The sequence below is a fragment of the Pseudomonas protegens CHA0 genome (assembly GCF_000397205.1).
Taxonomy (GTDB): domain Bacteria; phylum Pseudomonadota; class Gammaproteobacteria; order Pseudomonadales; family Pseudomonadaceae; genus Aquipseudomonas; species Aquipseudomonas protegens.
This window is the reverse complement of record NC_021237.1, coordinates 4,516,304-4,628,479: the sequence shown is the minus strand read 5'-3', so window position 1 is coordinate 4,628,479 and position 112,176 is coordinate 4,516,304. Positions and strand designations below refer to the sequence as shown.

Genomic DNA, 112,176 nt, shown 5'->3' with positions numbered 1-112,176 from the left:
GGCTTTCGGCGACCCCGGTCACCAGGTCGATGGTGGCGCTCTGGCCGGGGTCGAGGGTGATCCGGCAGCGGATCGCCACGATCGGGTCGAGCACCGGCCCGGCGCTGCCCGAGAGCCGCTCGGTCTGCGGGTCCAGGGCCTGGGGCGCGGCCAGGTCGCGGCCACGGCCGATAAAGCGCGCGCGGTCGGTTTCGTAGGAAATCGCGTCGATGTCCACGCCGTGGGCTGCCAGCAGGTGGCACATCCAGGGCACCGGCTGCCCCTGGGAACGTGGCCGGCGGCTGCAGACGATGGCCTGCCAATCGGGCAGCAGTTCGGTCTCGATGAAAAGGTTGCTGAAGGCCGGGTGGGCGGCATCGCTTGGAGCCGGGGCCAGCACCACTTCGGCGTAGCTGGTGAGCTCGATGCTGCGGCGTACCCGGGCGCGGTTGCAGATGTGCAGGCGGCGCAGCTCGATGGGGTCTTCGGGGGACACGACGATTTCCGTGTGGCTGTCGAAGTCCTGTTCACGCACGCGGAATTCGGCCCGGGCGTCGGTGAAGATCGCCTCGAAGCTTGAAGGGCGGCCTCGGGTCGGCTGGTAGGCGGCGGACCAGAACGTGCCGCTGGCCACGTCCCGCAGGTAGCAGAACTGGCCCCAGTGATCGCGGGTCGGGTCTTCGTGCCAGCGGGTCACCGCCAGCTCGTTGCAGCGGCTGTAGCCGCCGCCGGCGCTGCTGAGCATGACGTGGTAGTGGCCGTTGGAAAGCAGTTGCACCGCCGGGCGCTTGCGGTCCGGGTCGGCGAACACCCGCAGTTTGTTCTCGTGGGCCCGGGCGGCTTCGTCGGCCGCCGGGGCACCGGCGGCATGCAGGTACTGGGCGGCGGTTTTCGGCACTCGTTCCTGCAACAGCAGGGCGATGGCCTGGAACTGCGGGTCGGATTCGAAGCGCCGCTGCATGGGCTGGTCCAGCAGCAGCCATGCCAGGGACAGCAGGCTCATGCCCTGGTGGTGGGCCATGAACGATTGCACCACGGCATGGTTCTGGCCCCGGGGCAGGCGCGACTCGGTGTAGTCCACGGCTTCATAGAGGCCGAAGCGGCCCTGCAGGCCCAACTGGGCCAGGCGCTGCAGGTTCTGGCAGGCTGCCTGGGGCGCCACCATCAGCGCCAGGACGCTGGCGTAGGGCGCCACCACCCGTTCCGCGCCGAGGCCACGCTTGAGCCCCAGCCCCGGCACGCCGAACGCCCGGTACTGGTAGTTGAACTGGCTGTCGAGGGTGTTGTAGCCCGACTCGGACACGCCCCACGGCAGGCCCAGTTGCTGGCCGTGCTCGATCTGCAGGGCCACGGCGGCGTGGCAGGTCTGGTCCAGCAGGGTGCCCTGGTAACTGGGCATCACCAGCATCGGCATCAGGTATTCGAACATCGAACCGGTCCAGGACAGCAGCACCGGGGTACCGGCGCTGCTGGTGAGCAGGCGGCCGAGGGCAAACCAGCTTTCCTGGGGCAACTGCCCCTGGGCGATGGCGACAAAATGGGTCAGGCGCACTTCCGAGGCCAAGAGGTCGTAGTAGCCGGCATCCAGGCGGTGCTCGTCGGCGTTGTAGCCGATCACCAGCAGATGGCGCCGGGTGTCGTAGAGGAAGCCGAAATCCATCTGCGCCATGCCGGTCACCTGCTCCAGCAACTGGTTCACCGCGGTGCAGCGTTCCAGCGCCAGTTCCCGTAGCGCGGCGATCCGCCCATGGTGCCGGGGCAGCCAATAGTCGGTGTCCAGCTCGGCCAGCTGGCGCCAACTGAGGAGGCCGAAGCGGCGACCGTCGGCCATGGGCGGTGGGGTGCGCCAGAGCAATTCGTCATGTAGGTCGCGACATTGCACGGTCAGCGCCTGGTGCCAGAAGGTGCTGTCATCGGATGCCTCGCCGTGGGAGTCGACGGCGCTCTCGCCAATGCGTTGCAACAGGCCCAGCAGGCCCTCGGCGCTGACCCCGGCATGCAGGCTCAGGTGTTCATGCACGGCACGGGTTTCCAGGCGCCAGCGCAGTACGGCTGCGGTGTCCTGACCCGCTGCGGTGAGGGCGTCCTGGAGCACGTCGAGGCAGTCCAGCAGGCCGTTGGCGATCTGCACCGGGGACGGCGGGCTGTCCATCAGGCCCTGCAAGCCCGGGCGCAGGGTCAGCAGCATCCCGGCCAGGTTGCCGCTGTCCACCGTGGACACATAGCGCGGTGGCAAGGGCTCCAGGCTCTGGGTGTCGTACCAGTTGTAGAAGTGCCCGCGATAGCGTTCCAGCCGGCCCATGCTGGCGAGCATCCGTTCCAGGCGCTGCAGCAGCCGGCTGCTGCTCAGGTAGCCGAAGTCATGGGCCGCCAGGTGCGCCAGCAGGGCCAGGCCCAGGTTGGTGGGGGACGTGCGATGGGCTACCCGCTGCTGGGGTTGCTCCTGCAGGTTGTCCGGGGCCAGCCAGTTGTCCTGGGGGCCGACGTACTGGTCGAAAAAGGCCCAGGTGCGGCGGGCCAGGCTCTGCAGGAAACGCCGCTGGCCCGTGTTGGGCACGAAGGCCACCTGGCTGGCGGGGCGGCTCAGCCACCAGGCCAGGGCCGGGCCGGCCAGCCAGGCCAGCAGTAGGGGCGCGGCCACCAGCAACTGTGGGCGCGGCCACGACAGCCCGGCCAGGAGCAACGCCAGGGCCGGGCCGACCCACATCCGCCGGTAGAGCTCCAGCAGGCTGTCATCGGGGCCGCGTTCGGCTTCCCGGGACGGTTGCCATTGCAGGCGATACTCCTTGCTGATGCTCATGCGCCATAGCGCGCGGCCCAGGGCACCCAGGCTGTAGGCCACCTCATGGGGCAGCCAGGCCAGGGGCAGCAGCGCCCGGGACAGGTGCTGGCCGGCTGTGCCCAAGGCGGCCACCAGGTGTTGTTGCAGGGGCACATCCGGGGTCTTTTCCAGCAGCTCGCGAAAGGCCGCCGACAGTGGCAGCACCAGCAGCAGAATCAGCACCGCCAGGGTCCAGGCCACGGGGTGGGTGGCCCCCAGCCAGCCCCACAGCAGCATGCCCAGCAGGGCCATGGGCTCCAGGCTGCGGCGCAGGTTGTCGAGGATCTTCCAGCGCGCCAGGGGGCTCAGGCGATTGCTTTCCAGGCCTCCACCGGCCTTGGGCGACCAGGGCAGGAGCCACGGCAGCAGTTGCCAGTCACCGCGGATCCAGCGCTGGCGGCGCTTGACGTCGGCGCTGTAGCGGGCCGGGTATTCCTCGAACAGCTGCACATCGCTGAGCAGCCCGGAGCGGGCGTAGCAGCCCTCGATCAGGTCATGGCTGAGGATCCGGTTGTCGGCGAAGCGCCCGCCCAGGGTCTGCTCGAAGGTGTCTACGGCATAGATGCCCTTGCCGACGAAGGAGCCTTCCTGGAACAGGTCCTGATAGACGTCCGATACGGCGCGGGTATAGGGGTCGATCCCGGCGTCGCTGGCGAACAGCCGGGCATAGGCCGAACGGGCGGTGCTCGACAGGCTGATGCCGACCCGCGGCTGGAGAATCCCGTAGCCGCTGACGATGCGCCCGCTCAACGGGTCGGCCAGGGGCCGGTTCAGGGGGTGGTCCATGGCTCCCACGCATTGCTGGGCCACGTCCCGGGGCAACTGGGTGTCGCTGTCCAGGGTGATCACGTAGGTGATTTCAGGCAGTGCCTGGATATCGCCGACGATCAGCGAAAAACGCTCCCGACCCCGGCCGCGCAGCAGGGCATTGAGGTCTTCGAGCTTGCCGCGCTTGCGTTCGTGGCCCATCCAGCAATGTTCCGCCGGGTTCCACAGGCGTGGCCGGTGCAGCAGGTAGAAGCGCTCCACGGCTTCTTCGGGGTACTTCAGGTTCAGCGCCTCGATCCGTTGCCGGGCCAGCATCAGCAGGCCGGCATCGGCGTCCAGGGTTTCGCTGGGGGCGTCGAGAAAGTCGCTGAGCAGGGCGAAATACAGCTGGGCGTCGCGGTTGGCCAGGAAGCGCACTTCCAGCCCTTCCACCAGCTCCTCGACATCCGCCGTGCAGCCGATCAGGCAGGGCACCGCCACCAGGGTCCGGGCTCGGGGAGCAATGCCTTCGCTGTAGTCCAGGCGCGGCAGGATGCCGGGGGCCACGGTCAGGGTCACCAGGCCGTTGATCAGGCCGATGGCCAGCCGGCTGGCGAGCAGCAGCGCCGGCACCGCCAACAGCCCCAGCCAGTAGTGGCCGGAAGTCGCTTCCTGATACAGGGCACTGAGGAAGGGCCAGGCGAACAGGGCCGAGAGCAGGATCACCGGCACCAGGAAAAAGCCCAGTGGCGCCTGGGTCAGCAGGCGGCGGCCACGTTCAGCCAGGGGGACTCGGGCGCCGATCTGCTGTTCCAGGGTGCGCCGGCCAGCGCCGATCAGGTAGTGACCGACGTGGCCGGCCACGGCTTCCGGCGCCTCGGCGCGGTACTGGGCGCGGGCCAGCTCGATGCACTGGCGGGCCACCTGTTCTTCACTGTGGCGGCAGTGCCGGGCCAGGCGTTCGAGCACATGGCGGTAATGGTCGCGGGTGGCGAAATCCATGCGTCGGTAGACCCCCGCGGGGTCCTGTTCCAGTACCTGTTCGACCCGGCTCATCAGCTCGACGAACTCGCGCCAGTTGCTGGCCGAGAGCAGGCGCAAGCTGGAGATGCTGTTGCTGATGGAGACCTGGTCGGCGGCCTGCTGCTGGGCGTCGAGCTGCACCAGGCGCTCGATGTTCAGCCCGGTTTCCCCCAGCAGTTGCTCGATCCAGGCCAGGGGCAGCACCAGGGCCGCGTTCTGTCCTTGCAGGCGACGCGCCAGCTCGGCGACGAAGGCGGCGGTCATGGGCGGTGCCGAGCGGGCCATGTCGGCCACCGCCAGCACCACGCTCTTGGCGTCCTGCTCGGCGGTTTCCATCAGGCGGTCGGCCCAGTCGTTGGCCAGGTTGCGTTCGCTCCAGTTGGCCATGACCCGGAAGGCCACCCGGCGCAGGTTCTCGATCAGGGCCAGGCGCAGCATGATGGGGATTGCCCATAGCTCGCCGAGCATCAGCGGGGTGACGCTCTGGTAGCTGTCGACGAAGCGCCCCAGGCTGTCGGTGTCGACCCGGCCGTCGCCGTGGGAAATGGTTTCCAGGGCGATGTCATAGACCCGCGGCAGGCCCGCCGACTGGCCGTTGGCCAGGCGCGGCAACTGCCGGCTGTAGCCCCGGGGCAGGTGGGTGCGGGTGATGCGGATCTGTTCTTCCAGCAGGTAGTAGTTGTCCAGCAGCCATTCCGCGGCGGGGGTGGTCCGGGGGGAGGCGTGGGTGGCGGCGGTCAGGCTCTTGCAGCAACTGGCCAGGGCGCTGGCGTTGTCCGCCAGGCGGGCCAGCAGCCAGTCCGGGGTGCGGCTCGGGCTCAGGCGATGCTGTTGCGCCAGCAGGGTGCCGTGGCGGGCCATCTGTTCAGTGCTGAACAGCTCCGAGCGCAGCGGCGCCTGGTATTCGACGCTGTTGCGCGAGGCCTTCCATTGGCCGTATCGGGCGGCGGGCAGCCGCCAGAACCTCAGGAATGCGTGGGTCCAATGACTGTCCATGTTTTCCTTGGCATAACAGAGCCGTCCCTCGGCACGGGGTGCGAGGGAGGGCCGGGAGCGGGGCGTGCGGTCAAATCGAGGCACCGTCGCGACGAGCGTGTCAGGCAAAAATCTGCAACCTTGAGGTTGCCGGGCAGAGGCGAGGGTTGTCTGTGCGCTGGGGCACATAGCCTGGCGATAAGGATGAAGGGTGACGCTGCTTGTAGCCGCTGCCGAGCTTGCGAGGCTGCGACAAGGGCCGCAGGACCTTCAGCGCTCTCAAGCGCGGCGCCTGCTTCGCAGTCGTTCGCAGCCTGCGGCGGCTACAGGGACCGTATGGGCTGGGAGCTGCTTTGAAGGTGAGGCGATGCGCCTTCTTTTTAGTTCTGGTCCGACACTGCACTCTTCGGGAGTCGGCTATAAAGCTCGCCACAACCTCACCGCTGGCAGGCCCATGAGTCTCGCTTGCCCTGCATGGGTGATTTTCCGCCGCTTTTTTCACTGTTAATCTTGCCGCCATGACCCATGCCTCCCCCCATCGCCCCCACATTGCCTGGACGCTGTATTTCTGCGTGCTGTTCAACGTGTTCGTCTGTGGCCTGGGCCACGGGCAGATGGCCGGGCTGGAGCTCAATGGCGTCGGCGGGCAATTCTGTTCCGCCATGGGCAACCCGGGCCCGGCCCTGGACGGCGACTTCAGCGATCAGGCCGTCGCCGGTGGGTTGAGCACGTTCATGTGCCCATTGTGCTCGGCCGTGAGCCTGGGCATCGCGCTGCTGTTTTGCCTGGGCTGGATGCTGCGCCGCCAACGCCCGCCACGGCTGGGGGGCGAGCAGCGCAGCAAGGCACCGCCGCGCTCTTGCTGGCCTGCGCTCAATCCCCGGGCACCTCCTCTGGGCTGACTCGCTCCGGCGACCGTCATCGGCGGTCGCGCTTTCTCGTCCTCCGGCACTAGCTGCACGGTCGCTCCGGCGACTGCTGCCGGACGCTGTTCGATGATTTTTTTTCGAGTCCGAGTCCATGAAACACCTCAATCGCTCCCCCCACTGCGCGGCGCTGTGCTGCGCCCTGTCGTTCAATGCCCTGGCCGACTCCCCGCTGGAGTTGCCGCAGATGCGCATCAGCACCGACGAAGAACGCAAGGTCGGCCTGCAACTCGATACCCAGGGCAGCACCGGTTCGCGCCTGGGCCTGACGCCCCGGGAAACCCCGGCTTCGATCAGTGTGGTCAACCGCCAGCAGATCGAGCAGCGCGGCGCCGCCAATACCCAGGACATCCTGGCCAGCGTGCCGGGGATGAACGCGGCCTCGTCCCCCGGGGTGCCGGGCTTCGTGTCCTATCGCGGCTTCTCAGGGGCGCAGATCACCCAATTGTTCAATGGCATCAGCGTGCAGTACGACTCCATCGCCGCGCGCCCGGTGGACAGCTGGATCTACGACCGGGTCGAGGCCGTCGGCGGGCCGTCGAGCTTTCTCTACGGCGCCGGCGCGGTGGGCGGTTCGATCAACTACATCACCAAGCTGCCGTCGCGCACCGAGTCGTTCAATGAAGGGCGGGTCAGCTATGGCTCCTACGACAGCACTGAAACCTCCTTCGGCTTCAACCACGCGCTGAACGAGGGGGCCGGCCCGCGGCATTACGCGCGCCTGGACCTCAGCCACACCACCAGCAACGGTTATGTCGACCGTGAACAGCGCGACGCCTGGACCACGGCCTTCTCCCTGCTGACGGACTTCAACGACCAGCTGTCCCACACCCTGGCCTACGAGTACCAGGACGAGCGCGTCGACAGCCCCTACTGGGGCACCCCGGCGCTGAACCCGTTGGGGGGCAAGATGGAGGTGGACAAGAGCCGGCGCTTCGAGAACTACAACGTCCGCGATGGGCGTTACGAACAGCGGGTGCAGTGGTTGCGCTCGATCATCGACTATCAGGTCGATGACCGTACTTCGCTGCGCAACACCCTGTACCACTACAACGCCGACCGCGAATACCGCAACCTGGAGACCTACGCCTACAGCAGCGACAACAGCCAGGTGGTGCGTTCCGGCATCCTGCTCCAGCGCCACGCCCAGGAACTCAATGGCAACCGCTTCGAGCTGCTGCATCACAACACGCTGTTCGGCCTGGACAGCCAATGGTCGGCGGGCATCGACTACAGCCACAACGTGATGAGCAACTTCCCGCGCTCGGTGTCGGGCTCACTGCCCGGCGTTGATCCGGGCGATTTCGACCCGGGCAGCTTCTGGGACTTGCCCGGCATGCAGCGCGGCTTCGACAAGAACCGCCGCAACCAGGTGGACACCTGGGCCCTGTTCCTGGAAAACCGCCTGCAACTGAGCGAGCGCCTGTCCCTGCTCAGCGGCCTGCGCCACGACCAGATCGACCTGCAGGTGACCAACTACCGCGCCGTCACCGAGGCCAACCCGGCGTTTTTCCAGCGTAAATACCGCCCGACCACCGGGCGCCTGGGGCTGGTCTACGAGCTGACCCCGGCGGCCAACGTGTACGTGCAATACAGCACCGCCGCCGACCCGCCGGCGGGCATCCTGACCACCGCCAGCTATGGCCAGGTGCGCGACTTCGACCTGAGCACCGGCAACCAGTGGGAGGTCGGCAGCAAGTTCGATTTCCTCGACGGCCGCGGCTCGGCGACCCTGGCCGCCTACCGCATCGAGCGCAAGAACCTGTCCACCGCCGACCCGAGCAACCCCGGCAGCAGCCAACCGGTGGGGCAGCAGTCTTCCCGGGGCGTGGAACTGGCGGCATCGCTGCGGGTGACGCCCAGGCTGCTGGCCGAAGGCAACTTCGCCTACGTCGATGCTCAATACGACGAGTTCTATGAAAACGTCGGCGGGCGCCCGGTATCGCGCAAGGGCAACAGGCCTACCAACACTCCGGACAAGGTCGGCAACCTGTGGCTGACCTATGACCTGGCGCCGTCCTGGCAGGTGGGCAGCGACGCCCGCTACGTGTCTTCGATGTACGCCAATGCGGCCAACAGCCGCTACGCGCCGGCCTACACGATCTTCGGTGCCTTTGTCGGCTATCAGGTGAGCGCCGATACGCGGATCACCGGGCGGGTGCGCAACCTCACCGATCAGGTCTACGCCCGCACCACCGCGCAGAGCCAGCTGTACCTGGGGGCGCCGCGGACCTTCGAACTGGCGCTGCAAACGCGCTTTTAACCTGAGCCAGCGGGGCGCCCGGTGGCGCCCCGCGCATCTGCGAGTTGCCCGTGATGAAGCGTTACCTGTACCTCTGGCACCGTTGGCTGGGCATCGTTGCCTGCCTGTTCATGGCCCTGTGGTTTATCTCCGGGGTGGTGATGCTGTATGTCGGCTACCCCAAGCTGACCCCGGCCGAGCACCTGGCCCACCTGCCGGTGCTGCAACTGGAGCCTGCCCCAGCCGACCTGGGGCAGGTGCTGCACGCCGCCGATCCGCACCAGCCGCCCACCCGCATCCGCCTGACCACGGTGGCGGGGCAGCCGCGCTACATCCTTGAATACCCCGGGCCGCGCAAGGTGGCGGTCGACTCCCACAGCGGCCTGTCGGCGGCGCCCCCCGATAGGGTCGAAGCCCTGGCCGCGGCCTGCCAGTTCGCCCCCGAAGCGGTGGCGCGTGATCGTGGCGTCGTGCAGGAAGACATGTGGAGCCTGTCCCGGGCCCTGGATGCCGACCGGCCGCTGCACCGGGTGGCCATTGCCGATGCCGAGCGGCGCCTGCTGTATATCTCCGGCACCACCGGCGAGGTGGTGCGTGACGCTACCGCCAGCGAACGCGGCTGGAACTGGATCGGCGCCTGGCTGCACTGGCTGTACCCGTTGCGGGGCATCGGCATCGATGGCGCCTGGGGGCCGATCGTCACCTACCTGTCCCTGGCCGCCACCCTGATGGCGGTGCTCGGCCTGGCGGTGGGCGTGCTGCGCTGGCGCTTCAAGCGCACCTACCGCAACGGCTCGCACTCGCCGTACCAGGGTTTTGCCCGCTGGCATCACCTGGGGGGCATGCTGTTCGGCGTGCTGCTGATCACCTGGATCTTCAGTGGCCTGATGTCGATGAACCCGTGGAAGCTCTTCAGCAGCGCCCAGCCCTTGTCGGTGGCGGCGTACCAGGGTGGTCCACTGGGCGCCCTGGCCTTCCCGCTGAATGCCGGGCAGATCCTGCAACGCTTTGCCGATGACGGCCTGCAGGCCCGGGAACTGGAGTGGCGGATGATCGCCGGCAAGGGGTATGTGATTGGCTATGACGGCGCCGGGCGTACGCGGATCTTCGACATGGCCGGGGATCGGGTCCAGCGCCGGTTCCACCCCGGCACCTTGCAGCAGGCGGCCTGGGCCATCCGGCCAGGGCAACCGATGCTCGTCGAGCAACTTGCCGCCTACGACTTCTATTACTACGCCCGGGAACCGCAAAGCATGATGGGCCACCTGCAGCAGCGCCTGCCGGTGCTGCGGGTGCGTTTCGACGACCCGGCGCACACCTGGCTGCACCTGGACCTGCACACCGGCGCCATCGTCGGCCAACTGGACCAGCCGCGCCGCGCCTCGCGCTGGCTGTTCGCCCTGCTGCACAGTTGGGACTGGCTGCCGCTGCTGGCCAACCGGCCGTTGTGGGATCTGTGGATGATCGCCTTCAGCGCCGGAGGTTTGCTGGTCAGCGCCAGCGGGGTGGTGCTGGGCTGGCGGCGCCTGGGGCGGTCGTTGCAGCGGCGTTGACGCGGGGGCAGGGGAATACACCGACCTGGATCAGCCTAATGGGATATTTTTCCCGTTTAACCCACCGGCGGCCGGTCCAGCGGTGATAATGCGCGCCAGCCACTCACGTTCAGCCATTGGAGCCCGTCGCGCCCATGTTCGTCATCACCCCGCAGGACCCTGAGACTTACCGTCGGCAAACCCGGCGCAGCACCTTGATCATCGCGCTGGTGTTCATTGCCCTGGCCATGCTGTTTTCCAGCGCGGCGGTGGCGCTGTTCGGCCAGCCCGGCGGGGACAACCTGCTGTGGAACGCGGCAGGTGTATTCACCGGCCTGCTGATCAGCGCGGCGTTGTTGCGCAGTGTGTTCTGGAGCAAGCCGTGGATGGCTGCGGCGGTCTATGGCTGGCGCCTCAAGCGCAGCCTGATGCGGGTGACCAACGTTATGCACCAGGTCACCGCCGGGGTGGCGGCGGGTGATCCTGCGGCCCTCAAGCTGCTGCGCTTCTATCACCTGGGGCTGATCCAGATGCACCAGCTGGACGCCAACTCCAGCGCCCACGGGCAGATGCACGGTGAGGTGGAGCGGCATCTGGCGCTGCTGGCCGAGCATGGCATCGACCCGCACCAGGAACGCCTTGAAGCGCAATGGCTGGAAGCGGTGAAGCGGCACAAGACCCCTTGACCGGCAGGCCCCGGCGCTGCCGGGGCTATTGCAGATACCGCCACAGCGCCTGGGCAATCTCGCTGGGCTGGCACTGGGTGCCGAAGACTGCCTGGCCAATGCTCAGGCCCAGTTGCCGGTAACTCTCGAATTGCGCCTCGTCGAAAAACTGGTCCACGGTGCTCTGGTTGGGAAAGCCCGGATTGGTCCGGGCGTAGTTCAGCACGTCCGGCGTCAGTCCGGCGATCAGCCGGGGCTTGAGCACCAGGATCCGGCAGTGGGGCGTCTGGCACAGGTCATCGTCACTGCCCGGGGAGTGGGCATGGACGTTGAGCAGCAGGGCGCATTTCTGGTTCTCGGCGCTCGGTGGCTGGCGGAATTCCTCAAGGCTGGCAAACACCGTCTTGAGCTGCGGATGGCTCAGAACCCCCGGGTCTTCGCGGATCTCCAGCGCCTGGTCGATGCGCGCCAGGCGCACCAGGTTGGCCAGGTCGTCGAACTGGTAGTCGGGGTCGCAGCCGGCGTCGCAGGTGACGATCAATTCCACCTTGCGCTCCTTGCGCAGCAGTTCGTAGGTACCGGTGTTTTCGAAGTGCCCGCCGTCTGACAGGTACTGGTAGTCGCGGCGGTAGCCGTGAAAGCGCGCGGTCAGTTCATAGAACAGGTAGGCCTGGGTGCCGTAGCGGGTCCAGGGCTTGAGGTCCCGGGGCACCCAGTGCTGTTGCCCGGGGTCGAGGAAGTGGCTGGGCCACCAGATGCCCAGGCGCACGTTGGCCAGCCCCAGCACCAGCGACATGCCGAGGCTGGTGGCGCGGCCCAGGCCGGTGCTGAAGGCGGCGCCGGAGACGCCGATCCACTGGCCCAGGGTCAGCGGGCTCATGATCTCCGAGGCCGGGCCATGGTCGAGGTCGCGACGATAGGCCGTGCCATCGAGAATGTAGCGTTCTGCCGGGCATTCGGCGCTGGGGGCCGGGCTGTCGGGTGCCCAGTTCGGCGCGATGCACAGCGGCTTGCCCTTGCGGTCGCGCTGCACCAGTTGTTCGGCCGGGTCGACGGTCAGGTTCATGGTGACGTTGATCAAGTGCACCGGGCCGGCACTGGGGCTGGCGTAGTACTGCTGCAGCGACAAGTCGTCGCTGGACATGGGCTCGGCCACGCTCATGTAGGTGCGGCGCTGTGCGGCCGGGCCGTTGAAGCGCCGGCCATTGGAGGCGCCCAGGTAGGCGCGGATCAGCCGCGCCGAGTAGAAGGCCTGCAGCGATGAGGTATTGAGGAAGCCGATGAAGCGCCCGCTGATGTGGGTCAGCACGGCCGCCAGCAGGCTCAGCGCCGCCAGCCGCCAGGCCACCGCGTGGTCGCCGGACACCACCCCGCCGTCGTGGGCGATCCACTGCACCAGCAAGCCCCAGCACAGGCACAGCAGGCTCAGCAGCAGGCCGCCGGCAATCAGCGCGAGCACGTCCAGCGGCAGCTTGTGCATCCAGCCCGGCAGGCGTTTTTCATCCTTGAGCAGGGCCAGGCGCCGCACCAGCCACACCAGGCCCACCAGCAACAGTAGGCTGCCCAGGGCCCTCAGGTCGTGCAGGTAGCTGTACAGCGCCTGGGCCGCAGTCACCAGCAGGGCGAGAAAACCCAGCACCGCCACCGCGGCCATCGCCCGGCCCAGGGCGCGGGTGATCTGCACCCGATAGTTGCGCACGCTGTTGGCGCAGGCGTTGTCCTTGGCCGGGTCGCGGTTGTCGGCCAGGCGCCGCACCAGTTGCCGGGTGATCAGCAAGGCGCAGCTGCCCACCAGGGCACAGCCCAGGGTCAGGGCGCCCACGGCCTGCCACTGGGCCAGCCAGTAGGCCAGGGCGCCGCTGAGCCACAGGCCGATGACTATGCCGAGCATGATCCGGTACGCCGCGTTGCCCATGCTCGGCGGCCGGTCCAGGTCGCCCTGGGGAATGACCAGCCAGTACGCCACGGCGCAGGGCAGGGCGAACAGCACACCGGCCATCAGCGGCCAGAGCAGCAGGCTGGCCTGGCTCAGGACCTGGAACAGGCTCAGCAGGCTGAGCAGCAGCACGATGGGCAGGCCGATCATGGCATGCAGCGACAGCCAGTTGCGCCAGGTCATGGCCAGGGCGTAGAGCATGTCACCGGAGCCGGTGGGGGTCAGGTAGCGGCCGTTTTCCCGCAGCCAGGCCGCGGGGCCCTGGCCCGGTGGCCGGGTGGCGTAGTCGACGCCGGTGCTGATGCGCCCCGGCGGCTCGAAGCGCAGGGCCTGGTAGGCGCTGTGGGCGGCATGGGCCACCGGGTCCTGGGGAGCCTGCGGCTGCAGGCGCCCGGGGAGGAACAGGCTGCTGAAGAAACTGCCGATATAGCCACCGCCGCTGACCGTGGACAGGTAGTCGATGCGCGACAGCAGGCTGTGTTCGCGCGCGGCCGCAGGCTGTGGTTGCGCCACGACGGGGGCCGGAGCCCGGGCCATGGCCTGCAGCACCCCAAGGCCGAAGGTTGCACTGCGAATGCCGCCACCGGACAGTGCCAGCCCCCAGTTGCCCCGGCCGGGTGCGCCGGTTTCGGGGGCTTCCTGTTGCAGGCTCTGGCGCCTGAAGCGGATGCGTTGGTGCTCGATCTGGTACGAGGTGTCGGCAGAGGTCATGGGCCTTCCTTGGAATCGGGTGTGGGGCACGAGCCAGGGGGAGTGCCAGGCCGGGTGCCCCGGCAAGCGTCAGGCAGAATACCGGATGCCGCGGCCCTGATGTGCAGCGCAGAGCGTTCGGCGTCTGTCGGCAAGTGTTTTTTTTAGCCGCGTGCCAGGGGCGCCGTGGCATGTGGCGGCTGCAATTGCGCAGGGGCTGCCATGCGCCTTGTGCATGAGAAAAATGGGCCTGGTTATAACGTTAGATTTTATTCATATAAATGGACATAAGCTTTAGCCGCTATGCTGCCGCCAGTTTTTGACCTGGCCGCGTGATTTGTAGGGCTTTATTGATGGATGTGGGTAACTTCGGTTTTGTAGTCGCGGGCCTGGTAGTGGGTTTCATCGTAGGCATGACGGGTGTGGGGGGCGGTTCGCTGATGACCCCGATCCTGCTCTGGTTCGGCATCAACCCGGCGACGGCCGTGGGCACCGACCTGCTGTACGCGGCCATCACCAAATCCGGTGGGGTGCTGGTGCACCAGAAGAACCGCAACATCGACTGGCGCATCACCGGCTGGCTGACCCTGGGCAGCGTGCCGGCGGTGGCGCTGACCCTGTGGTTCCTGAAGAATCTCGACACCGACCCCCAGGCCCTGAACGCGGTGATCAAGCAGGGTCTGGGGTTCGTCCTGCTGCTCACGGCCCTGGCCATTGTCTTCAAGAAGAAACTCATGGCCTTCGCCCAGCGCCATGGCAGCGACTACCAGCCCAGCCCCGGCGGGCTCAATGGCCTGACCGTGGTCACCGGGGTGATCCTGGGCACCATGGTTGCCTTGACCTCCATCGGCGCCGGTGCACTGGGCACCGTGGCGCTGTTCATCCTCTATCCGTTCCTGGCCACCAAGCGCCTGGTGGGCACTGAAATCGCCCACGCCGTGCCCCTGACCCTGGTGGCAGGCCTGGGCCACGCCAGCATGGGCAACATGGACTGGCACCTGCTGGGTTTCCTGCTGATGGGCTCGTTGCCCGGGATCTGGATCGGCAGCCACATGACCGGGCGCATTTCCGACGAGATCCTGCGCCCGTGCCTGGCGGTCATGCTGTTTTCCATTGGTTACAAGCTGGCCTTCTGAAACCTGGCGCGGCGTTTCAGCTGCGCCGATACAGCGCCAGAAACCCCGCCAGCGCCAGCATCGCCGCACCGCAGCATTGATTGAGCCGGCGCATGCCGCTGGCGGTCAGGAACTTCGCCGCCTGCACGCCACCCGCGGCGTACAGCCCCATCACCAGCACCTCCACCACCGCAGTGACCAGCGCCAGAGTGGCGTACTGGATGAGGACCGGCTGGGCGGGGTCGACGAACTGCGGCAGGAACGCGGTGAAGAACAGCAGCACCTTGGGGTTGGTCATGGCCACCGAGAAGCTGCGCCGGAACACCTCGACGCGCCGTGACCCGGCCTGCACCTGCTGGGCTCCGAGGGCCTGGGGCGCACTGCGCCAGAGCTGGATGCCGAGCCAGGCCAGGTAGCACACCCCGAGCCATTTCAAGGCCATGAACAACTGCTGCGAGGCCATCAGCATGGCCCCCAGCCCGAGGCCCACGGCAGCGATGATCAGCACATCCGAAAGCGCCGCACCGGCCATGCCTACCGCCACCAGTTGGCGATTGCGCGAGGTGCCGTTGGCCATGGCCAGGAGTGAGGTCGGCCCGGGAATCAGGGCACCGATAAAACAGCTGGAGGTGTAGAGCAGCAAGGTGGTGGTATTCATCGCGCGGTTCTCGGCGGGCAGGTGGCAATGCCGGTGCAGAATGCCCCAGGCCGGCGCGGGTTTAAAGGCATTCGCCGGGCACTTTGGCCGCCGTTGTCGAATCAGCGTTGCCGGTTGCCAACTTCTGCGGATCCACGGGGTCAGTTATCCTGCGCTGGCCATTGGATGGCAGTGTTGCCTTTTTCCTTTTCTGTGATGTGTTCATGACTACTTCCCCACCTCGTGGTGCAGCGCCCAAGACCTCCCGCGGCGGCGAGATCGGTGCTGCAATCCGTCGCTTCGACTGGTCGCAGACCGCGGTGGGCCCTCGTGAAGGCTGGCCCGGCCTGCTGCGCAGTACCTTGAGCCAGATGCTCGAGTCCCCGGAGAGCCTGTACCTGCTGTGGGGGCCGCAGATGCAGTTCTTCTTCAACGATGCCTACCGCCCGGTCCTCGGCCCGCGCCTGGCCAATGCCCTGGGGCAGACCATCCAGACCCTCTGGGCCGATGCCTGGCCGGATGTCCAGCCGATGGTGGAGCAGGCGTTTCTCGGTTACTCCTGCCGCCACGAAGACCTGCCGGTGAACATGCAGCGCTACCCTGGCGAAGAGCTGACCTGGTGGTCGTTCTCCATGAGCCCGGTGTATGACGAGGACGACGAACAGGTGCTCGGAGTGCTGTGCCACACCGTGGAGACCACCGATCGCGTGCTGCTGGCCCGGCACGCCCGGCAGACCGAGGCGCACCTGCGCGAAACCCGCGAGCTCAATACCCGGGTGCTGGCCGCCAGCAACGACTGCATCAAGGTGCTGGACCTCGATGGCCAGCTGTCGTTCATGAGCGAAGGTGGCCTGCGGGTCATGGAGGTCAGTGATTTCAATGCGGTGCGGGGCTGCCCCTGGCCGGACTTCTGGCAGGGCCAGGGCCACCAGGAGGCCCGGGATGCCATTGCCGCCGCGCGCCAGGGCCGCTCGGCGCGGTTCCAGGGCGCCGCCGATACCCTCCAGGGGCGCACCAAGTGGTGGGATGTGCAGGTTACGCCGATGCTCGACGCGGCCGGCCAGCCGGAGAAGATCCTCTGCATTTCCCGGGACATCAGCGCCACCCGCGAGGCGCAGGAGGAACTGCGGCGGCTCAATGAGTCTCTGGAGCAGCGGGTCCAGGAGCGTACCCAGGAGCGCGACCGGATCTGGCAGCTGTCCACGGACCTGATGCTGGTGGCGGACTTCAATGGCCGCATCGTCGCCGTCAACCCGGCCTGGACCCAGCTCCTGGGCTGGCAGCGCGAGGAACTGGAAGGCAGCAGTTTCTACGATTTCATCCACCCCCAGGACAGCCTGGCCGCAGCGGGGGCGGCGGCCGATCTGTCCCGGGGCGAGAGCTTTTCGCGCTTCGAGAACCGCTTTCGCCACCGCGACGGTTCCTATCGCTGGATGGCCTGGAGCGCCGTGCCGGACCCGCACCACATTCACGCCGTGGGCCGTGACATGCAGGCCGAGCGCGAGGCCGCCCAGGCGCTGCGCAAGACCGAGGACATCCTGCGCCAGGCGCAGAAGATGGAGGCGGTGGGGCAACTGACCGGTGGCGTGGCCCACGACTTCAACAACCTGCTGACGGTGATCCGCTCTTCCACCGACCTGTTGCGCCGCAACCTCAGCGAAGAGCGCCGGCAGCTGTACATCAAGGCGATTTCCGACACCGTCGACCGCGCCAGCAAGCTCACCGGCCAGCTCCTGGCGTATGCCCGCCAGCAGAACCTGCGCCCGGAGACCTTCGACGTCGGCGCCAGCGTGCAGTTGCTGGCGCAGATGATCAATCCACTGATCGGCGCCTGCATCGAACTGCGTATCGAGTTGCCGCAGCAGCCTTGCTACATCCACGCCGATGCCGGCCAGTTCGACACGGCGCTGATCAATATGGCGGTCAATGCCCGGGACGCCATGCAGGGCGAAGGCTTGCTGGTGGTGGCTGTGGAGCGGGTGGCGCAGATTCCCCCCAGTGCCAGCCAGGGTGCCCAGGCCGGGGACTTTGTCGCGGTATCCCTGACTGATACCGGCGCCGGCATCGACCCCCAGCAGATCGAACGGATCTTCGAACCCTTCTTCACCACCAAGGAGGTGGGCAAGGGCACCGGCCTGGGCTTGTCCCAGGTGTTCGGTTTCGCCCAGCAATCGGGCGGCGGCCTGGCGGTGCACAGCCAGCCGGGGCAGGGCACGTGCTTTACCCTGTACCTGCCGCGCGCGGAGGCCCTGGCCGGCTTGCCGACGCCAACCCAGGCGGTGGTGCCCATGATCGACGGCCAGGGCATGACCCTGCTGGTGGTGGAGGACAATCCCGAAGTCGGCGTGCTGCTGGCCCAGTCCCTGAACGAGCTGGGCTACCAGACCGAATGGGCCACCAGCGCGGCGGAGGCCCTGCGCCGCCTGGGCGAGGAGCGGACCCGATTCCAGGCGGTGTTTTCCGATGTGGTGATGCCGGGCATGAGCGGTATCGAACTGGCCAGCCGGATCCGTTGCGACTACCCGCGGTTGCCGGTCATCCTCACCAGCGGCTACAGCCCGGCCCTGGCCCAGGGCCAGACCCGGGAATTCGTATTCCTGCAAAAGCCCTACTCGGTGGCGGAACTGGCCCTGGCCCTGAGCGCGGCGATCGGTCAGCCCGAGGTGCCGTAGGCACCCGTCCCCGCTCATCGGGCGGGCAAATAGTCGCCAAGCCTCTGCTGCAGAGGCTTGGGCGCAGGAGTCTTGCATGCTTGCCGGGCCCCGGCAATGGTTCGCGCGGCCCGGGTTCAGCTGGCCTTGCTGAACCATTCCTGGGCCGAACGCCACAGGCACACGCCGAGAAAGTAGGCCGAGGCTGCCAGCCACAAGCCCATGATCGGCGGGCTGTGCAGCGGGTGGCTGAGGATCAGCAATGCGCCGCTGAGCAGCCAGACGAAGGTCACGATGATGTTCAGCCCCATCCACTTGCGTACCCGGAACGGATGCAGGAACTGCACCCGGGTGGCGGTCAGCAGGGCCAGGGCGAAGATGCTCAGCAGGCTCAGCCAGGGGCCGGGCTCGATCAGGTAGAAGCACAGGGCGACCACGTTCCAGGCCGCGGGAAAGCCCTGGAAGTAGTTGTCGTGGCTCTTCATGTTGACGTTGCAGAAACACAGCAGCGACGACAGCAGGATCAGCGAGGTGGCCAGCAGCGCGCTGTATTCCGGCAGGGGAATGTAGCGGTAGATGAACAGCGCCGGGATAAACACATAGGTCAGGTAGTCGATCACCAGGTCCAGCACCGAGCCGTCGATGTTGGGCAGCACCGAGCTGGTCTTGACCTTGCGCGCCAGGGAGCCGTCGACGCCATCCACCAGCAGCGCCACCCCCAGCCATAGCAGGCAGGCCTTGGGCTGGTTGTCGAACAGTGCCAGGGTGGCGAGCAAGGCACTGACCACCCCGGTGGCGGTGAAGCCATGGGCGCCCCAGGCTTTGATTCTGGCGATCTGCAGGGTCGATATCACGGACGTTTCTCCAGCGGCTGTGGTGCCCGGGCGATGTCCGGCGCAGCAGCGCCGGCAAGCCTGGCCAGGTTGCAGTTATCGACCGGAAAGCCTGGCAGAAGGTTCAGCGCGAACCTTGAATCAGGCCCGGCGCCGCAAGCGCCGGGCCAGTGGCTGGCCTGGCCCGAGTGCGCGGTCGAGGGGGCTGGTTTGAGTCTAGGCGCCACTCTGGACGAGGCAACAGAAAAAACGCCACGTGACCGAAGGTCAGGTGGCGTTGCGGGCAGGCGCAGGCACCGGAGGGGCTGCCGGGTTGATTACTTCCCGGTCTCCAGGGCCGTGAGGATGGCGTGGGCGGCCTTGATCCGTTCCTCGTTGGGGTAGTTCTTGTTGGCCAGCAGGACAATGCCGATCTGCTGGCTCGGCACGAACACTACATAGGCGCCGAAACCGCTGGTGGAACCGGTCTTGTTGTACAGCGCGTCGGCCTTGGGGGCTGCGGCCGGGGTCAGCCATTGCACCGGGTGCGGCTCAAGGGCCATGGCCGATGAGTTGCCCGCCAGCAGGCGCGCCAGGGGCACCGGGTAGGCGTAGCGCTCCCAGCCCAGGCCCTGGGTCATGTCGCCGACCTGGTAGTAGCCGCTCTGGGTCGCCACCATGGCTTGTTGCAGGGGGCGGTCGAACTGGCCCGGTTGCAGGTTGCCGGCAATGAATTGCAGCAGGTCCGGGGCGCTGGTCTTGACCCCGTAGGCTTCGGCGTCCAGCGGCCCGGGGCTGAGGCGGATCGGCCGGTTCTGCTTGTCGTAGCCCTGGGCGTAGTGCCCCAGTTGGTCCTTGGGCAGATGGATGTAGCTGTGCTTGAGGCCGAATTTGGGAAACAGCGTCTGCTCCATCAACCGGTCGAAGGGTTGGCCCAGGCTGCGGGCGGCCAGGTAGCCGAGCAGGCCGATGCTGGGGTTGGAATACTGGCGCTGGGTGCCGGGGCTGAAGGTGGGTTTCCAGGTGTTGTAGTAGTCCAGGGTCTTGTCTTCACCCTGCACCTCGTCGGGGAACTGCAAGGGCAGGCCACCGGCGGTGTAGGTGCCCAGCTGCAGCAGGCTGATGCCGTCGAAGGCACTGCCGCGCAGGGCCGGCAGGTACTGGCTGGCGTGGTCCTCAAGGGCCAGCTTGCCGCTGGCCTGGGCGTAGCCGGCGAGGGTGGCGGTGTAGGTCTTGCTCACCGAACCCACCTCGAACAGGGTGTCGTTGTCCACCGGCTGTTGATTGTCCTTGGAGGCAACCCCGTAGTTAAAGTAATGTCGCTTGCCGTTGGCGATGATCGCCACCGCCATGCCGGGAATGCCCTGCTGGTGCATCAGCGGGCGGATGGTGGCGTCCACGGTGGTTTTCAGAGCGCTGTCTGCGGTGGTCTCGGCGAAGGCGCTGGAGGCGCCCAGTAGCAGTGCGCAGGCGCTGATGACGCTTAGTCCGGTCAAGGTTGTGTGCCGCATGATTGGTTGGTTTCCCTGGGTTCTGGTTATGTACGCCGCGTTTGTCCCAGCGGCTTTGCGGCCTCGGCGTTCTTCGTGGGAACGCTCCGGGCGGCCTGCCCGCGAAGCCTTCCTGGCTCAGGAGGGCGTGGCCGGTGCTGCGCGAGCGAGGCCAATGTAGGCAGTTTACGGCGCATCGACAAACGACCATATTTCGCACGAGCCATTAGAAAAACTAGGGAATGCCCATGCTCCGCCCCCATCTGCCACTGAATGCGCTGCGGGCTTTCGAAGCCTCGGCGCGGCACTTGAGTTTCACCCGTGCGGCCATCGAGCTGTGCGTGACCCAGGCGGCGGTCAGCCACCAGGTCAAGAGCCTGGAGGCCCAGCTCAACGTCACCCTGTTCAAGCGCCTGCCCAGGGGCCTGATGCTCACCAGCGAAGGCGAGACCCTGCTGCCGGTGCTGCGCGAATGCTTCGACCGCATCGCCCAGACCCTGGGACGATTCGAGGGTGGGCACTATCGTGAAGTGCTGACGGTGGGCGCGGTGGGCACCTTCGCCGTGGGCTGGCTGCTGCCGCGGCTGGAGGACTTCCAGGCACGCCATCCCTATGTCGACCTGCGCCTGAGCACCAACAATAACCGGGTGGACGTGGCGGCGGAGGGCCTGGACTATGCCATCCGCTTTGGCACCGGGGCCTGGCACGGCATCGAGGCGCTGGCGTTGTTGCAGGCGCCACTGTCGGTCTTGTGCGTGCCGGAACTTGCCCGCCAGTTGCACAGCCCGGCGGACCTGCTGGGGCAGACCTTGCTGCGCTCCTACCGCACCGACGAATGGCCGCAGTGGTTCCAGGCGGCGGGGCTGGGGGCCAACAGCCTGTTGCCCCAGAGCGTGGTCTTCGACTCGTCCCTGGGCATGCTCGAAGCGGCGCTGCAAGGCCTGGGCGTGGCCCTGGCGCCGCCCTTGATGTTCCAGCGCCAGTTGGCCAGTGGTGCGGTGGTGCAGCCCTTCGACATCGGCATTGTCACCGGCAGCTACTGGCTGACCCGCCTGCAGTCCCGGGCCGAAACCCCGGCCATGGGCGCGTTCAAGGCCTGGCTGCTGGAAGCGGTGGCCGGCTAGCCATCAATAGCGCCAATGCCCCGGTGTCCAGACCCACTGGCCGGCGTGCCAGCGGTAATGCCCGGCAACCCAGTGATAGCTCGGCGCCGGCGCCATCGGAATCACCTCGACAATGGGCGGCGGCGGTGGCGGCCGGCGAGGATGGGCCGGGGCCACCACGCAGCCTGCCAGGGTGGTGCCAAGCAAGGTGGCGATGAGAATGCTTTGGATCGTACGAAGCATGGGCGGTTTCCTGAGGGGGGCAGTGGGCCCGCGGCCATCGCGGGCGGTTGAGGGTTGAACGTGGCCCGGGGCGAAATCCGTCGCCGGGCCTTCAATCTTTATTGGCTGCGCGGTTTTTCCCCGGGCCCCGCAGGTACATGGCGTCCACCAGTTGCTGGCGCTCCTTGAGCGACAGGCTGCCGGCAAAGTCGGCCAGGACCTCGTCGACCCGGGCCCGCAGGGCGATGTCGGCATCCCGGGACTTGCCCAGTTGGGCATCCAGGGCATTGCGGTCCAGTGGTTCGGCCCCCAGTTCACGCACCACCGCCTGGCGCGCCTCGCGCCCAGCGATGATCAGCGGCTGGCTATCGATGCGAGTCTGGCGCAGCAACTGGCGCAACTGGCGCCGGCGCTCTTCCGGCATCTGCGCCATGGCCTGGCGCAGGCCGTGCTGGGGTACCGCCAGGGCCTGGGCCGGCTTGGGGTGGCCAAGCCACTGATAGAGGCCGCCGGCCACGCCGCCGATCAGGAACACGTTGATCAGCAGCGACAGCACCAGGCAGGTTTTCAGCGCACGCATGGACAGGCTCACTGTTCGGCCTCCTCGGCATTGATGCTCAGGACGAATTCCGCATCGCTCTGGTCGAACACGCTGGGCAGGGCCTCGGCGGAGGTCGACAGCGGCAGGCTCAGGGCCACCGCAAGCATGCCGGCGGCGACTCCGGTAAGGCCGACCCCGACCCAGCCCAGGGAGGCCAGCCAGCCGGCGTAGCGGCTCCAGAACGGCGCGCCGGGCTGCTGCGCGGCGGCGATGATGCGCTGGGCCAGGGCCGGGCTCGGTGCGGGCACCTGGTAGCGGTCCAGCTGGCTGTCGAGCCAGTGCGCCTGGCGCAGGGCTGCCACGGCCTGGGCATCACCGCAGTCGAGCAGGGCCTGGGCGGCGGCGCGTTCAGCGCTGGGCCAGCGTTGCAGGTCGGCGCCATAGGCGTCGGCCAGGTGCACGAAGCGTTCGGGGGTCATGGTTTTCTCCTTCCTGAGAGGTCTGCGCCGGGGGCCTCGGCGAGGTGGCTGCGCAGGTTGCGCCGGGCCCGCGACAGCAGGCTTTCCAGGGCTTCGACGCTGATCTGCATCAGCGCCGCGGCCTCGGTGTTGGACAGTTCCTGGTAGTACTGCAGGACGATCGCCTCGCGCTGGCGATCCGGCAGTTGGTCCAGGGCCTGGGCCATGCGCCGGCTCTGCGCGCTGGCCTCCAGTTGTTCATCGGGCGCCGGGCGGGTGTCCAGGGCCTCGCAGGCGTGCTCGCTATCGACCGGCACATGTTCCTTGCGCCGGCGCAGGCGGTCGTAGCACAGGTTCAGCGCCACCCGGTGCAACCAGGTGTCGAACCGTGCCTGTTCGCTGCGCCAGCTGGCGGCCTGTTTCCAGATCCGCAGAAAGCTCTCCTGGGCGATGTCCCGGGCTTCGTCGGCATCCCCCAGCAGCCGGCTGGCCAGGGCCAGCAGGCGCGGCAGCTTGCGCGTGACCATTTCCTTCACGGCCTGCGCGTCGTTGTTGCCGATGCGTTTGAGCAACTCCAGATCCGGGTCGGTTTCGTTCAAGTGGGCAAGTCTCGGTGCGCTAACGGGGTAGTCCAGGGCATCACGGCATCAGCGCACCCAGCGGCCTTCGACCCAGTACCAGCGCGGCCCATGGGCCTGCCAATGGCCGGGCATCCAGTGCCCGCGCTGCATCACCGGTTGCCAGTGGCCGGGCACCCAGACGTAGCCGTGCCCGCGCCAGCGCCAGTTGCCGCGGTCCCAGGCGTAGCCGGGGCGGGCCACCGGCATCGGCTCATAGCGCATGGGCGGTGGTGCCTGCTGGATGATGATGGTTTCGGCATAGGAGGGCGTGCTTGCCAGCGCACCAAGTGCCAGGGGGATCAGCAGCAATGTGCGCAGACGCAGCAGGGAACGGACAAGCTTCATGATGACTCCTTCAGGCCTGCGTTCGCTGATGAACGCAGCTGATGGGTTCAACGATAGATGGGCTGGGAATCCGTCGCGGGCAAATGAAATTTTTATCCGCTCCCGGTTCAACCCCGGTTCAGCTGGCGGGGGCAGGGCGCGGGCAGCGGCGGCTGGAAATATTTGTGCAGGGGCGGCGACGGATCTCTGCGCGCTGCGCCGTTGAATCAGTAACCGTGCAGCCACGGCTGGCGATGGTCGCCAGCGGCGCTTGCCGGTCGTATCACTGAACCCATGAGGAATTCACCATGTCCCGTCGCATTGCACTGCTGATTGTCATGGCCACCATGCTCTCCCTGGGCGGTTGCGTGGTTTACCCCGGGCACTACCACGGCTGCTGCTATCGCTATGGCTACTACCGCTAGGGCGCTGGGATGAAGAGCGGTGTGCCCCGCGGTTCTTGGCTAACCCCCAGGGGCCCGGCACAATCCTCGACCTTGCAGGGCTTGCCTGGCCGTCAGACGGATGGCGGGCATGGCCCGATGCCGTGGAGGAAGGTGGATGCCCGTCTTGAACGAACAGGATCAGCCCGAGGATCCGGATGCGATTGCGCGCCCGGTGTGCGCCTTGCGCATCTCGACTCAGGAACAGCGCTGGGAGCGGCCGTGGCACAGCCACCGCAAGGCCCAGCTGCTGTTCCCATTGTCCGGCGTGCTCAGTTGCGAGAGCGCCGAGGGCCTGTGGCTGGCCCCGCCGCAATGCGCGGTATGGATCCCCAGCGCCACCGACCATCGGGTCCAGGGGTTGGAGAACGCCCTGGGCTATTGCCTGTTCGTCGAACCCGAGCATGCCCGCTCACTGCCGCAGGCCTGTTGCACCCTGGCAGTATCGCCCCTATTGCAGGAGCTGCTGCAACGCTGCGCGCAATTGCCCTATCTCTATGACCAGCAGGGTGCCGAGGGGCGGCTGATGGCCGTGGCCCTGGACGAGCTGGCGGCGGCGCCCCGGGAGCAGATCCACCTGCCCATGCCCCGGCATGAACAGTTGCGGCGCCTGGCCGGGCAGATCCTTGAACAGCCGGAACGCCGCCTGAGCCTTGGGCAATGGGCCGAGCAGATCGGCCTCAGCGAACGCAGCCTGAGCCGTCTGATTGTGGCCGAGACCGGCCTGAGCTTCGGCCGCTGGCAGCGCCAGTTGCACATTCTTCTGGGGCTCAAGCAATTGGGCCGGGGCGACTCGGTGGAACGGGTCGCGCTGACCCTGGGCTATGACAGCGCCAGCGCCTTTATCCGCATGTTCAAGAAAGCCGTCGGCCAGCCGCCGGGGCGCTTCTTTGCCGAACGCCGCCAGGCCCTGGAGCACGACCTACCCCTGTAGCCGCCGAGCCCGCGAGGCTGCGCAAAGGCTCGCAGGGCCTTGCTTGACGAACACCAGCGCCTTCAAGGCCACCACGGCCACCTCCATCACTGCGGTCGTTTGGCCGGATTGATCAATAACTTGTCAATCTCGGCTGATGCGGACAGGTTCATACCGGAAGATGATAACCATTCTTGTTTGTCAGCTTTCTTGAGGTGTTCCCATGTACTTCGATCATCAGCATTTTCCCCTGGTCTGGATGCGCCCCGCCAAAGGCGCCGGGCAGCCGGGAGTCGAGCCGTTCCAGCAGTTGGAGGCGTTGATGCAGCGCGGTCAGGCCTTCGTCCTGATGAGCGATGCCATGCCCGATCCTGCGCAGCGCAACACCGAGCAGAGCAAGGCATTGCTCAAGCAGGGGGCGTTATGGATGAAACGCAACAAGGCGGCGATCCGTCGCTGGATCAAGGCCATGATCGTCATCGCCCCGGAGCCCGAGGCCCAGGCCGGGGTCGAGGCCTTTGCCGATACCTATGAAAAGTTCTGGGGTTATCCGCTGTTGCACAGTGCCTCGCCGCTGGCGGCCGCCAGCCTGGCCCAGCAACTGCTGGCGCCACCGCGCAGCAACCGGCACAACTGGTGAGTGCGGGGCGGCGGCCCCTAGCCACGCAGGTGTTCGGGGAGGTTGGCGCTGATCACCTTGCCCATGCTGATCCGTGGTTCGACCTGATAGCCCAGGGCTTGGTAGAAGCTTTGCACGGCGGCGTTGCTGCTGAGGATCTGCAGGTTGATCTTCAGGCAGCCGCGGCCCTGCAGGGCTTGTTCGCCATGACGCACCAGGGCTCGGCCAGTGCCGAGCCGGCGCTGTTGCGGGTCCACCGCCAGGGCGTAGAGCCAGCCGCGGTGGCCGTCATAGCCGGCCATCAGGGTGCCTATGACCTGTCCTTGGTCCAGGGCGACGAAGAACAGAGCGTCATCCACCGCGAGCTTGCGGTCGATGGCCAGGCTCGGGGTGTTGTGGGCCGTGTCGTAGCCGAAGCTGCGGTTCCACAGGTCGATCACGGGCTGGCGATGGTGGGGGTTGCTGTATTCGACGATCTGGATCATGGCGTGGCTCGCTAAAGTGGGGGAGCACAGGGGGGGCGGGTTTCAGTCCTGATGGCCGGGCCAGGTTTCAGTGGGGAAATAGGCCTCCAGCCCCGGCTCCTTGTGGTCCACCCCGTCCCGGGTCCAGTAGCAGCTCAAGCGTGAGTAGTTGTCCAGGTCGCCGCGCACCAGGCAGGTGGCGTTGTGCCCCGGCCAGCTGAAACGCAGCACATCGGCTTCGGCCATGGTGGCCCGTTCCACTTTGCCGGTGGCGGTGGTGGTCTTGCCGTCGATGGTCTTGACCAGGGTCAGGGCCTGGTTCTCGTAGCGGATCACCGCGGTGCCCGAGTAGGTCGGCCCGCCATCGGGCTCCTTGCCGATCAGCATGAACTGGCCGGGCACCATGCTGTAGTAGATGTGAAGGTCCTGGTCCTGCTTGGGGGCGGCCTGGGCAGCAAGGCTGGCCAGCAGCAGGCCAAGGAGGGGCGCGCGGCGGGAGAAATACGGCATTGATGCTCACTCCTGTTGAGGCGGGGGGCCATGATTCCAGACTTGGCCCTGCAGATAAATGCCCGGGCTCTAGCGATGTTCGATGACCAGGATCGCCGTGGTGTCGGCCTCCAGGGCTTCGAACACGTGGGGCAGGTCGGCGCTGTAGCGGATGTAGTCGCCGGCCTCCAGGCTCACCGGGCTGTCCGCAGGCCCGGCCAGGGCCCGCCCGCTGCAGATCACCAGGTGTTCCACGGTGCCCGGCAGGTGGGCCTTGGACTGGCGCGCCTGGCCGGGTTGCGCCTTCAGGCGATACAGGTCGCGCTGCGCCCCCGGCGGGCAGTCATCGAGCAGGGTCGCCGCGTAGTGGGCATCCTCGGCATGGGCGGTGGTGCCTTCGTGGGCACGGATGACTTTCAGCTGATGCGCCGGTTGCTGGAAAAACCGCGTCACCTGCAAGCCCATGGCCTGGGCCAGGGCCCACAGGGTCTCGATGCTCGGGTTACCTAGCCCGGCTTCCAGCTGGGACAGGGTGGACTTGGCCACCGCGGCCCGCTTGGCCAGTTCCGAAACGGAGAAACCAGCATTCAGGCGCTCGCGCTTGATGGCCATGGCCAGCAGGCCGATGGGCGAAAGGGAGGTTGGGTCGTTCGTTTTATCGTTCATATCTCTATTAAATCATCCTTGATTCTCTTGACGCAGATAAATTTCGCCGTTCATTATATCGGTTAATTGTTCGGTATAAATAAAACAAGGGCGCCGAGATGAACCGATTGTACAAGGCGGGCCCATGGGCCTGAGCCTGCGCCTGATGGTCATTCCGTACCACGAAATCTACCTGGCCGTGCATTGCCTGGCCCACCTGCAACAGTGCCTGGGGGACTGGCTGGTGGCGGGGCAGACTCACCTGTTTGTCGAGTCGCCGCGCTGGTACAGCCGCTAGGGCCGACCGCCGGGCGCGAGGTGGGCGGTGAATCCATTGCCTGCATTAATGCGAAGCATTACTATTCACGCCCCACTTCCCCAGCGCCCCGCGATGACAGCCAAGCCGCCCCGCAGACCAGGCTTTTTCGAGCACTACGAAGAGTTGATCGGCACCTGGACCCGGCGCTTGCGCAATCGCCAGCAGGCCGAGGACCTGGCCCACGACACCTTTGTCCGGGTGCTGGAATCCGATGCCGCCACGGTGCAGCAGCCGCGCGCCTACCTGCATCAGACCGCGCGCAATATCGCCGTGGATGCCTTTCGCCGAGAAGACCGGCGCGGTGCCCTGGAAGAACAGGGGGTCCACCTCAGCGTGTCGCCCAGCGGCGACCCGGAGCATTTCATGCACGCGATCCAGTTGGCCGATTCCATCGAACGGGCGCTTGGCGAGTTACCGGTCAACTGTCGCAAGGTGTTTGTCTGGCAGAAGATCGAAGGCCTGACCCAGGCCGAGATCGCCGAGCGCCTGGGGCTGTCAAAGAACATGGTGGAAAAGTATATGATCCGCACCCTGCGGCATCTGCGCGACCGTCTGGACGGGTCGGCCCCATGATCAGTCGTGGCGATTTCTCACCCTCTGCCAAACAGGAATTTGCATGATGGACAGCCGCGATTGCGCCAGCGCGCAGGCCAGGATTCGTGACGAGGCGGCGGCCTGGTTCACGCGGTTGCAGGAGCCCGAGGTGAGCCCGGAGCAGCAACTGCGGTTCCAGCAGTGGCTGGCCGAGGATCCGCAGCACCGGCACGAGTTCCAGTTGCTCGAAGCCCTGTGGGCGGCCACCGACCTGGTGCCCAGGGCGCGCCTGCAAGCGCTGTGCGCCACCCCGCCGGCCAAGGCCCGGCGGCGCCCGCTGCTGCGCTTTGCCCTGGCTGCCGGGGTGGCGGCGCTGGCCGTGGGCCTGGGGCTGTTCAGTGGCCTCAACCAGCCGGTTTCCTACAGTGCGCAATTCGTGACCGCCCTGGGCGAGCGCCGCCATGTGGCCTTGCCCGATGGCTCGCAGGTCGACCTGAACAGCCGCAGCCACCTGCAGGTGCGTTATGCCAGGAACCAGCGGCTGATCGAGCTGGTGGAAGGCGAAGCCCTGTTCAACGTCGAGCACGACACGGATCGGCCCTTCGTGGTGGCGGCGGGAGCGGGCAAGGTCACGGTCACCGGCACCCGCTTCGATGTGCGCCGCGATGAACGCCAGACCCGGGTGGCAGTGGAGCAGGGCCGGGTCAAGGTGCAGGGGCGCGACGCCGCAGCGGATGATTTCATCGCCCTGACCCCGGGCCAGGGCACCCAGGTCGATGAGCACGGCAAGGTGGCTCAGGCCTACGCGGTGAACCCCGAGGCGCTCACGGCCTGGCGCAGCGGCAAGCTGGTATTCAACAACGCCTCCCTGGCCGAGGTGGTGGCCGAAGTCTCGCGTTATCGCGAACAGCCCCTGCGGGTAGCCAGCGCCGCAGTGGGTGAGCTGCGCCTGACCAGCGTGTTCAAGTCCGACGACACCCAGGCGCTGCTCAAGGCCCTGCCGAGCATCCTGCCGGTGGAGGTGCGGACCCTTGCCGACGGTAGCCAGGAAATTTTTTCACGTTAGATTCAGGTTTTTTTTCAGTTCATCGTCTTCTTGTCCAACTGCAACTGGTTTGCATTAACAGACGCACCTTTGTGTGATCGACAGGATTGCCGCCGACGTGAAAAAAATAGCTGTTTCTCCCGCCGTATCCCCGTTGCCCGCGCGCCGCTGGCTGCCCCTGGCCCTGGCCCTGGCGGTCAGTGCGGCCTTGCCCCAGGCCCAGGCCGGGCAAGCCGCCGCCATTCACATCCAGGCCCAGCCGCTGGGCCAGGCCCTGAGCCAGTTGGGCCTGCAGACCTCGTTGCAGGTGTTCTTCAGCCCCGAGCTGGTGGCCGGCAAGCAGGCCGCGGCGGTGGACGGCAACCTGTCCCCGGAACAGGCCCTGGGCCAGTTGCTCCAGGGCAGTGGCCTGCAATACCGGATCGACGGCGGTTCGGTGACCCTGAGCCCGGCTCCGGCAGCCACGGGCGGTGCCCTGGAACTGGGCACCAGCAGCATCAGCGTGGTGGGCGACTGGCTGGGCGATGCCGATGTGCAAAAGGTCCAGAACCACCCCGGTGCACGTACGGTGATCCGCCGTGAGGCCATGGTGGAGCAGGGCGCGATGAACGTCGGCGACGTGCTGCGCCGGGTGCCCGGGGTGCAGGTCCAGGATGCCAACGGCACCGGTGGCAGCGATATTTCCCTGAACGTCGGCGTGCGCGGCCTGACCTCGCGCCTGTCGCCGCGCTCCACGGTGCTGATCGACGGCGTGCCGGCGGCCTTTGCACCCTATGGCCAGCCGCAGTTGTCCATGGCGCCGATTTCCTCCGGCAACCTGGACAGCATCGATGTGGTGCGCGGCGCCGGTTCCGTACGCTACGGGCCGCAGAACGTCGGCGGGGTGATCAACTTCGTGACCCGGGCGATTCCGGAAAAGGCCACCGGGGAAATCGGCACCACCCTGGAAACCTCCCGGCAGGGCGGCTGGAAGCACATCGACACGGCTTTCCTCGGCGGCACTGCGGACAACGGCCTGGGGGTGGCGCTGCTGTATTCCGGGGTCAACGGCAATGGCTACCGCGAGGGCAACAACGGCAACGACATCGACGACGTGATCCTCAAGACCCACTGGGCACCCACCGAGCAGGACGAGTTCTGGTTCAACCTGCATTACTACGACGCCACCGCCGACATGCCCGGCGGCCTGACCCAGAAGCAGTACGACGCCAAGCCCTACGACTCCGATCGCGACTGGGACAACTTCAGCGGCCGGCGCAAGGATGTGTCCTTCAAGTACCAGCGCCAGGTCGACGACCGCACCCAGTTCGAAGTGCTGACCTACTACTCCGACAGCTTCCGCGGCAGCAACATTGCCGCCAGCGACCAGAAGACCCTGGTTTCCTACCCGCGCACCTACTACACCTTCGGCATCGAGCCACGGGTGTCCCATGTGTTCGACCTGGGGCCCACCACCCAGGAAGTCAGCGTGGGTTATCGCTACCTCAAGGAAGGCATGCATGAACAGGCCGGCCGCGTGGCCCTGGTGAACAACCAGCCGGTGCTCACCGCGGACTCCGACGGCCATGTCTACCAGGACCGTACCGGCGGCACCGAGGCCAATGCCTACTACATCGACGACAAGATCGACGTCGGCAACTGGACCATCACCCCGGGCATCCGCTTCGAGGACATCAGCACCCACTGGCACGACCGGCCGGTCCCGGGCACCAACGGCGTGCGAGTGCAGGAGAAGCGCCGCAGCATCGACAGCAACGAACCGCTGCCGGCCCTGAGCGTGATGTATCACCTGTCCGATGCCTGGAAGCTGTTCGCCAACTACGAGACTTCCTTTGGCAGCCTGCAGTACTTCCAGCTGGGCCAGGGCGGCAAGGGCGACCAGACGGCCAACGGCCTGAGCCCGGAGAAGGCCAAGACCTACGAGATCGGCACCCGCTACAACGATGATGTGTGGGGCGGTGAAGTGACGCTGTTCTACATCGACTTCGACGACGAGCTGCAATACATCAGCAACGACGTGGGCTGGACCAACCTGGGGGCCACCAAGCACCAGGGCCTGGAAGCCTCGATGCATTACGACCTGGCAGCCCTGGACCCGAGCCTTGACGGCCTGACCGCCAACGCCGGCTTCACCTACACCCGCGCCAGCTATGAAGGCGAGATCCCCGGCTTCAAGGGCCGCGACCTGCCGTTCTACTCGCGCCAGGTGGCCACTGTCGGCCTGCGCTACGACATTGACCGCTGGACCTACAACATCGACGCCTTCGCCCAGTCCAAGCAGCACTCGCCGGGCACCGGGGTGAACGCCAACGGCAGCTTCAACGGCAACTACATCACCGATGGCAGCGCCGATGGCCGGTACGGCGACATGCCGGGCTATGTGCTGTGGAACATCCGTGGTGGCTATGACTTCGGGCCGCAGTTGTCGAACCTGAAGCTGGGGGCCGGCGTGAAGAACGTCTTCGACCGCCAGTACTTCACCCGTTCCAGCGACAACAACTCGGGGATCTACGTGGGCGCGCCCCGGACCTTCTTTGTCCAGGCCAGCGTCGGCTTCTGACCCCCGCAACAGGCGCCGGCTTGCCGGCGAATCCCCAGAGCGGCGCAGGTTCTGGGAGATGGGCCATGGCGGGCGGCCCCTTCGCTGGCAAGCCAGCTCCTGCATGGAGGGCGGCGAATCCCTGGCGCAATGCTGTGCTTTAGTGGCTCAGACCTTGAGTACCTTGCCGCTGGCGGCCACCGCCAGCAGCAGGACCGCGATCAGGCCGAAGGCCGCGCTCAGGCTGCTGCCATGGGCAATGAAGCCGATCACCGCCGGCCCGGCCAGGATGCCGGCGTAACCCAGGGTGGTGATGGCCGGCACGGCGATGCTTTCGGGCATGACGTTCTGCTTGCCCACGGCGGTGTAGAGCACCGGCACTATGTTCGAGCAACCCGCGCCCACCAGGGCATAACCCACCAGCGCCGCCTCCCAGGCCGGGGCCAGGGTCGCCAGCAACAGGCCAGCGGCGGCCGTGGTGCCGCCGATGATGATCACCCGGCGCGCGCCCAGGCGATGGACGATGGCATCGCCCGTCAGGCGGCCCAGGGTCATGGTCAGGGCGAAGGCGGCGTAGCCCAGGCCGGCGTAGGCGGCATCCAGGTCGCGCTCGGCGGTGAGGAAGACCGCGCTCCAGTCCAGCACCGCGCCTTCGGCGAGGAACACCACGAAGCACAGGCAGCCGATGAACAGCACCACACCATGGGGCACGGCAAAGGCCGGGCCCGAGCTCTGGCTGCCATAGGGCAGCATGTGCGGCGCGGCCTTGAGCAGCGCCAGCAGCATCAGGGCGATCACCACCAGGGTCGCGCCCAGTGGCGACAGGCCCAGGCCGAGCAGGGCGCTGACCCCCGCGGCGCCGACGATCCCGCCCAGGCTGAACAGCCCGTGAAAGCCCGACATCATGGTCTTGCCGCTGGCCCGCTCGACAATCACCGCTTGCAGGTTGACCGTGGAATCCACGCCGCCCAGCCCGGCGCCGAACATGAACAGCGCGGCCATCAGCAGCGGAATCGAGGTCAGGGTGGCCAGCAAGGGCAGGGCCAGGCAGATCAGCAGGGTGCCGCCGGCCATCACTTTGCGGCAGCCGAAGCGCCCGGCCAGGGCGCCGGCAATCGGCATCGCGAGGATCGAACCCACCCCCAGGCACAGCAGCAACAGGCCCAGGGTGCCTTCGTCGAGCCCGGCCCGGGCCTTGGCGTAGGGCACCAGCGGGGCCCAGGCGGCAATGCCGAAGCCGGCGATGAAAAAGGCGATGCGCGTGGACATCTGTTCGAGGCGGCCGGGGGTGGCCTGGAAGTGGGTGTTGCTGGCAGTCATAAAAATCCTTGGCGATCGAACTCGCTGCCGGCCGCCTGATGCCCCCATGGCGTGATGGCGGCCGGGTGGGGATTGTGACAAATCTGGCCCTCGAAGGTTGCAGAAATCCGCAGCGCAGTGCTTCTGCAGCGGGTTGCGGGTGAAATAAATTTGCGCAGGCCGGCGGTTTGTTTCGCATAATCGGCGGCTGTGCACAAAAACGTTGCAGTGCGTGCCGTTCCTTCCCGGAGTTTTCCTGCCCATGAATGCCAGCCTCGACGCCTACGACCTGAAGCTGCTCGCCGAGCTGCAACGTGACGCCAGCACCGCGCAAAGCGAGCTGGGGCTGCGGGTCAACCTGTCCACCGCGGCGGTCAACCGGCGGCTCAAGCGCCTCTGCGACGAGGGGGTGATCGAGCGCTACAGCGCCATCGTCGCGCCGGATGCCCTGGGGCACGAACTGAGCATCATCGTCGAGGTGGAAGTGGAGAGTGAGCGCATCGACCAGATCGACGCCCTCAAGCGCAACTTCCAGGCCTGCCCCCAGGTCCAGCAGTGCTACTACGTGGCCGGCGAGTGCGATTTCGTGCTGATTTTCTGCGTGCGCAACATGGCCCAGTACACCCAGCTGACCCGCGAACTGTTCTTCGACAACCCCAACGTCAAGCGCTTCAAGACCCTGGTGGCGATGAACCGGGTCAAGGTCGGCCTGGAAGTGCCCACGGCCGGCTGAGGTTCAGGGGGCCTGCGGGGCTTGCCCGAGAAAGCCACGAACCCAGGGGCTTCTGTGGCAGGTGGCGTCGGCTGGGGTACCGCGCACAGGTCGTCTTGCCGGCCTGAGCCGGTGTTGTCCTCTGGTCGAGCCGCCGGTTTCTCCGTAATGTCAGTGGCTCGGTTTTCCAGGAGGCGGTGTGATGGCGGCGTTCTACGATGCACGGGGCAACATCTATGGGGTGGTGACACCCGCGCGGTTGCGCAGCCTGGGGGTCGCCTTGCCCGGCAGCGCCGCGCAGGCCGCGCGGGACCGGCGCTTGTGGAGCGAGCAGGCCATCGCCGCCCTCTGTGACTGGGCTCCGGGCACCCGCCCGCCGGGGGCCAAGGCCCACCGTAGCGACGGTCTGCTGGTGGGGCCGTTCCAGGACGTGGCGCCCTTCGATCTGCTGATCGTCAACACCGACGGCACCCTGGCCGAGCGCAGTGGCAATGGTTTGACGATCTTTTCCCAGGCCCTGGCCGAGCAGGGGTTGCTGGCCGAGCAGGGGCCAACCCTGTTGCAGGTGCACCATGACCAGCCCACCGGTACCTCGCCGGTGGCCACCGTGGTGGAGCCGGCCCGGGTGGCGGGGGTGCCAGGGTTCTGGCTGGACCTCGGCCAGCCGTCCTTCGGGCCCGAGGCGGTGGCCGCCATTGGCGTCGAGGCGGTGACCTTGAACGGTCGCGAGCTGAGCCGGGTGGCACCGTTGCAGGCACTCGACCCGCGGTGGGAGCACAGCCAGTTCGTGCGCATCGGCAACCCGCACTGCGTGACCCTGCTGGAGGATGCCGAGGCCTTGCCCGGCAACCCGCAGATGCTCGAAGCGCCACTGGCCGAAGGGCTGACGGCCACTGCTTTTGCCTTGCCCCTGGGCAGCGGCGAACCCTGCCCGGCGGGGGTCAACCTGCAATGGGCGGCGCGGGAATCGGCGCAGCGCATCGTCGCCCGGGTGTTCGAACGCGGCGAAGGGCCGACCGCCTCTTCGGGCACCAGCGCCAGCGCCGTGGCCTGCGCGGCGTGGCGGGTGGGCTGGGTCAAGGCCGGACGGGTCGAAGTGCTGATGCCGGGCGGCACCGCGCCCTTGATGTTGCAAGAGACCGACGGGGTGTTGACCCGGGTGAGCCTGTTCGGCACGGCGCTGGCACTGGCTGAGTGAGGACGCCGGAGTCGCGGTGGCGGAGTGCAAAACGGCTGGAGTTTCTATAGCGTGGCGGCAGTCGCGGCTGGTCGCTCGATACAGCCCACATTTACCGAAAGGACTCGACATGCAAAAAGGAACGCCTCGCCGAGCTTTGCTCAAAGGCACGGTTATGGCCCTGGGGGCTGCGGTCGCTGGCAGCCTTGGCGGCTGTCTGACCAGCAGGCTGTACGAAAGCCGGGCCAGCAATGAGGTCTATACGGAAACCGTCAGCCAGTTCTACATCACGGCGGACGCGAAGAGCTTCGTCATTCTTGGCAAGCAGTATCACTACTTCGTGATGGTCGATCCTGAGTTGCTGAAGGCCATCAAGTCGGACCTGCATGGGAAAATGCAGGCCGAGTTTTCGCAGATCCTCGTCAATGCGTGGCAGAACCTGGAGGGTGAGCTGGTCCTGAGGATACCCGGGCTGGACCAGCTCGACGCCCAGCAGATCGATGCAGCCCAGGCTTTGGGCTTCGTTGTTGCAAGGTCGCAGAACGCCCTGTTGCACCGCTATGCCATTCGCGGCAGCCGCTTTGAGTCCAAGCGGGATATCAGCGCCTATCCGGCCAACGCGTTGAACAGCACCTACACCCTGAATTTCTCGGCGTACCGGGAGAAGAGCAAGGTCGGCCAGGTGTTGCTGACGCCGGTTACCCTCACCGCAGACGGTGTATTGACGATCCTCGCCCTGCCGCTGTTGCCGCTGGCGTTCATGGGGGCCCAGCCGTTTCGGGTCAAGTAAGCATCGCCACGGGTCAGTCGCCGGCCAGTTGCACCTGGGCCATCTGCCGTTGCATCAGCACTTTGCCGTGGCGGATGGAGTACAGCGCCAGGCCCTGGCTTCGGATCATTTCGTAATCGCTGTCGGCAGACAGGATCAGCAGGTTCGCCGGGCGACCTTCTTCGATGCCGTAGCGCTCGCCCAGGGCCAGGGCCTTGGCGCTGTTGTCGGTGACCAGGTCCAGGGCGTTCTGCAAGTTGCGGTAGCCGAGCATGTGGCAGATGTGCAGGCCGGCTTCCAGTACCCGCAGGATGTTGCCGTTACCCAGGGGGTACCAGGGGTCGACAATCGAGTCCTGGCCAAAGCACACGTTCATCCCGGCCTCCAGCAGCTCATTGACCCGGGTCACGCCGCGGCGTTTCGGGAAGCTGTCGAAGCGCCCCTGCAGGTGGATGCTTTCGGTGGGGCAGGAGACGAAGCTGATGCCCGAATGCCCCAGCAGGCGGAACAGCTTGGCGCAGTAGGCGTTGTCGTAGGAGCCCATGGCGGTGGTGTGGCTGGCGGTGACCCGGGAGCCCATGCCCCGGCTGCGCGCTTCTTCGGCCAGCACTTCAAGAAAGCGCGAATGCGGGTCATCGGTTTCGTCGCAGTGCACGTCCACCAGGCAATCGGTGCGTTCGGCCAGGTCCATGAGGAACTTCACCGAGCTCACGCCCTGGTCCCGGGTGTATTCGAAGTGCGGAATACCGCCCACCACATCGGCGCCCAGGCGGATGGCTTCTTCCATCAGCTCGCGGCCGTTGCGGAACGATTCGATGCCCTCCTGGGGGAAGGCGACGATCTGCAGGTCGATCAGGTGCGCGCTTTGCTCGCGCACTTCGAGCATGGCCTTGAGGGCGGTGAGGTCCGGGTCGGTGACGTCGACATGGGTGCGTACATGCTGGATGCCGTGGGCGGCCAGGGCGCGGATGGTCTTGTGGGCGCGGGCGCGGGTGTCTTCGGCGGTGATGGTGGCCTTGCGTTCGCCCCAGCACTCGATGCCTTCGAACAGGGTGCCGCTCATGTTCCAGCGCGGCTCGCCCGCGGTGAGGGTGGCGTCCAGGTGAATGTGCGGTTCGACGAAGGGCGGCACCACCAGGTTGCCGCCGGCATCCAGGTGCTCGGGGCCGAAGGCCGGCGCGGCGGTGGGGGCGTCCGGGCCCTGCTGGACGATGCGGGCGATGCGGCCGTTTTCCAGGTGCAGTTGGTGCAGGCCTTCACGGTGGCGCAGGCGGGCGTTGGTGATCAGCATCGGAGCGGTTCCTCGGGTCGGGCAATCAGCGGTTCAGCCGTGGGATCCGGGCGGCGGCCCTTGTCCCTCGGTCATTGGGCTGTGCTTCAACCGGTACCGGTCGAAGCAGGCAGGTGGTTCGGGGCGGGTCATGATAGACCCGGAACGCGCCGGGAGGGCAAGGCCCGGGTTCAGGCCCGGGCGTCGAGGGTGGCGCTGGTGCGGGCGCGGAGCCAGGCGCTGAGCAGGACATAGCTCAGGCTGGCCACGCCGATGCCCACCAGCGGCGCGACCCAGGGCGAGCAGAAGGCTGCCAGGGTGCCCAGGCCATAGGCGGCCAGGCCCGGCCAGTTCCAGGCCGGCAACTGGCTGTCGGCCAGGCGCGGGTAGCGGCCGCGCCAGCGGTAGAAGAAGTCCGCCATGATCACCCCGCCAATCGGCGGAATCACCGTGCCCAGCAGGATCAGGTAGGGCACCAGCAGGTCGTACATGCCGAGCATCGCCAGCAGGGTGCCGATCAGCGCGCCCACCAGGGTCACGGTCTTGCGCCGGTCGGTGCGCAACAGGTTGCAGCCGGCCACGGCGAAGTTGTAGATGGTGTTGTCCTGGGTGCTCCAGATGTTCAACAGCAGCATGGCCATGGCCGCCATGGCAAAACCCTGGAGCAGTAGCACTTCGACCACGTCCGGCTGCTGGTAGACGATGGCGCCGTAGGCACCGATCAGCACCATCAGGCCGTTGCCGATAAAGAAGCCGATCAGGCTGGCGCTCACCGCCACCCGCGCCGAGCGGGAAAAACGGGTCCAGTTGGTGGCCTGGGTGGCGCCGCTGACGAAGGTGCCGAACACCAGGGTGATGGCGCTGGAGAGGTCCAGGCTGGCGCTTGGCGTGACCCCCAGCAAACCGTCGAGGCCGCCGATCTGCCGGGTGGCCACCCACATCGACAGCAGCAACAGCAGGCCCATGGCCGGCACCGCGATCCAGGACAGGATCTCCAGGCCGCGATAACCGATGTAGGCGGTGGCGCAGAAGGCCATGCCGAACAGCAGCATCAGCCCCAGTACCGCACCCGGATCCAGCTGGAAATACTTGCCCAGCACCACCGCGGCGGTGGCGGTGCCCCAGGCGTACCAGCCGATCTGGGTGAAACCCAGGATCAGGTCGCTGAGCTTGCTGCCCCGTTCGCCGAAGCAGAAACGCCCCATCAGCACCGTGTTCAGCCCGCTCTTGAAGGCGATGTAGCCCAGGCTGGCGGCGTAGATCCCCAGCAGCAGGTTACCGACGAGGATCACCACCAGCAGGGTGGTGAAGTCGAAGGCCACCCCCAGCTTGCCGCCGGCGAACATGGTGGCAGTGAAGAAGGTGAAGCCCAGCAGCACCATGGCCATGGAGGCCAGGCCCTTGCGGGCGTGCTGCGGAACTTCGCTCAAGGGGTAGTCGTTGCCGGGTTCGTGCTGGGTCATGGGCCTGTCCCTGGTCGCAGTGATGCCACGCTGTTGCAGGCGCCGTGCCAATCCTTGACGGCAGGGCCGGGCGCCCCAGCAGTTATAGCCGATGCCCGTGCCCCTGCACCGGGTGCCTGTGGCCCGGGGGCGAAAGCGGTGCACCCTTGGGCCAGATTGGTTCACCGGCGGTTCAGTCCTCGTCGGGGCTGAAAATGCTTTCGATGGGCAGCTGGAAGGCCCGGGCAATCTTGAACGCCAGGGGCAGGCTGGGGTCGTAGCGCCCGGTCTCGATGGCATTCACCGTCTGCCGTGACACCTCGAGGCGGGTGGCCAGTTCGGCCTGGGACCAGCCTTGCCGGGTGCGCAGTTCGCGCAGTTGGTTGTTCATCGGTAGCGCCGCACGCCGGCCACCGTGGCCAGGGCCCAGACCAGGCCCATCACGGGCCATACGTAGAACATCGAGAGCCGGGGCAGGCCGGCGGTTTCCAGGAAGCCGTAGCTGAAGGTGATCAGCGCGGTGCAGACAAAGGACAGGCCCAGGGCTTCGAGCTGGATGCGCCGGGCCAGTTCGTCCATGCGTCGCAACTGGCGCATCACCGCCAGGGCCATGGCCACCATGGGGATCACCGGCACCAGGGCCAGGGCGATCTTGCCCGGGCCCGGGTTCATGTCCGCCAGCCAGTGGCTGCTCAGCAGCACGCAAGCGATGTAGGCCAGCAAGGCCAGGCCGAATTCCCTGAAATAGCGTTTGGTGCCCATGGGCGATCTCCTTTTAGTAAAGTGTCCTTTACATTAGGCGGGGCGCTTTTTCATGTCAAGGGTGCTTTACATCGGCGCCGTCACGCTCAGTCGAAGAGGGCCACGCTGCGCCGGCCTTCGTGGAAGTCGAAGGCCTCCTGGATATCCCGTTCCACGGTGCGTCCCAGGGACAGCGGCGGCAACTGGTCCGGGGCGAAGAACGCCGCGTCGCTGGTTTCGCTGCCGGCCATCGGGGCCTCGGCGTCTTGCCGTTCGCAGAGGAAGTAGAGCTTGTAGAAGTCCCGGTGGTCGGGCTTGTAGGGCCCCTTGGCCTTGTGCCGCAGGCCGTACAGCTGGCGCACCGAAACCTGCAGCCCGGCTTCTTCGTGGACTTCCTTGATGATGTTCTGCGCCGCCGACAGGCCCACATCGGCGTAGCCCCCGGGCAGGGCCCAGAGGCCGTCGTGCTGCTCGCGCACCAGGAGGATCTTGCCGTCCTCGATCAGCGCGCCGCGCACTTCCACCATCGGCGTCGAGTAGCGCTGGGCGAAGTCCGAGACCAGTTCGTTGATGCGTTCCAGGGGCACGTTGCCCAGCTGCGCGAGCATGTCGTGGGCGATCTCGGCGACTTCCTGGTAGCGCTCGCGATCATGCACGTCGCGGCAAAAATGCAGGCCGGTGGAGGCGATGGCTTGCAGGCGTTTGGCGTGGGTCAGCCAGCTGCTTTCCATGAGAGAGGTTCCTGCAACGTCAGAGAGAAGGCGCTTGTTTTAAGCCCTGGGCGCGCTGGGAGCAAGCACCACGCCGTGGTCGGCGGCGTGGCGCGGTGGGATCACCCGGTGAGCTGTTGCCGATGGCAACGCACTTGCTGCGTCGCATCGCCCAGCAGCTGTTGCGGCAGCTCGCAGCCCGGGCCGCGGCGGCTGCAGCGGTCGAAGAAGAAACAGCCGGCGGGCAGCTTGCGGTTGCCCGGCAGTTCGGTGGGCGCCGAGAGCTGGCTGTCCGCCAGGGGCGCACCGAGGCGCGGCACCGCCTCCAGCAGCAGTTGGGTATAGGGGTGGCGCGGGCGCTCCAGCACCTGTTCGGCGCTGCCCAGTTCGACGATCTGCCCCAGGTACATCACCGCCACCCGGTCGGCCATGTGCCGGACCACCGAGACGTTGTGGGAGATCAGCACGAAGGTCAGGCCGCGGCTGCGTTGCAGGTCCGCCAGCAGGTTGAGGATCTGCGCCTGCACCGAGATGTCCAGGGCCGAGGTCGGCTCGTCGAGGACGATGATGTCCGGGTTCGACGCCAAGGCCCGGGCAATGGCGATGCGCTGGCGTTGGCCGCCGGAGAACTGGTGCGGGTAGCGCTCCAGGTATTCGCCGCGGATGCCTACCTGCTGCGCCACCTTGGCGGCGATTTCGCGCATCTGCGCCACCGGGGTGTTGCCCAGGGCGAACAGCGGCTCGGTGATGATCTTCCAGATCGGCAGGCGCGGGTCGAGGGACGACTGCGGGTCCTGGAACACGATCTGCACGTGGCTGTGGCGCTCGCGGTCGCTGGCGTAGGCCCAGCGCAGGTCGCCGCTGCTGGGCTTGACCAGGCCCATGAGCAGTTGCGCCAGGGTGCTCTTGCCGCAGCCGGATTCGCCGACGATGCCCAGGGTTTCCCCGGGGCGCAGTTCCAGGTCGATGCCGTTCAGGGCATGGGCGAAGGCCCGCGGCCGGCCCAGCCAGTCGTTGCTCAGGGGAAAGCGCACCTGTACATCGTTGAGGCGCAGCAGCGGCTCGCTGCCGGCTCGGGGTTGCGAAGCATTCATTGGGCGGACTCCGGGGCAGCCAGCCAGCAGGCGCTCTTGTGCTGCTGGCTGGCGTTGATCGAATGCAGCGGCGGCCGTTGGGCACACACCGCCATGGCCTGGCTGCAGCGCTCGCGGAAGGTGCAGCCGCCGGGCAGGTGAGCAAGGTTGGGCACCTGCCCGGGAATGGTCAGCAGCGGCTCGCCGGGGCGCACTTGCTCCGGCAGGCCGCTGAGCAGGCCACGGGTGTAGGGGTGTTGCGGGTCGAGCATGACCTGGGCAGTACTGCCTTGCTCCACCACGGCGCCGGTGTACATCACATAGACCCGGTCGCAGAACTGCGAGACCACCGCCATGTCGTGGGTGATCAGCAGGATCGCGGTACCCCGTTGCCGGGCTTTCTCGCGCAGCAACAGCAGCACCTGGCGCTGCACGGTCACGTCCAGGGCGGTGGTGGGTTCATCGGCGATCAGCAACTGCGGGTCGCAGGAAAACGCCAGGGCGATCATCACCCGCTGGCGCATGCCGCCGGACAGCTCGAAGGGGTAGGCCTGCAGCACCTGCTCGGGGTCGGCGATGTGCATGTCGCGCAGCAGGTCGATGGCCTTGGCCCGGGCCTGTTCCTGGCTCAGGCGCTGGTGATGGATGATCACGTCGAGCATCTGCCGGCCGATGCGCCGGGTCGGGTTGAGGGCGGTCATCGGCTCCTGGAAGATCATCGCCGCATCGCGGCCGCGGATCTGCAGCAGCTGTTTTTCCGGGGTGGCGAGCATGTCGCGGCCCAGCAGGCTCAGGCTGCCGGAGGTGATGCGGTAGCTGCGCTCGGGCAGCAGCCGCAGGCTGAGCATGGCGGTCACCGACTTGCCCGAGCCGGATTCGCCGACCACGCCGACGATTTCCCCCGGGTTGACGTGCAGCGACACGCCGTTGAGGGCCTGCACATTGCTGCGGTAGGCGGGGAATTCCAGGCTCAGGTTGTCGATGTTGAGAACGGCGGATGAGCTCATGGTCATTTCCCCTGTTGCCGTGGGTCGAGCAGGTCACGGATGCCGTCACCCAGCAGGTTGAAACCGGTGGCGGTGAACAGGATCGCCAGCCCGGGAAAGGTCGAGTACCACCAGTTGTCGAGGATGAAGTTGCGCCCGGTGGCCACCATCGCCCCCCATTCGGCGGTGGGCTGCTGCGCACCCAGGCCAATGAAGCCCAGGGCCGAGGCCATGAGGATGGCGCTGCCGATGTCCAGGCTCAGTTGCACCAGCAGCGGCGGCATGGCGTTGCGCCCCACGTGCCAGCTGACGATGTGCCAGCGCCCGGCGCCGTAGGTCTGCGCCGCCTTGACGTAGCCCATCTGGCGGATGCTCAGGGCCTGGCCCCGGGCCAGGCGCACATAGAACGGAATGCGCACCAGGGTGATCGCCAGCATGGCGTTGAACAGGCTCGGGCCCAGGGCGGCGGCCAGGGCCATGATCAGCACCAGCGATGGCACCGAGAGCATGATGTCCATCAGGCGCATGATCAGGCTGTCGAAGCGCCCGCCGATGATCCCCGACAGGCAGCCCAACAGGCCCCCGGCCAGGCACGAGGCGAAGGCCACGAACAGGCCCACGCCCACCGACTGGCGGCTGCCGTGGAGCACCCGGCTGAACAGGTCGCGGCCCACTTCGTCGGTGCCGAACCAATGGGCGGCGCTGGGAGCGGCCAGGCGTTGGGCCAGGTTCAGGGCATTGGGATCATGGCTCGACAGCCAGGGGGCGAAGGCCATGCACAGCAGCACCAGCAGGGTCATGCACAGCCCGGCGATGGTCAGCGGGCTTTGCCGCACGCGGTAGCCCAGGTAGGCCAGGCGGGTGCGCCAGCCGCTGGCCTGCGCGGTGGGTTGTGGCAGGGGAATGTTCAAGGGAGCGGACATCTCAACTTACCTCGCCAATGCGCGGATCGATCACCCGGTACAGCAGGTCGATCGCCATGTTCAGCAGCACATAAATGAACGACACCAGGATCGCGAAGCCCATCACCGCCGGGAAATCCAGGGCCTGGATCGACTTCACCACGTAGGCGCCCATGCCCGGCCAGGCGAATACCGTCTCGGTCAGTACCGCGCCGTACAGCAAATCGCCCAGGGTCAGGCCGAGCACCGTCACCGAGGGGATCAGGGCGTTGGGCAGGGCGTGGCGCAGGATCACCGCCCAGCGCGACAGGCCGTAGGCCCGGGCGGTGCGGATGTAGTCTTCGCCCAGTTGGTCGAGCATGGCCGAGCGGATCTGCCGCGCCACCACCCCGAGGTTGACGAAGCCCAGGGTCACCGCCGGCAGGATCAGGTGCTGCAGGGCATTGAGGAACAGCGGGATGTCCCCGGCCAGCAGCGAGTCGATCAGGTAGAAGCCGCTGACCGTGGGCGGCGGCTCCAGGCCTTCGTCCAGGCGCCCGCTGCCGGGCAGCCAGCCGAGGTGGCCGTAGAACAGCACGATCAGCCCCAGCCCCAGCCAGAACGCCGGGGTGGAAATGCCGGTGACCGCCAGGGTGCGGGCGATCTGGTCGATGAAGCGGTTGTGATAGACCGCCGACAGCACCCCCAGCGGCACCCCCACCAGCACCGACAGCAGCAGGGCGGCCAGGGCCAGCTCCAGGGTTGCCGGGAAGAAGCTCTGCAGGTCCTCCAGCACCGGGCGGCTGGTGCGGATTGAGGTGCCCAGGTCGCCGTGCAGCAGGTCGAGCATGTAGCGCCCGTACTGCTGGTACAGCGGCAGGTCCAGGCCCAGCTGGTGGCGGATGTTCTGCACGATGGCATCGCTGGCCCGGTCGCCGGCGATCAGCCGCGCCGGGTCACCGGGAATCAGGTGCGAGATGGTGAAGGTAATCAGCGAAACCCCGACCACGACCAGCAACAGGCCGAGCAGGCGTTTGCGCAACATATTCAGGAAGGCCATGAGGCAACCTCGTTAACGCTTGACGAACGGCAGGGGGCACGACGGCCCCTCGCCGGGGACACGGCAACCCGTCGCCGCCCCGTTTCAGGGGCCGGCGACGGGGAACGCAGGGCCGGTCCTACTTGCTGATTTCAGCGATGTTGAACACCTGTTCCAGCATCGGGTGGAACACGTAGCCCTTCACCGAATCGCGCATCGGCAGGCTGTAGTTCTTCTGGTACAGGTAGGCGTAGACGTTGTCCTTGAGGACGATCTTCTGCGCCTTCTGGTACAGCTCGATGCGCTTGGCGGTGTCGTTGGTGGCCGCCGCCTCGCGGATCAGGCTGTCCACCTCGGGGTTGCTGTAGAACGAGCGGTTGCCCGGCAGGCCCTGGAGGCTGGAGTCGAACCAGAAGTTCATGAACATGTAGGGGTCGGCGAAGTCCGGGCTCCAGGAGCCGATGGCCACGTCGTAGTCGCCCTTGCCCACCCGTTCACGCATGGTGGCGTTGGCCAGCTTCTCCATCTTCAGGTTGATGCCCAGGGGCGCCAGGCCCGCTTGCAGGGTCAGGCCGATGGACTCCCAGTTGGCGTCCTTGTCCGAGTAGAGGTAGGTCAGGTTGCTGATTTTCTGCGGGACCTTGGCCAGGCTGGCCTTGGCGCCGTCGAGGTTCTGCTGCATCAGCGGCAGGCTCGGGTCGTGGGCCCACATGCCGTCGGGGATCGGCCCGTTCATCAGCTTGGCCTGGCCCTTGAGGATGCCGTCGACGATGCCCTTGTAGTCGATGGCCTGGACCAGTGCCTGGCGCGCTTCGACGTTGTCCAGAGGCGCACGCTTGTTGTTCAGGTACAGGTAGTTGACCCGCAGCGAGGGGAAGGTCTGGATCACGATGCCTGGCTTGCCGGCCAGGGTGCCGAGCTGGTCTTCGGGCATGTCCTCGATGATGTCCAGGTCGCCGCGTTCCAGTTGCAGGCGGCGCACCGAGGCCTCGCTGATGATCTTGATCACCACCTTGTTCAGGCTCGGCTTGGGGCCGGCGTAATAGCTGTTGGGTTCCAGCGTCAGCGCCTGGCCCTTCTGCCAGTTGCTCAGGCGGAAGGCCCCGGAGCCGGCGGTGTGGGTCGAGAGGTAGGCGTTGACGTCCTCGCCCTTGTTGGCCACGTCCGGGTTGATGATGCCGCCGCCGTTGTGGGCCAGGGTGTAGAGGAAGGGCGCGTAGGGCTTCTTCAGGGTGAAGCGCACGGTCAGCGGGTCGACCACGGCCACGCTCATGTCATCCGGAAAGGCCCCGGACGGGCCTTGCTTGAGCTGCATCAGGCGGTCGAAGGAGAACTTCACCGCGGCGGCGTCCACCGGCTTGCCGTCGTCGAACTTGTTGCCCGGCTTGAGCTTGAAATCCCAGGTCAGGTTGTCGGCGGAGGTGCTCCAGCTCTCGGCCAGGTCGCCCTGGACTTCAGTGCTGCCCTTGCCGTTCTCGACCTTGTAGGTCACCAGCTTCTGGTAGGCCGGGTAGGTCACGGCCCAGTCGTTGTTGTCGATGGTCACGGCGGGGTCGAGGGTCTGCGGGTCGGCGGCCTTGCCGATCATCAGGGTGTCCTTGGGCGCGGCGGCGCTGGCTGCCTGCCACGTGCCCAGGCTCAGGGCGGCGCACAGCAGGGACAGGGCGACACGGGTGGACAGACGCACATCAGGGTGATTGCGGTTAGGGGTCATGCCGGTTTCCTTGATCATTCGATGTTGGGAAGTTCGTCAGGTTTTTTATAAAAGCTATAACCGGGCAGTTGTTGCTGAAGCAGTGTTGCAGTAGGACCGGCTTGGGGCAGTTAGCTGCCTGTTGTTGTGGCCGGTGGGGAGCGGGAAATCAGTGTTCGAAGGGCTGGTCGTGCTCCTGGATCAGGGGAAAGTCCTCGGCGTTGGGCAGCTCGTAGTGCCACCACTCGGTGGGGATCGCCTCGAAGCCGGCGCTGAGCATGATCCCCAGCAGCATCAGGCGGTTGCGCTGTACCTGGGGCGGCAGGTCGCTGTAGAACTGGTGCGACTTGGGCTCCATGGCGTCGAAGGCGGTGCCCATGTCCAGCGGCTCGCCGGTTTCATCCACCAGGGTCAGGTCCACGGCCACGCCCCGGGTGTGGTGCGAGCCCAGGCGCGGGTCGCGCACGTAGTCCGGGTTGGGCAGGGCCTGCCACAGCAGGTGCTGGGCGTAGGCCGGGCGGTAGGCGTCGTAGATGCGCAGGCCCAGGCCGGCCATGCGTGCCAGCTGGCTGGCCTTGTACAGGCAGGCGGCGGCGTCCTTGTGCAGCAGGCAGCGGGCGTTGCGATAGATCACCTGGCCGGCCAGGTTGTCGGCGCTGGCGTAGATCAGGTCGATCTGAAGCTGATGGCGCTGGGCGTCGATTTCGACAAGGGGGCTGTTGTTCACTCACTCACTCCATCTGGGTTAACGCTTGAAGGTCAGGACTCGAACTGGCCGAAGGCTTCCTGCAACTGTCGGTTCTTGGCCAGGCGCTGGTCCAGGCGCTCGCCATAGCCCTCGGCCACGGCGGACACCATCAGGTTGAACAGGCAGGTCAGGGGCGCGAGGGAATCCCAGAACTGGCCGACATCGGTTTTCAGTTGCAGCAGGTCCAGCGGGTAGTCCCGGGCCCAGGGGCACTGCAGGTCGGTGACCAGGGCCAGGGGCAGGGCGTTGGCATTGGCCACTTCGCAGAAGGTCTGGGTGATGCTGGAGTAGGCGCGAAAGTCGGAGATGATCGCGTAGGGCTTGGCAAAGCCGGAGTTCAGGGTCTCGGCGTAGATGCCTGAAAGCCCGTCCACGTAGTAGACCTTGGGCCGGATGTATTCCAGGTGGCTGTGGAAGGCGTTGAGGATGCCCCGGGTCGACTGGATGCCGATGATGAACACCGCGTCGGCCTCGACGATCTGTTGCACGATGGCGGCGAAGGGCTGGCTGCGGGCCAGGCCATAGACATGCTGGATGGCCTCGATCTCGCGATGCATCGAGCGCTCCAGGGCATCGTCCTGATGGGCTTCGCTGCGAAAGGCGCCGAGCCGATCGGTGATCAGCCAGGAGGCCGGGGCATCGCCGCGCAGGCCTTGCTTGACGTCATCCAGGTTGCGATAGCCCAGCGAGCGCAGGAAGCGCCCCACGGAAATCCCCGTGGTGCCGGCTTGCTGGGCGATGCTGTCGGCGGTCTCGAAGGGCAACTGCTGGAGGTTGGCCAGCAGGTAGGTGGCGATGCGCTTGCCGGTGGGGGTCAGGCTTGCAAACTGCTGTTCCAGGGTGACTTGGAAACTGTTCTTGTCCATGACCATCTCGCCGGGCGTTCGCTGGAAATGTTATTTGTGTTTCATTTTTATATCTCGTGTTAGAAACATAACATCGGCTTTCGCGACAAGACAAGGCTTTTGTCCGGGGTGGTCGTTTTCGGCAGAAAGTGACGTTGCCGGCTATCTCAGCCCGATGGAGGGGAAGCGCTCAGCCAGCACCCGAGGTCGAAGATGGCGGCTTCCACACTGCTGCTGCGGCCGCTCCAGCTGCAGGCCAGCATCAGGTTGCGCGGCAGGTTGAAGTGCTCCACCGCAAAGCCCTGGGCGTCGCGCCCGGCGTGATCGTGGGGCACCTGCCGGCGCAGGGTGGCGGGGCCTTCGAAGTAGGCCCACACCGGTTTGCCCAGGGCGACCGCCGCGCCCACTTCGAAGGCGGTGCCGGAATCCGGCTCCAGGCCGCGAAAGTCATTCAGGTTGGCCAGCAATGCATCGCAGCCGCGGATCATCTGCAGGTTCTGCCGGTAGATCCACTGCGCGGTGGCTTCTGGCGTGAGGCGAGGTGGCGCCTGGTTATCCAGGGGAAACAGGCCGTGCAGGCCCTGGGCGCTGCACAGTTGCTTGAGGTATTCGCCATGGGCCGGGGCGTCGGCGCGAAACACATCGAAGCCGGCGAGGTAGATACGTGGAGGCATGGAGAGGGCTCCTGGGTTCAGTCCAGTGGCTTGCTCATGTACACCCGGTGCAGGCCGTGCTCCACGGCGCGGTGGGTTTCCACGTAGCCGTGGCGGCTGTACAGGGCGATGTTCTCGCTCATGGCTGCGTTGGTGTACAGGCGCACGCAACTGTGACCGGCGGCCACGGCCTGTTGTTCGGCAAAGGCCAGCAGTTGCCGGCCATGGCCCCGGCCCTGTGCCTCGGGGTGGACCGCCAGGTTGTCCAGCAGCAGGGCTTGATGGGCGTCCAGCAGGACAACGAAACCGGCGATTGCCTGTTGCTCCTCCAGGACCCAGACCTGCCGGGCCAGCACCAGGCACGAATAGTCTTCGAGCATGGGCGCCGGTTCCCGGCCGATCCGCGCGATATAGGGCGCATAGGCGCGCTTGGCGATGCCTTCGATGGCGGCGAGGTCGGGCAGGGCAGCGGGGCGAATGGTCGGCGGCATGGGCGCGAGTGCTCGGGTAACGGCGGGGTGGGGCAATCATAGGCATAAAAAAACCACCCCGTGGGGTGGTTTCTTCGGCGGGCTTATTCGCCGCGGTAGATGCAGCCGCTGGTGCAGGTTTCGTGGATGCGGATCGCACTCAGCTCCGGCAGCAGGGGCTTGAGCTCATTCCAGATCCATTTGGCCAGGACTTCGCTGGTGGGGTTTTCCAGGCCGGGAATGTCGTTCAGGTAGTTGTGGTCCAGGCGCTCGTACAGCGGCTTGAAGATCGCCTTGATTTCCGAGAAGTCGCGGATCCAGCCGGTGTGTGCGTCGACCTCGCCACTGAGGTGGATCGCCACCTTGAACGAGTGGCCATGGAGGCGGCCGCACTTGTGGCCCTCGGGCACGAAAGGCAGGCGGTGGGCGGATTCGAAGGTAAATTCTTTGAAGATTTCCACAGTGTCGGTCAGCTCTGTCAGATGGCTATCGCCCGGGGGCGAGTTGAGGCAGGCGGCGAGTTTATCAGCTTGCCCCGGCGCTTGCGGAAAAACCCTGACTAAAGGGTCAGTGCGCGGCCTGGGGCAGCCTCACAGGCTTTGCAGGCGTTCGCCCAGGCGATTCTGCGCCGCCAGTTCGAGGAATTCGTCGCCCAGGCGCCGGCTTTCGTCCATGGCGCTGCGCCAGTATTTTTGCCGGCCGGCGTCATCGCCCATGAAGCGCTTGAAGTCGTTGCGGTCCGGCAGCTTGCCGTAGGGCAGGCGCGCCAGGTATTCCTTCGATGGCGCCAGCAGCAAGACGTCCCGCAGGCGCTCCGGGCTGGCCCGGCGCCAGGGCAGGGTCTTGTCGAACCAGCCGGGGATCACCCGGTCGGTGAAGTGCGGGTAGAGCACGATGTCGCTGCCGCTGTAGGGCAGGTCCAGGTGGTAGTCCAGCAGGCCGCCGTCGCGGAAGGTGCCGGCCCCGGCGCCGGGCAGATCGCGCACGCCCTGCATGACCATGGGGATCGAGCCCGAGGCCAGCAGCGCCTGGCGCAGGTTGCCGCGGTCCAGGGGCACGAAGCGCGAAGGGAAGTCTTCCAGGGCGTGCAAGGGCGGGGCCAGGCGCGGGTCGTGCAGTACCAGGCGCTCGAAGTGCCGGGCCAGGCGCGCGCGGCCCCGCAGATTGTCGGCGATCACCGAGGACAGCCCCAGGCCGAGGCGCCCGCGATGGTCGTCGGCGAGCAGGCCGTGGCTTTTGACCACCATGATGTTCAGCCGGTAGTGAGGGTTGTCGAGGATCGAAGCGTCGCGGCCGTCCAGCAGGTCCTCGAGCATGCGCCGGGAGCTCTGGCTGATCTGCGCCATGGTCACGCCCTTGGCAAAACTCTGGGCGTTGTACAACTGGCCGAGGCGGCGGATGCCTTCGGCGGCGTCCGGCAGGCAGGCGCTGGCGAAGCGCCAGGAACCCACCGAGGCGCCGATCAGCGAGCGTTCCCGGGGCGCCGATGGCAGCCATTCACCGAACAGCGCCAGGTCCAGGCCCTGGATGCCCAGGGCCTTGGGGCCGCCGGCGGCGCCGGGCAAGGTGCCGACTTCACGGGGGTGCAGGCCTTGCTGGCGGATGCGGGCCAGGGCGCGGGGGCCGGCCTTGAGGGTCAGGGCGGGAAACTTGATATGGATGGCGGTCATACCGGGCTCACTCTTGAATCAGCCGCCGAGTATAGAGACACCTGGGGCTGCGGGCCGAGTGAAACCTGTGTCAGGCCCATGCTGGCCATTCAGTTTCAATTAAGTTGCCTTGGGTATGGTCTGCGGCATCGGCCTTTGGCCACCGACTTTGGAGAACTGCCATGAAGACCCTTGCCGCGCTGTTCGGCGCCAGCCTTGTCGCCCTGACCGCCAGCCTGGCCCACGCCCGCGACCTGGGGCCGGACGAAGCCCTGAGACTGCGCGACGCTGGTACCATTGTGTCCTTTGAAAAACTCAATGCCACGGCCCTGTCCCGGCATCCTGGGGCGAGCATCAGTGAAACCGAGCTGGAAGAAGAGTACGGCAAGTACATCTACCAGGTTGAACTGCGCGACCCGCAGGGGCTGGAATGGGACCTGGAACTGGACGCCGTGAGCGGCCAGGTACTCAAGGATCATCAGGACACCTAATGAACCGCACTCTGCGCACCGCCGGCAGCCGTGCAGCCCTGGCGCTGCTGCTGTTCTGCTCCCTGGCCATGGCCCGCGACCTGGACCAGGACGAGGCCCTGCGCCTGCGCCAGCAAGGGGTGATCCTGCCCCTGGAGCAACTGCTCAAGCAGGCCATGGACCGTTACCCCGGGGCCAAGCTGCTGGAGGCCGAGCTGGAAGAAAAGCACGATGTGTACATCTATGAAGTCGAGCTGTTGACTGTGGACGGGGTGGTTCGCGAGCTGGACCTGGAAGCCGCCACCGGGCGTTTGTTGAAAGATGAGGAAGACGACTGATGCGCCTGCTTGTGGTGGAAGACCACGTATCCCTGGCCGATGAACTGCTTGAAGGCCTGAACCGCCAGGGCTACGCCGTGGACTGGCTGGCCGACGGCCGCGACGCGCTGTACCAGGGCGCCAGCGAACCCTATGACCTGATCATCCTCGACCTCGGCCTGCCCGGGGTGCCGGGCCTGGAGGTGCTGCGAAAGTGGCGCGCCGATGGCCTGGCAACGCCGGTGCTGATCCTCACCGCCCGCGGCTCCTGGGCCGAGCGCATCGAGGGGCTCAAGGCCGGCGCCGACGATTACCTGAGCAAACCGTTCCATCCCGAAGAGCTGCACCTGCGGGTCCAGGCCCTGCTGCGCCGCTCCCATGGCCAGGCCAACCAGCAGACCCTGCAGGCCGCCGGGCTGCACCTGGACGAGGGCCGGCAATGTGTGGTCCGCGACGGCCAGGATGTCTTGCTGACCGCCGCGGAGTTCCGCCTGTTGCGCTATTTCATGCTGCACCCGCAGCAGATCCTGTCCAAAAGCCACCTGGCCGAACACCTCTACGACGGTGAAACCGAGCGCGATTCCAACGTCCTCGAAGTTCACGTCAACCACCTGCGGCGCAAGCTGGGCCGCAGTGTGATCGAAACCCGCCGCGGCCAGGGTTATCTGTTCGGCGGAACCACTTCGTGAGATCGATCCAGCGCCGCCTGAGCCTGGGCCTGATCACGGTGATGGTGGTGGTCGGGCTGGTGCTGGCGCAGACCAGCCTCTGGCTGTTCGAGGTGGGCCTGCAACGCTACCTGGAAGCCGGCCTGCGCAACGACAGCGAGAGCCTGCTGCTGGCCCTGGTGCGCGGCCCTCAGGGGCTGCAGCTGGATGAACGGCGTCTGTCGCCGGCCTACCAGCGGCCGTTTTCCGGGCACTATTTCCGTATCGATTTTGCCGATGTGCACTGGCGCTCGCGCTCACTGTGGGACCAGGAACTGCCGCAACTGGAGCGCGCCGGCCTGCAGGGCAACCTGCAACTGGGGCCGGAGGGCCAGCAACTGCTGGTGCTGCGCAGCGACTACAAGCGCCTCGGGCAGTCGATCTCCATCAGCGTGGCCCAGGACTACACCCCGGTGCGTGAAAGCTTCCAGCGCATGCGCCAGATCGGTCTCGGGCTGGGGCTGGCCGGGCTGCTGCTGATCCTGCTGCTGCAACGCCTGACCGTGCGCCGCGCCCTGCGCCCGCTGGAAACCGCCCGCGAGCAGATCGCCCAGTTGCAACAGGGCCAGCGTTCGCAACTGGATGCCCAGGTGCCGGTGGAACTGGAGCCCCTGGTGGCGCAGATCAACCACTTGCTGGCCCATACCGAAGACAGCCTCAACCGTTCCCGCAATGCCCTGGGCAACCTGGGCCATGCCTTGAAGACCCCGCTGGCGGTGCTCCTGAGCCTGGCGTCGAGCCCCAGGCTCGACGGCCACCCCGAGGTGCGCAGGATGCTCCAGGAACAGTTGGAGCAGGTGCAGCAGCGCCTCAATCGCGAACTCAACCGCGCGCGGCTGGCGGGGGATGCGCTGCCCGGGGTGCTGTTCGAGTGCGATGCCGAGCTGCCGGGGCTCCTGGCGACCTTGAACATGATCCATGGCCAGCACCTGGAACTGAGCTACCAGGCGCCACCGGGGCTGCGCCTGCCCTGGGACCGGGAAGACCTGCTGGAGCTCTTGGGCAACCTGCTGGACAACGCCTGCAAATGGGCGGATGCCCAGGTGCGCCTGAGCGTGGAAGAGCGGCCGCAGGGCTTCTGCCTGGCGGTGGACGACGACGGCCCGGGCATTCCCGAAGCGCGGCGCGATGAGGTATTCGGCCGGGGCACGCGCCTGGATGAACAGACCCACGGCCACGGGCTGGGCCTGGGCATCGTGCGCGACATCGTCGACGCCTGCGGTGGAACCCTGAACCTGGGGGAAAGCGAGTGGGGCGGCTTGCGGGTAGAGATCGAGTTGCCCAGACGCTGAACTTGCCGGGCGCCAGGTTCGGCGCCCGTGATGGCTATCGCAGCCTGCGGCAGCGGGGTCAGACGCGGAACTGGTCCATCAGGCTCTGTTGCTGGTTGGCCAGGCTGTTGAGCGACTGGCTGACCCGCGCCGATTCATTGGCCTGCTCCGACAGCGATTCGGTGACATCGCGAATGGTCGCCACGTTGCTGTTGATCTCTTCGGCCACCGCGCTCTGCTGTTCGGCGGCGCTGGCAATCTGCAGGTTCATGTCGCTGATCACGGTTACCGCATCGCCGATCTGGCGCAGGGCGGTGACCGCCTGGCCCACTTGTTCGACGCTGCCCTGGGCCTGGCGATGGCTGTTGTTCATCGAACCCACCACCTCCCGCGTGCCGTTCTGCAGTTGCTCGATCACCTGGCGGGTTTCTTCCACCGACTCCTGGGTGCGTTGGGCCAGGTTGCGCACCTCATCGGCCACCACCGCGAAGCCGCGGCCGGCTTCCCCGGCGCGAGCGGCTTCGATGGCCGCGTTCAAGGCCAGCAGGTTGGTCTGCTCGGCAATCGAGCGGATCACTTCCAGTACCGTGCCGATCTGCTCGCTGTTGGCAGCCAGGCCTTCGACCTGGGTCATGGCGGCGCTCATGTCGGCGGCCAGCAAGTCGATGCTGCGGGTGGTGTGGTCGATCACGTTCAGGCCCTGGCGGGTGGCCTGGTCGGCATCCCGCGCGGCCTGGGCGGCCTGGGCCGCGCTGCGGGCCACGTCCTGGGCGGTGGCGCTCATTTCATGGGAAGCGGTGGCCACCTGGTCCACCTGGCGATACTGCTGCTCCATGCCGGCGCTGGTCTGGGTGGCGATGGCCGAAGACTGGTCGGCGGTGCCGCGAGCGTCCTGCACCGAGCGTTTTACCTCGGCGATGATCGGCTGCAGCTTGTCCAGGAAGCGGTTGAACCAGCCGGCCAGCTGGCCCAGTTCGTCCTGCTTGTCGTAGGCCAGGCGCCGGGTCAGGTCGCCTTCGCCGCTGGCGATGTCTTCGAGCATGTGGGCCACGCCGAGGATCGGCCGGGTCACGCTGCGGGCCATCAGCCACACCAGCAACAGGCCCACCACCGCCGCCAGCAGGCCCAGGCCGAGCTCGATCAGGGTGCCGCTGTTGTTGCGCGCATCCAGCTCGCTTTTCAGGGCTTCGGCCGGGCCTACCAGGACTTTTTCCGGCACATCCAGCAGTACGCCCCAGGCCTTGCCACCGGGGATCGGGGTGAAGGGCGCCAGCACCTTGAGTTCACGGTTGCTGTGCAGGCTCTGGGTCTGGGTGCTGTTGGCCAGCAGGCGGATCAGCTCGGCGCCGTTGGTGGTGTCGACGCTGTCCAGGCGCTGGCTGAGCTTGCTGGCGTCCGGGCTGTAGCCGGCCAGCAGGCCCACCGGGCTCAGGATGCTGACGTTGGTCTGGCCGGCATAGAGGCGCTTGCTGGCGCTCTGGCTGATGGCCTGGAGGCTGTTGAGGTTGATGTCCACCGACAGCGAAGCGATGACTTTGCCGTCCACCATCAGCGGGAAGACGATGCTGGTCATCAGCACCTTCTGGCCGTCGATGTCATAGAAGTAGGGTTCGATCACGCAGGGCTTGAGGGTGCTGCGCGGGCAGGTGAACCAGGCGTTGGCCGGCTGGCCGCTGGGGCCGGTGCGGGTGTCGCTCATGTCGCTTTCGGGCAGTGACATGGAGGTCAGCTTGCCCGGGGTGGGTTGGGACCAGTACAGGGCGAAGCGGCCCTTTTCGTTGCTGCCCAGTTCGCTCTGGCCGCCGAACAACTCGTCCTTGCCGTCCAGGGCGTTGGCTTCGAACACCAGGGACAGGCCCAGCAAGTCGGGGTTGGCCTGCAGCGCCGACTTGACCTGGCGGGTCAGGTCCTCGCGCAGGTCGAAGGCGTCGAGGAAGCGTTTCTCGGCCTGTTCCCGCAGGAACAGCACCTGGCGCGAGAAGCCGTGGCCGTATTGATAGGCGTCCATGAATTGCTGGCGAATGCCCAGTGCCTGGACTTCACCCTGGGCCTCGATCCGCGCCTGGGCGGCTTCGTTGAGCATCTCCATGCTCGAGGCCTTCACCAGCTCGGAGCTGTGCTCCATGCGATACAGCGAAAGCCCCACCAACAGCGACACGATGCCCAACAGGCAGAGTCCGGCCAGCAAGGTGATTTTCCATTGGATGGAAAGTTGTCTGAGCGACATGGAGACGTCCTTTATTCGATAAATATCTGAGACTTTGCACTGTAGCGGCCGACCAATGGCGTTCTTTAAACGCTTGTTCGAAATAAACCGCGAGGCGCTGGGGCTGCTGTGCAGCCCAGTGCGAGCAAGCTCCCTCGCCACGGGTACGGGGTTGGTCTTGGGGGCTTTACGAGCAAGCTCGCTCCTGCGGGCGGCGGGGTGCGGGGTTTTGACAAGCCGGGTCGGCTGCTGCAAAGTGCGCCCCCCTAATAAGAACCTCTTTCATTTCGATGTCGGCAGCCCGCTGCCTTCCGGTCGGTCACAGGCTTTTGCGCCATTTTTAGCGGCGCAGTAATGAGGTAACGATGATTAACGCAGTAATTGCCGCGGTTGGCGTAATGCTGGTGCTCAGCCTGTCCCGCGTGCATGTAGTGATCGCCCTGATCATTGGCGCCCTGGTGGGCGGCCTGGCCGGCGGCCTGGGCATCGAGGCCACGCTCAAGGCCTTCAATAGCGGCCTGGGGGGCGGTGCCACCGTGGCCATGTCCTACGCCTTGCTCGGTGCTTTCGCCGTGGCGATTGCCAAATCCGGGCTGGCCCACGCGTTGGCGGACAAGATCCTGCTGCTGGTGGACCGGCAGGACGCCAACGGCGGCGGCCAGGTCAAGTGGCTGCTGATCGGCCTGCTGTGGGTGGTGGCGATTGCCTCGCAGAACATCCTGCCGATCCACATTGCCTTCATTCCGCTGCTGGTGCCGCCGCTGCTGTATGTGCTGACCAAGCTGCAACTGGATCGCCGGCTGATCGCCTGTGTGATCACCTTCGGCCTGATCACCCCCTACATGTTCCTGCCGGTGGGTTTCGGCAACATCTTCCTCAACGAAATCCTCCTGGCCAACGTGGCCCGCAGCGGCGTCGATATCAGCCAGGTCAACGTCACCCACGCCATGGGCATTCCCGCCCTGGGCATGCTTTGCGGCTTGCTGCTGGCGTTCTTCAGCTACCGCAAGAAGCGCGTCTATGACCTGGACCGCATCGAGAAGGTCGAGCAGGTGGCGGTGCAGTACAACCCGCGGACCCTGCTGGTGGCCGCGGCGGCCATAGTCGCGGCGTTCGTGATCCAGCTGCTGCTGGACTCGATGATTATCGGTGCCTTGTGCGGTTTTCTGATTTTCTCGGTGTCGGGCATCGTGCGCTGGCGCGAGACTGACGAGCTGTTCACCGAAGGCATGAAGATGATGGCCATGATCGGCTTCATCATGATCGCCGCCTCGGGGTTCGCCGAAGTGATGAAGGCCACCGGCGAGGTCAATTCCCTGGTCCAGGCCTCGGCGGCCTGGATCGGCCACAGCAAGGGCGTGGGCGCCTTGCTGATGCTGCTGGTGGGCCTGCTGGTGACCATGGGCATCGGCTCGTCGTTCTCCACGGTGCCGATCCTCGCGGCGATCTTCGTGCCTTTGTGTGTGCAACTGGGCTTCAGCCCGCTGGCCATCGTCTGCATCGTCGGCACCGCCGGTGCCCTGGGCGATGCCGGTTCGCCGGCCTCGGACTCGACCCTGGGACCGACCTCGGGCCTGAATATCGACGGCCAGCACCACCACATCTGGGACACCGTGGTTCCGACCTTCCTGCACTACAACCTGCCGCTGCTGGCCTTCGGCTGGGTGGCGGCCATGGCCCTCTGATCATCTCGCTCTCGTAGAAGCCGGGGGTTGTCGTAGGAGCTGGCTTGCCAGCGAAGGCATCGCCAAGGTCGGTGCAAGGCTCGAGGGCCCCTTCGCCGGCAAGCCGGCTCCTACGGGTTCAGGCTCAACTTTTTTTTTGGCGTGCCGTTAACCGCATATCACGCCAATAAAAAACCAAGAGTGAGCCCCTATGCGCTTGAGCCTGAAGGCCAAAGTCCTGTCCCTGGCAGTACTCCCGGTACTGCTGTTCGCCCTGGTGATCAGCCTGAGCACCGTGCTCATGCTGCGCCAGCAGGCACAGAAGGAAGTCGAGGAAACCCGCAACCGGCTGCTGACTGAAGCCAAGGCCACCCTGCAGAGTTATGTGGAAGTCGCGCTGACTACCGTCAAGCCGCTCTACGATGCGGCGGCGCAGGGCGATCAGGCCGCCCGGGCCGAAGTGGTCAAGCTGCTGTCCAATATCAGCTATGGCAAGGACGGCTACTTCTTCGGCTACGACTCCGAGACTGTGCGCCTGTTCAAGGGCAACAGTCCGGACGGCGTGGGCAAGAGCTTCAAGGACAACCGCGACCCCAATGGTGTGTACGTCAACCGCGAGCTGGTGCGGGTCGGCAAGGACGGCAGCCACTATGTGCAATACAGCTCGACCCAGCCGGGCAGCGACGTGCTGGTGCCCAAGCTGGGCTACACCGAGTACCTGCCCAAGTGGGACATGGTGCTGGGCACCTCGGTCAACCTCGATGGCATCGACGCCCAGGTCGCCGCAGTGCAGAGCAGCGTCAACCAGCGCATGGAAGGCATGGTCCTGAGCATCCTCGGGATCGCCGCGGTGGTGCTGGTGGTGATCGCCGCCCTGGGCATGCTGGTGGCCAACACCATGCTGCGCCCGCTGAACCTGATGAAAGCCAACCTCGACGATATCGCCGCCGGCGAGGGCGACCTGACCCGGCGCCTTGCCATTACCAGCCAGGACGAACTGGGGCAGTTGGCCGGCTCGTTCAACCGCTTTGTCGACAAGATCCACGGCCTGGTGCGGCAGATCACCGAGATGACCGGCCAGCTCACCGAGCTGGTGACCCAGGTCTCGGATCAGGCCCAGCGTTCGGAACAGGCCATGGAGCGCCAGCGCCACGAGACCGATCAGGTGGCCACGGCGATCAACGAAATGTCTTCCGCAGCCCACGAGGTGGCCCGCAGCGCCCAGGGCGCAGCCGTTGCCGCCCAGCAGACCGATGAAGAGGGCCAGGCGGCCAAGCGCGTGGTGGATGGCAGCATCCAGCAGATCCATGCGCTGGTCAGCGATATCCGCAACAGCGGTACTTCCCTGGACAGCCTGCAGCAGGACGTGACGTCGATTGTCAGCGTGCTGGACGTGATCCGCTCGATCGCCGAGCAGACCAACCTGCTGGCCCTGAACGCCGCCATCGAAGCGGCTCGGGCCGGGGAGGCCGGGCGCGGTTTTGCGGTGGTGGCCGACGAAGTACGGGCCCTGGCCAGCCGCACCCAGCAGAGCACTCAGGAAATCCAGGGCATGATCGACCGCCTGCAGCAGGGCACCCGGGTGGCGGTGGACGCCATGCGCCGTTCCAGCGATGCCGGCGACGGCACCTCGGTGAAGGCCAACGAAGCCGGGGCGTCGCTGGACACCATGGCCCAGTTGATCGGCACCATCAATTCGATGAACGCGCAGATTGCCAGTGCGGCGGAAGAACAGACTGCGGTGGCCGAAGAGATCAATCGCAGCGTGCATCAGATCGCCGTGGCGGTGGACAGTGTGGCCGATGAAACCCAGCGCGGCGCCCAGACTTCCCGCAGCCTGGCGGACCTGGGCCAGCGCCTGGGGCGGCTGGTGGGACAATTCCGTATCTGAGGGCGGGGCGCCGGTGGCTGGTGTAGCCGCTGCCAAGCCTGCGAGGCTGCGAAAAGGCCCGAAGGGCCTTGCGTGGCGGTCTTTTGGCAGCCCACCAGAACGTCCCACCGCCCCCGTCAGCAGCTACATCAGGGTGTTAACTGCACGGCTCAGGCGCTGATATCGCGCATCAGCAGGCCAAAGCGCAGGTCCACCTGATCAGGGATCGGCAGGTACACCGTATGGCCGTCACCTGGCGCCACTTCGATGGCTTCGCCCTTGGCGTTCTGCAACTGGTGCAGGTCGAAGTGGAAGTTGCCCCGAGGGGTCATCAGTTCCATGTGATCGCCCAGGGCGAAACGGTTTTTCACCTTCACTTCGGCCAGGCGGTCGCGGCGTTCGCCGGTCAGTTCACCGACGAACTGCTGGCGCTCCGACACCGAGCTGCCGTTCTGGTAGTTCTGATACTCGTCATGCACATGCCGGCGCAGGAAACCCTCGGTGTAGCCGCGCTGGGCCAGGGACTCCAGATCGCTCATCAACTGGCGGTCGAACTCGCGGCCAGCGGCGGCATCGTCGATGGCCCGGCGATAGACCTGGGTGGTGCGTGCGCAATAGAAGTGCGACTTGGTGCGCCCCTCGATCTTCAGCGAGTGCACGCCCATGCGGGTCAGGCGCTCCACGTGCTGCACCGCCCGCAGGTCCTTGGCGTTCATGATGTAGGTGCCGTGCTCGTCTTCGAAGGCCGGCATCAGCTCGCCCGGGCGATTGGCTTCCTGCAGCAGGAACACCTGGTCGGTGGGGGCGCCCAGGCCTAGGGTCGGCTCCGGCTGGTAGCTCTGCACGATGTCGCCCACGGCATTCTCGGTGGCCGTCTGGGCGCTGTATTTCCAGCGGCAGGCATTGGTGCAGGTGCCCTGGTTGGCATCGCGCTTGTTCATGTAGCCCGACAGCAGGCAACGCCCGGAGTAGGCCATGCACAGCGCCCCGTGGACGAAGACTTCCAGCTCCATGCCCGGCACCTGCTGGCGGATTTCCTCGATCTCCTCCAGGGACAGTTCCCGGGACAGGATGATCCGGGTCAGGCCCTGCTGTTGCCAGAACTCGACGCTGGCCCAGTTCACCGTGTTGGCCTGCACCGAGAGGTGGATCGGCATCTGCGGGAAGTGCCGGCGTACCAGCATGATCAGCCCCGGGTCGGACATGATCAGCGCATCCGGGGCCATCTCGATCACCGGCGCCAGGTCCTTGAGGAAGGTCTTGAGCTTGGCATTGTGTGGGGCGATGTTGACCACCACGTAGAAACGCTTGCCCTGGGCCTGGGCCTCGCGGATGCCGAGGGCCAGGTTGGCATGGTCGAATTCGTTGTTGCGTACCCGCAGGCTGTAGCGCGGCTGGCCGGCGTACACCGCGTCGGCGCCATAGGCGAAGGCGTAGCGCATGTTCTTCAGGGTGCCGGCGGGGGCCAGGAGTTCGGGTTTGGCGAGGGGCGTCATGGGGCTGTCGGTCGCAAAAGGTCGCGAGGGTAAGCCAGTGCGCTAGGGTATTCATTGATCTGGATCTATGCCGACAGCAGAAAAAACGGCACTCGGCGCCGCGGCCGGGGACTAAGCCTCAGGACGCTGATTTTCCGCGTGACAGACCTGGACCTGTAGATGAACCAAACCAACCTGCAAAACAAAAGCCTGCTGCTGTTGCTGGCACTGGTGACCCTGGCCTTTATCTGGATTCTGCTGCCGTTCTACGGTGCGCTGTTCTGGGCAGTGATCCTGGGCATTGTCTTCGCCCCCTTGCAGCGTCGGCTGCAGGCCCGCTTCGGCTGGCAGCGCAACTTGACGTCCCTGTGCACCCTGTTGATCTGCCTGGTGATCGCGATTCTGCCGGTGATCATCACCAGCGTGCTGCTGGTGCAGGAGGGGGCCGAGCTGTACAAGAAAATCGAAAGCGGCCAGCTGGATATCGCCGCCTACCTGGCTCAGTTCAAGCACAGCCTGCCGCCGTACTTCCAGCACCTGCTGGACCGCTTCGGCCTGGGCGAACTCAAGGGGCTGCAGGAGAAGGTGGTCAAGAGCGCGATGCAGGGCAGCCAGTACCTGGCGACCCAGGCTTTCAGCTTCGGCCAGGGCACCTTCGAGTTCGTGGTGAGCTTCTTCATCATGCTCTACCTGCTGTTCTTCTTTCTGCGCGACGGCCCGGAGCTGGTGCGCAAGATCCGCACCGCCGTGCCCCTGGCGGAATACCAGAAGCGCCGCCTGCAATTGAAGTTCAACCGAGTGGTGCGGGCCACGGTCAAGGGCAATGTGCTGGTGGCGGTGACCCAGGGCGCCCTGGGGGGCTTGATCTTCTGGTTCCTCGACATTCCCAGCGCCTTGCTCTGGGCGGTGCTGATGGCGTTCCTGTCACTGTTGCCGGCCGTGGGGGCGGGGATTGTCTGGGGGCCGGTGGCGGCCTACTTCCTGATCAGCGGAGCGATCTGGCAAGGGGTGGTGCTGGGGCTGTTCGGGGTGTTCGTGATCGGCCTGGTGGACAACCTGCTGCGGCCGATCCTGGTGGGCAAGGACACCAAGATGCCGGACTACCTGATCCTGATCTCGACCCTGGGAGGGCTGGCGATCTTCGGCCTCAACGGTTTTGTCATCGGGCCCCTGATTGCCGCGCTGTTCATGTCCAGCTGGGCCCTGTTCGTCGAGACCCGGCCCCGGGTGCAGTTGCCCTAGGGCTGGACGATGCGCAGCGCCAGTTGCCGGGACAGGGTCTGGGCGGCGGGCAGGGAGGTCAGCGGGCCGCTGACCATCTCGCCGTCGCGCACCAGGTACCAGCAAGCCAGCAACCCCAGTTCCCTGAGCGATGCGGGGACCGCGCTGCCAATGACGGACATGATCTGAATCTTGGGCATGACAACCTCCTCGATCTGAGGGGGTTACCTTACAAAGCCCCAAGTGCTACGAAAAATCACCCAATCTGATAGTGGACATTGATGCCGGTGCTACCGCAGCCGGCAGTTCAGTCCACCACCTGGTCGAGCATGTGCAGCACTTCCTGCTCGTTGAGCAGGCCCTTGCGCACCAGGTTCTGGGCCAGCAGCGAGAGGAACTTGGCGCTGCGGTGGCCTTCCAGGTGCTTGAGTTCGGTCAGGGCGTCGTACACCCGGCTGGAGGTGCAGAGGCCGGCGACGCGGTGCGGGTTTTGCGTGGGCATGGATTCGTCCTTGTTGTTATGGGCCTGTGGCGAGCGGACTGTGTCGATCTTGTCGTCCTTGAATGACACAAACATGACAGTCGCATGTCGCTCACCGCAGCCGTGGGATCAGTACACTATTGCCGGATTTAAACGCAAATACTGTTCCAGTCACGACATGCTTGAGAATTATTCAGACATTCGGATAGTGGCAAAATGCAACAAGCCCCGCTTTGGGGGCGGGGCCTGTTGTTTGATTCTGCCAGTGCTTACCAGCGGCCGGGACCCGGGCCGTAGTAGTAATGCGGGTGGCCGTAGTAACCGCGAGGTGGCCCGTAGTACACCGGTGCCGGGCGGTAGTAGACCGGTTGCTGCACATAGACCGGTGCCGGCTGGTAGTAGACCGGTGGTGGCGGTGCGGCATAGACCGGCTGCGGTTGGACATACACCGGCGCTTGCTGCACATAGACCGGGCGATCCTGGTTGGCGATCACCGAACCCACTACGGCAGCGCCGACAACAGCACCCAAGGCGGCGGGCCCGACCCAGCCACCACCACCGTGGGCTGAAGCCTGGCCTGCGACAGCGAGTGCACCAATGAGCAAGGCTATCTTGGGGATTTTGGAGATCATGGTCATTCCTCGGTTCAACCCCAGCGTTTATGGTCTGCACCAGACTCAAGAACTGACGCGGGGATACTTCTAAGACAGCGGTTCCTGCGAAATCTGCACAGCCGCTGAGTAAATATTGTGTAAGGTCTGTACCGGTCTCTTTACCGTCATCCCTGGGCGGTGGCGAAGGCCGGTGAACACGCGCCGATATGATCAGGCCAAGCGGCGCGCCAGACCAATCCCGTCCATCTGAAAGTGCCGAGCGAGGAAACCGATATGCAAATGAACCCCAACAAAGACACTCAGTTGTGCATGTCCTTGTCCGGGCGCCCGGGGAATTTCGGCCTGCGTTTTCACAACCACCTGTATGAGCAGTTGGGTCTCAATTTCTACTACAAGGCCTTCAGCAGCCAGGACCTGTCCGGTGCCGTCGCCGGGATCCGGGCGCTGGGCATCCGCGGTTGCGGGGTGTCCATGCCGTTCAAGGAAGACTGCATCGCCCTGGTGGATGAGCTGGATGCCTCGGCCCGGGCCATTGCCTCAATTAATACCATCGTCAACACCAACGGCCATCTCAAGGCCTACAACACCGACTACATCGCCGTGGCGCAATTGCTGGCGGGCCACGGGGTGCCTCGAGAGTCGAGCTTTGCCCTGCGCGGCAGCGGCGGCATGGCCAAGGCCGTGGCCAGTGCCTTGCGTGATGGTGGTTATGCCAACGGGGTGATCGTGGCCCGCAACGAAGTGGCCGGGCGCGCCCTGGCCAGCTCCCTGGGTTATGAGTGGCAGGCCGAGTTGGGCAGCCTGCGGCCGCAGATGCTGATCAACGTCACCCCGATCGGCATGAGCGGCGGGCCAGAGGCGCAGCAGCTGGCGTTCGACGCCGAGGCGATAACGGCGGCGCAGACGGTGTTCGATGTGGTGGCGGTGCCGCCGGAGACGCCGTTGATCCTGCGGGCCCGGGCCGAGGGCAAGCAGGTCATCACCGGGCTGGAAGTGATTGCCATCCAGGCGCTGGAGCAGTTCGTGCTTTATACCGGGGTGCGCCCGAGCGAAGAGCAGTTCCAGAGGGCCGTGGCCTTCGCCCGCCCCTGAGCCCGAAGCCCTGTCACCGCTGCCGCAGGCCGCGACAAGGCCAGCAGGGCCCTGAAGCCCCCTTCGAGGTCGATCGCAGCCTGCGGCAGCGGCTCCGGGGTTCAGCCTTCGAGTTGGGCCAGGCGCTCTTCCAGGGCAGCGATTCGCGCTTCCAGTTCTTCGATGCGTTCCACTGAAACCGCGCCGCCGGCGCTGCGCTCCACCGGGTTGCTGCGGGCGGCGAGGATTGCCTCGATGTCCGCCGGGTCACCCAGGGCGTGGGTATAACGGTCTTCGCGCTGGCCGGCCTGCCGCGGAATGTGCAGGGCCAGGCCCCGGGCAATCAGGCGTTCGAGCTGGTGCAGGACCTGTTCGCTGTCTTCGAAATCATGCATGCGCCCGCTACGGGTCAGCAGTTCGTTGACCGTCTGCGGGCCACGCAGGAACATCAGGCCGCACAGGATCAGTTGCGCCGGCACCAGTTCCAGGGCCTTGTCCAGGTGCTGTTCCCAGCGATCGGCGCGGCTGCCCATCACCAGGCGGGTGAAGCCCCGGGCTTCGAGGGCACGCAGGCTTTGCCCGACCTGGCCCTGGGTCAGGTTCATCACCGGTTCGCGGCTGGTTTTCTGATTGCAGGCAATCACCAGGGCGTTGAGAGTCAGGGGATAGGTTTCCGGGCTGGTGGCCTGCTTTTCGATCAACGAACCCAGGATGCGGATATCGGTACTGCTCAAGCGCAGTGCTTCACCGGGTGTGTCGTGCTCGCTGCTCATAAGTGCTGGTCCCTTGGTCACTGATGGATGGATCGTGAAAAAAACGCCACCGGGCGCTGGAACAGCGGCCGGGTTTTCTGCGTGGCCGGGTCGGCCACTTTCGAGGGGCTCTGTTTTACCTCCAGAACCCGGATCTTGCCATCAGAACTTGGCGCGGCTCGCGCCGGCGCCGGTTGACCGGGCCGCCCCCGCCACCATGCTTTGGGCGAGGGCGGCCGGTTCAGCTGGGTTGCGGATCTGTTGCAGGCTGTGTCGTACGGGGTGAGTCGGCTGCCTGCGGGGTTTGGCCCGCGGTCTCCAGGCACTGGCGGGCAAACCGGGCGAGGCCCAGCAGGGCATTTCTCGCCGAGCGCAGATAGAACGCCTGCAACTGGAACACGTGCCAGCGGCCCTGGTGGATTTCCAACTGGCAAGCCACCCCGGACTGCCTGGCACGCTCGGCCAGGCGCGTGGAGTCGGACAGCAGCAGTTCCTGGTCGCCCACCTGGATCAGCATCGGTGGCAAGCCGCGCAGGTCTGCTTCCAGGGGGCGGTGGCTCAGTGCTTGAACGGGCGCTGCGTAGGCCTTGAGGGCTTGCTCCAGCCAGTCGCGGCGGATCATCGGGTCGGCCTCCTGGCGCGATTGCATGCTGGCGCCGCCCAGGTCCGGATCGGTGACCGGCGACAGCAGCATCAGCCCGGCGGCAATCCCGTCACCACGCTCCTTCAGGGCCAGGGCCAGGGCCAGCACCAGGGCGCCGCCGGCGGAGTCGCCGGCAATCAGCAGCTTGTCCGCCGGGCAGAGCTGGGCGCGGATCGCGTCGTAACAGGCCAGGCAATCCTCCAGCGCGGCGGGGTAGGGGTGTTCCGGGGCCAGCCGGTAGTCCGGCACCCACACCGCGCAGCCGCTGTCCCTGGCCAGGCGGCTGGTGACGCTGTAGTGAGAGCGCGGGCTGCCCAGGCAGAAGGCGCCACCGTGCAGGTAGAGAATCACCCCCTTGGGCGCCCTGGTTCCGGCGTCGACAATCTGCAACGAGAGCCCGTCCAACTGCATGCTCCGGCGGTTCACGCCCAGGCAGCCGGGCATCAGCCATGACAACCGGTCGACGATCTTGCGCTGGCTGGCCAGGGCCCGGGGCGGGCCGATCAAGGCCCTGAAACTGACCCGCAGGAAAACCCGCAGGAAGGCTGCGTTGGCCTGCTCCAACCAGTCCCGGGGGGCGGCTATGCGTTGCCCGTCGCAGGCTGGGGATTGGGTGTCCAGCGGGCTGGACAGTCGATAGGCCGCCAGCCCGGCATAGCGCGCCAGCCAGCGGTAGGACCAGGTGAAGCCTGGCCAGTTGGTGCTGTTGTGCCCCCGTTCGTCGACATACCAGCTCTTGCAGCCGCTCCACACCGAAGTGGCCAGGCGGCGCTGGATGCCCAGTTGAAAGCGCTGGTGGCGCTGCTCGTCCACTTCCACATGGCTGGCGCCGCTGTCCAGCAGGGCCTGGCGGGCCTGCATGACGTGGGAAATCTGGCTTTCCAGCATATGGATGATGGAGTTGTGGCCCAGGTTGGTGTTGGGCCCGTAGAGCATGAAGAAGTTGGGAAAACCCGGCACGCTGATGCCCAGGTAGGCCGCCGCGCCACCTTGCCAGGCCTGGTTCAGGTCGAGCCCGTCGCGTCCGGTGATGCGCATGGGCGAGAGGAACTCGGTGGCGGCGAAACCGGTGCCATAGATGATCGCGTCCACGGCGTGTTCCTCGCCGTCCAGGGTTTCGATGCCGTGCTCGGTGATCTGCCGGATGCCTCGGGTCAGCAGGTGCACATGGGGCTGGTCGAAGGTCTTGAGGTAGTCGTTGGACAGCAGGATGCGCTTGCAGCCGATGGGGTAGTCCGGGGTCATCTGGCGGCGCAGTTCGGGGCTGGTGACCGAGGTGTGCAGCAGCTTCTTGAACGGGCCACCGACCACCCACTTGGTCAGGCCCTGCAGGCGCGTGAAGCCCAAAGCCCGGGATTCGAAGTGCAGGTAGTGGGCCGCACGCACCAGCTTCATCTTCCAGGGTTGGCGCAGGAAGCGCTGCTTTTCCTCGGCACTGTAGGGGCGGTCGGCCTTGGGCATGATGTAGGCCGGTGAGCGTTGGAAGACCTTGAGTTCGGCCACCTGCCTGGCAACCTCCGGGACGAACTGGATGGCCGAGGCGCCGGTGCCGATCACCGCCACCCGCTTGCCCGCCAGGGGATAGTCATGATCCCAGTGGGCGGAGTGGAAGACCCGGCCGCGGAAGCTGGCCATGCCCGGCAGGTCGGGCAGGGCCGGGCGGCTCAACTGGCCGGTGGCGCTGATCAGCAGGCGGGCGGCATGGCGCTGGCCATCGGCGCAGGTGACATGCCAGCAGGCATTGGCGGTATCGAATTCGGCATGGCGCACCTCGGCGCCGAAGCGGATATGGGGTTTGAGCTCATAGACGCCGGCACAATGTTGCAGGTAACCATGGATTTCTGCCTGGGGCGCGAACACCCGGGACCAGTGCGGGTTGGGTTCGAAGGAAAACGAATACAGGTGCGAGGGCACGTCGCAGGCAGCGCCGGGATAGCTGTTGTCGCGCCAGACGCCGCCCACGTCCTGGCCTTTTTCAAGAATGACGAAACGGTGCACGCCCGCCTTGCGCAGGGCGATGGCCATGCCCAGGCCGCCAAAGCCGCTGCCGATGATGATGGCCTCCAGCGGTGTGGCCGAGTCGGGGGCGGGGTGTGTAGCAGGTGCGAATTCGGGCATGACGACCTCGTTGTTATTGTTGTGCGGCGCAGGGTTGATGCTCCCGGGGCCACTTCCTTGTTTCTGCGGTGCAGCCCCGATCAGTGAAGCATGCGGGGAATAAACCGTGGACCCCATGCTGTAACGGGACAAGTGCTTTAGTATTTGGGCCAACACCTTTCTTCACGAGCCGCGCCCATGAGCACTCAGTCGTTCACCCGGGGACCGTCCAGCGCCTTGCTGCTGCTCGGTTTCGGCTGCGAAAAGGGCTTGGCGCCAGCGCGGTTGCTGGCCGGTTGCGGGCTGTCCCGGGAGCAGTTGCAAAACCCCAACAGCCTGCTGTCGGCGGCCCAGGAGTTGCGCCTGGCCAGTAACCTGCTGGCGCTGCTCGGCCAGCCCCGGGGCCTGGGGTATGCAGTGGGTGCGCGTTATCACTTCTCCACCTATGGCCTGTTCGGCTACGGCCTGATCAGCAGCGCCACCCCGGCGGATGCCGTGGCCCTGGCCTTGCGCTTCCTGCCGCTGACCTATGCCTTTGCCGAGATCGGCTACCGGCTGGAGCCGGGGCTCGGGGTGCTGACCTTTGCCGAGCCTCGGGTGGCGGACCCCTTGTTGGCGCAGTTCCTGTTACAGCGGGACATGGCGGCCGCCGCGACGCTGATGCAGGAAATAGTCGGTGCGGATTTTCGCCTGCTGCGTTTCGGTCGCAGTGTCAGCCCTGAGCTGGAAGGGGACGAGCCGGCGCAGATTCTCGGGGTGCCCGCCGACTATCGGGCCGACGCCAATACCCTGGCCTTCGACCGGCGTTTCCTGCAACGGCCCTTGCCCCAGGCCAACCCGCTGACGGTGGCCATGTGCGAGCAGATGTGCGCGCAGTTGCTGGAGCGGCGACAGGCCCATCATGGGGTTGCCGCGCTGGTCCGCCAGCACCTGGATGCCCTGCCGGCGGCAAGCGTACCGGACTTGCCGGCCATGGCCCGGCTGCTGTGCACCAGCGTGCGGACCTTGAAGCGACGCTTGCAGGAGGAGGGCACCTGCTATCGGCAGGTACTGGCCGGGCATCGAGGCGCTCGGGCCCTGGAGTTGCTGGGCAATCCGCGGCTGAGCCTGTCCCAGGTTGCCGAAAGGCTTGGCTTCAGTGACCTGTCGAGTTTTTCCCAGAGCTTCAAGCGCTGGTTCGGCGTGGCCCCCAGCGTGTATCGCCAGGAGCGCTGCGGATAAAGGCCCCGTGCTGGCGTGCTGTGGCTATAATCGCTGCTCGCTGTATTCCCGCCATTCCCTGTCGAGACTGTCATGACTATTTCCCTGTACGCCGCTTCCGTTCCTGTCTTCAAGCAAATGCTCAATGCCTTGAGCGACGTGCTGCACAAGGCCGAAGCCCACGCCACGGCGAAGAACATCGAGCCCAACGCCCTGCTGCAGGCGCGCCTGTACCCGGACATGTTCCCGCTGGTGCGCCAGGTGCAGATCGCCGTGGACTTCGCCAAGGGCGTATCGGCGCGCCTGGCCGAAGTCGAGCTGCCCAAGTACGACGACACTGAAACCACCTTCGCCGACCTGCAGGCGCTGATCGCCAAGGTCCTGGCCTTTATCGACGGCATCCAGCCGGCGCAGATCGATGGCAAGGAAGGCATCGAGATCGTGACCCGTCCGGGCACCCCGAAAGAGAAGCGCTTCAGTGGCCAGTCCTACCTGCTGACCTACGGCCTGCCGCAGTTCTTCTTCCACGTCACCACCACCTACGCAATCCTGCGTCACAACGGTGTGGAAGTGGGCAAGCGCGACTACATGGGCGCGTTCTAAACCCCAGGCGATAAAAAAGCCCGGCCAGGTTGACCCTGGCCGGGCTTTTTTGTGGCTGCTGCCGCAGGCTGCGAACGGTCCGCAGGGAGCGGGTTCGGCAGTGGCTACAGGGCCATGCCGATCCGGGATGTGCGCATCAGGCCGAGGCTTGCGCCTTGTCTTCCTGGGCCATGCACGCGGCGGCGGTGAAGAGTACGTCGGTGGAGGAATTCAGCGCGGTTTCCGCCGAATCCTGCAGCACGCCGATGATGAAGCCTACGGCCACCACCTGCATGGCGATTTCGCTGGGAATGCCGAACAGGCTGCAGGCCAGGGGAATCAGCAGCAGCGAGCCGCCGGCCACGCCGGAAGCACCGCAGGCGCAGATGGCCGCGACCACGCTGAGCAGCACGGCGGTGGGCAGGTCGACGGCGATACCGAGGGTGTGCACGGCGGCCAGGGTCAGCACGGTAATGGTGATTGCCGCGCCGGCCATGTTGATGGTGGCGCCCAGCGGGATCGACACCGAGTAGGTGTCTTCATGCAGGCCCAGGCGCTTGCTCAGTTCCAGGTTGACTGGAATGTTGGCCGCCGAGCTGCGGGTGAAGAAGGCGGTGATGCCACTTTCGCGCAGGCAGGTCAGCACCAGCGGGAAGGGGTTGCGGCGAATCTTCCAGAACACGATCAGCGGGTTCATCACCAGGGCCACGAACAGCATGCAGCCGATCAGGACCGCCAGCAGGTGCAGGTAGCCGAGCAGGGCGTTGAAGCCCGAGGTGGCCAGGGTCGAGGCCACCAGGCCGAAGATCCCCAGGGGCGCGAAGCGGATCACCACGCGCACGATGACGGTCACCCCGTTGGACAGGTCATCGAGCACGGTGCGGGTGGTCTCGCCGGCATGGCGGATGGCCACGCCCATGCCAATGGCCCAGGCCAGGATGCCGATGAAGTTGGCGTTCATCAGGGCGCTGACCGGGTTGTCCACCACGCTCAGCAGCAGGCTTTGCAGCACTTCGGTGATCCCGCCGGGCGCGCTGATGGCCACGTCGTGGGTCGACAGCACCAGGGCGGAAGGAAACAGGCTGCTGGCGATCACCGCGACCACGGCGGCGGCGAAGGTGCCCAGCAGGTAGAGCACCAGGATCGGCCGGATATGGGTTTCCTGGCCGTGCTTGTGGTTGGCGATGGAGGCCATGACCAGCACGAACACCAGGATCGGGGCCACGGCCTTGAGCGCCGAGACGAATACCTTGCCGATAAAGGTGGTGGATTTCGCCACCTCCGGTGCCAGCAGTGCCAGGGCGATACCGGCGATCAGGCCGATAACGATCTGCGTGACCAGGCTCAGGCGTTTGAGGGAATGCAGAAAGGAAGGGGGTGAAGCGCTCATAGCGGTATCTCTGTTTTTTTTAATGTGCGGAGCCTGCCGGTCGCCAGCGCCGGTGGTTGAACCGCCAGGCACAGACGCAGTCTGAAAAGGCGACGGGCGATCGAGACGTTTGAAGGGTAGACGAACTCGACAGGGCCTGTTTTCAGCAGGGGGCGGACTTTATCACAGCAGGCCGGGGTTACCGCGTCGATGTGACGATCTGCCACTTGCCCCTTGCAGAGCCGTGCACGCGGTGGTTGCCCGGAGCCGGGCGCACTCTGTTAAGATTCGCCATCCCCTTTTTCTATCCAGTCAGCGGGCCCTTCGGGCTGTCGCTGCTGTCGCTGTTTCTGGAGTTCTGCATGCTGTTGCCCATCCTGCTGTTGTCGGCCGCCGGTTTTACCGTGCTGACCACGGAGTTCATCATCGTCGGCCTGTTGCCGTCGATTGCCCGCGACCTGCAGGTCAGCGTGTCCCAGGCCGGGCTGCTGGTGACCCTGTTCGCCTTTACCGTGGCTGCCTTCGGGCCATTTCTGACCGCCTACTTCGCGCGTTTTCCCCGCAAGAAGCTGTTTATCAGCGTGCTGGTGATGTTCGGCCTGGCCAATACCCTGGCGGCGCTGGCGCCGAACATCTGGGTGATGTCCCTGGCGCGGCTGGTGCCGGCCCTAGGGTTGCCGGTGTTCTGGGCCCTGGCCAGCGAGACGGCGGTGGACATCGTCGGCCCGGACTACGCCGGGCGGGCGATTGCCAAGATCGGCTTTGGCATTGTCTGCGCCACGGTGTTCGGGATTCCCGTGGGCACCCTGATTGCCGATGCGTTCGGCTGGCGCAGCGCCTTCGGCATCCTGGCGGTGGTGGCGTTCGCCAAGGCCCTGTTGCTGTTTATCTACCTGCCGCAAACCCGCCAGCACAACGAGCAGGTGAGCCTGCGGGCGCAGTTTCGCATCCTGCGCAGCCCGCTGATGCAAGGGCATGTGCTGCTGTCGATCCTGGTATTTAGCGGCATGTTCACTGCCTACACCTACCTGGCGGACATACTCGAGCGCCTGGCCGGGTTCGACGGTGCGCTGGTGGGCTGGTGCCTGATGGGCTTTGGCGCGGTGGGCCTGATCGGCAATTCCCTGGGCGGCCGGGCGGTGGACCGTCACCCGTTGATCGCCTCCATGGTGTTCTGCGCACTGATGATCGGCGGCATGGTAGCCCTGGTGCCGAGCATTCATTCGACCCTGGGGCTGGCAGCGGCCATGGCCATCTGGGGCGTGACCCAGGCGGCGATGTTCCTGGTGAGCCATGTGCGCTTGATCAAGGCGGCTCCCCAGGCGCCGGCCTTCGCCGCTTCGTTGAACATTGCCGGGGCCAACCTGGGCATTGGCCTGGGGGCAATGGTCGGCGGCCGGGTGATCGATACCCTGGGCCTGGGCAGCCTGGGGTTCGCGGCCTCGGGTTTCATTCTGCTGTCGATCGCCCTGGCGCTGCTGCTGATGAAGCTCAAAGCGCCGAGTGCCTGCGCTTCCTGATCAGAGATTGAGGGGCGTGAACAATTCCCGTCGCGCCCCTTCGGTAATGGCCACGATGCCGGGGTGCTTGACCTTGCGCTCCACGGAAATGGCGTAGAACGACTCGGCCACGGCATCGGTCTGGCCAATCAGTTGCACTCCGTACTGGTGCATGACCTCGTCGGCAATCACGCTCGGGGCGATGAAGATTCCACTGCCGGATTGGCCAAAGGCCTGCATCAGGGCGCTGTCGTCGAATTCACCGATGATCCGTGGCTGCAACTGTTGCTCGGCGAACCAGCGCAGCAGGCGGCTGCGGACCACGGTTTCCTGCCCGGGAATCAGCAGTGGCGCGCCGTGCAGGCCCCGGGGGAAGTCGGCGCCGTGCCGTCGCGCCAGCTCCTCGGTGGCGAAGAAACTGATGCCGCATTCCCCTAGCTTCTGGCTGTAGCCCTTGATGTCCAGGTGCGAGGGCATCGGGCTGTCGGAAATCACCAGGTCCAGGCGCTGGATGGCCAGGTCCGCCAGCAGGCGTTCGAGCTTGTCTTCGCGACAGGTCAGGCGGATCGGCTCGCTGAGCTCCATGGTCGGGGCGATCAGGCGATAGACGATGGACTTGGGCACCACATCCGCCACGCCGACCCGGAACTGGATCTGCTGTTCGTCGGGGCGGGCGCGGAGCATGGCTTCCAGCTCGCCCCCGAGCTGGAACATCTGCTCGGCGTAGGGCAGGGCCTGGCGTCCGGCTTCGGTCAGCTCCAACTGGCGGCCAACCCGGCGAAACAATTCGATGCCGTAAGTCTGTTCCAGCAGGCTGATCTGGCCGCTGATGGTTTGCGGGGTCAGGTTCAACTGGTCGCAGGCGCGGACGATGCTGCCGGTCTTGGCCACAACCCAGAAATAATGCAGCTGGCGGTAGTTGAGCATGGGCACATTCAGTTCGTAAAAAGCGAAGTATAACTGCTAAAAAAACGAATTTTCCTGAAGTATCACTCTCCTTAGAATGCCTCGCTATCGCCGGGGCCCTACTTGGTCCCGTCCGTTCTATCGAGGAATACGGCATGTCTTTCAAAACCTTGGGCGCAGCGTCGCTGCTGGCCCTGTCTATGCTGACCCTGGCGGGTTGTGACCAGGCGGAAAAAAGCGCGCAGCAGATGCTGGGCAAGGCGGCGGAGTCGGCCAAGCAGGCCATCGACGATACCCACAAAGCGGCAGAACAGGCGCTCAGCGATGCGACTCAGAGCGTGACCGGCAAGGAAAAGCCAGAGGACGACAGCGAGAAGAAACCAGCGCCTGCGTCCCAGGAAATCTGATCTTTCATACAACCGAGTCAGGATTGACCCATGGATTACCTTTTACAGCTCGCTGCAAGCCCCACCGCCTGGGTCGCCCTGGCCACCCTGGTGGTGATGGAGATCGTGCTTGGCATCGATAACCTGATCTTTATCTCCATCCTCACCAACAAGTTGCCGCAAAAGCACCGGGCCAAGGCACGACGCATCGGTATCGGCATGGCCTTGATCCTGCGCCTGGCGCTGCTCAGTACCATTGCGTTCATCGTCCAGCTCACTGAGCCGGTGATTGAAGTGATGGGGCAGAGTTTCTCCTGGAAGGACATGATCCTGATTGCCGGTGGCCTGTTCCTGGTGTGGAAAGCCACCACGGAAATCCACCACAGCATGGACCCTGAACCTGAGCAGGCCAAGAACGAGACTCCGGGCGTGGCTATCGGCTTTGCCGCAGCGATCGGTCAGATCCTGTTGCTGGACATGGTGTTCTCCATCGACAGCATCATTACTGCAGTCGGCATGACCGAGCATTTGCCGATCATGATCATTGCCGTGGTGGTGTCGGTGCTGGTGATGCTGCTGGCGGCCGAACCGCTGGCCAAGTTCATCAATGACAACCCGACCGTGGTGATGCTGGCCCTGGGCTTCTTGATCATGATCGGCATGACCCTGATCGCCGAAGGTTTCGGCGCCCATGTGCCCAAGGGCTATGTGTATGCGGCGATGGCCTTCTCGGCGGCCATTGAGAGTCTCAACATGCTGGCCCGCCGGGCCCGGCAGAAGCGTCAGGCGGCCCGTAGCGACGCTTGATCCGCAGCCATGACTGGCGGCCGCCTGTACTCCTTGGAGTCAGGCGGCCGCTTTGTTTCAGGGGTAGGGGAAACCTTGATCAGTGGGCAGCGGCAGGACGCCGGGCGCTCTTTCCAGCCTTGATGGCGGGGGCTGCTTGCGGGGGCTGATGGTGGTGGCGGCGGGTGATGCGCAGCACGCCCCAGAGCATAGCGGCGGCTACCGCCAGCCAGCCGAGGATCAGCATCAGGATGGTCGTTGTCAGGCTCATAAGTGCCTCCTTTATGCCCCGTGCGGGGCACACACTCTTAACAATCGACAGTCTAGTAGCCTATGTGTTTCAAGCTATTGACCAATAGTCGAGAGTCTTCGAACACTTCGCTCTATGGTTTTCAATTAACTGGCGCCTAACGCTATACCCTTGCCCGCGGGCGCCCTATTATCAGGGCCCCAGCCGGAGGCGGGTCGCCCGGTGTCTGAATAGAGAGCAAAGATGGTGCGGGTATTTCCTCGGTTTCGAGTGGCGCTGCTGGCCAGCGCCTGTGTCTTGGCCCTGGCCGGTTGTGCCGGTAGCGTACAGCCTGACATCCAGCGCCTGCCGGAACGTGTCGAACTCAACAGCGTGCCGTCTTTCCGTGGCCAGATGTACCAGAGCGGCCCAGGTGCACTGGCCAGCATGCTGTCGCAGCAGGGCGTGGTGATCACGCCCGGTCTGCTGGACAAGCCATTGCATCTGCCGGGTGCCGAGGCGCAGTTGCAGCAGAACATGCAGAACCTGGCGCGTGAATACGGCATGGTCGTCTATCCCCTGGATAACCAATTGTCGGCGTTGCTGACGCAGGTGGCGGCGGGTTACCCGGTGCTGGTGCGCTTTACCGAGGGTTCGACATTCTGGGCTGAGCCGCGCTATGCCGTGCTGGCCGGCTATAACCGCGACAAGCAGACAGTGCTGTTGCGTGGGGCGAAAAGCCGTCGGCAACTGATGAGCTTCAGCGAGTTCGAGTCATCCTGGAAGAGTGCCGGCAGCTTTGCGGTACTGATCCAGGCCCCCAACCAGTTGCCGGCCAAGGTGGATCGCCAGCGTTGGTTGAAAGCCGTCAATGAATTGGCCCAGGCCGGCCAGGAGCAGGCGGCAGCCCGGGCGAGCAAGGCACTCGACAGTCATTGAGTGTGCTACAGACAACAACGGCGCCTGAGGGCGCCGTTGTTTTTTGCCGGGTATCAGTGTGAGGCCTGGGGAGCGGCGACCTGACGGTTCTTCAGGTTCTTGTCCGCTTTGTAGCGCAGGGCGACGTCCGGTACCGAGCCGCTCTTACCGGTTTCGACCCAATTGCGGATGCGGCTGGCATCGGCGAAGTGGGTGTATTTGCCGAAGGCATCAAGAATCACCAGCGCTACCGGGCGATTACCCATGCTGGTGACCAGCACCAGGCAGTGGCCGGCCTGGTTGGTAAAGCCGGTCTTGGTGATCTTGATGTCCCATTTTTCCTTGTTCACTAGATGGTCGGTATTACGGAAGCCCAGGGTGTAGTTGGGCTTGCGAAAGGCTACGGTCTTTTCCTTGGTGGTACTCAGTTCGCTGAGCAGCGGGTACTTGCGCGAAGCCACCAGCAACTTGCTCAGGTCACGGGCGGTGGAAACGTTGTGGATCGACAGGCCTGTAGGCTCCACGTAGCGGGTGTGGGTCATGCCCAGGGACTTGGCCTTGGCGTTCATTGCTGCGATGAACGCCGCGTAGCCGCCCGGGTAGTGATGGGCCAGGCTGGCGGCAGCACGGTTTTCCGAAGACATCAGGGCGATCAGCAGTGTGTCCCGGCGGCTCAGCTCACTGTTGAGCTTGACCCGGGAGAACACCCCTTTCATTTCCGGGGTGTCGCTGATGTTCATGGAGATGTATTCGTCCAGGGGCAGCTTGGCGTCCAGGACCACCATGGCGGTCATCAGCTTGGTCACCGAGGCGATGGGGACTATCACGTCCGGGTTGCTGGAATAGATAACTTTGTTGGTCTGCAGATCCAGCAGCAGGGCGCTACCGGACGCGATATGCAATTGTGAAGTGTCTCTTGGCGCCGCGGTGGTTTCGCTGGCGTCGACGCTGTGCGCGATCAGTGTGCCGGACACAGCAAACAACAAGCTGAGAATGGAGAGACGAATTTTCACGCGGGCGGACTCGATAAAGAATGGATATGCCGTTGGCTAACGGGCTTTCTGGGAAAAACGTTACATTTTATGAGTATGGCTGAAGAACTGTCGATTGTTCTTCCACGGTCAGCCGAAAGCCCTTAAAAATAAAGAAAAAACACGTTTTTTTCCTGAACGGTAGGGCTTTGCGCAGCAATGGGCGCGGGCTAAGAGTCAGGGGTGATAAAGAGCCCGGGCGGCCTTTAATTTCAGAATAAAAAAACCCGCCATTGGCGGGTTTTCTGTTGCGGGGCAGCAAACTCAGCTGTGCAGCGATTCGGCTGCGTACAGCGTGTTTTCCAGCAGGCAGGCGCGGGTCATGGGGCCGACGCCACCAGGTACTGGGGTGATCCAGCCGGCGCGGGGCAGGGCGGTTTCATACACCACGTCACCCACCAGCTTGCCGTCGTCCTGGCGATTGATGCCAACGTCGATGACGATTGCGCCTTCCTTGATCCACTCGCCCTTGACCAGGCCCGGCTTGCCGGCGGCTACGACTACCAGGTCGGCACGGCCGACATGACCAGCCAGATCCTTGGTGAAGCGGTGGGTCACGGTCACGGTGCAACCGGCCAGCAGCAACTCCATGGCCATCGGGCGACCAACGATATTGGAAGCGCCGACAACCACTGCATCCATGCCGTACAGATCGGCACCGGTGCTTTCCAGAAGGGTCATGATGCCCTTGGGGGTGCAAGGGCGCAGCAGTGGAATGCGCTGGGCCAGGCGACCGACGTTATAAGGATGGAAACCGTCCACGTCTTTGTCCGGGCGAATACGCTCCAGTAATAGAGAAGCGTCCAGGTGCTCGGGAAGCGGCAACTGCAGCAGGACGCCATCGATGTTCGGGTCATCGTTGAGGCGGTCGATCAAGCCGGCCAGGTCCTCTTGAGTGGTGTTGGCGGGCAAGTCATAGGCTTGGGAAAGGAAGCCGACCTCTTCGCAGTCTTTACGCTTGTGCGAGACATAAACTTGAGAGGCCGGGTCGCTGCCGACCAGAATCACCGCGAGGCCTGGAGTACGCAGGCCTTGCTGGCGACGCTCGGCGACGCGTTTGGCGATCTGCTGGCGCAGGCTAGCGGCGATCGCCTTGCCGTCGATTAGTTGTGCAGTCATGACGCGTGATTAACCATCGAGAGGGTGAGAAAAAGAGAACGCATTCTCGCATGTCGGAACGTGAGGGCAAAGGCGCTTGGTCTGCAAATTCCCCTAAGCCCTTTAATTAAATGAATTTTTTTCAAAAAAGAGTTGACGACCTAACGGACCGTCTATAACATTCGTCGCACTTGTCGGGCACAGCCTAGCACTGGTTAAGAAGGTCGGGCAGAGTTGATGTTTAACTCGTAACGACTGAAAGCAATTAGTTTGTAATCGTTAAAGAATACAGATTAATAAGGCGCCCGTAGCTCAGCTGGATAGAGCATCCGCCTTCTAAGCGGATGGTCGCAGGTTCGAGTCCTGCCGGGTGCGCCATTAGGCAGCTTTGGCACAAGTAACGCAATATGGTGGGCGTAGCTCAGTTGGTAGAGCACAGGATTGTGACTCCTGTTGTCGTGGGTTCGATCCCCATCGTCCACCCCATATTCGAAGAAGGCGCCAGATTAATAGTCTGGCGCCTTTGCTTTAAAAGCTTGTTACGCGGACGTGGTGGAATTGGTAGACACACTGGATTTAGGTTCCAGCGCCGCAAGGTGTAAGAGTTCGAGTCTCTTCGTCCGCACCAATAAAGTAGCTAGTTAATAGCAGATAACGGCGCAGCACCTGAAAAGGGCTGCGCCGTTTTCGTTTCTGGATTTGATACCTCTAAATGGCTGCATCCGATGAGCCGGTTGAGTGGCAGAATGTTGTCCTTTGGTCGTTGAGGGTTCCGGGTTTCAGCTATTGGCTGGCGTTTTTCAGGGGTGTGCTGAACGACTCCTTCTATATATAGAAGGGTTGAAGTAGAGGCCCTGGTTTGGTTCGCAATATTTGCTCTCATGGCGAGGCTCAATCCTTTGTCCCCGCCTTCACATTGCCGGCGGTTTTTTACCCGTTTTCAGTAGGGTGACTTCTTGAGTTTGACCCTCTAGAATGCATGCCCTTGATTCTGGGGTCGGAAAACGGCCGGCTAACGTCTGTGCAACGAGGAATATCCATGCAAGTTTCTGTTGAAAATACTTCTGCTCTTGAGCGCCGCATGAGCATCACCGTGCCGGCTGAGCGCATCGAGAGCCAGGTCAACAAGCGTCTGCAGCAGACTGCCCAAAAGGCCAAGATTCCAGGCTTCCGTCCTGGCAAGGTTCCAATGAGCGTGATCCGTCAGCGTTATGAGGCTGATGCGCGTCAAGAAGCAGTAGGTGATGTGATCCAGGCTTCCTTCTATGAAGCCGTTGTCGAGCAGAAACTGAACCCTGCCGGCGCTCCTTCGGTCGAGCCTAAAGTGCTGGAGAAGGGCAAGGACCTGGAGTACGTTGCCACTTTTGAAGTGTTCCCAGAGTTCACTGTTGCCGGCTTCGAAAACATCGCCGTTGAGCGCCTGAGCGCTGATGTGGCTGATGCCGACCTGGATAACATGCTGGAAATCCTGCGCAAGCAGAACGTGCGTTTTGAAGTGGCCGATCGTGCTGCGCAGAACGACGATCAACTGAACATCGATTTCGTTGGCAAGGTCGACGGTGAAGTCTTCGCCGGTGGTTCGGCCAAGGGTACCCAGCTGGTGCTGGGCTCGGGTCGCATGATTCCTGGCTTCGAAGAAGGCCTGGTAGGCGCCAAGGCGGGTGAAGAGCGCGTCCTGAATCTGACCTTCCCTGAGAACTATCAGAACCTGGATCTGGCCAACAAGGCCGCCGAGTTCACTGTGACTGTCAACAGCGTTTCCGAGCCTAAGCTGCCAGAGCTGACCGAGGAGTTCTTCGCTCAGTTCGGCATCAAGGAAGCAGGTCTGGAAGGCTTCCGCGCCGAAGTTCGCAAGAACATGGAGCGCGAACTGCGTCAGGCCATCAAGTCCAAAGTGAAGAATCAGGTCATGGACGGTCTGCTGGCCTCCAACCCGATCGAAGTGCCGAAGGCGCTGCTGGACAACGAAGTTAACCGTCTGCGCGTTCAAGCTGTCCAGCAATTCGGTGGCAACATCAAGCCGGATCAACTGCCAGCCGAGCTGTTCGAAGAGCAGGCCAAGCGTCGCGTGGTACTGGGTTTGATCGTTGCTGAGGTTGTTAAGCAGTTCGATCTGAAGCCTGATGAAGGCCGCGTTCGCGAGCTGATCCAGGAAATGGCTTCGGCTTATCAGGAACCTGAGCAGGTCGTGTCCTGGTACTACAAGAACGAGCAGCAATTGAACGAAGTTCGTTCGGTTGTGCTGGAAGAACAAGTTGTGGATACTGTTCTGCAGAAAGCTAGCGTGACCGACAAATCGGTCTCCTACGAAGAAGCGGTCAAGCCGGTAGAAGCACCTCAAGCCGACTGATTTTCTTCTCGTTCGAAGCACACACCATAAGCCAGCCTTCGCGCTGGCTTATGCGTATTCAAGACGTGACTATTTGGGAGTGACTGCAGAGCATGTTCCGTAATTCGTATATTCAGCAGAACTCTGATATCCAGGCCGCAGGCGGCCTGGTCCCGATGGTTGTCGAGCAGTCCGCTCGTGGCGAGCGCGCCTACGACATCTACTCGCGCCTCCTCAAGGAGCGAGTGATTTTTCTGGTGGGCCCTGTAGAGGACTACATGGCCAACCTGATCTGTGCGCAACTGCTGTTCCTTGAAGCGGAAAACCCGGACAAGGACATCCATCTCTATATCAACTCCCCGGGCGGTTCGGTGACAGCTGGCATGTCGATCTACGACACCATGCAGTTCATCAAGCCTAACGTTTCAACCACTTGTATTGGCCAGGCATGCAGCATGGGCGCGTTCTTGCTGACAGCCGGCGCTCCAGGCAAGCGTTTCTGCCTGCCAAACTCCCGAGTGATGATTCACCAGCCACTGGGCGGTTTCCAGGGTCAGGCATCGGATATTGAAATCCATGCCAAGGAAATCCTCTTCATCCGTGAGCGTCTCAACACGCTGATGGCCAAGCATAGCGGGCGCACCCTGGAAGAAATCGAGCGCGATACCAATCGCGATAACTTCATGAGCGCCGAAGCTGCGCGTGAGTACGGGTTGATCGACGAAGTCATCAACCAGCGCCCCGCTTAAAATAAGCAGCTCAAAATAGGCATGGTCGGTTGTTCCGATCAGTGGCGGGCTTGAAAAAGCCCGCAATAGCCTTCATCTTGTGTTGCAAGCCTATCGGATTTGGATCGAACGAATGACTGACACCCGCAACGGCGAGGACAACGGCAAACTGCTTTATTGCTCCTTCTGTGGCAAAAGCCAGCATGAAGTGCGCAAATTGATTGCCGGCCCCTCGGTCTTTATCTGCGACGAGTGCGTCGACCTGTGCAATGACATCATCCGTGAGGAGGTGCAGGAAGCACAGGCCGAGAGCAGCGCGCATAAATTGCCTTCGCCTAAAGAAATCAGCGGCATCCTTGATCAGTACGTGATTGGTCAGGAGCGTGCAAAAAAGGTTCTAGCAGTAGCGGTGTACAACCACTACAAGCGTCTGAACCAGCGTGACAAGAAGAGTGACGACGTCGAACTTGGCAAGAGCAACATCTTGCTGATCGGCCCTACAGGTTCGGGTAAGACGCTGTTGGCCGAAACCCTGGCTCGCCTGTTGAATGTACCTTTCACCATCGCCGATGCCACTACCCTGACCGAAGCCGGTTATGTGGGGGAAGACGTCGAGAACATCATTCAGAAGTTGCTGCAGAAGTGCGACTACGACGTAGAGAAGGCCCAGATGGGCATTGTCTACATCGATGAGATCGACAAGATTTCCCGCAAGTCTGACAACCCTTCGATTACCCGGGATGTTTCCGGCGAAGGCGTTCAGCAAGCCCTGTTGAAGTTGATTGAAGGCACGGTTGCCTCCGTTCCTCCGCAAGGTGGTCGCAAGCATCCGCAGCAGGAATTCCTGCAGGTCGATACCCGTAACATCCTGTTCATCTGTGGTGGTGCGTTCTCGGGTCTGGAAAAGGTTATTCAAAACCGTTCCACCAAGGGCGGCATCGGTTTCAACGCAGAAGTTCGCAGCAAGGAAGAAGGCAAGAAAGTCGGTGAGTCCCTGCGTGAAGTCGAGCCTGACGATTTGGTCAAGTTCGGTCTGATCCCGGAATTCGTCGGTCGTCTGCCTGTCCTGGCGACCTTGGATGAGTTGGACGAAGCGGCATTGATTCAGATCCTCACCGAACCGAAGAACGCCTTGACCAAGCAGTACGCCAAGTTGTTCGAGATGGAAGGTGTTGACCTGGAGTTCCGTACCGATGCCTTGAAGTCCGTCGCCAAGCGAGCCCTTGAACGCAAGACTGGTGCTCGTGGCCTGCGCTCCATTCTTGAAGGTGTTCTGCTCGACACTATGTATGAAATCCCCTCGCAGTCCGAGGTGAGTAAAGTAGTGATCGACGAAAGCGTTATTGAAGGCAAGTCCCAGCCACTGTACATCTATGAGAACAGTGAGCCGACGGCCAAGGCGGCGCCAGACGCGTAAGCGTCGCGCTGTTGGAATGAAAGAAGGGGCCTTCGGGCCCCTTTGTTTTTAGCGCCTTAAAGTGCTGTCTTTGAGCTTGTTTTTTTTCCAGGCAGCCCCCATCTTGGTTTCAAGCTTACTTCCATCTGTTTACGGCCTTACGGCCGCCGTAGAGGCGAAATCATGAAGACAACCATCGAATTGCCTCTCCTGCCATTGCGTGATGTTGTGGTTTATCCGCACATGGTTATCCCGCTGTTCGTGGGGCGCGAGAAGTCGATCGAAGCCCTCGAGGCAGCGATGACGGGCGACAAGCAGATTCTCTTGCTGGCGCAGAGAAACCCTGCTGATGACGATCCCGGTGAAGATGCACTCTATCGCGTAGGTACCATTGCGACTGTCTTGCAGTTGCTCAAATTGCCTGATGGCACCGTCAAGGTATTGGTTGAAGGCGAACAGCGTGGTGCTGTTGAGCGCTTCAGCGAAGTTGATGGCCATTGCCGTGCCGAAGTCTCCCTGATTGACGAAGTCGATGCTCCTGACCGTGAGTCGGAAGTGTTTGTTCGCAGTCTGCTGTCCCAGTTCGAGCAGTACGTGCAACTGGGCAAGAAAGTCCCTGCCGAGGTGCTGTCGTCCCTCAATAGCATCGATGAGCCAAGCCGCCTGGTGGATACCATGGCTGCGCACATGGCGTTGAAGATCGAGCAGAAGCAGGAAATCCTCGAGATCATCGATCTGTCCGCTCGGGTCGAGCATGTCCTGGCATTGCTGGACGCCGAGATCGATCTGCTGCAAGTGGAAAAGCGCATCCGTGGTCGCGTCAAGAAGCAAATGGAGCGCAGCCAGCGCGAGTACTACCTGAATGAGCAGATGAAGGCCATTCAGAAAGAACTGGGTGATGGCGACGAAGGGCACAACGAAATCGAGGAGCTGAAAAAGCGTATCGATGCCGCAGGCCTGCCAAAAGACGCGATGACCAAGGCTCAGGCCGAACTGAACAAGCTCAAGCAGATGTCGCCGATGTCTGCCGAGGCTACTGTGGTCCGCTCTTATATCGACTGGCTGGTTCAGGTGCCGTGGAAGGCACAGAGCAAGGTTCGTCTCGATCTGGCACGTGCCGAAGATATTCTCGATGCCGACCACTATGGCCTGGAAGAGGTCAAGGAACGGATTCTCGAATACCTCGCCGTACAGAAGCGGGTGAAAAAGATTCGTGGCCCGGTACTGTGCCTGGTGGGGCCTCCTGGGGTGGGTAAAACCTCCCTGGCGGAGTCGATCGCCAACGCTACCAACCGCAAGTTCGTACGCATGGCCCTGGGTGGCGTGCGTGACGAGGCGGAGATTCGTGGGCATCGTCGGACTTACATCGGTTCGATGCCAGGAAGATTGATTCAAAAGATGACAAAGGTGGGGGTGCGCAACCCACTGTTCTTGCTCGACGAAATCGACAAGATGGGCAGCGATATGCGCGGTGATCCGGCCTCGGCATTGCTCGAGGTGCTGGACCCCGAGCAGAACCATAATTTCAACGATCACTACCTGGAAGTCGATTACGACTTGTCCGATGTGATGTTCCTCTGCACCTCCAACTCGATGAATATTCCGCCGGCCTTGCTGGACCGGATGGAGGTGATTCGTCTGCCTGGCTACACCGAGGACGAGAAGATCAACATCGCGGTCAAGTACCTCTCGCCCAAGCAGATTCAGGCCAACGGCCTGAAGAAGGGCGAGCTGGAATTCGAGCCGGATGCGATCCGCGACATCATTCGCTACTACACCCGCGAGGCCGGTGTACGCGGCCTGGAGCGGCAGATTGCCAAGGTCTGCCGCAAGGCGGTGAAAGAGCATGCGATGGAAAAGCGCTTCTCGGTGAAGGTCACTTCCGACCTGCTGGAGCACTTCCTCGGCGTGCGCAAATTCCGCTACGGCCTGGCCGAGCAGCAAGACCAGATCGGTCAGGTGACCGGGTTGGCATGGACTCAAGTGGGCGGTGAACTGCTGACCATCGAAGCCGCTGTGGTTCCGGGCAAGGGCCAGTTGATCAAGACCGGTTCCCTGGGCGATGTGATGGTCGAGTCGATCACAGCAGCACTGACCGTGGTGCGCAGCCGGGCCAAGAGCCTGGGCATTCCCCTGGACTTCCACGAGAAGCGCGACACCCATATCCACATGCCAGAAGGGGCGACCCCGAAAGACGGCCCCAGCGCGGGTGTAGGCATGTGCACGGCGCTGGTTTCGGCGCTGACCGGCATTCCGGTGCGGGCTGATGTGGCAATGACGGGCGAGATCACTCTGCGTGGTCAGGTATTGGCTATCGGCGGGTTGAAAGAGAAATTACTCGCCGCTCATCGGGGTGGAATCAAGACAGTGATCATTCCGGAAGAGAATGTTCGCGATTTGAAAGAAATTCCTGACAATATCAAGCAGGATCTGCAGATTAAACCGGTTAAATGGATTGACGAAGTCCTGCAAATTGCGCTGCAATACGCGCCGGAGCCCTTGCCGGATGTGGCTCCCGAGATAGTCGCAAAGGACGAAAAACGCGAGTCTGACTCTAAGGAAAGAATTAGCACGCATTAGTACGCATTAGCCTGGGGGGCTTCCTTGACAGCTTTTTAGAGCCCTTGTTATAAAGCGGCTCTTAAGTGTCTGTAGGCCATTCAGCACTCGTTTTTGCTTTCACCAAAAAACTTAGAATCATACTCATAGATATATAAGGGGACTTAGAGTGAACAAGTCGGAACTGATTGATGCTATCGCTGCATCTGCTGATCTCCCGAAAGCTGCTGCTGGCCGTGCGCTGGACGCAGTAATCGAATCCGTTACTGGCGCTCTGAAGGCCGGTGACTCTGTGGTGCTGGTTGGTTTCGGTACTTTCTCCGTAACTGATCGTCCAGCGCGTATCGGTCGTAACCCACAGACCGGTAAGACTCTGGAAATCGCTGCTGCTAAAAAGCCAGGTTTCAAAGCCGGTAAAGCACTGAAAGAAGCCGTTAACTAAGTTTCTTCAGGGTCTTTGCCCATCCGGGTCGGGGTCATGCCTGATCTGGCAGCGGGGCGCTAGTCAACCGGTCTACCACCGGTTCACGCCGAGGGTCGCGGGTTTAACCTTCGTCCGCTCCGCCAGTTACGAGAAGGCGCATCCTCGGATGCGCCTTTCTTCTATCCGGACTCTACCCACGCTCCACGGTTGCTCAAATTGAAGTACAACCGTTTCTGGGGGACGCATGCTGCAGAATATCAGGGACAATTCACAAGGCTGGATTGCCAAAACCATCATCGGGGTTATCGTCGCGCTGTTGGCGTTGACGGGATTCGATGCCATTTTCAAGGCCACTACCCACAATCAGGACGCGGCCAAGGTCAACGGTGAGGAAATCACTCAGAACGAGTTGAGCCAGGCCGTCGACATGCAACGTCGTCAGTTGATGCAGCAGCTGGGCAAAGACTTCGATGCCTCCCTGCTGGACGAGAAGATGCTGCGCGAAGCTGCTCTCAAAGGGCTGATCGACCGCAAGCTGTTGCTGCAAGGTGCGCAGGATTCCAAGTTCGCGTTCTCCGAAGGTGCGCTGGACCAGGTCATTCTGCAAACGCCGGAGTTCCAGGTTGATGGCAAGTTCAGCCCCGAGCGCTTCGACCAGGTGATCCGTCAACTGGGTTACACCCGCCTGCAATTTCGCCAGATGCTGACTCAGGAAATGCTGATCGGCCAGGTACGCGCCGGTCTGGCAGGCAGCGGTTTTGTCACCGACGCCCAGGTGCTGGCATTCGCCCGTCTGGAAAAGCAGACCCGTGACTTCGCTTCCCTGACCATCAAGGCCGACCCGGCAGCGGTCAAGTTGACCGACGACGAGGTCAAGGCGTACTACGACCAGCACGCCAAGGAGTTCATGACTCCGGACCAGGTGGTGATTGATTACATCGAATTGAAGAAGGCCGCCTTCTTCGATCAGGTCAGCGTCAAGGACGAGGACCTGCAAGCGCTGTATCAGAAGGAAATTGCCAACCTGTCCGAGCAACGCCGCGCGGCGCACATCCTCATCGAAGTCAATGACAAGGTGAATGAGGCCCAGGCCAAGGCCAAGATCGAAGAGATCCAGGCACGTCTGGCCAAGGGCGAAAGCTTCGAGGCACTGGCCAAGGAGTTCTCCCAGGACCCGGGTTCGGCCAGCAACGGCGGCGACCTGGGTTTCGCAGGTCCTGGCGTCTATGACCCAACCTTCGAGAAAGCCCTGTACGCCTTGAACAAGGACCAGGTATCGGCGCCGGTACGTACCGACTTCGGTTTCCACCTGATCAAGCTGCTGGGTGTCGAAGCGCCGGAAGTGCCGAGCTTCGCCAGCCTCAAGGGCAAGCTGACCCGGGATCTGAAGACCCAGCAGGTCGAGCAGCGTTTCGTCGAGGCCACCAAGCAACTGGAAGACTCGTCGTTCGAAGCGTCCGATCTGGCACAACCGGCCCAGGACCTGAAGCTGACTGTCCACACTTCCGCGCCATTCGGCCGTGAAGGTGGTGACGGCATCGCAGCCAACCGCGCCGTGATACAAGCGGCGTTCAGCACCGAAGTCCTCGATGAGGGTGCCAATAGCACCGCCATCGAACTGGACCCGGAAACCGTGGTAGTGCTGCGTGCCAAGGAGCACCGCAAACCTGAGCAACTGCCACTGGAAAGCGTTGCCAGTGCCATTCGCACGCAATTGGCCAAAGAGCACGCCAGTGCCGCGGCCAAGACCAAGGCTGAAGAGCTGATCGCCAGCCTGCGCGACGGCAAGACCGCGCTGAACAAGCCGGTGGATGGCCAGGACTGGAAAGTCGCGCACGCCGTGACCCGTGGCCAGGAAGGGATCGATCCGACCGTGCTGCAGGCGCTGTTCCGCATGACCAAGCCTGAGTCCAAGGACAAACCGACCTTCACCAGCGTGACCCTGCCTAATGGCAACCTGTTGGTGCTGCAGCTCAATGGTGTCAACGAAGCCGCTGCGCCGACCGAGGAAGAGAAGGCTCAATACCGTCGCTTCCTGGCCTCGCGGGTAGGGCAGCAAGACTTTGCCGCCTACCGCAAGCAGCTGGAAAACCAGGCGGACATCAAGCGTTACTGATGTCTGACCCACAGTGTTGAAAAGACCCCGGCCGCAATGCCGGGGTCTTTTTTTGGGCTGGAAAAAACTTCAGCCAAGGGCGTTCTTCCAGCGTTTGCGTGCATGCAGGTAGGCCGCCTGATCGTTGTAGCCCAACTGCAGGGCAATCTGGGCCCGGGATTCGCCTTGCAGTTGCAGGTGCATTTCCAGCTCGGCGCGGGTCTGGTCGAGCAATTCGCGAAAGCTCAACCCCTGTTCCTCCAGGCGTCGCCGCAGCGTTCGCGGGGTTTGATGCAGTTGCGCGCAAAGGCTTTCCAGGGTTGGTGAGTGGCCGGCGGCCAGGGCCTGGCGACAAGCCGCTGCCACCTTGGCGGCCCAACCGCTCTGTCGCCGGTGCAGGGCCACCCGTCGATCCAGCTCCTCGCTCAGCAGTTCCAGCATGCCGGCGTGGCGGGTTTGCAGCGGCAGTTGCAGGGTTTGCGGGTCGAAGTAGAAACGGTTGGCCGGGCAATCGAATTCGATCCGCTTGCCGAACCAGTGATGGTACTGCGCGTGATAGGCCGGGCGTGGATGGCTGAAGCAGGCCAGTACCGGCTGCACCGCAAGGCCGGTGCCACGGCGCAACTGAGTGATGGACATGACGCCATAGTGCTCGATCAGGTAGCGGCCGAGTGGCGCCGATGTGTCGATATCAACCTCGACACCGGCCCCCCGGGTATCCGCCACCAGCTGTACCCGGTCGGTATCCGAACCCAAGGGCGCGTAGCGCACCCAGAACGCCATGGACGCGGCGACATCCGGACAGTACAGGCTGGCGTGGGCGATCACGTGCCAGTCCTGGGGGGTGAAGCGTTCGAACAGTTTGAGGCCGATGGCCGGCTCCAGCGCTGCCGCGGCGCGCCACAGCTGCTCCAGCTGCAGCAGGTTGTAGTCCTGCTGGGGGCCGGTGTTCTGGTCATCGAGAAAGCGTTGCAGGACTTCACCCAGGCGCCCGCGATGGAAACGCGGGGCCATGCCCTTGGCCGGATCTCGCGGAATTCTGTCCAGTTCGCGCATAGAGCGGGCTGCCTTGCTGATCTCTAATGGTGGGGCGATGCCCACAAGGATAAGAGCGAGAATGCCATGAACCACGACCTGCTGACCAACAACCCGCTGCTGATCGTTTCGGCGATCTTTGTGTTTTTCATCCTCCTGGAAATCACCTGTTCGGCCTTTGGCCAACCTCGCGGCCAGCGCCGTGATGTGTTGATCGAGGCGGTGGGCTCAAGCCTGTTGCTCGGTGTGACCTTTCCCCTGGTGATGTGGGCCAGCGGCGCGCTCATGCAGCTATCGCTGCCCGAAGCAAAGGGAGCACTGGCACAGATCCCCTGGGTACTCGGCCTGCTGCTGTTCCTGGTCTTCGATGACATGACCCAGTACTGGTGGCACCGATTGACCCACCGCGTACCGGCGCTGTACGCGTTGCATCGCGCGCACCATTCGGCGCCCTACATGAGCATTCGCATCGTCTACCGCAACAACAGCTTCTATTACCTGCTGATGCCCGGCATCTGGTTCTCGGGAGTGCTGATTTATCTGGGGCTGGCGCCGGTCTACTACGGTTACCTGATTCTCAAGATGACGGTGATCTTCGCCGCTCACAGCAGTGTGGCCTGGGATGACAAGCTGTACCGCATCGGTTTTCTGCGGCCGCTGATGTGGTTGCTGGAGCGGGTCTTTTCTACGCCGTCCACCCATTCGGCGCACCACGGCCTGAGCGCCGAGGATGGTGTGACCCATTACAAGGGCAACTTCGGCAACCTGCTGTTCCTCTGGGATGTGCTGTTTGGTACGGCGAAGATCACTCGGCGCCGGCCCGTTGCCTATGGCATCGAACACTTGGCACCCGTGAGCTGGACGCAAGAGTTGTTCTGGCCGCTGGTACGCAGCCGTAAAGCCCGCTCCAGTGCAGGGGCGAAGGTAGAGGGCGCCTTGCCGGCGAACCCTGCTTCGCAAGGCTAGGCATTCTTTCTCGAGCCCTGGTGCTGGAGCCCCGGCCACCCGAGCCGGGAGCCGGATTTTAAGCCCGGGCAGGGAAGCCCTCGCGTCGGGCGTTCATCGCCACTAGCAGGGTCACCAGCAACAGGGCGGCAATCACCCAGGGGAAGGTGGCCACGCCCGGCCCCTGCAGCAGCAGCGCGCCGCCCAGGCCGCCACCGGCGATTGCCAGGTTCCACAGGGTCACCAGCATCGACTGCGCAGTATCGGCGTGCTCGCCGGCGGCCTTGGCCAGCGCAGTCTGCAGCAAGGTGGCCATGCCGCCAAAGGACAGCCCCCAGATAGCGATTGCCCCATAGATTGCCAGTGGCCGGTCGCCGAGCAGGCCCAGCAGCAGGGTCGAGCCGATAAACAGCAGACAGCTGGCCAGTACCAGCTCACGCAGCCAGCGGTCGATCAGCAGGCCCACCAGCCAGATGCTCAGCAAGGCGGCCAGGCCGAACACCAGCAACACCCGCTCGATTTCCCCGCCAAGCCCGGCCGGCTCAAGAAAAGGCGCGATGTAGGTGTAGAGAATGTTGTGGCCCAGCACATAGGCGAAGGTCACGAACAGCACCGGCCGGATCCCCGGCAGGGTCAGGACACGACTCAGCGACAGGCGCTTCTGCGCCCGCAGCCCGGGGAAGTCCGGCACTTGCACCAGTACCCAGCCGATCAGGCCCAGGGTCAGCACAGTCATCACGGCGAAACTCATGCGCCAGCCCAGCAGGGCGCCCAGCCAGGTCCCGGCGGGCATGCCCACCGACAGCGCCAGCGGCGCGCCGAGCATGGCCAGGGTAATCGCCCGGCCCTGCAAGTGTGGCGCCACCATGCGGCTGGCATAACCTGCCACTAGGGCCCAGAGCAAGCCGGCGAAGACTCCGGCAAAGAAGCGCGCCACCAGGATCAGGCTGTATTCGGTGGAGAGGGCCGTGATGCTGTTGACCACGGCGAAACCGCCGATGGCGATCAGCAGCAGGGGCCGGCGCCGCCAGCCCTGGGTGAGGAGGATCAGCGGAATGGCCGCCAGCAGTGAGCCCAGGGCGTAGACGGTCACCAGTTGGCCGATCAGCGCTGCAGACACGCCCAGGTCGGCACTCATCTGCGGTAGCAGGCCGGCGGGCAGGGTTTCGGTCATCAGGGTGATGAACCCGGCAGTGGCCAGGGCCAGCAGGCCGCCGACAGGCAGGCGTTCGTGGGTTGTGGCAGGTACTTGCAAGGGTTCGCAGGCATTGACGCAATTGCTCATGGAAAGGCCCCGATGGGTGGGTTCGGAAGTGAGGGGCCTAGGGTAGGGCGCTGTTCATGGCGGAAAAATAGGCTAAGGTTCCGAACTTATCGGACACAGGTGTCCTTAATTTCGGAGCGACGCGATGGACTGGCTCGGCAGTATCCCGGTGTTTATGCAGGTGGCGGAAACCCGCAGCTTCACCGAAGCGGGGCGCCTTCTGGGAGTCTCTTCCTCGGCGGTTGGCAAAAGTATTGCCCGTCTGGAGGAGCGCCTGGAGACTCGTCTGTTTCATCGCACCACCCGCAGCATCAGCCTCACCGCCGAAGGCGCCGGATTCCTCGAACGCTGCCGCAGGATCGCCGCCGAAGTCGAGGCGGCGGAGTTCCAGCTATGTGACTCTTCCAGCGCGCCGGTGGGCAAGCTGCGGGTCAGCGCGCCGCAGGTCCATGGGTTGTTGATGCCGGTACTGGCCGAGTTCATGCAACGCTATCCGCAGATCGAGCTGGATATCGACCTCTCCGATCGCATGGTGGATGTGGTGGAAGAGGGTTTCGACCTGGTAGTGCGCACCGGCAACCCCAAGGACTCGCGGTTGCTGGCCCGGCAGCTGGGGCGCTTTCGCATGGTGCTGGTGGGCAGCCCCGGCTATTTCCAGCAGCGCGGCGTGCCGCAGACCCCGCAGGAATTGCGCAGTCACTCCTGCCTGCGGCATACCTTTCACCACACTGGCAAGCTCGAGGCCTGGCCCTTCAAGGTTCAAGCGGATGCGCCGGAGCCGGTGCTGCCCACTCGCCTGACCAGCAGCTCCATCGAGGCGGTGGAGCACGCGGCGCGCAGCGGGCTGGGCATTGCCTGCCTGCCGGACTTCATGGTCCAGGCCGCGGTGCGCCGTGGCGAGTTGCAAACCGTGCTCGACCCATACCTGGAGCACAACGGCGCCTTCTGGGTGTTGTGGCCCTCGAGCCGACATGCAGCGGCCAAGCTGCGGGTGTTGATCGAGCACTTGAGCGAGCGACTTTTTCCGGCAAACAGTGGTCAGTAAACTGATGAGAAATTTAAGGCACCAATTACCCGCGCTGCGGGACGCTGATCTGTTGCACAATACGCGCCGGAGCGTTTTCCTCAGGATTCTCGATGTTTAAATCATTTCATCTGCGCGCCACGGCCGGGGTGTTGCTGCTGTCTGCGGTGGCCGGCTGTTCGTCGCACAAGACCGCCATCTACGAGCACGAAAGCTTCGATGATTCCGGCACGTTTTCGCGCAATTACCCGGTGAGCGATGCCGCCTCCTGTGAGGCCGCGCGGCGTGCCCTGCTCAGCCAGGGCTACATCATCACCAGCAACGATCCGAAGCTGGTCAGCGGCCACAAGAGCTTCCAGCAGACCGGCGAGACCCACCTGGAAATCAGCTTCAACGTGGTTTGTGCCCAGGACGGCAGCGGCGACCAGCGTTCGACGATGTTCGCCAACGCCCTGCAGGATCGCTATGCGCTGAAGAAGGTGAACAACTCGGCCAGCCTCGGCGTGGGCGTGCTGGGCTCGGTGTCGATGCCGATCGGCTCTACCGATGATTCGATGGTCAAGGTGGCCAGCGAAACCGTGTCCTCGGCCAAGTTCTATGACCGCTATTTCGCCCTGGTGGAGTTGTTCCTGCCCCAGGAAGCGAAGAAGGCGGCGCATATCGAAGAGAAACCCAAGGCCGACCTCGGGGTTCCCGAGAACAAGCCCGAGGCGCCAGCCAAGCCCGAGCCCAAGGCGCAGCCAGTGGTCGAGCCTGCCCCTGTGGCCGCGCCGGCACCCGCCACCGAGCCTGAGCCTGCGGTCTCGCAACCCCTGGCTCCTCCGGTCGAGGCGGCGCCGATAGTGCCGGCAGCCAGCAGCGAGCCAGCGCCCGCCACACAAACCGTCACGCCGCCACCGGCCAGCAACCTGCCGCCGCCCAGCGAGCCGATTCCGGCCCTGCCGAGCAGCGGGCACTAAGGCTCCTAGACCGAGCTCGGGTCGACTTTTTCAGCGTCGATCCGATAGCGGCTCAAGGCTTCGCCGACCTGGCTGTAGGGTATCTCCCCGTCATCGGCCAGGGCTTTCAACGCCGCCAGGGCGATGAAATGCCGGTCCACCTCGAACAACTGCCGCAGGTTTTCCCGGGTATCGGACTGGCCGAAGCCGTCGGTGCCCAGGGCGACGAAGCGCCGACCCTCGACGAAGGGGCGGATCTGGTCGGCGAACAGTTTCATGTAGTCGGTGGCCACCACCAGCGGGCCTTGATGGCCTTCCAGGCATTGCTCGACATAGGCCGCTCGCCGAGGCTGCTGCGGATGCAGCAGGTTCCAGCGCTCCGCCGCCAGGCCCTGGCGGCGCAGTTCGGTGAGGCTGGTGGCACTCCAGATGTCGCTCTGCACCCCGAAGTCCTTCTCCAGCAGCTGCCCGGCGGCGATCACCTCGCGCAGGATCGAGCCGCTGCCCATCAGTTGCACCCGCGGGGCTTTGGCGCCCTGGGCGGTGCTTGAGCTGAAGCGGTACAAGCCCTTGAGAATGCCTTCGCGAGCACCTTCGGGCATGGCCGGTTGCGGGTAGTTTTCGTTGAGCAGGGTGATGTAGTAATACACATCCTCCTGCTGCACATACATGCGCTGCATGCCTTCATGGATGATCACCGCCAGTTCATAGGCGAAGGTCGGGTCGTAGGAGATGCAGCAGGGGATCACCGAGGCGAGGATATGGCTGTGGCCGTCGTCGTGCTGCAGGCCTTCGCCCATCAGCGTGGTGCGCCCGGACGTGGCGCCCAGCAGGAAGCCCCGGGCCCGCGCATCGCCGGCGGCCCAGGCCAGGTCACCAATCCTTTGGAAGCCGAACATCGAATAGAAGATGTAGAAGGGCAGGGTCATGACCTGGTGGTTGCTGTAGGAGGTACTGGCGGCGATCCATGAGGAAATCGCCCCGGATTCGTTCAGGCCCTCCTGCATGATCTGGCCGTTCTTGCTCTCCTTGTAGTAGCTCAGTTGCCCGGCATCCTGTGGGGTATAGAGCTGGCCCACCGCCGAGTGGATGCCGATCTGGCGGAACAGGCTTTCCATGCCGAAGGTGCGCGACTCGTCAGGCACGATCGGCACCACCCGCTTGCCGATCTGCGGGTCCTTGAGCAGGGTGCCGAGGATGCGCACGAAGGCCATGGTGGTGGAGATCGCCCGGTCGCCGGTGTCCTTGAGCTGGGTGGCGAAGGCTTCCAGGGCCGGGATCTGCAGCGGTGCGCAGTCGTTGTAGCGAGCCGGCACATAGCCCCCCAGGCGGCTGCGACAGGCTGCGAAGTAACGGCCTTCCGTGCTGTCCGCCGCGGGCTTGAGGTAGGGCATTTCAGCCAGTTGCTCATCGCTGACCGGCAGTTCGAAGCGATCACGGAAGGCCTTCACTGCCTCGGCCCCCATCTTCTTCAACTGGTGGTTGATGTTCTGGCCTTCGCCGGCCTCGCCCATGCCGAAGCCCTTGACGGTTTTCGCCAGGATCACCGTGGGACGGCCGCTGTGGCGTACTGCGGCGGCATAGGCGTTGTAGACCTTGATCGGGTCGTGGCCGCCCCGGGAGAGCTTCCAGATCTGCTCGTCCGAGAGATCGGCCACCAGCTCCAGCAATTGCGGGTACTTGCCGAAGAAATGCTCGCGCACATAGGCGCCGTTCTGCGACTTGTAGTTCTGATAGTCGCCATCCACGCACTCCATCATGCGCTGGCGCAGCAGGCCGCTGCGGTCCTTCTCCAGCAGCGCGTCCCAGCCGCTGCCCCAGATCACCTTGATCACGTTCCAGCCGGCGGCGCGATACAGGCTTTCGAACTCCTGGATGACCTTGGCGTTGCCCCGTACCGGGCCATCGAGGCGTTGCAGGTTGCAGTTGACGACGAAGATCAGGTTGTCGAGTTTCTCCCGCCCGGCCAGGGAAATCGCCGCCAGGGATTCGGGCTGGTCCATTTCGCCGTCGCCGAGGAAGGCCCAGACCTTGCGCCCCTGGTGCTGCTTGAGCCCGCGCAGTTCCAGGTAGCGCATGAAACGCGCCTGATAGGCCGCGGTGATCGGCCCCAGGCCCATGGATACAGTGGGGAACTGCCAGAAGTCCGGCATCAGCCTGGGGTGCGGATAGGAGGAAATGCCCTGGCCGTCGGCCTCGCGGCGGAAGTTGTCGAGCTGGGCGGCGCTGATCCGGCCTTCCAGGTAGGCGCGGCCGTAGATGCCTGGGGAGGAGTGGCCCTGGATGTACACCATGTCACCGTCGAAGCTGTCGCTGCGGCCGCGGAAAAAATGATCGAAACCCACGTCGTAGAGCACGGCTGCCGAAGCATAGGTGGCGATGTGGCCGCCCACGCCCGAATGCTTGCCGGCGCGCAGCACCATGGCCATGGCGTTCCAGCGGATCATCGCGTTGAGCTTGCGCTCGGTCTCCAGGTCGCCGGGGTAGGGCAGCTGCCGCTCGGGGGCAATGGTGTTGATGTAGGGCGTGGTCACCCGGCCATGGAAGTCGCCGTGGCGTGCCACGTCGAAATCCAGCAACTGGTCGATCAGGTAATGGGCCCGCGGGCGACCTTCCACCGTCAGCACCGACTCCAGAGAGTCGAGCCACTCGCGGGTTTCCTGGGGATCGTTATCGAGGGTTGCACTGTTGTTCTGGGTCATACCTGGCTCCGTGTTGGGCGGGGTTCCAGCGCGCGGATTCTTGTGGAATCGGAAGGTATTCGGCGCTGGGAAAAGTAATTGCAATTGCAACTACATGGCCGAATCTATCCCGGCATGCGTTACTATTGCAACCCTTCTTCAAACCTTCGGATGGTGTGGCATGTCTTCAAAAGAGCCCGATGTCTGGTTCCGTTTTGTCAGGGCTCACCGGACGGTGATTCGCGAAATCGAGCGCCGCCTGGCCCAGGCCGGCTTGCCGGCGTATGCCTGGTACGACGCCCTCTGGGGCCTGGAAAGCGGCGCCGAAGGTACCCGGCGCATGCACGAACTGGCCGATGTGCTGGCCATCGAGCGCTACAACCTCACGCGCCTGGTGGACCGCCTGGAAAAAGACGGCCTGGTGCAGCGCTCGCGCTGCGAGGGCGATGGTCGCGCGGCCTTTGTCAGCATCACCGACGAAGGCCGAAAGCTGCGCAAGAAGATGTGGAAAATCTACGAGGCGACAGTGGCCGAGCTGTTTCTCTCGCAACTGGACAGCGAGCAGAAACACGCCTTTGCCGATGCCCTGGAACGCACCGCGACCCTGGCCCGGGCGGCGGCCAATGGTGGCGACACAGGCTCCAAAAGCTGAGCCCGGTACCGTCAGGGCAGGCCATAGGTCGCCATGGCCTGTTCCACACATTGCATGGGCAATTGCCCAGCGTCTGCCAGGCTCTTGAGTGCCAGCACGGCGATCCAGCGTGCCTCGGGGCAGCGGCCGCGTCGCGGGTCGCGGGCGGCATCGAAGGAGTCGGTGCCCAGGGCCACCAGCTCGGCCTTGAGGTGAGGGCGTAGCTGTTCGGCCACCGCCTGGCCGTAGCCAGTCACTGCAATCACGGGCGCCGAGTCATCCGCCAGGCAGCGCTGCAGGTGTGAGCCGCGCCTCTCCTGCCCAGGATGCAGGCGATTCCAATGCTGCGCCGCAGCCGCTTCCCGCGCCAGGCGGGTGTAGCTGGGGCAACTCCAGAGCTGGCTGGCCACCTTCCAATCACGCTGCAGCAGATCCGCCGCGGCCCTGACCTGAGCAAACGCCCGGCCGGCGCCCAGCAGGCGCACGCGCCCCGCCGCTGGGTGGGCAGTGGTGTCCGTCACCTTGTACATGCCCTGCAATGCGGCTTGCCGTTGCTCGGGCGTCAGTTCCAGTTGCAGCTCATGGTCATGCAGGGCCAGGTAGTAGAAGCCTGGCTGGCCCTCGATATACAGGCGTTGCAGGGCCTCCAGGACAATCGCCTCGGCCTCTGCGCCAGTGGCCGGGTCGAATGGCAGGCAGTGCGGGTTGTGGGCCAGCCACAACGCCAGTGACGGGTCGGCACCCTTGGGCCATGGGGAGGTTTGGGTCTCACTGTCGTTGCACAGGATGCCCCGCGCCGCGGTCTCGGCGCTGACCGCGCACAACTGCGCCGAAGAACTGCAGCGGTGCAGATAGAGCAGGGGTTTTTCCGCGCTGTCGGTGGAGAACCACAATGGCCAGGCGCTGATCCGGGTACTCCTTTGTGGTGCGCCGTGGCTGCGCACCACAAAGGACTGGCGTGCGGTGCGCCGGTCCAGCTCCAGGGTATTGGCCATCTCCAGCACGGTGTTGAGTGGCGAACCGCCAGGGGGGCGGGCGCTCCTGAGCAGGTCCAGGCAGGCCTGGGCCGCCTGTTGCGCGAGGGCCTTGTGGCGAGTGGGGAAAAGTGAGGATGGGTTCATGCTCGGCGCCGTCCGCAAGGGGGGAGAGCGGCTACCCTAACGGATTGGCAAATATGATTGCAATTGCAATCGTTGCAGTTGCATCTGTGTTCGAGGGTTAAATTCCTCACGGGCTGTTACGTTTTAATGATAGAAATCCTGACCTGGGGGGTAGTATTTTTTCTGTCATCCCGGCACTTTATGCTGATCCCGATGGTCATTAGGCACAGGGCTATTGAACAAGGTCTTTCAACAACGGAAAAAGGAGTCCGCCATGGACGAATACCAAGAGGAACTGCTGGAGTATCAGGCTTTCGAGCTGGATCCTCTGGAACCTGCAGAAGACGCCACCGAGCTGTAACGCCGGTGGCGTTTTTTTTACCGTTTCTCTAGCCGAATTGTCGGTGGCTGCGGCGAAAATCCCCGGGGGTCTGGCCATTCCAGCGCTTGAAGGCCCGTTGAAACGCCTCGGCTGAGGCAAAGCCCAGCAGATAGGCAATCTCCCCGAACGCCAGTTCAGTATCGCGAATGTAGGTCATGGCCAGGTCGCGGCGGGTGTCATTGAGAATCGCCCGGAACTGCGTCCCTTCTTCCGCCAGCTTGCGCCGCAGGGTCCAGGTCGGCAGCTTCAGGCGCATCGCCACTTCTTCCAGGTCGGGCTCGCGGCCGCCATTGAGCAAAGGCCCCAGCATCTGAATGATGCGTTCGCGCAGGCTGCGGGTGCGGGTCAGTTGTTCCAGTTCTCTCTCGCACAACTGCACCAGATGCCGCCAGGTGCTTGGGCAATGCTGCGGGTTGCGCAGGCCCAGGCTGGCCTGGCTCAGGCGCAGCTGGTTCTGTTCGGCGCCGAACTGGATAGGCGTGGGGCCGAGCACCGCATAGGCCTCGTGGTAGTCCGGGCGCTGGAATTCGATATCGATCTGTTCGGCGTGGATCGCCTGGTCGGCGACGCTGGACAACTGCTGCAGCCAGCCGGAGATGATCGAGTCCACCACGAAGCGGTTGTAGGCGTTGTACGGGCTGATGGAGTAGAAGCACAGCCAGGCGCCGCTGGCATCCTCGTGAAAGCTCGACTGGCCGCGATAGTTGGAGCCATACAGAGCTTCGAAGCGGGTCAGGCAGCGCGCGGCTTCGCGCACGGTGGGGGCCTGGGCTGCGGTCACTCCGGCCAGGCCGGCCTGGCTCAGCCGGCTCAGGCGGCCCATGCGCAAGCCCAGGGCCGGGTCTCCGGTCAGCTGGATCGCCCCGTGGCCCAGGCGCATGTAGCGCGGGATTGACAGCCGCGCTCCGGCTTCGCCCAGGCGCGCGGCGTCCAGGGCGTACTGTTCCAGCAAGGGGGTGGGGTCCTGCCCGTAGCTGAGGACCGCGTCCACCAGGCTATGGACGAAGCCCACCGACAAGTCGCCCAGGCGCATCGGTGGGGTTTTCATTGGCCTACAACCAGATGTTCAGCAGGCGGGCGCCGCGGTTGCCGTCGTCGGCAAAGGTCTGGCCGTTGCTGTTGATGAAACTCTGGCCACTGCTGCGTTGGTCCCAGAACTGACCGCGCAGGAACACGCTGACCCCGGCGCTGGCCAGGCTGCTGGGTGCGCGCGCAGTCAGTGTCAGGCGATGCCAGGCCTCCCCCTCGCTGACTTCCTCGGGCTTGAGGCTGACTTCGCTGGGGGTGGCGATGCTCTTGTATCCGCGCCAGGGTTTGTCCCAGCCATCACGGCCCATGACAAAGGCCGGGACCGCCACCAGTTGGGCGTGCTGGTCATTGAGCTTGCGGTAGTTGTCGGGGTACCAGCTGTCGCTGCCGATCAGCACACCGAGGCGCCCGGCCGGGGTGTCGATAACCTCCAGCGCTTTGTCGGCATCGCCCTTCACGTAGCCGCTTTCGGCGTAGGTCGGGTAGATCTGCCGCTGGGGCTGGCCCATGGGCAGGCCATCGCTGCCAAACACCAGGCTGCTGTTGTACAGGGCGCCGCTGCCGATCTGCAGGTTGCCCTGGCTGACACTGGGTTCTGGAAGAATGATGCTGCCGGCCACCAGGGTCACATGAAACTCCTTGGCCAGGCCGCCGAACAGCGACTGATAGTCCCGAGCCATCCTCTTGGCCTTCATGCGCAGGTACGCATCGTCCAGGCGGCTGTCACCCCTGGCGCTGATCAGCGCCTTGAGAAACGGCAGCGGGTTGCTCACCGCCAGCCAGTTCATTGCCTCTTTCAGAGAGGTGGCCTGATACAGCTCATTCTTTTCACCACTGACCATCAGCCAGGTGCCGACATGCTCGGGCAGCACGACGATGGTCTTGTCATTGACCAGGCCCTTGTCACGGGCTTGCTGCATGTAGGCCGCAAGCTTGCGATGCAGGCGCTCGATGCTCTGGTAGTCGGTGGGGAACAGCTCGGGCTGGATTGCCAGCAGGTTGCCGTGGTCGGCAGGCACACCCTGGTCCACCGCGAGCTGGATACGCAGGTCCGACAGGTAGTGCGCCCCTGGACGATCACGGGTCCAGATGGCGTAGCTGGTGATGGCGGCAAGCAGGGCCAGGGTGAGGGTGATGTAGAGAAGTTTGCGCATGGGAAAACAGTCAGCGGCCGTGTGCTGGATCGTGACATTTCTCGGATATTTGGACCAAAGGTACAGGAAAACAGTGTGTTAGAGCGTTTTTTTGCATGAAATGGGTCATTTTCCGTGGCGTTTCGGGCTTTTCCCTGGGCTGCGCCTGCGATGTCGCCTCAGGGGAGAGAGGGCTGGCAGGGTGCTGCGGGCCTGCGTCGAGCGCGTCAGGTTTAGTGCAGTTGCCCCTACTTTCGTTGAAGTTTGAGGTTTTGCAGGTTGATGGGTTGTTCGACAATGAAGCAATCTTGAAAGTTCTTCGGGACTTATCCGAAGAGGCTCAATAGTGGCTAACTAATAGTTCCAAAGTGGACTGCTGGGTCATTCATAACAGTTGTTAAAAAAACCAGCGGTCCAGGGGGCCACTTATCAGTTGTAGCCGCCGTTTCGGCCCAATTGGTTGTTTTGCTATCGAAGTATGTCTTTCTATTGAAGTTCGCCTCCACTCATTTTCTTCAAAGGATGAAGTGATGAACTCCATAGAAAAGGAACTTGATTGCGGTCGCTCCGTAACTGACCAGCAAAAGATCGAAGAAGTCACCCGCCAAATTACCGAGCATGGTAACGAACTACGCAGACGCTATCCTGTCCTGAACTATCAGAACGCCCTGGGTGCAAGTGCCATGGCTGTTTCGGTGACAGTTATGGTGGTGACTGGTGTGTTGTATGTGAAGGGCATCATGCCCGCGTGGTTGTGCATCTTGGTAAACGCGCTGTCGACCTCGATCATTCATGAACTTGAACATGACCTGATTCACCGTCTGTATTTCCGGAAACAGCCTCTGGCCCATAACTTCATGATGCTGCTGTGCTGGCTGACGCGCCCGGGAATGCCCAGCCCCTGGCTCAGGCGCGGCCTGCACTTTCATCATCACAAGGAATCCGGAACCGCCACCGATGTCGAGGCCTGGATCACCACCAGCGGCAACCCCTGGGGCATTCTCAGGCTGCTGAAGCTGATGGATGGCTTCCTGTTCGGCTTTGTGAATGCGGTCTGCGCGCCGGGCTGGCGGCAGAAAATGAAACTGCTGGCCAGGATCATTCGCCTCAATACCCCTTTCGGGCTCCTGTACTGGGGCAGCTGGTATGTGTTCCTGGGTTATCACTTGTCTACCTGGCTGGGCGGCCTGGCAGGAGTGCCGCCACCAAGTTCGCCGTTAGTGCTGCAAGTGATGAACGTGATTGATTGTGTAGTGGTCATTGTTGTTGCGCCGAATATGATTCGACAGTTCTGCCTGTATTTCATCAGTTCCAATATGCATTATTATGGTGATGTTGCGCCACGCAATGCTCTACAGCAAACCCAAGTAATGAACCATTGGCTGTTGTGGCCGTTCCAGTTGTTCTGTTTCAACTTTGGCAGTACTCACAGTATTCACCATTTTGTCGTGAAAGATCCTTTTTATCTTCGACAGATGACGGCGCCCTATGCCCATGAAGTCATGGCGAAGGCCGGAGTTCGTTTCAATGACTTCGGTACCTACAAGCGGGCAAATCGTTTCAAGTTGGATACGGTCCACTTTCAGTCCAGAGGCTGAAGGTCCTTTGCACCTTTATTGTTCTTGTTATCACAGGTTTGCATTGCCGTTGACGAATGCAACCGGCCTCTTGGTTTCGGTTTTTAACTCATGCTGACCCTGGCCGACTCTCGCCAGGGCGGCATGACGATGGATGGGAGTTTTGAGAATGGAAGCGCAAGGAACATGTGCGAAGGGTTTCGAAGCCGTGCTGCACGCCTTCGAGGCAATGTTCGATGATCCCCAGGAGCGCGGCGCCGGGCTCTGTGTGCAGGTCGGCGGCCAGACCGTGGTCGACCTGTGGGCCGGCGTGGCGGACCTGGAGGGCAACAAGCCGTGGCACCACGGCACCCTGGCCAATACCTTCTGCACCATCAAGCCCTTGGCCGCAGTGGCTGCCCTGATGCTGGTGGAGGAGGGCAAGCTGGAGCTCGACGCGCCGGTGGCCCGCTACTGGCCCGAGTTTGCCCAGGGCGGCAAGGGGCGGGTCACCGTGCGCCAGGTCATGACCCACACCTCCGGCATACCGGCGCTGCGCGGGCCCAATCACAACGCCATGATGTATGACTGGGAGCACATGGTTGAGATCCTGGCTGCCGAGCCATTGTGGTGGCAGCCAGGAACCGGGTTGGGGTATGCCACCACTATCTTTGGCTGGGTCATCGGTGAGTTGATTCGCCGGGTTGACGGTCGAGAGCCTTGCACCTTCATCCACGAGCGGATCACCCGGCCCCATGACCTGGAGGTTTACCTGGGGGTCGAGGAACAGGATTTTGAGCGTATCGCGCATTTCGATGCCGCCGAGGGGCGGGTGGGCGACTACTACTCGGAGGACCTGCGCAAGGTGATCATTGCCGAGCCGGAGCATGTCGCGACCCTGGCCTTTACCAACCCGGGCATGGTCCCCCGGCGCACCTGCGACCCCCGCTGGTGGGCCTATCGGCAGCCGGGGGTCAACGGCCACAGCACCGCCCATGGCCTGGCCGGCTTTTACAGTGCATTGCTGGGGGGCCGCCTGATCGGGCCCGACCTGTTGAGTGAGTTCACCCGCGAGCACAGCAATGACATGGATCGCATCTGGCGACGCCCCATGCGCTATGGCCTGGGCTGCATGATGGAGCAACCGGCCGATCCGGCTGCCTCCCTCGGCATGGGGCCCGAGACTTTCGGTCATATCGGCCTGGGCGGCCCGATCAGTTTTGCCGACCCCGAACGCGAGGTGAGCTTCGGCTTTGTCACCACCACCTCGGGCCGGCACACCATGATCGATCCCCGCCCGCAGCAACTTGCCGCGCTGGCCTACGCGGCACTTTAAGTGGAAGGGGGAATGGAAAAAGGGTGTGCGTTCTGATCATTAAGTTGTCAGTTACGGTCATTGAGTGCCCGATGTTCTGCTCTTAGTCTGTGCAGCACTACTGATGGAAGCCGCAGAGCTTCCGCATTTTTCCGTGATTGCCCGATCTGGAGTGACACCATGGCTGGAGCACCTTACCCGCATTTGCTGGCCCCCCTCGACCTGGGTTTCACCACCCTGCGCAACCGCACCCTGATGGGGTCGATGCACACCGGTCTGGAAGAAAAGCCCGGCGGCTTCGAGCGCATGGCGGCGTACTTTGCCGAGCGTGCCCGGGGCGGCGTGGGCCTGATGGTCACCGGCGGCATCGGCCCCAACGATGAGGGCGGGGTGTATTCCGGCGCCGCCAAGCTGACCACCGAAGAAGAGGCACTCAAGCACCAGATCGTGACCCGTGCGGTGCACGAGGCCGGCGGCAAGATCTGCATGCAGATCCTTCATGCCGGGCGTTATGCCTACAGCCCCAAGCAGGTGGCTCCCAGCGCCATCCAGGCACCGATCAACCCGTTCAAGCCAAAGGAGCTGGACGAGGAAGGCATCGAGAAGCAGATTCGCGATTTCGTCACCTGCTCGACCCTGGCCCAGAAGGCCGAATACGACGGTGTCGAGATCATGGGCTCGGAAGGTTATTTCATTAACCAGTTCCTGGCCGCCCACACCAACCACCGCACCGATCGTTGGGGCGGCAGCTATGAAAACCGCATGCGCCTGCCGGTGGAAATCGTCCGTCGGGTACGTGAGGCGGTGGGCCCGAACTTCATCATCATCTTCCGCCTGTCGATGCTCGACCTGGTGGAAGGCGGCAGCACCTGGGAAGAGATCGTGCAACTGGCCCAGGCCATCGAGCAGGCCGGCGCCACCCTGATCAACACCGGGATCGGCTGGCACGAAGCGCGGATTCCCACCATCGCCACCAAGGTGCCGCGTGCCGCATTCAGCAAGGTGACGGCCAAGCTGCGCGGTTCGGTGAGCATTCCCCTGATCACCACCAACCGCATCAACACCCCGGAAGTCGCCGAGCAGATCCTCGCCGAGGGCGATGCCGACATGGTCTCCATGGCGCGGCCATTCCTGGCCGACCCGGACTTCGTCAACAAGGCCGCCGAAGGCCGCGCTGACGAAATCAATACCTGCATCGGCTGCAACCAGGCGTGCCTGGACCATACGTTCGGCGGCAAGCTCACCAGTTGCCTGGTCAACCCGCGCGCCTGCCACGAGACCGAGCTGAACTACCTGCCGGTCAAGCAGATCAAGAAGATCGCCGTGGTCGGTGCCGGCCCGGCGGGCCTGTCCGCCGCTACCGTGGCTGCCGAGCGTGGGCATCAGGTGACCCTTTTCGATTCCGCCAGCGAGATCGGCGGCCAGTTCAACATCGCCAAGCGAGTGCCGGGCAAGGAAGAGTTCTTCGAGACCCTGCGCTACTTCAAGCGCAAGTTGCAGACCAGCCATGTCGAGCTGTGCCTCAACACCCGCGTCGATGTGCAGCAACTGGTGGCCGGCGGCTTTGACGAAATCATCCTGGCCACCGGCATTGCCCCTCGCGTGCCGGCGATTCCCGGGGTGGAGCACGCCAAGGTCCTCAGTTACCTGGACGTGCTGCTCGAGCGCAAGCCGGTGGGCAAGAGCGTGGCGGTGATCGGTGCCGGCGGCATCGGCTTCGATGTTTCCGAATTCCTCGTGCACCAGGGTGTGGCCACCAGCCAGGATCGCCAGGCATTCTGGAAGGAATGGGGCATCGACACCCAGCTCCAGGCCCGTGGCGGTGTGGCCGGGATCAAGCCCGAGCCCCATGCACCAGCGCGGCAGGTGTTCCTCTTGCAGCGCAAGAAGACCAAGGTCGGCGACGGCCTGGGCAAGACCACCGGCTGGATCCATCGCACCGGTCTGAAGAACAAGCAGGTGCAGATGCTCAACAGCGTCGAGTACCTGAAGATCGACGATGCCGGCTTGCATATCCGTATCGGTGAGGCCGGCGAACCCCAGGTGCTGCCGGTGGACAACATCGTCATCTGTGCCGGCCAGGATCCGCTGCGTGAACTGCAGGACGGCCTGGTGGCGGCAGGGCAGAACGTGCACCTGATCGGTGGTGCCGATGTGGCCGCCGAACTGGACGCCAAGCGCGCCATCAACCAGGGTTCGCGTCTGGCGGCCGAGCTGTAACGGCCTGCCGTCCTGTAGCCGCTGCCGTAGGCTGGGCACGAGGCCGCAGGACTCGCCCAGCGGGCAATCGCGCTGCAACCAGCGAGCGCGGTTGCCTGTCTTGCGGGTTCTGCGAACCCGTTCGCAGCCTGCGGCAGCGGCTACAAGGATGAGCCTGGGCCTGGAGCTGATAGACTGCGCAGCTTCTTCCCCGAACCCCCGCTGCCGATGTCCTTCCCCGAATCCTTCGACTGGTTACCCCACGCCCCGCTGCAACGGCTGGAGCTGGACTGGCTGTCGCGGGCCGGGGTCGAGGTGGCGGTGCTGCGCCTGGACCTGATCGACCCGCTGATCAGTGGCAACAAGTGGTTCAAGCTGACCGAACACCTGGCGGCGGCACGTACCGCCGGTGCCCACGGCATCATCAGCCTGGGGGGCGCCCATTCCAATCATCTGCATGCGCTGGCCGCTGCTGGCCGGCGTTTTGCCTTTCCCACCGTGGGTCTGTTGCGTGGCCATCCACAGGACACACCGACGGTGCTCGACCTGCAAGCCTTCGGCATGCGCCTGCACTGGCTGGGCTATGGCGGTTATCGCGCGCGCCACGAGGCGGGTTTCTGGACGCCCTGGCAGGCCCGGTACCCAGAGTTGTACCCGGTGCCCGAAGGTGGCGGTGGCCTGGCCGGCGCAGCGGGCTGCATGACCCTGCGCGATCAGGTGCGGCGGCAGTTGCCGAGCCTGGGCTGGAGCGACTACCACGGCTGGTGGCTGGCCGCCGGCACGGGTACTACCCTGGCCGGGCTGGTGCTGGCGGAGGCCGGAGCGCATCCGGTCTACGGCGCCCTGGCGGTTCCCGAGGATCACGGGGTGGCGCAGCAGGTCGAGGGGATCTTGCAAGAGGCCGGGCAGGGCTGCGGCGGTTATCAGCTGCTGGACAGCAGCCGCGGCGGTTTTGCCAAGGTCGATGAAGTGTTAAGCGGGTTTATCCGGCTCACTGAACAACAATGCGCTCTACCGCTTGAACCCTTGTACACCGGCAAGGCCCTGCTGGCGTTGCAGGAACAGGTCCAGGCCGGGCGTTTCGCCCCGGGTTGCCGGTTGATCTTCGTGCATACCGGCGGCCTGCAGGGCCGCCGCGGGCTGTTGGCTCAGGCCTGACCGCGCTTGCGCCACATGCGTTGCAGAGTGTTGTCGCGCATCACGTAATGGTGATAGAGCCCGGCCAGGGCGTGCAGCCCGATCAGCCAGTAGCCGACCGTACCCAGCAGTTCGTGCCAGCCCTGGAGCTGCTTGGCCAGTGGCTTGTTCTCGGCCAGCAGCAGCGGCAGGTCGAGGCCGTAGAACATCACCTGGTGGCCCTTGGCGCTGGTGGTCAGCCAGCCGAGGATCGGCATGGCGATCATGAACAGGTACAGCGCCCAGTGCATCAGGGTCAACAGCAGCCGTTGCCAGTGGGGCGGGGTGGGCAGGATCTTCGGCGCTACGCCCTGGGCACGAGCGAACAGGCGCAGCCAGACCAGCGCAAACACTGTCAGGCCGAGCATGAAGTGGGCTTCGACAATCAGCGTGCGACCACCGCTGCCTTTGGGGAAGATGCCGCGAAATTCGATACAGGCGTAAACCACGGCCAGTAGCACCAGCATCAACCAGTGCAGGGCGATCGTCATGGTGCTGTAGCGAGACTCAGTGTTTTTCCAGGGCATACGGGACATCCTCGGTCATCAGGTCTGAAGCCTCCGTTCTTGAGCGACGGAGTGCTTTAACTGTAATCCGCTTTATGCCGGTCTGCCTGGAGCTGTAGCGGCTTTTATCGCCCCCCTGTGCAGCGTCGGGGCGGTGGGCGGGTATAAAAAAACGGCGGCCCCGAAGGCACTGCCGTTTTTTAATATTGCTCCGTGCCTGAATCAGTTGCCCTGGGGCATTTCCCCCCGGGCCAGGCGCTGGTTGATGTCGGCGATCACCTGGGGCAGGTCGGCGATGGTGTCGATCAGGTAGTGCGGGCGCGAAGCCTCGAACAGCTTGTGGATGCGCTTGCGCTCGCTGGCCAGGGTGTCGCTGGCCAGGGCCCGGTAGCCTTCGTAGGTCAGGCCCAGGGCATTGCCCGAGCAGGTCAGCGCCACGGTCCACATGCCGGCGCGGCGGCCTTCGAGAATGCCCGGTACGGTGTCGTCGATCTTCACGCAGGCGGCCACGTCGTCGATGCCCAGGGCGATCACGTTGGCCAGGGCCTGGGCTGGCCATGGGCGGCCGTTGGGCACTTCGTCGGTGGCCACCACGTGGTCGGCGGTGTAGCCGTTGGTGGCGGCCAGGGCTACCACCTTGTCCATCACCTGCTTGGGGTAGCCGGAGCAGGAGCCGATCTTGATCCCCTGTCCACGCAGCTTGGCGATCACCTCCAGGGCGCCGGGGATCAGCGCCGAGTGCTCGGCGATCTTCTCGATCTGCAACGGCATGAAGCGTTCGTAGATAGCGGTCACATCGGCGTCAGTCGGGGTGCGGCCGAAGACCTTGCGATAGCGCTCGGCCACCTCCGGCAGGTCGCACAAGGTGCGGATGTGATCCCACTTGCCCATGCCCATGGGGCCGCGGGCCTCTTCGATGGACACCTGCACATCGAACTCGGCGAAGGCTTCGACAAAGATCTGGGTCGGGGCAAAGGAGCCGAAGTCGACCACGGTGCCGGCCCAGTCGAGGATCGCCGCTTGCAGCTGAGAAGGGTTGCTGTAGTTCATGGTTTCGATGCCTGTGTAGGAGCGAGCTTGCTCGCAAAAAAGGTTCGGTATCGCGTCGCCTGATTCGCGAGCAAGCTCGCTCCTACAGGCTCGGTGGGGAGTCAGATATCGAGGACTTCCATCTCCCGCAGCACCTCGGCGATGGCGGTGACGGCAGCCTGCATGCCGCGGCGGTCGACATGGCCGATGCAGCCCACGCGGAAGGTTTCGACCTGGGTCAGCTTGCCCGGGTAGAGGATGAAACCCTTGGCCTTGACCCGCTCGTAGAAATCCTTGAACTGGTAGCGGGGATCTTTCGGGGCGTGGAAGGTGACGATGATCGGTGCCTGGATCGCTTCCGGCAGAAAACTGCGCAGGCCCAGTTCGCCCATGCCGTCGAGCAGTGTCTGGCAGTTGTCGGCGTAGCGGGCGTGGCGCGCCGGCAGGCCACCTTCCTCGGCGTATTGCAGCAGGGCTTCGTGCAGCGCGGCGACCACGTGGGTCGGCGGGGTGAAGCGCCACTGGCCGGTCTTGGCCATGTAGCTGTGCTGGTCGTGCAGGTCCATGGCCAGGGAATGGGCATTGCCGCCGGCCTGGGCCAGGGAGGCCTTGGCAGCGAAGACAAAGCCCATGCCGGGCACGCCTTCCAGGCATTTGCCGGAGGCGGCGATCAGCGCATCGAAGGGGATTTCCCGGGCATCGATGGGTAGCGCGCCGAAGGAACTCATGGCGTCGATGATCAGGCGCTTGCCATGGCTGGCCACGACCTGGGCGATTTCCGGCAGCGGGTTGAGGATGCCGGTGCTGGTTTCGCAGTGGATCAGCGCCACGTGGCTGATGCTGCTGTCGGCCTGGAGCAGGCGCTCGACATCCGCGGCCGTGGTGGGCTGGTCCTCGGCGGTTTCGAAGGTGCTGAAATCCCGGCCGAGCACTTCGCAGATCTTCGCCAGACGCTTGCCGTAGGCACCGTTGATCAGCACCAGGACCTTGCCGTCGCGGGGCACCAGGGTGCCGATGGCCGCTTCCACGGCGAAGGTGCCACTGCCTTGCAGGGGCACGCAGTGATGGCTGTCGGCGCCCTGGATGATGGCCAGCAGCTGTTGGCACAGGCTGGCGGTCAGCTGGTTGAAGCGGTCATCCCACGAACCCCAGTCCACCAGCATTGCCTGGCGGGTGCGGGCGGAGGTGGTCAGGGGGCCGGGGGTAAGCAGGATTGGCTCGGCGATGCTCATGCTGTGTCCTCGAAAAGGTGGGGATGACGCTACGGGGACTAAATTGCAGTTTGCCTTGTCATCAATCAAATTGTTTGTTGTTATGCCAGCCATCAGTGAGGCCGATAGCTATGAACCTGTTTCAACTCCGCGCATTCGATGCCGTGGCCCGGGAAGGCAGCTTTACCCGGGCCGCCGGACGGCTGTTCATCAGCCAGCCGGCGGTCACCGGGCATATCAAGGCCCTGGAAGAGCATTACCAGATCACCTTGCTGCGGCGCACTGCGCGCCGGGTGGAACTGACCGAAGAGGGCACTAAGCTGGCGGCCATTACCCGGGCCATGTTCGGCCTGGCGGAAGAGGCCCAGGCCATGCTCGAGGCCAACCGGCAATTGCTCACCGGGCGCCTGGAAGTGGCGGCGGACGGCCCCCATCTGGTCATGCCGATGCTGGCCAGCCTGCGGGCGCGCTACCCGGGGGTGACGGTCAACCTGCGCCTGGGCAATGCCCAGGAAACCCTGGCGGCGCTGTTGTCCGAGCATGCCGACGTGGCGGTGCTGACCGAGGTCGAGCCGCGCAAGGGCCTGCACCTGCAAAGCCTGGGCGAGTCGCGGATCTGTGCCCTGGTGCCCGATGGGCACCCTTGGCTGGAACTGGCCGGGGGCGTCGCCATCGAGCAGTTGGACCAGGTGATCATGGTGCTGCGCGAACCGGGTTCGATCACCCGCCGGACGTTCGATGAGGCCTGTGGGCTGGCCCAGGTCCAGCCCCGGGTGCTGCTGGAGCTGGACAGCCGCGAAGCGGTGACCGAGGCGGTGGCGGCGCACCTGGGGGTGGGCATTGTCAGTTCGGTGGAGGTTGGCCACGACCCGCGGGTGCGCACGGTGCCGATCCGCGGTGCGGGGCTGGTCAACCGGCACATGATCGGCTGCATCGAGCGGCGCCGGGACCTGCGCCTGATTCAGGCGTTTTTCGCCCTGGCTCCAGCCTGAGCCCACCTCCACTCTTGTAGGAGCTGGCTTGCCGGCGAAGAGGCCCGAGAGATCGCCTTCGCCGGCAAGCCAGGCTCCTGCGGTAGCGGTGTCTGGGGGATCGCCTTCGCCGGCAAGCCGGCTCCTACGGTAGTGGTGCCTGGGAGATTGCCTTCGCCGGCAAGCCGGCTCCTACAGGGCGGTGGGGGAGGCCAGGCTTTCGCGTACCAGGTCGAGGAAGGTGGCGACGATCCGTCGTGAACTCTGTTCGCGCAGGCACACCAGGGTTTCGGTCAGGCGCCTCTGGCAGTCGACGATCGGCAGGGCGCAGACCCGGGCGTCGGCGCCGAACTCCGCCGCCGAGACCACCCCCACGCCAATGCCCACCACCACCGCTTCGCGCGCGGCTTCGCGACCTTCCACCTGGATGGTCGGGCGGATGCGCAGGCCGGCGCGGTTCATTTCCTCTTCCAGGGTCTGGCGGGTTACCGAGCCGACCTCCCGCAGCACCAGGGGCGTGTCGTCCAGGTCGGCGAGGCAGATGGACTGGCGGCCGGCCCAGGGGTGGTGACGGGAGACGAACGCCACCATCGGGTCGTTGCGCAGGGTCAGAGACAGCAGGCGCTCGTCGTCCACGGCCCGCCCCAGCAGAGCCAGGTCGGCCTGGTAATTGAACAGGCGCAGCAGCGATTCATCGGTGTTGCCGGTTTCGATCTTCACATTGATCCCGGGGTACAGCTCGCAGAATCGAGCGATCTGCGGCAGCACATGCACCGGGGCATCCACCGCCAGTACCAGGCTGCCGGTCTGCAAGGCCCGGGACTCCTGCAGCAGCTCCTTGGCTTCGGCTTCCACCACGAACAGGCGCTGGGTGATGGCCAGCAGGCGCTCGCCCAGGTCGGTCAGGCGCACCGAGCGCTTGTTGCGATGAAACAACAGCACCCCGAAGCGCTCTTCGAGCTTGCGCACCTGGTCGGAAATCGCCGGCTGCGTCAGGTACAGGCGTTCGGCCGCCCGGGTGAAGCTGCCGTGCACCGCCACGGCGTGGAAGGCTTTCAATTGGGCGTGGGAAACCGACATGGGCCAAACCTCTTACAAGCTGAGCTTATATTTGAAATACGATAAATCGATTTCATTTATTAGTCAGTAATTGCTTCCATCCCTGCAAGCCCAGTGACCGTTCGGTCGACCGGCACCGGGCCCTGAGGCCTGTGCGTGCAGCTTCGGTCCCCGAAACGGGCCGGCAACAGGACTCATCTGACCAGCAGCGCCCGCCGCGAGGGCCCTGCTGCAGTGCTCAAGAATAAAAAACACAGGCGTTTGCTTCGCATCCTGCCGGCACACTCACCCTGAGGTCAGAACCACAATGAACAAGCAGATCGGCACCATCAAACGTTGGCGCGTGCAGATTTTCGCCATCACCTGGATCGCCTACGCGGCGTTCTACTTCACCCGCAAAGCCTTTTCCGTCGCCAAGCTCGGGATCGCCGACGATCCCGACTTCACCCTCGACAAGATGGCCATGGCCAACCTCGACGCCATCTACCTGGCGGCCTACGCCGTGGGGCAGTTCACCTGGGGCATCTTCGCCGACCGCTTCGGCCCGCGGGTGGTGGTGCTGGGCGGCTTGCTGATTTCCGCCGCTGCGGCGCTGGTGATGGGCAGCTTCGCCACCTTGCCGGTGTTCGCCACCTGCATGCTGGTCCAGGGGCTGGCGCAGTCCACGGGCTGGTCGGGGCTGTGCAAGAACATCGGCAGTTTCTTTCCCGCCGGGCAGCGCGGCAGGGTGCTGGGGCTGTGGAGTTCCTGCTACGCCTTCGGCGGCCTGGTGGCCTCGCCCTTTGCCGGCTGGTGGGCCTATACGCTGATCGGCACCTGGCACGCGGCGTTCATTTCCAGTGCGGTGGTGGTGGGCCTGACCGCGGTGCTGTTCTTCATCTTCCAGCGCAATACCCCGGAGGACGTGGGCCTGCCGGCCGTGGAGCCATTGCCCCCGCAGAGCGCCGAAGAAGACGCCGCCGAACGGCGCATGAGCGTCTGGGAACCGCTGCGCGAGATCCTGCGCAACCGCACGGTGCTGATCCTCGGGCTGTCGTACTTCCTGCTCAAGCCGGCGCGCTACGCGATCCTGCTGTGGGGGCCGGTGATCGTCTACGAACAGATGCCGTCGGTGGGCAAGGTGGGGGCGGCGATCGTGCCCACCAGCTTCGAGCTGGCCGGGCTGCTGGGGCCGGTGATGATCGGCCTGGCCTCGGACAAGCTGTTCGGCGCCCGGCGCATGCCGGCCTGTGTCATCAGCCTGCTGGCGCTGACCCTGTCCCTGGCGCTGTTCATGGGCGCTCTGCATACCGGCAGCGTCGTGCTGGTGATGGCCCTGCTGTTTTTCATGGGCCTGACCCTGTATGGGCCGGACTCGATGATCTGTGGCGCTGCAGCCATCGACTTCGGCTCGGCCAAGGCCGGGGCCACCGCGGCCGGTTTCGTCAATGGCTGCGGCTCGGTGGGCGCGGTGCTGGGTGGCCTGCTGCCGGGTTACTTCGACACGGTCACGGTGTTCATCGTGTTTGCCGCCTGCGCCCTGGTCTCGGCCCTGGTGCTGGTGCCGTACTGGAACAGCCGGCCCCAAGGGCTCGATCCGGTGCGCGCACTCGTTCCCAATGGACCTTTGCTGATCAAACCGCTGCGTACCTGACTTTCGGGCCTCTTCGCCGGCAAACCGGCTCCTACGAAGGCTTGTAGGAGCAGGCTTGCCAGCGAACCCACTCGCCGTTTTTTACCTGGAGACTCACCATGCGACCTTTCTGGCTGGAACAGGCCCTGCAACAGCAACCCTCACCGGCGTGCCCGCCACTGTCGGGCGATACCACCTGCCAGGTGGCGATTGTCGGCGGCGGCTACACCGGGCTGTGGACCGCCATCATGCTCAAGGAGCAGAACCCCGGGCTGGACGTGCTGCTGATCGAGGCGGATATCTGCGGCGCCGGTGCCAGTGGGCGCAACGGCGGCTGCGCGCTGTCCTGGTCGGCCAAGTACTTCACCCTGGAGCGGCTGTTCGGTGTCGAGGAGGCCGTGCGCCTGGTCAAGGAATCCGAGCAGAGCATCTATGCCATCGGCGCCTTCTGCGAGCGCTACGGGGTGGATGCCCAGTACCGCCTCGACGGCACTTTGTACACGGCCACCAACCCGGCCCAGGTCGGCTCCACCGACGGCGTGATCGCTGCGCTGGAGCGCCGCGGCATCAACTCCTTCGACAAGCGACCCCTGGCCGACGTGCAGCGCATGGCCGGTTCCAGCCAGCATCTGGAGGGCTGGTATTCGCCGGCGGCGGCCAGCGTACAGCCGGGCCTGCTGGTGCGCGGGCTGCGCCGGGTGGCCCTGCAACTGGGCGTGAGGATTCACGAGAACACCGCCATGACCGGGCTGGAGGAGGGGCGCCCGGCGCTGTTGCGCACGCCCCTGGGGCAGATCCGCGCCGAGCGCGTGGTACTGGCGATGAATGCCTGGATGGCCCGGGCCTTCCCGCAATTCGAACGCAGCGTGGCGATTGTTTCCAGCGACATGCTGATCACCGAGCCGCGGCCCCAACTGCTGCAGCAGATCGGCCTGACCAGCGGCGTGACGGTGCTGGATTCGCGGATCTTCGTGCACTACTACCACAACACCCCGGACGGTCGGATCATGCTCGGCAAGGGCGGCAACACCTTCGCCTATGGCGGGCGGATGCTGCCGGTGTTCGACCAGCCGTCGCCCTACGCCGGCTTGCTCAAGCGCAGCCTGGGGCAGTTCTTCCCGGCCTTTGCCGACGTGCCGGTGGCGGCCACCTGGAATGGCCCGTCGGATCGCTCGGTGACCGGCTTGCCGTTCTTCGGCCAGATGAGCCGCGCGGGCAATGTGTTCTACGGTTTCGGGTATTCCGGCAGCGGCGTCGGCCCCTGCCATATGGGCGGGCAGATCCTCGCCTCCCTGGTGCAGGGGCTGGAC

At 64.5% G+C, this 112,176-nt stretch carries 100 protein-coding genes, 3 tRNA genes and 2 pseudogenes (2 of these 105 only partly in view); 52 read left to right on the top strand and 53 right to left on the bottom strand.

The features are described from left to right. Nucleotides 1–5,566: the 5' portion of a glycoside hydrolase family 94 protein gene (locus PFLCHA0_RS20625; RefSeq protein WP_015636399.1), read on the bottom strand. The gene continues 3,122 nt to the left of window position 1, outside the view; the window shows 5,566 of its 8,688 coding nt (coding positions 1–5,566); it begins with the start codon at nt 5,564–5,566; its stop codon lies off the left edge, out of view. A gap of 497 nt (nt 5,567–6,063) precedes the next feature. On the opposite strand from PFLCHA0_RS20625, the gene PFLCHA0_RS20620 reads away from it, so the two are divergent. From PFLCHA0_RS20620 to PFLCHA0_RS20605, 4 genes are all read left to right on the top strand, one after another. Beyond that, a complete protein-coding gene (locus tag PFLCHA0_RS20620) occupies nt 6,064–6,447 on the top strand; it encodes a DUF2946 family protein (protein ID WP_015636398.1) in 384 nt (127 codons plus the stop codon). A gap of 118 nt (nt 6,448–6,565) precedes the next feature. After that, on the top strand, nt 6,566–8,734 hold the full coding sequence (locus PFLCHA0_RS20615; protein WP_015636397.1) for a TonB-dependent receptor: 2,169 nt from the start codon (nt 6,566–6,568) through the stop codon (nt 8,732–8,734). A 53-nt stretch (nt 8,735–8,787) separates the two neighbouring features. After that, the gene (locus tag PFLCHA0_RS20610) at nt 8,788–10,266 is read left to right on the top strand and encodes a PepSY domain-containing protein (RefSeq protein ID WP_015636396.1); all 1,479 of its coding nucleotides are present in this window, start codon (nt 8,788–8,790) and stop codon (nt 10,264–10,266) included. A 134-nt stretch (nt 10,267–10,400) separates the two neighbouring features. Continuing rightward, entirely contained in the window at nt 10,401–10,931 is a 531-nt protein-coding gene (locus PFLCHA0_RS20605; RefSeq protein ID WP_011062343.1) for a DUF3087 domain-containing protein, read from the top strand. Between the two features lie 25 nt (nt 10,932–10,956). On the opposite strand, the gene PFLCHA0_RS20600 is transcribed toward PFLCHA0_RS20605, so the two are convergent. Beyond that, nucleotides 10,957–13,557 carry a patatin-like phospholipase domain-containing protein gene (locus tag PFLCHA0_RS20600; RefSeq protein ID WP_015636395.1) on the bottom strand — a complete coding sequence of 867 codons (2,601 nt, stop codon included), beginning with the start codon at nt 13,555–13,557 and terminating at the stop codon, nt 10,957–10,959. Between the two features lie 332 nt (nt 13,558–13,889). Here PFLCHA0_RS20600 and PFLCHA0_RS20595 point away from each other — a divergent pair, with 332 nt between their 5' ends. Continuing rightward, nucleotides 13,890–14,672: a sulfite exporter TauE/SafE family protein gene (locus PFLCHA0_RS20595; protein ID WP_011062341.1), complete on the top strand. Its 783-nt coding sequence runs from the start codon at nt 13,890–13,892 to the stop codon at nt 14,670–14,672. Between the two features lie 16 nt (nt 14,673–14,688). Here the strand turns inward: PFLCHA0_RS20595 and PFLCHA0_RS20590 are convergent, their stop codons facing one another. Beyond that, nucleotides 14,689–15,309, bottom strand: a complete 621-nt coding sequence (locus PFLCHA0_RS20590) for a LysE family translocator (RefSeq protein WP_015636393.1) — start codon at nt 15,307–15,309, stop codon at nt 14,689–14,691. A gap of 203 nt (nt 15,310–15,512) precedes the next feature. Here PFLCHA0_RS20590 and PFLCHA0_RS20585 point away from each other — a divergent pair, with 203 nt between their 5' ends. After that, on the top strand, nt 15,513–17,960 hold the full coding sequence (locus PFLCHA0_RS20585) for a PAS domain-containing protein (RefSeq protein ID WP_015636392.1): 2,448 nt from the start codon (nt 15,513–15,515) through the stop codon (nt 17,958–17,960). A 116-nt stretch (nt 17,961–18,076) separates the two neighbouring features. Here PFLCHA0_RS20585 and pcsA read toward each other — a convergent pair whose 3' ends face one another. Together pcsA and ampC are read right to left on the bottom strand one after the other, a co-directional pair. Continuing rightward, a complete protein-coding gene (pcsA, locus tag PFLCHA0_RS20580) occupies nt 18,077–18,793 on the bottom strand; it encodes a phosphatidylcholine synthase (protein ID WP_011062338.1) in 717 nt (238 codons plus the stop codon). Between the two features lie 296 nt (nt 18,794–19,089). Continuing rightward, nucleotides 19,090–20,262 carry a class C beta-lactamase gene (gene ampC, locus PFLCHA0_RS20575; RefSeq protein ID WP_011062337.1) on the bottom strand — a complete coding sequence of 391 codons (1,173 nt, stop codon included), beginning with the start codon at nt 20,260–20,262 and terminating at the stop codon, nt 19,090–19,092. A gap of 227 nt (nt 20,263–20,489) precedes the next feature. On the opposite strand from ampC, the gene PFLCHA0_RS20570 reads away from it, so the two are divergent. Continuing rightward, a complete protein-coding gene (locus tag PFLCHA0_RS20570; protein WP_011062336.1) occupies nt 20,490–21,365 on the top strand; it encodes a LysR family transcriptional regulator in 876 nt (291 codons plus the stop codon). 3 nt (nt 21,366–21,368) lie between these two features. On the opposite strand, the gene PFLCHA0_RS20565 is transcribed toward PFLCHA0_RS20570, so the two are convergent. The 5 genes from PFLCHA0_RS20565 to PFLCHA0_RS20545 all read right to left on the bottom strand — a co-directional run bounded on the left by PFLCHA0_RS20565 (nt 21,369) and on the right by PFLCHA0_RS20545 (nt 23,530). Continuing rightward, nucleotides 21,369–21,587, bottom strand: coding sequence for a YXWGXW repeat-containing protein (locus PFLCHA0_RS20565; RefSeq protein ID WP_011062335.1), 219 nt, complete (start codon nt 21,585–21,587; stop codon nt 21,369–21,371). 91 nt (nt 21,588–21,678) lie between these two features. Continuing rightward, nucleotides 21,679–22,146, bottom strand: a complete 468-nt coding sequence (locus PFLCHA0_RS20560) for a periplasmic heavy metal sensor (RefSeq protein ID WP_230493575.1) — start codon at nt 22,144–22,146, stop codon at nt 21,679–21,681. A gap of 8 nt (nt 22,147–22,154) precedes the next feature. Continuing rightward, nucleotides 22,155–22,586 (bottom strand): hypothetical protein, encoded by a 432-nt coding sequence (locus PFLCHA0_RS20555; protein WP_011062333.1) that lies wholly within the window; start codon nt 22,584–22,586, stop codon nt 22,155–22,157. Further along, on the bottom strand, nt 22,583–23,164 hold the full coding sequence (locus tag PFLCHA0_RS20550; protein WP_015636390.1) for an RNA polymerase sigma factor: 582 nt from the start codon (nt 23,162–23,164) through the stop codon (nt 22,583–22,585). The genes PFLCHA0_RS20555 and PFLCHA0_RS20550 overlap by 4 nt, the downstream gene beginning before the upstream one ends. A gap of 48 nt (nt 23,165–23,212) precedes the next feature. Further along, nucleotides 23,213–23,530, bottom strand: a complete 318-nt coding sequence (locus tag PFLCHA0_RS20545) for a YXWGXW repeat-containing protein (RefSeq protein ID WP_015636389.1) — start codon at nt 23,528–23,530, stop codon at nt 23,213–23,215. 540 nt (nt 23,531–24,070) lie between these two features. On the opposite strand from PFLCHA0_RS20545, the gene PFLCHA0_RS20535 reads away from it, so the two are divergent. Next, nucleotides 24,071–24,886: an AraC family transcriptional regulator gene (locus tag PFLCHA0_RS20535; RefSeq protein WP_015636387.1), complete on the top strand. Its 816-nt coding sequence runs from the start codon at nt 24,071–24,073 to the stop codon at nt 24,884–24,886. 202 nt (nt 24,887–25,088) lie between these two features. After that, nucleotides 25,089–25,505 carry a hypothetical protein gene (locus PFLCHA0_RS20530; RefSeq protein WP_011062329.1) on the top strand — a complete coding sequence of 139 codons (417 nt, stop codon included), beginning with the start codon at nt 25,089–25,091 and terminating at the stop codon, nt 25,503–25,505. 17 nt (nt 25,506–25,522) lie between these two features. Here PFLCHA0_RS20530 and PFLCHA0_RS20525 read toward each other — a convergent pair whose 3' ends face one another. From PFLCHA0_RS20525 to PFLCHA0_RS32105, 3 genes are all read right to left on the bottom strand, one after another. Beyond that, nucleotides 25,523–25,969 carry a GNAT family acetyltransferase gene (locus tag PFLCHA0_RS20525; RefSeq protein ID WP_011062328.1) on the bottom strand — a complete coding sequence of 149 codons (447 nt, stop codon included), beginning with the start codon at nt 25,967–25,969 and terminating at the stop codon, nt 25,523–25,525. 42 nt (nt 25,970–26,011) lie between these two features. Further along, the gene (locus tag PFLCHA0_RS20520) at nt 26,012–26,458 is read right to left on the bottom strand and encodes a hypothetical protein (protein WP_015636386.1); all 447 of its coding nucleotides are present in this window, start codon (nt 26,456–26,458) and stop codon (nt 26,012–26,014) included. 69 nt (nt 26,459–26,527) lie between these two features. Continuing rightward, nucleotides 26,528–27,103 carry a helix-turn-helix domain-containing protein gene (locus PFLCHA0_RS32105; protein ID WP_011062327.1) on the bottom strand — a complete coding sequence of 192 codons (576 nt, stop codon included), beginning with the start codon at nt 27,101–27,103 and terminating at the stop codon, nt 26,528–26,530. 124 nt (nt 27,104–27,227) lie between these two features. Between PFLCHA0_RS32105 and PFLCHA0_RS31875 the strand changes: the two genes are divergently transcribed. The 4 genes from PFLCHA0_RS31875 (at nt 27,228) to PFLCHA0_RS20500 (ending at nt 31,540) form a co-directional block, all read left to right on the top strand. Next, nucleotides 27,228–27,380, top strand: coding sequence for a hypothetical protein (locus PFLCHA0_RS31875; RefSeq protein ID WP_011062326.1), 153 nt, complete (start codon nt 27,228–27,230; stop codon nt 27,378–27,380). 93 nt (nt 27,381–27,473) lie between these two features. Beyond that, on the top strand, nt 27,474–27,974 hold the full coding sequence (locus PFLCHA0_RS20510; protein ID WP_011062325.1) for a sigma-70 family RNA polymerase sigma factor: 501 nt from the start codon (nt 27,474–27,476) through the stop codon (nt 27,972–27,974). Between the two features lie 43 nt (nt 27,975–28,017). Beyond that, complete coding sequence (locus tag PFLCHA0_RS20505) at nt 28,018–29,001, top strand: FecR family protein (RefSeq protein WP_015636384.1); 984 nt, start codon at nt 28,018–28,020, stop codon at nt 28,999–29,001. Between the two features lie 97 nt (nt 29,002–29,098). After that, nucleotides 29,099–31,540: a TonB-dependent siderophore receptor gene (locus PFLCHA0_RS20500; protein ID WP_015636383.1), complete on the top strand. Its 2,442-nt coding sequence runs from the start codon at nt 29,099–29,101 to the stop codon at nt 31,538–31,540. A 147-nt stretch (nt 31,541–31,687) separates the two neighbouring features. On the opposite strand, the gene PFLCHA0_RS20495 is transcribed toward PFLCHA0_RS20500, so the two are convergent. Next, entirely contained in the window at nt 31,688–32,839 is a 1,152-nt protein-coding gene (locus tag PFLCHA0_RS20495) for an MFS transporter (protein ID WP_011062322.1), read from the bottom strand. 241 nt (nt 32,840–33,080) lie between these two features. On the opposite strand from PFLCHA0_RS20495, the gene PFLCHA0_RS20490 reads away from it, so the two are divergent. The 3 genes from PFLCHA0_RS20490 (at nt 33,081) to PFLCHA0_RS20480 (ending at nt 35,497) form a co-directional block, all read left to right on the top strand. After that, complete coding sequence (locus PFLCHA0_RS20490; protein WP_015636382.1) at nt 33,081–33,551, top strand: Lrp/AsnC family transcriptional regulator; 471 nt, start codon at nt 33,081–33,083, stop codon at nt 33,549–33,551. 181 nt (nt 33,552–33,732) lie between these two features. Further along, on the top strand, nt 33,733–34,728 hold the full coding sequence (locus PFLCHA0_RS20485; RefSeq protein WP_015636381.1) for a diaminopimelate epimerase: 996 nt from the start codon (nt 33,733–33,735) through the stop codon (nt 34,726–34,728). A gap of 109 nt (nt 34,729–34,837) precedes the next feature. Then, complete coding sequence (locus PFLCHA0_RS20480; RefSeq protein ID WP_015636380.1) at nt 34,838–35,497, top strand: hypothetical protein; 660 nt, start codon at nt 34,838–34,840, stop codon at nt 35,495–35,497. Between the two features lie 13 nt (nt 35,498–35,510). On the opposite strand, the gene codA is transcribed toward PFLCHA0_RS20480, so the two are convergent. From codA to PFLCHA0_RS20400, 16 genes are all read right to left on the bottom strand, one after another. After that, nucleotides 35,511–36,767 carry a cytosine deaminase gene (gene codA, locus PFLCHA0_RS20475; RefSeq protein WP_015636379.1) on the bottom strand — a complete coding sequence of 419 codons (1,257 nt, stop codon included), beginning with the start codon at nt 36,765–36,767 and terminating at the stop codon, nt 35,511–35,513. Nucleotides 36,768–36,937: 170 nt separating this feature from the next. Next, nucleotides 36,938–38,209, bottom strand: a complete 1,272-nt coding sequence (gene codB, locus PFLCHA0_RS20470; RefSeq protein ID WP_015636378.1) for a cytosine permease — start codon at nt 38,207–38,209, stop codon at nt 36,938–36,940. A 172-nt stretch (nt 38,210–38,381) separates the two neighbouring features. Beyond that, entirely contained in the window at nt 38,382–38,579 is a 198-nt protein-coding gene (locus tag PFLCHA0_RS20465; RefSeq protein ID WP_015636377.1) for a helix-turn-helix transcriptional regulator, read from the bottom strand. Then, nucleotides 38,576–38,950, bottom strand: coding sequence for a hypothetical protein (locus PFLCHA0_RS20460; RefSeq protein WP_015636376.1), 375 nt, complete (start codon nt 38,948–38,950; stop codon nt 38,576–38,578). The genes PFLCHA0_RS20465 and PFLCHA0_RS20460 overlap by 4 nt, the downstream gene beginning before the upstream one ends. A gap of 86 nt (nt 38,951–39,036) precedes the next feature. After that, nucleotides 39,037–39,660: an NUDIX hydrolase gene (locus PFLCHA0_RS20455; RefSeq protein WP_015636375.1), complete on the bottom strand. Its 624-nt coding sequence runs from the start codon at nt 39,658–39,660 to the stop codon at nt 39,037–39,039. 101 nt (nt 39,661–39,761) lie between these two features. Then, on the bottom strand, nt 39,762–40,733 hold the full coding sequence (locus tag PFLCHA0_RS20450; RefSeq protein ID WP_015636374.1) for an oligopeptide/dipeptide ABC transporter ATP-binding protein: 972 nt from the start codon (nt 40,731–40,733) through the stop codon (nt 39,762–39,764). Next, nucleotides 40,730–41,725, bottom strand: coding sequence for an ABC transporter ATP-binding protein (locus tag PFLCHA0_RS20445; RefSeq protein WP_011062311.1), 996 nt, complete (start codon nt 41,723–41,725; stop codon nt 40,730–40,732). Before PFLCHA0_RS20445 ends, PFLCHA0_RS20450 begins: the two co-directional genes overlap by 4 nt. Next, the gene (gene ddpC, locus PFLCHA0_RS20440; protein WP_015636372.1) at nt 41,722–42,621 is read right to left on the bottom strand and encodes a D,D-dipeptide ABC transporter permease; all 900 of its coding nucleotides are present in this window, start codon (nt 42,619–42,621) and stop codon (nt 41,722–41,724) included. The genes PFLCHA0_RS20445 and ddpC overlap by 4 nt, the downstream gene beginning before the upstream one ends. A 1-nt stretch (nt 42,622) precedes the next feature. Then, complete coding sequence (locus PFLCHA0_RS20435; protein WP_011062309.1) at nt 42,623–43,639, bottom strand: ABC transporter permease; 1,017 nt, start codon at nt 43,637–43,639, stop codon at nt 42,623–42,625. A 118-nt stretch (nt 43,640–43,757) separates the two neighbouring features. Next, nucleotides 43,758–45,332 (bottom strand): ABC transporter substrate-binding protein, encoded by a 1,575-nt coding sequence (locus PFLCHA0_RS20430; RefSeq protein WP_051167114.1) that lies wholly within the window; start codon nt 45,330–45,332, stop codon nt 43,758–43,760. Nucleotides 45,333–45,480: 148 nt separating this feature from the next. After that, complete coding sequence (ddpX, locus tag PFLCHA0_RS20425) at nt 45,481–46,038, bottom strand: D-alanyl-D-alanine dipeptidase (RefSeq protein WP_015636370.1); 558 nt, start codon at nt 46,036–46,038, stop codon at nt 45,481–45,483. A gap of 32 nt (nt 46,039–46,070) precedes the next feature. Further along, nucleotides 46,071–46,931, bottom strand: a complete 861-nt coding sequence (locus PFLCHA0_RS20420; protein WP_015636369.1) for a MurR/RpiR family transcriptional regulator — start codon at nt 46,929–46,931, stop codon at nt 46,071–46,073. 140 nt (nt 46,932–47,071) lie between these two features. Next, nucleotides 47,072–47,578, bottom strand: coding sequence for a nucleoside 2-deoxyribosyltransferase (locus tag PFLCHA0_RS20415; protein ID WP_015636368.1), 507 nt, complete (start codon nt 47,576–47,578; stop codon nt 47,072–47,074). 17 nt (nt 47,579–47,595) lie between these two features. Then, nucleotides 47,596–48,048 (bottom strand): GNAT family N-acetyltransferase, encoded by a 453-nt coding sequence (locus PFLCHA0_RS20410; RefSeq protein WP_015636367.1) that lies wholly within the window; start codon nt 48,046–48,048, stop codon nt 47,596–47,598. An 83-nt stretch (nt 48,049–48,131) separates the two neighbouring features. Then, entirely contained in the window at nt 48,132–48,488 is a 357-nt protein-coding gene (queD, locus tag PFLCHA0_RS20405; protein WP_011062303.1) for a 6-carboxytetrahydropterin synthase QueD, read from the bottom strand. Between the two features lie 129 nt (nt 48,489–48,617). After that, nucleotides 48,618–49,697 carry a patatin-like phospholipase family protein gene (locus PFLCHA0_RS20400; protein WP_015636366.1) on the bottom strand — a complete coding sequence of 360 codons (1,080 nt, stop codon included), beginning with the start codon at nt 49,695–49,697 and terminating at the stop codon, nt 48,618–48,620. 161 nt (nt 49,698–49,858) lie between these two features. Between PFLCHA0_RS20400 and PFLCHA0_RS20395 the strand changes: the two genes are divergently transcribed. The 4 genes from PFLCHA0_RS20395 to PFLCHA0_RS20380 are packed head-to-tail and all read left to right on the top strand — an operon-like array spanning nt 49,859 to nt 52,462. Further along, a complete protein-coding gene (locus tag PFLCHA0_RS20395; protein ID WP_011062301.1) occupies nt 49,859–50,167 on the top strand; it encodes a PepSY domain-containing protein in 309 nt (102 codons plus the stop codon). Next, nucleotides 50,167–50,484: a PepSY domain-containing protein gene (locus tag PFLCHA0_RS20390; RefSeq protein WP_011062300.1), complete on the top strand. Its 318-nt coding sequence runs from the start codon at nt 50,167–50,169 to the stop codon at nt 50,482–50,484. Before PFLCHA0_RS20395 ends, PFLCHA0_RS20390 begins: the two co-directional genes overlap by 1 nt. Next, entirely contained in the window at nt 50,484–51,152 is a 669-nt protein-coding gene (locus PFLCHA0_RS20385) for a response regulator transcription factor (RefSeq protein ID WP_015636364.1), read from the top strand. Before PFLCHA0_RS20390 ends, PFLCHA0_RS20385 begins: the two co-directional genes overlap by 1 nt. Next, nucleotides 51,149–52,462 (top strand): sensor histidine kinase, encoded by a 1,314-nt coding sequence (locus PFLCHA0_RS20380; protein WP_011062298.1) that lies wholly within the window; start codon nt 51,149–51,151, stop codon nt 52,460–52,462. The genes PFLCHA0_RS20385 and PFLCHA0_RS20380 overlap by 4 nt, the downstream gene beginning before the upstream one ends. A gap of 58 nt (nt 52,463–52,520) precedes the next feature. Here the strand turns inward: PFLCHA0_RS20380 and PFLCHA0_RS32385 are convergent, their stop codons facing one another. Further along, a complete protein-coding gene (locus PFLCHA0_RS32385; protein ID WP_373870541.1) occupies nt 52,521–53,276 on the bottom strand; it encodes a methyl-accepting chemotaxis protein in 756 nt (251 codons plus the stop codon). 102 nt (nt 53,277–53,378) lie between these two features. Continuing rightward, nucleotides 53,379–54,449, bottom strand: a pseudogene (locus tag PFLCHA0_RS32380) (cache domain-containing protein); the annotation flags it as partial. Nucleotides 54,450–55,015: 566 nt separating this feature from the next. Here PFLCHA0_RS32380 and PFLCHA0_RS20370 point away from each other — a divergent pair. From PFLCHA0_RS20370 to PFLCHA0_RS32370, 3 genes and pseudogenes are all read left to right on the top strand, one after another. Beyond that, complete coding sequence (locus PFLCHA0_RS20370) at nt 55,016–56,332, top strand: Na+/H+ antiporter family protein (RefSeq protein ID WP_172621770.1); 1,317 nt, start codon at nt 55,016–55,018, stop codon at nt 56,330–56,332. A gap of 190 nt (nt 56,333–56,522) precedes the next feature. Next, nucleotides 56,523–57,296 (top strand): annotated as a pseudogene (locus PFLCHA0_RS32375) (cache domain-containing protein); the annotation flags it as partial. 84 nt (nt 57,297–57,380) lie between these two features. Then, nucleotides 57,381–58,202 (top strand): methyl-accepting chemotaxis protein, encoded by an 822-nt coding sequence (locus PFLCHA0_RS32370; protein WP_370509004.1) that lies wholly within the window; start codon nt 57,381–57,383, stop codon nt 58,200–58,202. 149 nt (nt 58,203–58,351) lie between these two features. Here the strand turns inward: PFLCHA0_RS32370 and trhP are convergent, their stop codons facing one another. After that, on the bottom strand, nt 58,352–59,677 hold the full coding sequence (trhP, locus tag PFLCHA0_RS20360) for a prephenate-dependent tRNA uridine(34) hydroxylase TrhP (RefSeq protein WP_015636361.1): 1,326 nt from the start codon (nt 59,675–59,677) through the stop codon (nt 58,352–58,354). 159 nt (nt 59,678–59,836) lie between these two features. Here trhP and PFLCHA0_RS20355 point away from each other — a divergent pair, with 159 nt between their 5' ends. Next, the gene (locus PFLCHA0_RS20355) at nt 59,837–60,898 is read left to right on the top strand and encodes an AI-2E family transporter (RefSeq protein WP_011062293.1); all 1,062 of its coding nucleotides are present in this window, start codon (nt 59,837–59,839) and stop codon (nt 60,896–60,898) included. On the opposite strand, the gene PFLCHA0_RS20350 is transcribed toward PFLCHA0_RS20355, so the two are convergent. From PFLCHA0_RS20350 to PFLCHA0_RS20340, 3 genes are all read right to left on the bottom strand, one after another. After that, entirely contained in the window at nt 60,895–61,077 is a 183-nt protein-coding gene (locus PFLCHA0_RS20350) for a hypothetical protein (RefSeq protein ID WP_011062292.1), read from the bottom strand. The two genes, PFLCHA0_RS20355 and PFLCHA0_RS20350, sit on opposite strands and share 4 nt — an antisense overlap. Before the next feature lie 107 nt (nt 61,078–61,184). Beyond that, nucleotides 61,185–61,379: a hypothetical protein gene (locus PFLCHA0_RS20345; protein WP_011062291.1), complete on the bottom strand. Its 195-nt coding sequence runs from the start codon at nt 61,377–61,379 to the stop codon at nt 61,185–61,187. Between the two features lie 248 nt (nt 61,380–61,627). Beyond that, nucleotides 61,628–61,996, bottom strand: a complete 369-nt coding sequence (locus tag PFLCHA0_RS20340; RefSeq protein ID WP_015636359.1) for a hypothetical protein — start codon at nt 61,994–61,996, stop codon at nt 61,628–61,630. A gap of 249 nt (nt 61,997–62,245) precedes the next feature. Here PFLCHA0_RS20340 and PFLCHA0_RS20335 point away from each other — a divergent pair, with 249 nt between their 5' ends. Then, nucleotides 62,246–63,064 (top strand): shikimate 5-dehydrogenase, encoded by an 819-nt coding sequence (locus PFLCHA0_RS20335; protein ID WP_015636358.1) that lies wholly within the window; start codon nt 62,246–62,248, stop codon nt 63,062–63,064. 101 nt (nt 63,065–63,165) lie between these two features. Here PFLCHA0_RS20335 and PFLCHA0_RS20330 read toward each other — a convergent pair whose 3' ends face one another. Further along, complete coding sequence (locus PFLCHA0_RS20330; protein WP_015636357.1) at nt 63,166–63,816, bottom strand: YceH family protein; 651 nt, start codon at nt 63,814–63,816, stop codon at nt 63,166–63,168. Between the two features lie 220 nt (nt 63,817–64,036). After that, complete coding sequence (locus PFLCHA0_RS20325; RefSeq protein ID WP_015636356.1) at nt 64,037–66,556, bottom strand: flavin-containing monooxygenase; 2,520 nt, start codon at nt 66,554–66,556, stop codon at nt 64,037–64,039. Between the two features lie 177 nt (nt 66,557–66,733). Here PFLCHA0_RS20325 and PFLCHA0_RS20320 point away from each other — a divergent pair, with 177 nt between their 5' ends. Next, nucleotides 66,734–67,756 carry an AraC family transcriptional regulator gene (locus PFLCHA0_RS20320; RefSeq protein ID WP_015636355.1) on the top strand — a complete coding sequence of 341 codons (1,023 nt, stop codon included), beginning with the start codon at nt 66,734–66,736 and terminating at the stop codon, nt 67,754–67,756. A gap of 72 nt (nt 67,757–67,828) precedes the next feature. Further along, nucleotides 67,829–68,338: a DUF1993 domain-containing protein gene (locus PFLCHA0_RS20315; protein WP_011062285.1), complete on the top strand. Its 510-nt coding sequence runs from the start codon at nt 67,829–67,831 to the stop codon at nt 68,336–68,338. A 136-nt stretch (nt 68,339–68,474) separates the two neighbouring features. Here PFLCHA0_RS20315 and sstT read toward each other — a convergent pair whose 3' ends face one another. After that, nucleotides 68,475–69,707, bottom strand: a complete 1,233-nt coding sequence (sstT, locus tag PFLCHA0_RS20310; protein WP_015636354.1) for a serine/threonine transporter SstT — start codon at nt 69,705–69,707, stop codon at nt 68,475–68,477. A 341-nt stretch (nt 69,708–70,048) separates the two neighbouring features. Between sstT and PFLCHA0_RS20305 the strand changes: the two genes are divergently transcribed. Then, nucleotides 70,049–71,206, top strand: coding sequence for an MFS transporter (locus tag PFLCHA0_RS20305; RefSeq protein WP_019092848.1), 1,158 nt, complete (start codon nt 70,049–70,051; stop codon nt 71,204–71,206). On the opposite strand, the gene nhaR is transcribed toward PFLCHA0_RS20305, so the two are convergent. Next, on the bottom strand, nt 71,207–72,112 hold the full coding sequence (nhaR, locus tag PFLCHA0_RS20300) for a transcriptional activator NhaR (RefSeq protein ID WP_011062282.1): 906 nt from the start codon (nt 72,110–72,112) through the stop codon (nt 71,207–71,209). Nucleotides 72,113–72,246: 134 nt separating this feature from the next. On the opposite strand from nhaR, the gene PFLCHA0_RS20295 reads away from it, so the two are divergent. Next, nucleotides 72,247–72,498, top strand: a complete 252-nt coding sequence (locus PFLCHA0_RS20295) for a hypothetical protein (protein ID WP_011062281.1) — start codon at nt 72,247–72,249, stop codon at nt 72,496–72,498. Nucleotides 72,499–72,528: 30 nt separating this feature from the next. Continuing rightward, the gene (locus PFLCHA0_RS20290) at nt 72,529–73,284 is read left to right on the top strand and encodes a TerC family protein (protein ID WP_015636352.1); all 756 of its coding nucleotides are present in this window, start codon (nt 72,529–72,531) and stop codon (nt 73,282–73,284) included. A gap of 79 nt (nt 73,285–73,363) precedes the next feature. Here PFLCHA0_RS20290 and PFLCHA0_RS31870 read toward each other — a convergent pair whose 3' ends face one another. After that, nucleotides 73,364–73,534, bottom strand: a complete 171-nt coding sequence (locus tag PFLCHA0_RS31870) for a hypothetical protein (protein WP_015636351.1) — start codon at nt 73,532–73,534, stop codon at nt 73,364–73,366. A 222-nt stretch (nt 73,535–73,756) separates the two neighbouring features. On the opposite strand from PFLCHA0_RS31870, the gene PFLCHA0_RS20285 reads away from it, so the two are divergent. Beyond that, nucleotides 73,757–74,431 (top strand): peptidase C39 family protein, encoded by a 675-nt coding sequence (locus tag PFLCHA0_RS20285; RefSeq protein ID WP_011062278.1) that lies wholly within the window; start codon nt 73,757–73,759, stop codon nt 74,429–74,431. A 53-nt stretch (nt 74,432–74,484) separates the two neighbouring features. On the opposite strand, the gene pbpG is transcribed toward PFLCHA0_RS20285, so the two are convergent. Continuing rightward, on the bottom strand, nt 74,485–75,423 hold the full coding sequence (pbpG, locus tag PFLCHA0_RS20280) for a D-alanyl-D-alanine endopeptidase (protein WP_011062277.1): 939 nt from the start codon (nt 75,421–75,423) through the stop codon (nt 74,485–74,487). Between the two features lie 282 nt (nt 75,424–75,705). Then, complete coding sequence (folD, locus tag PFLCHA0_RS20275; RefSeq protein WP_011062276.1) at nt 75,706–76,560, bottom strand: bifunctional methylenetetrahydrofolate dehydrogenase/methenyltetrahydrofolate cyclohydrolase FolD; 855 nt, start codon at nt 76,558–76,560, stop codon at nt 75,706–75,708. Nucleotides 76,561–76,840: 280 nt separating this feature from the next. Between folD and PFLCHA0_RS20270 the strand changes: the two genes are divergently transcribed. The 9 genes from PFLCHA0_RS20270 to PFLCHA0_RS20235 all read left to right on the top strand — a co-directional run bounded on the left by PFLCHA0_RS20270 (nt 76,841) and on the right by PFLCHA0_RS20235 (nt 86,091). Then, nucleotides 76,841–76,917, top strand: a tRNA-Arg gene (locus tag PFLCHA0_RS20270). Between the two features lie 32 nt (nt 76,918–76,949). Next, nucleotides 76,950–77,025 (top strand) — tRNA-His (locus tag PFLCHA0_RS20265). Between the two features lie 57 nt (nt 77,026–77,082). Continuing rightward, nucleotides 77,083–77,167: transfer RNA gene (locus PFLCHA0_RS20260), tRNA-Leu, on the top strand. 411 nt (nt 77,168–77,578) lie between these two features. Further along, nucleotides 77,579–78,889, top strand: coding sequence for a trigger factor (gene tig / locus PFLCHA0_RS20255; protein ID WP_015636350.1), 1,311 nt, complete (start codon nt 77,579–77,581; stop codon nt 78,887–78,889). Nucleotides 78,890–78,981: 92 nt separating this feature from the next. Next, entirely contained in the window at nt 78,982–79,617 is a 636-nt protein-coding gene (gene clpP, locus PFLCHA0_RS20250; RefSeq protein ID WP_011062274.1) for an ATP-dependent Clp endopeptidase proteolytic subunit ClpP, read from the top strand. A 112-nt stretch (nt 79,618–79,729) separates the two neighbouring features. Next, nucleotides 79,730–81,013: an ATP-dependent Clp protease ATP-binding subunit ClpX gene (gene clpX, locus PFLCHA0_RS20245; RefSeq protein ID WP_011062273.1), complete on the top strand. Its 1,284-nt coding sequence runs from the start codon at nt 79,730–79,732 to the stop codon at nt 81,011–81,013. Between the two features lie 162 nt (nt 81,014–81,175). After that, nucleotides 81,176–83,572: an endopeptidase La gene (gene lon / locus PFLCHA0_RS20240; protein WP_011062272.1), complete on the top strand. Its 2,397-nt coding sequence runs from the start codon at nt 81,176–81,178 to the stop codon at nt 83,570–83,572. A 148-nt stretch (nt 83,573–83,720) separates the two neighbouring features. Then, a complete protein-coding gene (locus PFLCHA0_RS31345; protein ID WP_011062271.1) occupies nt 83,721–83,993 on the top strand; it encodes an HU family DNA-binding protein in 273 nt (90 codons plus the stop codon). Between the two features lie 226 nt (nt 83,994–84,219). Then, on the top strand, nt 84,220–86,091 hold the full coding sequence (locus PFLCHA0_RS20235; protein WP_015636349.1) for a SurA N-terminal domain-containing protein: 1,872 nt from the start codon (nt 84,220–84,222) through the stop codon (nt 86,089–86,091). A 69-nt stretch (nt 86,092–86,160) separates the two neighbouring features. Here the strand turns inward: PFLCHA0_RS20235 and PFLCHA0_RS20230 are convergent, their stop codons facing one another. Further along, nucleotides 86,161–87,126, bottom strand: a complete 966-nt coding sequence (locus PFLCHA0_RS20230) for an AraC family transcriptional regulator ligand-binding domain-containing protein (protein ID WP_015636348.1) — start codon at nt 87,124–87,126, stop codon at nt 86,161–86,163. 66 nt (nt 87,127–87,192) lie between these two features. On the opposite strand from PFLCHA0_RS20230, the gene PFLCHA0_RS20225 reads away from it, so the two are divergent. Beyond that, entirely contained in the window at nt 87,193–88,071 is an 879-nt protein-coding gene (locus tag PFLCHA0_RS20225; RefSeq protein WP_015636347.1) for a sterol desaturase family protein, read from the top strand. 58 nt (nt 88,072–88,129) lie between these two features. Here the strand turns inward: PFLCHA0_RS20225 and PFLCHA0_RS20220 are convergent, their stop codons facing one another. Continuing rightward, entirely contained in the window at nt 88,130–89,335 is a 1,206-nt protein-coding gene (locus tag PFLCHA0_RS20220; RefSeq protein WP_015636346.1) for an MFS transporter, read from the bottom strand. A 124-nt stretch (nt 89,336–89,459) separates the two neighbouring features. Here PFLCHA0_RS20220 and PFLCHA0_RS20215 point away from each other — a divergent pair, with 124 nt between their 5' ends. Together PFLCHA0_RS20215 and PFLCHA0_RS20210 are read left to right on the top strand one after the other, a co-directional pair. Continuing rightward, nucleotides 89,460–90,359, top strand: a complete 900-nt coding sequence (locus PFLCHA0_RS20215) for a LysR family transcriptional regulator (protein ID WP_011062266.1) — start codon at nt 89,460–89,462, stop codon at nt 90,357–90,359. Nucleotides 90,360–90,451: 92 nt separating this feature from the next. Further along, complete coding sequence (locus PFLCHA0_RS20210) at nt 90,452–91,297, top strand: DUF2242 domain-containing protein (RefSeq protein ID WP_015636345.1); 846 nt, start codon at nt 90,452–90,454, stop codon at nt 91,295–91,297. A 5-nt stretch (nt 91,298–91,302) separates the two neighbouring features. Here PFLCHA0_RS20210 and aceE read toward each other — a convergent pair whose 3' ends face one another. Continuing rightward, nucleotides 91,303–93,978, bottom strand: a complete 2,676-nt coding sequence (gene aceE, locus PFLCHA0_RS20205) for a pyruvate dehydrogenase (acetyl-transferring), homodimeric type (protein WP_015636344.1) — start codon at nt 93,976–93,978, stop codon at nt 91,303–91,305. Nucleotides 93,979–94,138: 160 nt separating this feature from the next. Between aceE and PFLCHA0_RS20200 the strand changes: the two genes are divergently transcribed. Further along, on the top strand, nt 94,139–94,609 hold the full coding sequence (locus tag PFLCHA0_RS20200; RefSeq protein WP_011062263.1) for a MarR family winged helix-turn-helix transcriptional regulator: 471 nt from the start codon (nt 94,139–94,141) through the stop codon (nt 94,607–94,609). 11 nt (nt 94,610–94,620) lie between these two features. On the opposite strand, the gene PFLCHA0_RS20195 is transcribed toward PFLCHA0_RS20200, so the two are convergent. Next, nucleotides 94,621–95,709: a transketolase-like TK C-terminal-containing protein gene (locus PFLCHA0_RS20195; RefSeq protein ID WP_015636343.1), complete on the bottom strand. Its 1,089-nt coding sequence runs from the start codon at nt 95,707–95,709 to the stop codon at nt 94,621–94,623. Between the two features lie 214 nt (nt 95,710–95,923). On the opposite strand from PFLCHA0_RS20195, the gene PFLCHA0_RS32100 reads away from it, so the two are divergent. Then, on the top strand, nt 95,924–96,049 hold the full coding sequence (locus tag PFLCHA0_RS32100) for a hypothetical protein (protein ID WP_011062261.1): 126 nt from the start codon (nt 95,924–95,926) through the stop codon (nt 96,047–96,049). Between the two features lie 28 nt (nt 96,050–96,077). Here PFLCHA0_RS32100 and PFLCHA0_RS20190 read toward each other — a convergent pair whose 3' ends face one another. Continuing rightward, nucleotides 96,078–97,118, bottom strand: a complete 1,041-nt coding sequence (locus tag PFLCHA0_RS20190) for an AraC family transcriptional regulator (RefSeq protein ID WP_015636341.1) — start codon at nt 97,116–97,118, stop codon at nt 96,078–96,080. A 4-nt stretch (nt 97,119–97,122) separates the two neighbouring features. Next, complete coding sequence (locus PFLCHA0_RS20185) at nt 97,123–98,253, bottom strand: carbon-nitrogen hydrolase family protein (RefSeq protein ID WP_015636340.1); 1,131 nt, start codon at nt 98,251–98,253, stop codon at nt 97,123–97,125. A gap of 509 nt (nt 98,254–98,762) precedes the next feature. On the opposite strand from PFLCHA0_RS20185, the gene PFLCHA0_RS20175 reads away from it, so the two are divergent. The 4 genes from PFLCHA0_RS20175 to PFLCHA0_RS20160 all read left to right on the top strand — a co-directional run bounded on the left by PFLCHA0_RS20175 (nt 98,763) and on the right by PFLCHA0_RS20160 (nt 104,460). Beyond that, nucleotides 98,763–99,830 (top strand): fatty acid desaturase, encoded by a 1,068-nt coding sequence (locus PFLCHA0_RS20175; RefSeq protein WP_015636339.1) that lies wholly within the window; start codon nt 98,763–98,765, stop codon nt 99,828–99,830. 148 nt (nt 99,831–99,978) lie between these two features. Continuing rightward, nucleotides 99,979–101,124, top strand: coding sequence for an EstA family serine hydrolase (locus PFLCHA0_RS20170; protein WP_011062257.1), 1,146 nt, complete (start codon nt 99,979–99,981; stop codon nt 101,122–101,124). A gap of 159 nt (nt 101,125–101,283) precedes the next feature. After that, on the top strand, nt 101,284–103,323 hold the full coding sequence (locus PFLCHA0_RS20165; RefSeq protein WP_011062256.1) for an NADPH-dependent 2,4-dienoyl-CoA reductase: 2,040 nt from the start codon (nt 101,284–101,286) through the stop codon (nt 103,321–103,323). 207 nt (nt 103,324–103,530) lie between these two features. Beyond that, entirely contained in the window at nt 103,531–104,460 is a 930-nt protein-coding gene (locus PFLCHA0_RS20160) for a 1-aminocyclopropane-1-carboxylate deaminase/D-cysteine desulfhydrase (RefSeq protein WP_011062255.1), read from the top strand. Here PFLCHA0_RS20160 and PFLCHA0_RS20155 read toward each other — a convergent pair. The 3 genes from PFLCHA0_RS20155 to PFLCHA0_RS20145 form a co-directional block, all read right to left on the bottom strand. Next, a complete protein-coding gene (locus PFLCHA0_RS20155; RefSeq protein ID WP_015636338.1) occupies nt 104,451–105,005 on the bottom strand; it encodes a cytochrome b in 555 nt (184 codons plus the stop codon). The two genes, PFLCHA0_RS20160 and PFLCHA0_RS20155, sit on opposite strands and share 10 nt — an antisense overlap. A 201-nt stretch (nt 105,006–105,206) precedes the next feature. Then, complete coding sequence (phnX, locus tag PFLCHA0_RS20150; protein WP_015636337.1) at nt 105,207–106,034, bottom strand: phosphonoacetaldehyde hydrolase; 828 nt, start codon at nt 106,032–106,034, stop codon at nt 105,207–105,209. A 101-nt stretch (nt 106,035–106,135) separates the two neighbouring features. Continuing rightward, entirely contained in the window at nt 106,136–107,245 is a 1,110-nt protein-coding gene (locus PFLCHA0_RS20145; protein WP_015636336.1) for a 2-aminoethylphosphonate--pyruvate transaminase, read from the bottom strand. A gap of 110 nt (nt 107,246–107,355) precedes the next feature. On the opposite strand from PFLCHA0_RS20145, the gene PFLCHA0_RS20140 reads away from it, so the two are divergent. Beyond that, nucleotides 107,356–108,216 carry a LysR substrate-binding domain-containing protein gene (locus PFLCHA0_RS20140; protein ID WP_015636335.1) on the top strand — a complete coding sequence of 287 codons (861 nt, stop codon included), beginning with the start codon at nt 107,356–107,358 and terminating at the stop codon, nt 108,214–108,216. A gap of 171 nt (nt 108,217–108,387) precedes the next feature. Here PFLCHA0_RS20140 and PFLCHA0_RS20135 read toward each other — a convergent pair whose 3' ends face one another. Next, nucleotides 108,388–109,275, bottom strand: a complete 888-nt coding sequence (locus tag PFLCHA0_RS20135; RefSeq protein ID WP_011062250.1) for a LysR substrate-binding domain-containing protein — start codon at nt 109,273–109,275, stop codon at nt 108,388–108,390. A gap of 286 nt (nt 109,276–109,561) precedes the next feature. Here PFLCHA0_RS20135 and PFLCHA0_RS20130 point away from each other — a divergent pair, with 286 nt between their 5' ends. Next, nucleotides 109,562–110,887: an MFS transporter gene (locus PFLCHA0_RS20130; protein WP_015636334.1), complete on the top strand. Its 1,326-nt coding sequence runs from the start codon at nt 109,562–109,564 to the stop codon at nt 110,885–110,887. A gap of 98 nt (nt 110,888–110,985) precedes the next feature. Then, nucleotides 110,986–112,176, top strand: partial view of an FAD-dependent oxidoreductase gene (locus PFLCHA0_RS20125; protein WP_011062248.1) — the 5' portion only. The gene runs 201 nt beyond the window's last position; the window shows 1,191 of its 1,392 coding nt (coding positions 1–1,191); the start codon lies at nt 110,986–110,988; its stop codon lies beyond the right edge, outside the window.

Bases quoted from the DNA above. Each gene is read 5' to 3' on its own strand.
- PFLCHA0_RS20620 (WP_015636398.1), top strand. From the start codon at position 6,064: ATGACCCATGCCTCCCCCCATCGCCCCCACATTGCCTGGACGCTGTAT.
- PFLCHA0_RS20615 (WP_015636397.1), top strand. From the start codon at position 6,566: ATGAAACACCTCAATCGCTCCCCCCACTGCGCGGCGCTGTGCTGCGCC.
- PFLCHA0_RS20610 (WP_015636396.1), top strand. From the start codon at position 8,788: ATGAAGCGTTACCTGTACCTCTGGCACCGTTGGCTGGGCATCGTTGCC.
- PFLCHA0_RS20605 (WP_011062343.1), top strand. From the start codon at position 10,401: ATGTTCGTCATCACCCCGCAGGACCCTGAGACTTACCGTCGGCAAACC.
- PFLCHA0_RS20600 (WP_015636395.1), bottom strand. From the start codon at position 13,557: ATGACCTCTGCCGACACCTCGTACCAGATCGAGCACCAACGCATCCGC.
- PFLCHA0_RS20595 (WP_011062341.1), top strand. From the start codon at position 13,890: ATGGATGTGGGTAACTTCGGTTTTGTAGTCGCGGGCCTGGTAGTGGGT.
- PFLCHA0_RS20590 (WP_015636393.1), bottom strand. From the start codon at position 15,309: ATGAATACCACCACCTTGCTGCTCTACACCTCCAGCTGTTTTATCGGT.
- PFLCHA0_RS20585 (WP_015636392.1), top strand. From the start codon at position 15,513: ATGACTACTTCCCCACCTCGTGGTGCAGCGCCCAAGACCTCCCGCGGC.
- ampC (WP_011062337.1), bottom strand. From the start codon at position 20,262: ATGCGGCACACAACCTTGACCGGACTAAGCGTCATCAGCGCCTGCGCA.
- PFLCHA0_RS20570 (WP_011062336.1), top strand. From the start codon at position 20,490: ATGCTCCGCCCCCATCTGCCACTGAATGCGCTGCGGGCTTTCGAAGCC.
- PFLCHA0_RS20565 (WP_011062335.1), bottom strand. From the start codon at position 21,587: ATGCTTCGTACGATCCAAAGCATTCTCATCGCCACCTTGCTTGGCACC.
- PFLCHA0_RS20560 (WP_230493575.1), bottom strand. From the start codon at position 22,146: ATGCGTGCGCTGAAAACCTGCCTGGTGCTGTCGCTGCTGATCAACGTG.
- PFLCHA0_RS20555 (WP_011062333.1), bottom strand. From the start codon at position 22,586: ATGACCCCCGAACGCTTCGTGCACCTGGCCGACGCCTATGGCGCCGAC.
- PFLCHA0_RS20545 (WP_015636389.1), bottom strand. From the start codon at position 23,530: ATGAAGCTTGTCCGTTCCCTGCTGCGTCTGCGCACATTGCTGCTGATC.
- PFLCHA0_RS20535 (WP_015636387.1), top strand. From the start codon at position 24,071: ATGCCCGTCTTGAACGAACAGGATCAGCCCGAGGATCCGGATGCGATT.
- PFLCHA0_RS20530 (WP_011062329.1), top strand. From the start codon at position 25,089: ATGTACTTCGATCATCAGCATTTTCCCCTGGTCTGGATGCGCCCCGCC.
- PFLCHA0_RS20525 (WP_011062328.1), bottom strand. From the start codon at position 25,969: ATGATCCAGATCGTCGAATACAGCAACCCCCACCATCGCCAGCCCGTG.
- PFLCHA0_RS20520 (WP_015636386.1), bottom strand. From the start codon at position 26,458: ATGCCGTATTTCTCCCGCCGCGCGCCCCTCCTTGGCCTGCTGCTGGCC.
- PFLCHA0_RS32105 (WP_011062327.1), bottom strand. From the start codon at position 27,103: ATGAACGATAAAACGAACGACCCAACCTCCCTTTCGCCCATCGGCCTG.
- PFLCHA0_RS31875 (WP_011062326.1), top strand. From the start codon at position 27,228: ATGGGCCTGAGCCTGCGCCTGATGGTCATTCCGTACCACGAAATCTAC.
- PFLCHA0_RS20510 (WP_011062325.1), top strand. From the start codon at position 27,474: ATGACAGCCAAGCCGCCCCGCAGACCAGGCTTTTTCGAGCACTACGAA.
- PFLCHA0_RS20505 (WP_015636384.1), top strand. From the start codon at position 28,018: ATGATGGACAGCCGCGATTGCGCCAGCGCGCAGGCCAGGATTCGTGAC.
- PFLCHA0_RS20495 (WP_011062322.1), bottom strand. From the start codon at position 32,839: ATGACTGCCAGCAACACCCACTTCCAGGCCACCCCCGGCCGCCTCGAA.
- PFLCHA0_RS20490 (WP_015636382.1), top strand. From the start codon at position 33,081: ATGAATGCCAGCCTCGACGCCTACGACCTGAAGCTGCTCGCCGAGCTG.
- PFLCHA0_RS20485 (WP_015636381.1), top strand. From the start codon at position 33,733: ATGGCGGCGTTCTACGATGCACGGGGCAACATCTATGGGGTGGTGACA.
- PFLCHA0_RS20480 (WP_015636380.1), top strand. From the start codon at position 34,838: ATGCAAAAAGGAACGCCTCGCCGAGCTTTGCTCAAAGGCACGGTTATG.
- codA (WP_015636379.1), bottom strand. From the start codon at position 36,767: ATGCTGATCACCAACGCCCGCCTGCGCCACCGTGAAGGCCTGCACCAA.
- codB (WP_015636378.1), bottom strand. From the start codon at position 38,209: ATGACCCAGCACGAACCCGGCAACGACTACCCCTTGAGCGAAGTTCCG.
- PFLCHA0_RS20465 (WP_015636377.1), bottom strand. From the start codon at position 38,579: ATGAACAACCAACTGCGCGAACTGCGCACCCGGCAAGGCTGGTCCCAG.
- PFLCHA0_RS20460 (WP_015636376.1), bottom strand. From the start codon at position 38,950: ATGGGCACCAAACGCTATTTCAGGGAATTCGGCCTGGCCTTGCTGGCC.
- PFLCHA0_RS20455 (WP_015636375.1), bottom strand. From the start codon at position 39,660: ATGGAAAGCAGCTGGCTGACCCACGCCAAACGCCTGCAAGCCATCGCC.
- PFLCHA0_RS20450 (WP_015636374.1), bottom strand. From the start codon at position 40,733: ATGAATGCTTCGCAACCCCGAGCCGGCAGCGAGCCGCTGCTGCGCCTC.
- PFLCHA0_RS20445 (WP_011062311.1), bottom strand. From the start codon at position 41,725: ATGACCATGAGCTCATCCGCCGTTCTCAACATCGACAACCTGAGCCTG.
- ddpC (WP_015636372.1), bottom strand. From the start codon at position 42,621: ATGTCCGCTCCCTTGAACATTCCCCTGCCACAACCCACCGCGCAGGCC.
- PFLCHA0_RS20435 (WP_011062309.1), bottom strand. From the start codon at position 43,639: ATGGCCTTCCTGAATATGTTGCGCAAACGCCTGCTCGGCCTGTTGCTG.
- PFLCHA0_RS20430 (WP_051167114.1), bottom strand. From the start codon at position 45,332: ATGACCCCTAACCGCAATCACCCTGATGTGCGTCTGTCCACCCGTGTC.
- PFLCHA0_RS20420 (WP_015636369.1), bottom strand. From the start codon at position 46,931: ATGGTCATGGACAAGAACAGTTTCCAAGTCACCCTGGAACAGCAGTTT.
- PFLCHA0_RS20415 (WP_015636368.1), bottom strand. From the start codon at position 47,578: ATGCCTCCACGTATCTACCTCGCCGGCTTCGATGTGTTTCGCGCCGAC.
- PFLCHA0_RS20410 (WP_015636367.1), bottom strand. From the start codon at position 48,048: ATGCCGCCGACCATTCGCCCCGCTGCCCTGCCCGACCTCGCCGCCATC.
- PFLCHA0_RS20400 (WP_015636366.1), bottom strand. From the start codon at position 49,697: ATGACCGCCATCCATATCAAGTTTCCCGCCCTGACCCTCAAGGCCGGC.
- PFLCHA0_RS20395 (WP_011062301.1), top strand. From the start codon at position 49,859: ATGAAGACCCTTGCCGCGCTGTTCGGCGCCAGCCTTGTCGCCCTGACC.
- PFLCHA0_RS20390 (WP_011062300.1), top strand. From the start codon at position 50,167: ATGAACCGCACTCTGCGCACCGCCGGCAGCCGTGCAGCCCTGGCGCTG.
- PFLCHA0_RS20385 (WP_015636364.1), top strand. From the start codon at position 50,484: ATGCGCCTGCTTGTGGTGGAAGACCACGTATCCCTGGCCGATGAACTG.
- PFLCHA0_RS32385 (WP_373870541.1), bottom strand. From the start codon at position 53,276: ATGGAGCAGCAGTATCGCCAGGTGGACCAGGTGGCCACCGCTTCCCAT.
- PFLCHA0_RS32370 (WP_370509004.1), top strand. From the start codon at position 57,381: ATGACCGGCCAGCTCACCGAGCTGGTGACCCAGGTCTCGGATCAGGCC.
- trhP (WP_015636361.1), bottom strand. From the start codon at position 59,677: ATGACGCCCCTCGCCAAACCCGAACTCCTGGCCCCCGCCGGCACCCTG.
- PFLCHA0_RS20355 (WP_011062293.1), top strand. From the start codon at position 59,837: ATGAACCAAACCAACCTGCAAAACAAAAGCCTGCTGCTGTTGCTGGCA.
- PFLCHA0_RS20350 (WP_011062292.1), bottom strand. From the start codon at position 61,077: ATGCCCAAGATTCAGATCATGTCCGTCATTGGCAGCGCGGTCCCCGCA.
- PFLCHA0_RS20345 (WP_011062291.1), bottom strand. From the start codon at position 61,379: ATGCCCACGCAAAACCCGCACCGCGTCGCCGGCCTCTGCACCTCCAGC.
- PFLCHA0_RS20340 (WP_015636359.1), bottom strand. From the start codon at position 61,996: ATGACCATGATCTCCAAAATCCCCAAGATAGCCTTGCTCATTGGTGCA.
- PFLCHA0_RS20335 (WP_015636358.1), top strand. From the start codon at position 62,246: ATGCAAATGAACCCCAACAAAGACACTCAGTTGTGCATGTCCTTGTCC.
- PFLCHA0_RS20330 (WP_015636357.1), bottom strand. From the start codon at position 63,816: ATGAGCAGCGAGCACGACACACCCGGTGAAGCACTGCGCTTGAGCAGT.
- PFLCHA0_RS20325 (WP_015636356.1), bottom strand. From the start codon at position 66,556: ATGCCCGAATTCGCACCTGCTACACACCCCGCCCCCGACTCGGCCACA.
- PFLCHA0_RS20320 (WP_015636355.1), top strand. From the start codon at position 66,734: ATGAGCACTCAGTCGTTCACCCGGGGACCGTCCAGCGCCTTGCTGCTG.
- PFLCHA0_RS20315 (WP_011062285.1), top strand. From the start codon at position 67,829: ATGACTATTTCCCTGTACGCCGCTTCCGTTCCTGTCTTCAAGCAAATG.
- sstT (WP_015636354.1), bottom strand. From the start codon at position 69,707: ATGAGCGCTTCACCCCCTTCCTTTCTGCATTCCCTCAAACGCCTGAGC.
- PFLCHA0_RS20305 (WP_019092848.1), top strand. From the start codon at position 70,049: ATGCTGTTGCCCATCCTGCTGTTGTCGGCCGCCGGTTTTACCGTGCTG.
- nhaR (WP_011062282.1), bottom strand. From the start codon at position 72,112: ATGCTCAACTACCGCCAGCTGCATTATTTCTGGGTTGTGGCCAAGACC.
- PFLCHA0_RS20295 (WP_011062281.1), top strand. From the start codon at position 72,247: ATGTCTTTCAAAACCTTGGGCGCAGCGTCGCTGCTGGCCCTGTCTATG.
- PFLCHA0_RS20290 (WP_015636352.1), top strand. From the start codon at position 72,529: ATGGATTACCTTTTACAGCTCGCTGCAAGCCCCACCGCCTGGGTCGCC.
- PFLCHA0_RS31870 (WP_015636351.1), bottom strand. From the start codon at position 73,534: ATGAGCCTGACAACGACCATCCTGATGCTGATCCTCGGCTGGCTGGCG.
- PFLCHA0_RS20285 (WP_011062278.1), top strand. From the start codon at position 73,757: ATGGTGCGGGTATTTCCTCGGTTTCGAGTGGCGCTGCTGGCCAGCGCC.
- folD (WP_011062276.1), bottom strand. From the start codon at position 76,560: ATGACTGCACAACTAATCGACGGCAAGGCGATCGCCGCTAGCCTGCGC.
- tig (WP_015636350.1), top strand. From the start codon at position 77,579: ATGCAAGTTTCTGTTGAAAATACTTCTGCTCTTGAGCGCCGCATGAGC.
- clpP (WP_011062274.1), top strand. From the start codon at position 78,982: ATGTTCCGTAATTCGTATATTCAGCAGAACTCTGATATCCAGGCCGCA.
- clpX (WP_011062273.1), top strand. From the start codon at position 79,730: ATGACTGACACCCGCAACGGCGAGGACAACGGCAAACTGCTTTATTGC.
- lon (WP_011062272.1), top strand. From the start codon at position 81,176: ATGAAGACAACCATCGAATTGCCTCTCCTGCCATTGCGTGATGTTGTG.
- PFLCHA0_RS20235 (WP_015636349.1), top strand. From the start codon at position 84,220: ATGCTGCAGAATATCAGGGACAATTCACAAGGCTGGATTGCCAAAACC.
- PFLCHA0_RS20230 (WP_015636348.1), bottom strand. From the start codon at position 87,126: ATGCGCGAACTGGACAGAATTCCGCGAGATCCGGCCAAGGGCATGGCC.
- PFLCHA0_RS20225 (WP_015636347.1), top strand. From the start codon at position 87,193: ATGAACCACGACCTGCTGACCAACAACCCGCTGCTGATCGTTTCGGCG.
- PFLCHA0_RS20220 (WP_015636346.1), bottom strand. From the start codon at position 89,335: ATGAGCAATTGCGTCAATGCCTGCGAACCCTTGCAAGTACCTGCCACA.
- PFLCHA0_RS20215 (WP_011062266.1), top strand. From the start codon at position 89,460: ATGGACTGGCTCGGCAGTATCCCGGTGTTTATGCAGGTGGCGGAAACC.
- PFLCHA0_RS20210 (WP_015636345.1), top strand. From the start codon at position 90,452: ATGTTTAAATCATTTCATCTGCGCGCCACGGCCGGGGTGTTGCTGCTG.
- aceE (WP_015636344.1), bottom strand. From the start codon at position 93,978: ATGACCCAGAACAACAGTGCAACCCTCGATAACGATCCCCAGGAAACC.
- PFLCHA0_RS20200 (WP_011062263.1), top strand. From the start codon at position 94,139: ATGTCTTCAAAAGAGCCCGATGTCTGGTTCCGTTTTGTCAGGGCTCAC.
- PFLCHA0_RS20195 (WP_015636343.1), bottom strand. From the start codon at position 95,709: ATGAACCCATCCTCACTTTTCCCCACTCGCCACAAGGCCCTCGCGCAA.
- PFLCHA0_RS20190 (WP_015636341.1), bottom strand. From the start codon at position 97,118: ATGAAAACCCCACCGATGCGCCTGGGCGACTTGTCGGTGGGCTTCGTC.
- PFLCHA0_RS20185 (WP_015636340.1), bottom strand. From the start codon at position 98,253: ATGCGCAAACTTCTCTACATCACCCTCACCCTGGCCCTGCTTGCCGCC.
- PFLCHA0_RS20175 (WP_015636339.1), top strand. From the start codon at position 98,763: ATGAACTCCATAGAAAAGGAACTTGATTGCGGTCGCTCCGTAACTGAC.
- PFLCHA0_RS20170 (WP_011062257.1), top strand. From the start codon at position 99,979: ATGGAAGCGCAAGGAACATGTGCGAAGGGTTTCGAAGCCGTGCTGCAC.
- PFLCHA0_RS20165 (WP_011062256.1), top strand. From the start codon at position 101,284: ATGGCTGGAGCACCTTACCCGCATTTGCTGGCCCCCCTCGACCTGGGT.
- PFLCHA0_RS20160 (WP_011062255.1), top strand. From the start codon at position 103,531: ATGTCCTTCCCCGAATCCTTCGACTGGTTACCCCACGCCCCGCTGCAA.
- PFLCHA0_RS20155 (WP_015636338.1), bottom strand. From the start codon at position 105,005: ATGCCCTGGAAAAACACTGAGTCTCGCTACAGCACCATGACGATCGCC.
- phnX (WP_015636337.1), bottom strand. From the start codon at position 106,034: ATGAACTACAGCAACCCTTCTCAGCTGCAAGCGGCGATCCTCGACTGG.
- PFLCHA0_RS20145 (WP_015636336.1), bottom strand. From the start codon at position 107,245: ATGAGCATCGCCGAGCCAATCCTGCTTACCCCCGGCCCCCTGACCACC.
- PFLCHA0_RS20140 (WP_015636335.1), top strand. From the start codon at position 107,356: ATGAACCTGTTTCAACTCCGCGCATTCGATGCCGTGGCCCGGGAAGGC.
- PFLCHA0_RS20135 (WP_011062250.1), bottom strand. From the start codon at position 109,275: ATGTCGGTTTCCCACGCCCAATTGAAAGCCTTCCACGCCGTGGCGGTG.
- PFLCHA0_RS20130 (WP_015636334.1), top strand. From the start codon at position 109,562: ATGAACAAGCAGATCGGCACCATCAAACGTTGGCGCGTGCAGATTTTC.